Annotated in this window: 104 protein-coding genes and 1 pseudogene (2 of these 105 only partly in view); 45 read left to right on the top strand and 60 right to left on the bottom strand. The window is 61.8% G+C overall.

Annotated features, from left to right (window positions below):
- Positions 1-245 carry the final stretch of an FAD-binding oxidoreductase/lyase gene (locus GO014_RS01105; RefSeq protein WP_157288784.1) on the top strand. 832 nt of this gene lie to the left of the window's left edge, so 245 of the gene's 1,077 nt are visible here — the last part of the coding sequence; the start codon falls outside the window, past its left edge; the stop codon is at positions 243-245.
- Positions 242-2,218, top strand: a complete 1,977-nt coding sequence (locus GO014_RS01100; protein WP_179952901.1) for an FAD-dependent oxidoreductase — start codon at positions 242-244, stop codon at positions 2,216-2,218. The genes GO014_RS01105 and GO014_RS01100 overlap by 4 nt, the downstream gene beginning before the upstream one ends.
- On the opposite strand, the gene GO014_RS01095 is transcribed toward GO014_RS01100, so the two are convergent.
- The 12 genes from GO014_RS01095 to GO014_RS01040 all read right to left on the bottom strand — a co-directional run bounded on the left by GO014_RS01095 (position 2,219) and on the right by GO014_RS01040 (position 14,037).
- The gene (locus GO014_RS01095) at positions 2,219-3,436 is read right to left on the bottom strand and encodes a hypothetical protein (RefSeq protein WP_157288782.1); all 1,218 of its coding nucleotides are present in this window, start codon (positions 3,434-3,436) and stop codon (positions 2,219-2,221) included. It abuts the gene before it with no gap.
- A gap of 82 nt (positions 3,437-3,518) precedes the next feature.
- Entirely contained in the window at positions 3,519-4,019 is a 501-nt protein-coding gene (locus GO014_RS01090) for an RT0821/Lpp0805 family surface protein (protein ID WP_133244543.1), read from the bottom strand.
- A 34-nt stretch (positions 4,020-4,053) separates the two neighbouring features.
- On the bottom strand, positions 4,054-5,433 hold the full coding sequence (locus GO014_RS01085) for a sensor histidine kinase (RefSeq protein WP_157288781.1): 1,380 nt from the start codon (positions 5,431-5,433) through the stop codon (positions 4,054-4,056).
- Between the two features lie 43 nt (positions 5,434-5,476).
- A complete protein-coding gene (locus tag GO014_RS01080; RefSeq protein ID WP_104891532.1) occupies positions 5,477-6,136 on the bottom strand; it encodes a response regulator transcription factor in 660 nt (219 codons plus the stop codon).
- 26 nt (positions 6,137-6,162) lie between these two features.
- A complete protein-coding gene (locus GO014_RS01075) occupies positions 6,163-6,462 on the bottom strand; it encodes a PepSY domain-containing protein (protein WP_157288780.1) in 300 nt (99 codons plus the stop codon).
- A 76-nt stretch (positions 6,463-6,538) separates the two neighbouring features.
- Positions 6,539-7,279 carry a glycoside hydrolase family 108 protein gene (locus tag GO014_RS01070; RefSeq protein WP_157288779.1) on the bottom strand — a complete coding sequence of 247 codons (741 nt, stop codon included), beginning with the start codon at positions 7,277-7,279 and terminating at the stop codon, positions 6,539-6,541.
- Positions 7,272-9,611, bottom strand: coding sequence for a baseplate megatron protein TIM-barrel domain-containing protein (locus GO014_RS01065; RefSeq protein ID WP_157288778.1), 2,340 nt, complete (start codon positions 9,609-9,611; stop codon positions 7,272-7,274). The genes GO014_RS01070 and GO014_RS01065 overlap by 8 nt, the downstream gene beginning before the upstream one ends.
- Positions 9,589-10,011, bottom strand: coding sequence for a hypothetical protein (locus tag GO014_RS01060; protein WP_157288777.1), 423 nt, complete (start codon positions 10,009-10,011; stop codon positions 9,589-9,591). The genes GO014_RS01065 and GO014_RS01060 overlap by 23 nt, the downstream gene beginning before the upstream one ends.
- Positions 10,012-10,226: 215 nt before the next feature.
- Positions 10,227-11,447 carry a DUF2254 domain-containing protein gene (locus GO014_RS01055; protein ID WP_157288776.1) on the bottom strand — a complete coding sequence of 407 codons (1,221 nt, stop codon included), beginning with the start codon at positions 11,445-11,447 and terminating at the stop codon, positions 10,227-10,229.
- Positions 11,448-11,513: 66 nt separating this feature from the next.
- Positions 11,514-12,773 (bottom strand): Hsp70 family protein, encoded by a 1,260-nt coding sequence (locus GO014_RS01050; RefSeq protein WP_157288775.1) that lies wholly within the window; start codon positions 12,771-12,773, stop codon positions 11,514-11,516.
- A 93-nt stretch (positions 12,774-12,866) separates the two neighbouring features.
- Positions 12,867-13,505, bottom strand: coding sequence for a diguanylate cyclase (locus GO014_RS01045; protein ID WP_157288774.1), 639 nt, complete (start codon positions 13,503-13,505; stop codon positions 12,867-12,869).
- Between the two features lie 76 nt (positions 13,506-13,581).
- Positions 13,582-14,037, bottom strand: a complete 456-nt coding sequence (locus GO014_RS01040; protein WP_157288773.1) for a YcgN family cysteine cluster protein — start codon at positions 14,035-14,037, stop codon at positions 13,582-13,584.
- Between the two features lie 134 nt (positions 14,038-14,171).
- Between GO014_RS01040 and GO014_RS01035 the strand changes: the two genes are divergently transcribed.
- From GO014_RS01035 to GO014_RS01020, 4 genes are all read left to right on the top strand, one after another.
- Entirely contained in the window at positions 14,172-16,331 is a 2,160-nt protein-coding gene (locus GO014_RS01035; RefSeq protein ID WP_343030696.1) for a transglycosylase domain-containing protein, read from the top strand.
- Positions 16,332-16,435: 104 nt separating this feature from the next.
- Complete coding sequence (locus GO014_RS19460) at positions 16,436-17,011, top strand: DUF1214 domain-containing protein (RefSeq protein ID WP_157288772.1); 576 nt, start codon at positions 16,436-16,438, stop codon at positions 17,009-17,011.
- On the top strand, positions 17,008-17,553 hold the full coding sequence (locus GO014_RS01025) for a DUF1254 domain-containing protein (RefSeq protein ID WP_157288771.1): 546 nt from the start codon (positions 17,008-17,010) through the stop codon (positions 17,551-17,553). Before GO014_RS19460 ends, GO014_RS01025 begins: the two co-directional genes overlap by 4 nt.
- Positions 17,550-18,125 carry an NUDIX hydrolase gene (locus GO014_RS01020; RefSeq protein WP_157288770.1) on the top strand — a complete coding sequence of 192 codons (576 nt, stop codon included), beginning with the start codon at positions 17,550-17,552 and terminating at the stop codon, positions 18,123-18,125. Before GO014_RS01025 ends, GO014_RS01020 begins: the two co-directional genes overlap by 4 nt.
- Positions 18,126-18,186: 61 nt before the next feature.
- Here the strand turns inward: GO014_RS01020 and GO014_RS01015 are convergent, their stop codons facing one another.
- From GO014_RS01015 to GO014_RS01005, 3 genes are all read right to left on the bottom strand, one after another.
- Positions 18,187-18,903, bottom strand: a complete 717-nt coding sequence (locus GO014_RS01015; RefSeq protein ID WP_157288769.1) for a hypothetical protein — start codon at positions 18,901-18,903, stop codon at positions 18,187-18,189.
- 87 nt (positions 18,904-18,990) lie between these two features.
- Positions 18,991-20,349: a chromate efflux transporter gene (chrA, locus tag GO014_RS01010; protein WP_157288768.1), complete on the bottom strand. Its 1,359-nt coding sequence runs from the start codon at positions 20,347-20,349 to the stop codon at positions 18,991-18,993.
- Positions 20,350-20,372: 23 nt separating this feature from the next.
- Positions 20,373-21,200, bottom strand: a complete 828-nt coding sequence (locus GO014_RS01005; protein ID WP_157288767.1) for a hypothetical protein — start codon at positions 21,198-21,200, stop codon at positions 20,373-20,375.
- Between the two features lie 339 nt (positions 21,201-21,539).
- On the opposite strand from GO014_RS01005, the gene GO014_RS00995 reads away from it, so the two are divergent.
- The gene (locus GO014_RS00995; RefSeq protein ID WP_179952900.1) at positions 21,540-22,697 is read left to right on the top strand and encodes a DUF2336 domain-containing protein; all 1,158 of its coding nucleotides are present in this window, start codon (positions 21,540-21,542) and stop codon (positions 22,695-22,697) included.
- Positions 22,698-22,796: 99 nt separating this feature from the next.
- Here GO014_RS00995 and GO014_RS00990 read toward each other — a convergent pair whose 3' ends face one another.
- The 3 genes from GO014_RS00990 to GO014_RS00980 are packed head-to-tail and all read right to left on the bottom strand — an operon-like array spanning position 22,797 to position 26,162.
- Complete coding sequence (locus GO014_RS00990; RefSeq protein WP_157288764.1) at positions 22,797-23,144, bottom strand: DUF1491 family protein; 348 nt, start codon at positions 23,142-23,144, stop codon at positions 22,797-22,799.
- 1 nt (position 23,145) lies between these two features.
- Positions 23,146-24,354 (bottom strand): peptidoglycan-binding domain-containing protein, encoded by a 1,209-nt coding sequence (locus tag GO014_RS00985; RefSeq protein ID WP_179952899.1) that lies wholly within the window; start codon positions 24,352-24,354, stop codon positions 23,146-23,148.
- Positions 24,351-26,162, bottom strand: coding sequence for a PAS domain-containing sensor histidine kinase (locus GO014_RS00980; RefSeq protein WP_157288762.1), 1,812 nt, complete (start codon positions 26,160-26,162; stop codon positions 24,351-24,353). Before GO014_RS00980 ends, GO014_RS00985 begins: the two co-directional genes overlap by 4 nt.
- A gap of 340 nt (positions 26,163-26,502) precedes the next feature.
- Here GO014_RS00980 and GO014_RS00975 point away from each other — a divergent pair, with 340 nt between their 5' ends.
- Positions 26,503-26,796: a hypothetical protein gene (locus tag GO014_RS00975; protein ID WP_157288761.1), complete on the top strand. Its 294-nt coding sequence runs from the start codon at positions 26,503-26,505 to the stop codon at positions 26,794-26,796.
- A 173-nt stretch (positions 26,797-26,969) separates the two neighbouring features.
- Positions 26,970-27,398 (top strand): SufE family protein, encoded by a 429-nt coding sequence (locus GO014_RS00970; RefSeq protein ID WP_157288760.1) that lies wholly within the window; start codon positions 26,970-26,972, stop codon positions 27,396-27,398.
- A 102-nt stretch (positions 27,399-27,500) separates the two neighbouring features.
- Here the strand turns inward: GO014_RS00970 and GO014_RS00965 are convergent, their stop codons facing one another.
- From GO014_RS00965 to GO014_RS00920, 10 genes and pseudogenes are all read right to left on the bottom strand, one after another.
- Positions 27,501-27,986: a DUF6456 domain-containing protein gene (locus GO014_RS00965; RefSeq protein ID WP_157288759.1), complete on the bottom strand. Its 486-nt coding sequence runs from the start codon at positions 27,984-27,986 to the stop codon at positions 27,501-27,503.
- Between the two features lie 145 nt (positions 27,987-28,131).
- Positions 28,132-28,224, bottom strand: a pseudogene (locus tag GO014_RS19455) (helix-turn-helix domain-containing protein); the annotation flags it as partial.
- 270 nt (positions 28,225-28,494) lie between these two features.
- A complete protein-coding gene (locus tag GO014_RS00955) occupies positions 28,495-28,917 on the bottom strand; it encodes a Ros/MucR family transcriptional regulator (RefSeq protein WP_116589701.1) in 423 nt (140 codons plus the stop codon).
- Between the two features lie 145 nt (positions 28,918-29,062).
- Positions 29,063-29,401: a monovalent cation/H(+) antiporter subunit G gene (gene mnhG, locus GO014_RS00950; RefSeq protein WP_157288757.1), complete on the bottom strand. Its 339-nt coding sequence runs from the start codon at positions 29,399-29,401 to the stop codon at positions 29,063-29,065.
- Positions 29,401-29,709, bottom strand: coding sequence for an MrpF/PhaF family protein (locus GO014_RS00945; RefSeq protein WP_116589699.1), 309 nt, complete (start codon positions 29,707-29,709; stop codon positions 29,401-29,403). Before GO014_RS00945 ends, mnhG begins: the two co-directional genes overlap by 1 nt.
- Positions 29,706-30,185 (bottom strand): Na+/H+ antiporter subunit E, encoded by a 480-nt coding sequence (locus tag GO014_RS00940; RefSeq protein ID WP_157288756.1) that lies wholly within the window; start codon positions 30,183-30,185, stop codon positions 29,706-29,708. Before GO014_RS00940 ends, GO014_RS00945 begins: the two co-directional genes overlap by 4 nt.
- The gene (locus GO014_RS00935) at positions 30,182-31,789 is read right to left on the bottom strand and encodes a proton-conducting transporter transmembrane domain-containing protein (RefSeq protein ID WP_157288755.1); all 1,608 of its coding nucleotides are present in this window, start codon (positions 31,787-31,789) and stop codon (positions 30,182-30,184) included. The genes GO014_RS00940 and GO014_RS00935 overlap by 4 nt, the downstream gene beginning before the upstream one ends.
- A 4-nt stretch (positions 31,790-31,793) precedes the next feature.
- Positions 31,794-32,171 (bottom strand): Na+/H+ antiporter subunit C, encoded by a 378-nt coding sequence (locus tag GO014_RS00930; protein WP_116589696.1) that lies wholly within the window; start codon positions 32,169-32,171, stop codon positions 31,794-31,796.
- Between the two features lies 1 nt (position 32,172).
- Positions 32,173-32,598: an MnhB domain-containing protein gene (locus tag GO014_RS00925; protein WP_157288754.1), complete on the bottom strand. Its 426-nt coding sequence runs from the start codon at positions 32,596-32,598 to the stop codon at positions 32,173-32,175.
- Positions 32,595-35,015: a putative monovalent cation/H+ antiporter subunit A gene (locus GO014_RS00920; protein ID WP_157288753.1), complete on the bottom strand. Its 2,421-nt coding sequence runs from the start codon at positions 35,013-35,015 to the stop codon at positions 32,595-32,597. Before GO014_RS00920 ends, GO014_RS00925 begins: the two co-directional genes overlap by 4 nt.
- A gap of 212 nt (positions 35,016-35,227) precedes the next feature.
- Between GO014_RS00920 and GO014_RS00915 the strand changes: the two genes are divergently transcribed.
- The gene (locus tag GO014_RS00915) at positions 35,228-37,306 is read left to right on the top strand and encodes a S9 family peptidase (protein ID WP_157288752.1); all 2,079 of its coding nucleotides are present in this window, start codon (positions 35,228-35,230) and stop codon (positions 37,304-37,306) included.
- A gap of 99 nt (positions 37,307-37,405) precedes the next feature.
- On the top strand, positions 37,406-38,011 hold the full coding sequence (locus GO014_RS00910) for a superoxide dismutase (protein ID WP_116589693.1): 606 nt from the start codon (positions 37,406-37,408) through the stop codon (positions 38,009-38,011).
- A 51-nt stretch (positions 38,012-38,062) separates the two neighbouring features.
- On the opposite strand, the gene GO014_RS00905 is transcribed toward GO014_RS00910, so the two are convergent.
- Entirely contained in the window at positions 38,063-38,440 is a 378-nt protein-coding gene (locus GO014_RS00905) for a YbaN family protein (RefSeq protein ID WP_210252401.1), read from the bottom strand.
- A 171-nt stretch (positions 38,441-38,611) separates the two neighbouring features.
- On the opposite strand from GO014_RS00905, the gene GO014_RS00900 reads away from it, so the two are divergent.
- Positions 38,612-39,163: a response regulator gene (locus tag GO014_RS00900; RefSeq protein WP_157288751.1), complete on the top strand. Its 552-nt coding sequence runs from the start codon at positions 38,612-38,614 to the stop codon at positions 39,161-39,163.
- A gap of 5 nt (positions 39,164-39,168) precedes the next feature.
- On the opposite strand, the gene GO014_RS00895 is transcribed toward GO014_RS00900, so the two are convergent.
- Positions 39,169-39,720 carry an LOG family protein gene (locus tag GO014_RS00895; protein ID WP_157288750.1) on the bottom strand — a complete coding sequence of 184 codons (552 nt, stop codon included), beginning with the start codon at positions 39,718-39,720 and terminating at the stop codon, positions 39,169-39,171.
- A 1-nt stretch (position 39,721) separates the two neighbouring features.
- On the bottom strand, positions 39,722-41,230 hold the full coding sequence (locus GO014_RS00890; RefSeq protein ID WP_157288749.1) for a helicase HerA-like domain-containing protein: 1,509 nt from the start codon (positions 41,228-41,230) through the stop codon (positions 39,722-39,724).
- A 151-nt stretch (positions 41,231-41,381) separates the two neighbouring features.
- Here GO014_RS00890 and GO014_RS00885 point away from each other — a divergent pair, with 151 nt between their 5' ends.
- Together GO014_RS00885 and GO014_RS00880 are read left to right on the top strand one after the other, a co-directional pair.
- Positions 41,382-41,792 carry an MbcA/ParS/Xre antitoxin family protein gene (locus GO014_RS00885; protein ID WP_157288748.1) on the top strand — a complete coding sequence of 137 codons (411 nt, stop codon included), beginning with the start codon at positions 41,382-41,384 and terminating at the stop codon, positions 41,790-41,792.
- On the top strand, positions 41,786-42,481 hold the full coding sequence (locus GO014_RS00880; protein WP_207785269.1) for an RES family NAD+ phosphorylase: 696 nt from the start codon (positions 41,786-41,788) through the stop codon (positions 42,479-42,481). Before GO014_RS00885 ends, GO014_RS00880 begins: the two co-directional genes overlap by 7 nt.
- 198 nt (positions 42,482-42,679) lie before the next feature.
- Here the strand turns inward: GO014_RS00880 and GO014_RS00875 are convergent, their stop codons facing one another.
- From GO014_RS00875 to GO014_RS00865, 3 genes are all read right to left on the bottom strand, one after another.
- Positions 42,680-43,681 (bottom strand): asparaginase, encoded by a 1,002-nt coding sequence (locus tag GO014_RS00875; protein ID WP_116589687.1) that lies wholly within the window; start codon positions 43,679-43,681, stop codon positions 42,680-42,682.
- A gap of 102 nt (positions 43,682-43,783) precedes the next feature.
- Positions 43,784-44,122 (bottom strand): SH3 domain-containing protein, encoded by a 339-nt coding sequence (locus tag GO014_RS00870; protein WP_157288747.1) that lies wholly within the window; start codon positions 44,120-44,122, stop codon positions 43,784-43,786.
- Positions 44,123-44,238: 116 nt separating this feature from the next.
- Complete coding sequence (locus GO014_RS00865; protein ID WP_157288746.1) at positions 44,239-44,673, bottom strand: hypothetical protein; 435 nt, start codon at positions 44,671-44,673, stop codon at positions 44,239-44,241.
- A 220-nt stretch (positions 44,674-44,893) separates the two neighbouring features.
- On the opposite strand from GO014_RS00865, the gene GO014_RS00860 reads away from it, so the two are divergent.
- The 11 genes from GO014_RS00860 to cysG all read left to right on the top strand — a co-directional run bounded on the left by GO014_RS00860 (position 44,894) and on the right by cysG (position 60,760).
- Positions 44,894-45,754 carry an NAD-dependent epimerase/dehydratase family protein gene (locus tag GO014_RS00860; RefSeq protein ID WP_116589684.1) on the top strand — a complete coding sequence of 287 codons (861 nt, stop codon included), beginning with the start codon at positions 44,894-44,896 and terminating at the stop codon, positions 45,752-45,754.
- A 104-nt stretch (positions 45,755-45,858) separates the two neighbouring features.
- Positions 45,859-46,449 carry an ANTAR domain-containing response regulator gene (locus GO014_RS00855; protein WP_116589837.1) on the top strand — a complete coding sequence of 197 codons (591 nt, stop codon included), beginning with the start codon at positions 45,859-45,861 and terminating at the stop codon, positions 46,447-46,449.
- Between the two features lie 10 nt (positions 46,450-46,459).
- Complete coding sequence (locus GO014_RS00850) at positions 46,460-47,668, top strand: CmpA/NrtA family ABC transporter substrate-binding protein (RefSeq protein ID WP_157288745.1); 1,209 nt, start codon at positions 46,460-46,462, stop codon at positions 47,666-47,668.
- Positions 47,669-48,029: 361 nt separating this feature from the next.
- The gene (locus GO014_RS00845) at positions 48,030-49,439 is read left to right on the top strand and encodes a CmpA/NrtA family ABC transporter substrate-binding protein (protein WP_157288744.1); all 1,410 of its coding nucleotides are present in this window, start codon (positions 48,030-48,032) and stop codon (positions 49,437-49,439) included.
- Between the two features lie 50 nt (positions 49,440-49,489).
- Complete coding sequence (locus GO014_RS00840) at positions 49,490-50,563, top strand: ABC transporter permease (RefSeq protein ID WP_157288743.1); 1,074 nt, start codon at positions 49,490-49,492, stop codon at positions 50,561-50,563.
- A gap of 9 nt (positions 50,564-50,572) precedes the next feature.
- Positions 50,573-52,318 (top strand): ABC transporter ATP-binding protein, encoded by a 1,746-nt coding sequence (locus GO014_RS00835; protein ID WP_157288742.1) that lies wholly within the window; start codon positions 50,573-50,575, stop codon positions 52,316-52,318.
- Between the two features lie 347 nt (positions 52,319-52,665).
- Entirely contained in the window at positions 52,666-53,946 is a 1,281-nt protein-coding gene (locus GO014_RS00830; RefSeq protein WP_157288741.1) for an MFS transporter, read from the top strand.
- Positions 53,947-53,969: 23 nt separating this feature from the next.
- Positions 53,970-56,414: a nitrite reductase large subunit NirB gene (gene nirB, locus GO014_RS00825; RefSeq protein ID WP_157288740.1), complete on the top strand. Its 2,445-nt coding sequence runs from the start codon at positions 53,970-53,972 to the stop codon at positions 56,412-56,414.
- A 5-nt stretch (positions 56,415-56,419) separates the two neighbouring features.
- The gene (gene nirD / locus GO014_RS00820) at positions 56,420-56,755 is read left to right on the top strand and encodes a nitrite reductase small subunit NirD (protein WP_157288739.1); all 336 of its coding nucleotides are present in this window, start codon (positions 56,420-56,422) and stop codon (positions 56,753-56,755) included.
- Between the two features lie 2 nt (positions 56,756-56,757).
- Positions 56,758-59,382: a nitrate reductase gene (locus tag GO014_RS00815; protein WP_157288738.1), complete on the top strand. Its 2,625-nt coding sequence runs from the start codon at positions 56,758-56,760 to the stop codon at positions 59,380-59,382.
- A complete protein-coding gene (gene cysG, locus GO014_RS00810) occupies positions 59,354-60,760 on the top strand; it encodes a siroheme synthase CysG (protein ID WP_157288737.1) in 1,407 nt (468 codons plus the stop codon). Before GO014_RS00815 ends, cysG begins: the two co-directional genes overlap by 29 nt.
- A gap of 1 nt (position 60,761) precedes the next feature.
- Here cysG and rhaM read toward each other — a convergent pair whose 3' ends face one another.
- From rhaM to GO014_RS00780, 6 genes are all read right to left on the bottom strand, one after another.
- Positions 60,762-61,094, bottom strand: a complete 333-nt coding sequence (gene rhaM / locus GO014_RS00805) for an L-rhamnose mutarotase (RefSeq protein ID WP_157288736.1) — start codon at positions 61,092-61,094, stop codon at positions 60,762-60,764.
- Positions 61,091-62,092, bottom strand: a complete 1,002-nt coding sequence (locus GO014_RS00800) for an ABC transporter permease (protein WP_157288735.1) — start codon at positions 62,090-62,092, stop codon at positions 61,091-61,093. The genes rhaM and GO014_RS00800 overlap by 4 nt, the downstream gene beginning before the upstream one ends.
- A complete protein-coding gene (locus GO014_RS00795; RefSeq protein ID WP_157288734.1) occupies positions 62,089-63,069 on the bottom strand; it encodes an ABC transporter permease in 981 nt (326 codons plus the stop codon). Before GO014_RS00795 ends, GO014_RS00800 begins: the two co-directional genes overlap by 4 nt.
- Positions 63,066-64,571, bottom strand: a complete 1,506-nt coding sequence (locus GO014_RS00790; RefSeq protein ID WP_157288733.1) for a sugar ABC transporter ATP-binding protein — start codon at positions 64,569-64,571, stop codon at positions 63,066-63,068. Before GO014_RS00790 ends, GO014_RS00795 begins: the two co-directional genes overlap by 4 nt.
- 164 nt (positions 64,572-64,735) lie before the next feature.
- Positions 64,736-65,722 carry a rhamnose ABC transporter substrate-binding protein gene (gene rhaS, locus GO014_RS00785; protein WP_157288732.1) on the bottom strand — a complete coding sequence of 329 codons (987 nt, stop codon included), beginning with the start codon at positions 65,720-65,722 and terminating at the stop codon, positions 64,736-64,738.
- Positions 65,723-65,767: 45 nt separating this feature from the next.
- The gene (locus tag GO014_RS00780; protein WP_157288731.1) at positions 65,768-66,568 is read right to left on the bottom strand and encodes a DeoR/GlpR family DNA-binding transcription regulator; all 801 of its coding nucleotides are present in this window, start codon (positions 66,566-66,568) and stop codon (positions 65,768-65,770) included.
- A gap of 184 nt (positions 66,569-66,752) precedes the next feature.
- Here GO014_RS00780 and GO014_RS00775 point away from each other — a divergent pair, with 184 nt between their 5' ends.
- The 3 genes from GO014_RS00775 (at position 66,753) to ybaK (ending at position 70,734) form a co-directional block, all read left to right on the top strand.
- Positions 66,753-68,849 carry a bifunctional rhamnulose-1-phosphate aldolase/short-chain dehydrogenase gene (locus tag GO014_RS00775; RefSeq protein ID WP_157288730.1) on the top strand — a complete coding sequence of 699 codons (2,097 nt, stop codon included), beginning with the start codon at positions 66,753-66,755 and terminating at the stop codon, positions 68,847-68,849.
- A 9-nt stretch (positions 68,850-68,858) separates the two neighbouring features.
- A complete protein-coding gene (gene rhaI / locus GO014_RS00770) occupies positions 68,859-70,148 on the top strand; it encodes an L-rhamnose catabolism isomerase (RefSeq protein ID WP_157288729.1) in 1,290 nt (429 codons plus the stop codon).
- 112 nt (positions 70,149-70,260) lie between these two features.
- Entirely contained in the window at positions 70,261-70,734 is a 474-nt protein-coding gene (ybaK, locus tag GO014_RS00765; RefSeq protein WP_157288728.1) for a Cys-tRNA(Pro) deacylase, read from the top strand.
- A gap of 218 nt (positions 70,735-70,952) precedes the next feature.
- Here the strand turns inward: ybaK and GO014_RS00760 are convergent, their stop codons facing one another.
- From GO014_RS00760 to GO014_RS00745, 4 genes are all read right to left on the bottom strand, one after another.
- Entirely contained in the window at positions 70,953-71,099 is a 147-nt protein-coding gene (locus GO014_RS00760; protein ID WP_116589666.1) for a DUF1127 domain-containing protein, read from the bottom strand.
- A 262-nt stretch (positions 71,100-71,361) separates the two neighbouring features.
- Positions 71,362-71,493: a cytochrome bd-I oxidase subunit CydX gene (cydX, locus tag GO014_RS00755; protein WP_104891603.1), complete on the bottom strand. Its 132-nt coding sequence runs from the start codon at positions 71,491-71,493 to the stop codon at positions 71,362-71,364.
- A 9-nt stretch (positions 71,494-71,502) separates the two neighbouring features.
- Positions 71,503-72,648, bottom strand: coding sequence for a cytochrome d ubiquinol oxidase subunit II (gene cydB / locus GO014_RS00750; RefSeq protein ID WP_343030693.1), 1,146 nt, complete (start codon positions 72,646-72,648; stop codon positions 71,503-71,505).
- A complete protein-coding gene (locus tag GO014_RS00745; protein ID WP_343030831.1) occupies positions 72,645-74,237 on the bottom strand; it encodes a cytochrome ubiquinol oxidase subunit I in 1,593 nt (530 codons plus the stop codon). The genes cydB and GO014_RS00745 overlap by 4 nt, the downstream gene beginning before the upstream one ends.
- Positions 74,238-74,413: 176 nt before the next feature.
- On the opposite strand from GO014_RS00745, the gene cydD reads away from it, so the two are divergent.
- Together cydD and cydC are read left to right on the top strand one after the other, a co-directional pair.
- Positions 74,414-76,138, top strand: coding sequence for a thiol reductant ABC exporter subunit CydD (cydD, locus tag GO014_RS00740; protein WP_343030692.1), 1,725 nt, complete (start codon positions 74,414-74,416; stop codon positions 76,136-76,138).
- Entirely contained in the window at positions 76,135-77,787 is a 1,653-nt protein-coding gene (gene cydC / locus GO014_RS00735) for a thiol reductant ABC exporter subunit CydC (protein WP_157288726.1), read from the top strand. The genes cydD and cydC overlap by 4 nt, the downstream gene beginning before the upstream one ends.
- Here the strand turns inward: cydC and GO014_RS00730 are convergent.
- Entirely contained in the window at positions 77,784-78,506 is a 723-nt protein-coding gene (locus tag GO014_RS00730; RefSeq protein WP_116589662.1) for a Crp/Fnr family transcriptional regulator, read from the bottom strand. The genes cydC and GO014_RS00730 overlap by 4 nt on opposite strands.
- Before the next feature lie 185 nt (positions 78,507-78,691).
- Here GO014_RS00730 and GO014_RS00725 point away from each other — a divergent pair, with 185 nt between their 5' ends.
- The 4 genes from GO014_RS00725 (at position 78,692) to GO014_RS00710 (ending at position 81,860) form a co-directional block, all read left to right on the top strand.
- Positions 78,692-78,916, top strand: a complete 225-nt coding sequence (locus GO014_RS00725) for a hypothetical protein (RefSeq protein ID WP_157288725.1) — start codon at positions 78,692-78,694, stop codon at positions 78,914-78,916.
- A gap of 67 nt (positions 78,917-78,983) precedes the next feature.
- The gene (locus GO014_RS00720) at positions 78,984-81,245 is read left to right on the top strand and encodes a heavy metal translocating P-type ATPase (RefSeq protein ID WP_179952898.1); all 2,262 of its coding nucleotides are present in this window, start codon (positions 78,984-78,986) and stop codon (positions 81,243-81,245) included.
- A complete protein-coding gene (cueR, locus tag GO014_RS00715; protein ID WP_157288724.1) occupies positions 81,242-81,658 on the top strand; it encodes a Cu(I)-responsive transcriptional regulator in 417 nt (138 codons plus the stop codon). Before GO014_RS00720 ends, cueR begins: the two co-directional genes overlap by 4 nt.
- A gap of 1 nt (position 81,659) precedes the next feature.
- Positions 81,660-81,860: a heavy-metal-associated domain-containing protein gene (locus GO014_RS00710; RefSeq protein ID WP_157288723.1), complete on the top strand. Its 201-nt coding sequence runs from the start codon at positions 81,660-81,662 to the stop codon at positions 81,858-81,860.
- 287 nt (positions 81,861-82,147) lie between these two features.
- Here the strand turns inward: GO014_RS00710 and GO014_RS00705 are convergent, their stop codons facing one another.
- The 3 genes from GO014_RS00705 to GO014_RS00695 all read right to left on the bottom strand — a co-directional run bounded on the left by GO014_RS00705 (position 82,148) and on the right by GO014_RS00695 (position 85,717).
- Positions 82,148-83,089 (bottom strand): substrate-binding domain-containing protein, encoded by a 942-nt coding sequence (locus tag GO014_RS00705; protein ID WP_207785274.1) that lies wholly within the window; start codon positions 83,087-83,089, stop codon positions 82,148-82,150.
- A 77-nt stretch (positions 83,090-83,166) separates the two neighbouring features.
- Entirely contained in the window at positions 83,167-84,195 is a 1,029-nt protein-coding gene (locus GO014_RS00700; RefSeq protein WP_157288722.1) for an ABC transporter permease, read from the bottom strand.
- Complete coding sequence (locus tag GO014_RS00695; RefSeq protein WP_157288721.1) at positions 84,176-85,717, bottom strand: sugar ABC transporter ATP-binding protein; 1,542 nt, start codon at positions 85,715-85,717, stop codon at positions 84,176-84,178. Before GO014_RS00695 ends, GO014_RS00700 begins: the two co-directional genes overlap by 20 nt.
- Before the next feature lie 210 nt (positions 85,718-85,927).
- Here GO014_RS00695 and GO014_RS00690 point away from each other — a divergent pair, with 210 nt between their 5' ends.
- Positions 85,928-86,950, top strand: coding sequence for a LacI family DNA-binding transcriptional regulator (locus GO014_RS00690; protein WP_425482047.1), 1,023 nt, complete (start codon positions 85,928-85,930; stop codon positions 86,948-86,950).
- Positions 86,951-86,953: 3 nt separating this feature from the next.
- Here GO014_RS00690 and GO014_RS00685 read toward each other — a convergent pair whose 3' ends face one another.
- Entirely contained in the window at positions 86,954-87,979 is a 1,026-nt protein-coding gene (locus tag GO014_RS00685; RefSeq protein ID WP_157288720.1) for a LacI family transcriptional regulator, read from the bottom strand.
- Between the two features lie 253 nt (positions 87,980-88,232).
- On the opposite strand from GO014_RS00685, the gene GO014_RS00680 reads away from it, so the two are divergent.
- Positions 88,233-91,463, top strand: a complete 3,231-nt coding sequence (locus GO014_RS00680; protein ID WP_157288719.1) for an alpha-mannosidase — start codon at positions 88,233-88,235, stop codon at positions 91,461-91,463.
- A 65-nt stretch (positions 91,464-91,528) separates the two neighbouring features.
- On the opposite strand, the gene GO014_RS00675 is transcribed toward GO014_RS00680, so the two are convergent.
- The 4 genes from GO014_RS00675 to GO014_RS00660 form a co-directional block, all read right to left on the bottom strand.
- The gene (locus tag GO014_RS00675; protein ID WP_157288718.1) at positions 91,529-93,193 is read right to left on the bottom strand and encodes an ABC transporter ATP-binding protein; all 1,665 of its coding nucleotides are present in this window, start codon (positions 93,191-93,193) and stop codon (positions 91,529-91,531) included.
- A 10-nt stretch (positions 93,194-93,203) separates the two neighbouring features.
- Positions 93,204-94,397 (bottom strand): ABC transporter permease, encoded by a 1,194-nt coding sequence (locus GO014_RS00670; RefSeq protein ID WP_157288717.1) that lies wholly within the window; start codon positions 94,395-94,397, stop codon positions 93,204-93,206.
- Positions 94,394-95,404: an ABC transporter permease gene (locus tag GO014_RS00665; protein WP_157288716.1), complete on the bottom strand. Its 1,011-nt coding sequence runs from the start codon at positions 95,402-95,404 to the stop codon at positions 94,394-94,396. Before GO014_RS00665 ends, GO014_RS00670 begins: the two co-directional genes overlap by 4 nt.
- A 188-nt stretch (positions 95,405-95,592) precedes the next feature.
- Complete coding sequence (locus GO014_RS00660) at positions 95,593-97,689, bottom strand: ABC transporter substrate-binding protein (RefSeq protein WP_425482058.1); 2,097 nt, start codon at positions 97,687-97,689, stop codon at positions 95,593-95,595.
- Between the two features lie 154 nt (positions 97,690-97,843).
- Between GO014_RS00660 and GO014_RS00655 the strand changes: the two genes are divergently transcribed.
- Positions 97,844-98,755 carry a helix-turn-helix domain-containing protein gene (locus GO014_RS00655; protein WP_179952897.1) on the top strand — a complete coding sequence of 304 codons (912 nt, stop codon included), beginning with the start codon at positions 97,844-97,846 and terminating at the stop codon, positions 98,753-98,755.
- Between the two features lie 11 nt (positions 98,756-98,766).
- Here the strand turns inward: GO014_RS00655 and GO014_RS00650 are convergent, their stop codons facing one another.
- Both GO014_RS00650 and melA read right to left on the bottom strand, forming a co-directional pair.
- Positions 98,767-100,308 carry a tryptophan halogenase family protein gene (locus GO014_RS00650; RefSeq protein ID WP_157288715.1) on the bottom strand — a complete coding sequence of 514 codons (1,542 nt, stop codon included), beginning with the start codon at positions 100,306-100,308 and terminating at the stop codon, positions 98,767-98,769.
- Between the two features lie 170 nt (positions 100,309-100,478).
- Positions 100,479-101,933, bottom strand: coding sequence for an alpha-glucosidase/alpha-galactosidase (gene melA, locus GO014_RS00645; protein ID WP_157288714.1), 1,455 nt, complete (start codon positions 101,931-101,933; stop codon positions 100,479-100,481).
- 103 nt (positions 101,934-102,036) lie between these two features.
- Between melA and GO014_RS00640 the strand changes: the two genes are divergently transcribed.
- Positions 102,037-102,903, top strand: a complete 867-nt coding sequence (locus GO014_RS00640) for a helix-turn-helix domain-containing protein (protein ID WP_157288713.1) — start codon at positions 102,037-102,039, stop codon at positions 102,901-102,903.
- Here GO014_RS00640 and GO014_RS00635 read toward each other — a convergent pair.
- The 4 genes from GO014_RS00635 to GO014_RS00620 form a co-directional block, all read right to left on the bottom strand.
- Complete coding sequence (locus GO014_RS00635) at positions 102,900-103,433, bottom strand: GNAT family N-acetyltransferase (protein WP_157288712.1); 534 nt, start codon at positions 103,431-103,433, stop codon at positions 102,900-102,902. The two genes, GO014_RS00640 and GO014_RS00635, sit on opposite strands and share 4 nt — an antisense overlap.
- The gene (locus GO014_RS00630) at positions 103,430-104,530 is read right to left on the bottom strand and encodes a M24 family metallopeptidase (RefSeq protein WP_157288711.1); all 1,101 of its coding nucleotides are present in this window, start codon (positions 104,528-104,530) and stop codon (positions 103,430-103,432) included. The genes GO014_RS00635 and GO014_RS00630 overlap by 4 nt, the downstream gene beginning before the upstream one ends.
- Positions 104,531-104,638: 108 nt before the next feature.
- Positions 104,639-106,225, bottom strand: coding sequence for an ABC transporter substrate-binding protein (locus tag GO014_RS00625; RefSeq protein ID WP_116589638.1), 1,587 nt, complete (start codon positions 106,223-106,225; stop codon positions 104,639-104,641).
- Complete coding sequence (locus GO014_RS00620; protein WP_157288710.1) at positions 106,222-106,890, bottom strand: helix-turn-helix domain-containing protein; 669 nt, start codon at positions 106,888-106,890, stop codon at positions 106,222-106,224. The genes GO014_RS00625 and GO014_RS00620 overlap by 4 nt, the downstream gene beginning before the upstream one ends.
- 133 nt (positions 106,891-107,023) lie before the next feature.
- Here GO014_RS00620 and GO014_RS00615 point away from each other — a divergent pair, with 133 nt between their 5' ends.
- The 5 genes from GO014_RS00615 to GO014_RS00595 all read left to right on the top strand — a co-directional run bounded on the left by GO014_RS00615 (position 107,024) and on the right by GO014_RS00595 (position 111,205).
- The gene (locus GO014_RS00615) at positions 107,024-108,097 is read left to right on the top strand and encodes an ABC transporter permease (protein ID WP_343030691.1); all 1,074 of its coding nucleotides are present in this window, start codon (positions 107,024-107,026) and stop codon (positions 108,095-108,097) included.
- Positions 108,097-108,999 carry an ABC transporter permease gene (locus GO014_RS00610; RefSeq protein ID WP_179952896.1) on the top strand — a complete coding sequence of 301 codons (903 nt, stop codon included), beginning with the start codon at positions 108,097-108,099 and terminating at the stop codon, positions 108,997-108,999. Before GO014_RS00615 ends, GO014_RS00610 begins: the two co-directional genes overlap by 1 nt.
- A 40-nt stretch (positions 109,000-109,039) precedes the next feature.
- Positions 109,040-109,876 carry an ABC transporter ATP-binding protein gene (locus tag GO014_RS00605; protein ID WP_157288709.1) on the top strand — a complete coding sequence of 279 codons (837 nt, stop codon included), beginning with the start codon at positions 109,040-109,042 and terminating at the stop codon, positions 109,874-109,876.
- Positions 109,873-110,607: an ABC transporter ATP-binding protein gene (locus GO014_RS00600; RefSeq protein ID WP_157288708.1), complete on the top strand. Its 735-nt coding sequence runs from the start codon at positions 109,873-109,875 to the stop codon at positions 110,605-110,607. The genes GO014_RS00605 and GO014_RS00600 overlap by 4 nt, the downstream gene beginning before the upstream one ends.
- A gap of 109 nt (positions 110,608-110,716) precedes the next feature.
- A complete protein-coding gene (locus GO014_RS00595; protein ID WP_157288707.1) occupies positions 110,717-111,205 on the top strand; it encodes a GAF domain-containing protein in 489 nt (162 codons plus the stop codon).
- A 58-nt stretch (positions 111,206-111,263) separates the two neighbouring features.
- On the opposite strand, the gene putA is transcribed toward GO014_RS00595, so the two are convergent.
- The gene (gene putA, locus GO014_RS00590; RefSeq protein WP_157288706.1) at positions 111,264-114,635 is read right to left on the bottom strand and encodes a bifunctional proline dehydrogenase/L-glutamate gamma-semialdehyde dehydrogenase PutA; all 3,372 of its coding nucleotides are present in this window, start codon (positions 114,633-114,635) and stop codon (positions 111,264-111,266) included.
- Positions 114,636-114,756: 121 nt separating this feature from the next.
- Between putA and GO014_RS00585 the strand changes: the two genes are divergently transcribed.
- On the top strand, positions 114,757-115,224 hold the full coding sequence (locus GO014_RS00585) for an Lrp/AsnC family transcriptional regulator (protein WP_157288705.1): 468 nt from the start codon (positions 114,757-114,759) through the stop codon (positions 115,222-115,224).
- Positions 115,225-115,287: 63 nt separating this feature from the next.
- Positions 115,288-115,343 carry the start of a precorrin-6A synthase (deacetylating) gene (gene cobF / locus GO014_RS00580; protein WP_157288704.1) on the top strand. Its footprint extends 673 nt past the window's final position, so the window shows 56 of its 729 coding nt (coding positions 1-56); its start codon is at positions 115,288-115,290; its stop codon lies beyond the right edge, outside the window.

Here is a 115,343-nt window from a genome sequence, read left to right as displayed (position 1 = left end):
GCTATGCCGCGCTGGCGACCAAAGACGGGGCACCTGCTTTTGGACGCGTGGCAGGGCAAGGAGCCGACATTGTCGCGAACACTGGCTGCTTTGGGGCGTTCATTGCGCCGGCCCTCGCCCGCTGGTTGGCTGACAGGGCCTCTGCAGATGAGGCCCGATGGTTCGACCAACATCTGGTCAACCGCACCAGCCGGCAAACGCGCGTCGACGAATTCCAGTGGCCGCAGGAAGAGCACGCTGCATGAGGCCGCAGATCAATCGGCTGCCGGAGAACGCGCCCAAGGGCTTTGCCGGCACTGCAATTGACCGCAACAGACCATTGCGGTTCCGGCTCGACGGGCGGATCGTGTCCGGATTTGCTGGCGATACGGTGCTGAGCGCCGCTCTGGCCGCTGGCATCGACACAGTAGGCCAGCATCGTGACAGCCCCATTGGACTGACATCGAGGGCCCACCCGGCCATCAGCCATGCCAGCCTTGCCAATGACCCGCAATTCGCTCTTCCCATGGCCAGAACCCCGGCCCAGGACGGCGCCGAATTCGTCACCTTTGGGGTCGAGCGCTCGCGCGGCATGGCGCGCCTGTTTCAACCTGGCCGCACGCTTGGATTGAAGCTCGATGCGGCCCATCCACTTTCTCGGCCTTGGCGCACCATTCCTGGCGCTGCAGAAACGACCACGGATTTGCTGGTTATCGGTGGAGGTGTCGCTGGCCTTTCGGCGGCCCTGGCTGGGGCGCGTGCAGGGCTGACCGTCACACTTGTCGAGGCGAGGGGATTTCTCGGTGGGCATTCGGGGCTCTTTGGCACCCAGGAAGGCGAAGATGCACCCGAAGTAAGCATGGCGCGCCTGAGTGCCGAAGTCGAAAGGGAAGCAGCGATTACGGTCCTGACCGCGACCCAGGTGTTTTCGATACGACCAGGCCTTGCACGTGCGCACCGGATCGAGACCGCGCCCGGCACCAGCCGCGGTCGGGTCATCGATATTGCTGCTGCGCGCATTATCATCGCCACTGGCGCACTTGAACGCTTGCCGATATTTGCGGGCAACCGGCTGCCTGGTGTCACCGGGTGTCTGGACGCCTATGAATTGGCAGCGCGCTATGGTGTGTGGACGGGCCAACGCGCCATCGTGGCGACCGGCAGTAGTCCGGCCTATCGATTGGCCATGTTGGCAAGCGATGCCGGTATTGGCATCGACCGAATTCTCGAGGCTCGCCCCGAATCCGCGTCGCGCTTCATTGCCTTCTCGCGCGCATACGGAATTGTGCAATCGCCTGGCACGGTGGTTGCCTCGGTCGGCACTGTCCGCGGTGGCGGCTTGCTGGCAGTCCACACACAAAATCGGCAGGGGTCCACCCTGGTCACGGACCGACTGCTGGTCTGCGGGGGTTGGCAGCCCGACCTCACCTTGTGGCACATTGCCGGCGGCGCCAGCGCCTGGGACGCGGATCGCGGCAGGCTCGCGGCTCAAGGGGATATTGACTCCATAGCGTTGGCTGGCAGTGCGGCCGGCTATTTCACGCGCCGCGGGTGCATTCAAAGCGGCGCGGATGCCGTCGATCAACTGCTTGGCCGAGAGCGCCGGCCAGTAGACGATCCGATCATTGATCCGCTGCATGAAACACCAGATGGTCCGCTCGCAATCGCAGCACCGGCTGCCGAAGGCGCGCCAAGCTATCTCGACGCCGGTATCGGCCTGCTGCAGTGCCCGGCCGAAGTGCCACGCAAGAACAGACTGGCGTTCTGGCGAACCGCACCACGCGGACTGACTATGCTCTCAGAAGCACCCCAGGCGCTTGCGGTAAACGAGGTTGCGGCAGGCGTGGATCTTGCACTGATCCCGGCGGATGCCGCCGGTATCGTCGCGCAGGAACGGGTGGCGTCAGTACCGCTGTCTGTCGAACAGGGGCCACCCAGCCCCGACTCATGGACCCCCATCGAAACTACCGAAATTCCCGCTTTTCTCATCGGACGCTACGGCCCGGAGGCCAAGATCCTTCGTATAATCCCGGAGGAAGCACGCATATTGGAACCGGGAGCGCTGATCTTTCCCAATACCGACACCAGGCACCCAGACCAGTCGATCGGCGTGATCTTGCGCCACCATTCAGCTGGGGCCGTCGGGATTGTGGCGGCCAAGATCGCCACCGAATATCCAGTCACGGTACGGGAACAGGGGCAGTTCGTGCGCGCCCAAACCGCGCCGTTGGACACCTGATCAGGTGCGCCGCTCTGCTGCGGCCCGGGCACGCTTCAGCGTGTCGGCATATTCAGGATTGAAGCGGATCTCGGCCATCTTGATCGCCGCATTCAACCTTTCCCCTGTCACCGCATCGTCGGGGTCCTGGCGCAACAAATCGAGATTACGCTGGATATGCAGTTCCAGGGCCTGCCCGGTTTGGCTCCAGGCCTGGTCGAATACGGCATTGAGCGCCAGCGAATCGCGGCAGTCACGGACCGCCGAGAGCAGATAGACGCCGTTGATGGCGCCCAGCAGGCGGTCATTGTCGATCCGGTCTGTGCCCTCGCGCGGGCGGCGCATGGCCTGGTTGAGGTCGGTCACGACCTCCTTGAGGCGCGGCTCGACCCGGTCCGACACCATTTTGGTGATGGTAGCGAGCATTTGCGTGCAACGGCTGCCACGCGCAAACTCGACATATCCGGTCAGCGATCGCACGAGGCGGTGAAAACGATCCAGGCTCCGGCAGGCCATATCGATGTCGGCAAAAGGGCCACTCAGCTGCAGGTTCCTGAGCTGGTTCTGTGCATGTCCGAGGATCGCTTCAATCAGGGGACCAAAGCCGTTGCGCGCAATGACCTGTTCGTTGGCATTGCCGCTCAGCTTGATCATGGCGGTGACGAGGCGGGTCGGATTGGCCACCTGCCCGATTGCGGTGTGGAACATCAGACCGGCCAGCTTGGGATCCTGCACCGGCATGGACTGCAGGGCGACGCCGAGTGCAGCTTCATCGGTCATCGCATTGAGGGCCCGGCCAAACCCCTGTGCCTTCGGCAACAAGGCCCGCGCCCTCAGCGCTGCCATGACCACAGAAGCTTCGCCCCGGAAGTTCTCGCGACCTGTTTGGGCGCGCAGGCGGCGCATGGCTTCGGTGTCGCCGTCAATCTTTTCCAGCGCAGCTTTCATGCGCGCCAGCACCTCGGGCATCAGGGGCTCGAGATCGGCCGCAGCAAAATTGCCGTTGGCCACTCCATCGGCCGAAATCAAGTCGGAACACAGGTCGCGCACGACCCAGAGCCAGGCGCCTCTGGCGGCTTCGACGCTGACCGAACTGCTGAGCGGAAACAGCACAGGTTCGTTGACCAGCACCGGGTCGATCAGACCACAGAATGGCCGGCATACACTCGCGTTTGCCCCGGCCTCAGCTCGTGAAGGCGTCGGCGTTGCAAGGGGAATGCTCGTGGCAGGCTGGTTCATAAGGTCTTCGGGTCAGCAATGATGACACCACGACCCTATAGGGTCGTGGTAAACAATCCTTTTCCCGAAAGCCTGCTTGAAGTCAGGCTGCGCCCTGGACCACGTTCCAATTGCCGTTCTGTTCGCGGCAGGCAGTGCCCTTCTTGACGTAGTCCGTGCCGCCCACTTTGACGGTGTGGGTGAAGTCACGGCAATCAAGATTGTTCACCCGCACATAGGGTCCAACAGCCACCGAACCGGTCGTACCCTGATCGCCAGCCCACTGACGCGGAGCACCGGGACGGCCGAACTGCAGGGCGTAGAACTGGGCGCTATTGGCCTCGTTGGAGTCCTTTGCCGTCATTAGCGCCAAGGCAGCCGGATCAACAAATCCGTTAGCGATGCTGGTGGTCAGCTTGGCGGTCTGAACAGTCTGGGCCGAGGTCGGCACCAGCGGTTGTGTCGCGACGGGCTGGGGCGTCACCGGCACCTGGGCAATACGCGTCGTGCCGGTGCTCGAACAAGCGGCCAGCGCCAGGGCGAGGATCGGGAGGGCGATGAACGAAATGCGATTCATGGGGTGATTGGCCTCTGGTGCAGTCATTTGGTTCTTGTTGTCGCAATGCGGCGAAAGTGCGTCAGTTCCCGGGCGACCTGACCAAGCCGCCCAGCCGTGCCGTCGGTAGCCGCAGCTCTACCAGCAATCCGCCCAATTGTGAGCGCTTGAGTTCTAGCTCGCCGCCATAGACATCGACCAGTTCCTTGACGATATCCAGTCCCAGCCCGGTTCCAGGCGTTTTCTCGTCCAGCCTGACGCCTCGGCGCAACACTTTTTGCGCATCGGCCTCGGAAAGCCCCGGGCCATTGTCGTCGATCCGCATCAGGAGCTGCGTGCCCTTTTCGCCGCGCACGCTGCCCAGCCGCACGCCAACCTGGCCCCTCGACCATTTGCAGGCATTGTCGAGCAGATTTCCGGCCATCTCCTCGAAATCGGCCTCATCCCCTCTGAACCAGGGCAGTGAGGCATCTGGCCGCTGAAAAGCGATTGTGACATCGGGATGGATCTTGCGCATCACTCGCGTCAACCGCAGCATGATCATGGTGGCATCGGCCTTCTTGCCCACTACCGATGTCCGGGCGGCCAGACGCGCCCGTTCCAGATAGGTCGAGACCATATTGCTCATTTTCTCGGTCTCGGAGGCCACAATATCGGCCAGGGCGCCCTTGCGGGCATGGGCTTCGTTGCGCAACACCGCAATTGGTGTCTTGAGTCCATGAGCGAGATTGCCGACCTGATTGCGCGCGCGCTCGATGATCTGCACGTTGGAGCGCAGCAGTTCGTTGACCTCTTCGGCGAGAGGTGCAATTTCGGTCGGGTAAGTACCAGTGACCTCGGCGCTTTCTCCCTCTCGCACGGCCTCCACCGCCTTGCTAAGCCGAGCAATCGGCCGCAAGGCGATGCGGCCAACAATAGCGCTCATCACCGCCAGCATGATGCCGACAGCACCCAGGACGATGAAAGCCTGATCGCGAAAGTCGGCGACCAGCTTAAGCACTTCGGTCAAATTGCCCGCGACGGTGATCCGATAGGTCGTGTCATCCAGCGTTACGCTGCGCTCAACCATGCGCAATTGCGTGCCGAATGGGTCGTTGATCACCTCAGTGCTGCGCCCCATGGCGTCGGCAGCCGCTCCTACGGCGGGCAGATCGATGCCGACCACGGATGTCGACAAATTGATCAGGCCCCCCTCTTCCCCGCGAATGATCCAGTACCAGCCAGAACGTGGCCGCTCGAAGCGCGGGTCGGCCAGAGCGATGCCATCGTCCTGTGGGTCACCCGCCTCGAGCAAGGCGCCGGCGAGGCTCTCGACATGGAAGTCGAGCGTATCGGTCAGGGTGGCATCGAGGGTGCGCGAATAAAGATCGGTCAACAGCACGCCGGTCGTCACCAGCGCCAGCACCAGCCAGCCTGCTGACAACCAGAACAACGCTGCCGCGATCGAGCCCTTGCGCAACATTTCAGCGTCTCATCCCGCCGGCCAAGCCGGTCCTGGAACCGGATCAGTCGCCAAGGATCTGATAGCCCAGTCCGCGCACGGTCTGGATGCAATCCTCCGGCAGCTTCTTGCGCAGACGCCCGACGAACACCTCGATCGTGTTGCTGTCGCGGTCGAAATCCTGATCGTAGAGGTGCTCGGTCAACTCGGTCCGCGAAATCACCTTACCCTTGTGGTGCATGAGATAGCTCAAGAGCCGCAATTCGTGGCTCGTCAGTTTTACCGACTGACCTTCGACGGTCACCTTGCCGCTGCGCGCGTCGAGGCGCACTGCGCCACAGACGATTTCGTTGCTGGCATGTCCGGCGGCGCGCCGCACCAGGGCCCGCACGCGCGCCAGCACCTCTTCCATGTGGAATGGCTTGGCAACATAGTCGTCCGCACCCGCATCGATACCCTGGACCTTGTCGCTCCAGCGATCGCGAGCGGTCAGTAGCAAGACTGGCGTGGTCTTGCCCGCCCGTCGCCATTCCTCAAGCACCGAAAGCCCGTCCATTTGTGGCAGGCCGATATCGAGGATGATGGTGTCATAGGGTTCGGTGTCGCCGAGAAAGTGGCCTTCCTCACCGTCGAAGGCCACATCCACCGCATAACCCGCCTCGGTCAAGGCGTCCTTGATCTGTCGATTGAGATTGGTGTCGTCTTCAACAACCAGAATACGCATGATCCGCCCCCCACAAGGCTAGGCTGCTATTGTGCGTCCAGCGTCAGGTTTTGCGCCTGACCGTCAGAGCTGAGCACACCGATAACATATACCAGCCTTCCGCCATCGTCACACACATCCACATTGAGGATATCAGAGCTTGAATCCACGCCCGCCTGCGCCAGCACAGCGTCAAGCGACATGATCTGTCCGGAAGACACTGCCTCCTGGATCTGGCGCTTGTCCAGGCAGGCCTGAGCCTGGCTCGAACCGGTGGTGGCAAGCGCAAGCGCCAGGGCGAGAGCCAGAGCAATGGAGGCGGAGGGTTTGGGGGCGTTCGTTTTCATGTGCCAATCAATAGCGCGTGCAAACTGAATGGGACATGAATGCGGCAGACGGCCCCCGATTTCCACACAATTGACCTCAGGCTTTGCCGATATCCCCCTTCAATCCCTTGCGCAGGAACAATATGGCCAGCGATTCCAGCACCAGGCTTCCTGCCGAACCGCTGTCCAGCGCTGGCAGGTCGATGCCCAGCATCTGCGCCAGCCCGGCAATCAGCATGATTGCCGCCACGATATAGGTCTTGTAGCCAGACAGAATGTCCATGGTCTGATCTCCTTGAGTTGCACTTGCGATTGGAGCCGCGGCGAGCGCAGCGGCACGAACGGTCTCGACACGGCGGATCCAGCCGCGCCCAAACACCGGGAAAGTGGAAAGGCCCTTGAGAAAACCGAGCCTCCGGTCGCACAGGGCGTCCACAGTTCTCGCGGCGCTGGATCGATTGGCGGCAGCCAGCGTGATCGGGCCAACAAGTCCGTCAGCGGCAACGCCGAGCACCTGCTGCAGGCAACGGATCGCTCTGGCCGGCCCGGAATTGACCGCAAAATCGAACACAGCGAGGTCCACACCCGGTGGCAGCTCCCCTGCCCGGCACGCATCCCAGTAGCCTGCTTGATAGATCCGGGCTGCCTCGTCCCTGTCGAGGCTCTGCACCTCCGTTTTCGGCAGATCCCACCAGGGCGAAACATTGCGCCAGCCCGCCAGGGTCTTGCGGGTGATCCCCATATTCGTGGCGCCGCCCGGATCGGCCGGGTGATCCACATAACCCCCCTCTTGCCGGAAAATTTCGGCGAGGCAGGCGTCAAACCGACCATCAGTCATGGAACTCTCCCGTCGCGCCATGGCCCGCACCGAGCGCCGCGCTGACTTGTCGAACATTGAAGGTGAAACTGCTCGCCGGAGCACCGTGGTCGGTGACTTGGTCGGCCAGCGGATAGAGGGCCGAGGAATGCACCGCATTCAGAGTTCTCACCGTCACGCCACCGGTCACGATCTCGACCTGCCAGTTCTCCGGCGCGAATTCGAGCGGTGGTTCGGCCACGCCCCAGCCATCGCCGTCAGCCCGGCTGCGGCGGGTCCATTGCAGCGTGATCGATCCATCCGCCACTCTCGACCCTTTGAGATGGACAGGGGGAAGAGGCAGCACCGGACCGGGCCCGGGGGCGACTGTCACGATCTCTCCGGCGCCACCTCCGGTGGTGGTTGCGCGCAGGTCGCGGCCTTCGCCAATCCAGTCCGTTTCCACCGCCAAGGTCACCACGGCCTGGTTGAGGACCAACACCCGACGTCCAGCCGAGGCAGTGCCAATGGCATGCCCAGAGCCTTCCAGCCCCCGCAGTAACGCAGTCAGACGATACTGCCCTGGTGTCACCAGTTCTGAGTTGGCAAACCCGATAACTTCCCAGTCGCCGGCATCGGTCTCGACTGCGACCCGGTTCGTGCCCGCCAGTGCGGCCAATGGCTCCGCATCGGCGAGATGGCCTGCATTCAACTGTATATCGAGCCTGTTCCCTCGATCCCACTGCGCCTCAGGTCCGGAGGCAAGCGGCGTGAGCAGTTCACCGATTGCTGCCGGACGACTTAACCGCGCCAATTGGGTGCCCGTTGCGTCGTCAACGATCTCCACAGCTCCCGGCCAGGGATCCGCATAGACGCCCAGGACCAGCCGGCTGCGCAGTGGATCTGACGGCAATGGTGGCAGGTGCGCCGCCACCACCACCGGCGCCACCACAGGCATAATGGCCGGACGGTTGCCCCGCGGTCGATCTATGCCTGTGGCCAGAGCATCACCGCGTCGCACCGCACTGGCCGAGATTTGACGGACGGCACCATCGCGAATTTCGGTGATCTCGAACGGTCCCTCCGCGAGACCAGACAGGGATACCCGGTCGCCCGGTTCAAGCGCAATCTGGCCCGGCGGCAGGGCAAACTCGATCCTGTCCCCGCCTGCGGCATGTTGATCGAGCAGACGTTCAGCAGCTTGCCGGGCAGCGCCGCTATCGAGCACGACCGGCAAATTCTGGGTGACCAGCGGCCCCTGTTCCGGCCGGATCGCCGCTGACGTCGCAGCCAGATAATCCCGCTCCCGGTCAAAATGCCCGAGCGTCAGCCGTGCCGGCTTTTCGGCACCATCGCTGCGCCGCCGCAACAGTACCGGCGCGTCAGTGCTGGCCAGGATCTCGTATTCCAGTTCAATCGCTTTTCCTGCACCTTGCGCAAGGCCGACCATTGCATCGCCACGCGCGGCAAGCTTTTGCCCTGTCAGGTCAAACACGGTCTCAAGGACATCGCGGGCTGTTCCAGCACCTGACACAGTCAGCCCGCCGATCAAGGGTGCCGATGGTGCAGCGAAAACAAGGCTGTCAAACTCTGATGCCACGGCGTGGGCCAACTCGTCGCTGGCCAGCCCACCCAATCGCCCGGTCAGCCAGTGGCCGGTCGCATGATTGGTGCCGTCGGACCAAACCTCTGTCAGCGCCGGGAAGACCGGATACGGCCGTGCGTCCCAGGTCCAGCAATAGAGCCGTTCAGGATCGACCATGCCGGCCGGATTGAGGGTCGAATCGTTCCAACGCTGGTGATGCGCCCGCAGCACCTGCCGCTGGATCAGCGCGTCCGGGGTGCCAGCCGAGAAATAGGGCCGCCCGTCTTCGGCGCTCTTGTTGTCACCGAAAATATTGGGCTGGTTGGCACCCTTGTCGACGGCGCCGCACCCGATTTCATCGCACCAGGCCGCCGCGAATTGCGGTCCACGAAAGCGTTCGGGGTCCGATGCCGTCAAGATCGTTGCTTCGGCTCCATTGGGCCAGCGCAAATGGTTCTTGCCCCACAAGGTGGGCCGCTCATCGTCCCTATGCACAGCCATAAGACCGCTTTCGCCGCGCACCATGATGTCCAACGCTTCGGTCATCGTTTCACCCACCAGCGCGATGGGCGATATCCGCTGGCGCGCCAGTTGCCGCACCCATTCGGCACCGGCCCGGGTCTTGCCCGAACCGCGTCCGCCCATCAGCAGCCAGGTCGTCCAGTCGCCATCGGGCGGCAATTGCTTGGCGAAGGCCCATTTCTGCCAATTGTAATATTGGGCTTCGACCTCGTCGTCTCCAAGCGCGTCGACCTCGGCCTGCGAGCTAGCGGGACTTGAACTGGTCAAGGCGCTTGACGAGTTTGGCCCGCAGATCGGTCATGTCCTTGCGGCTGGCAGGGTCCACATTGCGCTCGGCCGCACCCAGTTCGATCAACTTGTCCAGTGTCTTGACCTGCGTGGCCAAGGTGTTCGTGCGTTTCTCCACCGGTTCATTTCTGGCCATTTCCAAATCTCTTATCTGTCTTTCGAGCACCTTGAGCATCCGCGACACCAGCACCGCCTCTTTCGGCCTGCGCTCGCGCTGGCTGAGCCAACCTTCGCATTGGCGGCGGTAACGCAGCTGCGACACGGTGATGCCGTGGCGCTTGCAGATGGTCTTTGGCTCGAACAGCCGCCCTTCATATTCGGCGCGAATAGTCTGCCAGTCGGGCGGCGCTTGCCGCTCGAAATCGTCAGGGCTTTCCATACCATCATGTCCTGAATTGCCGGGGCTTACCGCCCCCTCATCGACCCAATTCGTCGACCATGCCTGAACAATAACAGACCAGCGTCACGCGGGGATAACTTGGAGCCGGGCGGCGCAGCCGTGACATCCTTCGGGTGGAAGAAACTTAGGTCAGACGGCCACGAGAGCCAGGGTCGATGGCCGCGTGGCTGGAGGCCAAAGAATGGCCAAACCTTCTATGCCATCTGGGCGGCCGCCTTGAGCGCCGCTTGGTCGCTCTTTGCGCTCATTGCCGTCAGGCCACGCTCCAGCGCGTCGGCGATCATGCCCCTGGCTGCCTCCTCCATTTCTGGCCGGCAGTGCGCCAAGGTCTTCAGGCCCGCAATCATCCGCAACATCACTTCAATGCTACCAGCCCCGTCCCTTGCGATCGGTCGGAAGGAATCGGCCATGAGATCATCCGGGTCCAGCGGCGCCACCAGCAACCGCTCGTATTTGAGCTCACTGTCCTCGACGGGCCGCTCCGCCAGCACACGCACCAGCGTGCTCACGACTGCGATGGCAGTGCCGGGATCGTTGATACCTGGTGACAGTGCCTTGCTTCCGATCTCGGCCAGCACGATCAGCCCAAAGCGCGGGTCACTGTCGAAAGTTCGGCCGGCGCCCACGGTGAAAGCACTGGCCAATCTGTCCGCCATATCGTCCTCGAGCGTACCGGCGACGAGCACAAGTGGACGGTCAGGCGCTGCATAGGCGCCCGGACGCGCGGTGATGGAGATCAGCAGTTCGTGTTCATGCGCCAACTCCTGCAGGCGCGAAAGATCTATGTGTTGCACATAGCCAGTCTTGCGGGAAAAGATGGGCTCGCCAGACGGCTTTCCGCTGAGCGGGCGGCACCCTAGCAGACCGTCTCCGGGCACCGTCCGGAAAGCCTTCTCAGTCGCCGTACCAGCCTTGCTGACCGTTTCCGCCACCCGACCGATGGAGGACATCTGTCCAATCCAGCGTATTAGCGCAGCGACCACCAGGACCACCACTGCCAAGGTCACGGCGAACAGCAGGAGACGCCCCGCTTCGCTGTAGATGTTGGCGGAGAGCCCGATAATGCCGACAATCGAAAAGAGAAACGCCCCGATGAACACCGAGATCGACGTCTGCGCGCTACGATCTCCAACAATAAGCGGCACAGCCCTGGGCGTTGTAGAGGCTGAAGCGCTCGACAGGGCGCTCACAATCGTGGAAAGCGAGAACACCGCCACCGTCAACAGGCTTGAGGCAAGCACCGTCAGGATCGATTCCACGGCTTCGGACGACAACGTGAACGGCAATTTATCGGGCACCAAACCCGACATCACGAAGGCGATTACCACGGTCAGGACGGCGACCAATGAGAATGCGGCCGGCAGAAACCACATCTTCTGGACCATCTGCCGCAACTTGAACGCGATCTGACTCATGGATTTTTCCCCTTTGAAGGTAAGTCTTACCGCAAGGGATTGGTTGCGCCCAGACGGTCCAAACTTCTAGGGACCAAAAACCCGCCGTGCTTCTAGCGCCAGACCCAACCCGACACTGCCCAGCACATCGGTGCGGACAATCTCGGCTTCGGGGAAAAGTGCGCTCAATCTGCCCGCAACGGCCGGCACCAGTGTCGACCCGCCCGTCAGTATCAGGCTGTCTACCTGCGCCGCAGCAATACCGGCCACGCGCAAGGTCTCACCGATTGTTCCCTCCAATCTTCCGATGGACGGTGCCAGCGCGTCGGCCAACTGCGCGCTCGTCATCTCTGTCGTGATGCTGTGATCCCGCACTTTGAAGGAAAAGGAAACGACCTCTTGATCCGAGAGCGCAATCTTGGCCTCCTCCACGGCTCCGACGAGGCGGTGGCCCAACCGTTCTTCCACCAGCGCTACAAATGCCTTGACCTTTTCCGCCTCCTGGGCCTCCCGGATGGTCGAGCGCAGATCGCGTTGTGCCTTGGCGTCATAGAGCCTGTTGATCCGGTGCCAGGTGGAAAGATCGACATAGGGCGCCACCGGCAGATGCCGCTTGCCGTCGAGGGTCCGCGAGCCAAGACCAAGCTCGGGCATCACCCGGCTCATGGCCAGCAGCCGGTCGAAATCCGTGCCGCCGATATGCACGCCGGCCGTTGCGAGAATATCGTCGCTTCGGTCCGCACGGCCCGCACGATCAGGCGAAACGCGCACCAGGGAGAAGTCCGATGTGCCACCGCCCAGATCGACGATCAGGGCAATGCGTTCGCCGGTGACCTGCCTCTCATAGTCGAGCGCCGCCGCAATCGGTTCGAACTGGAATGCAATCTCGTCAAATCCCTGGGCCCGCACTGCGGCCTCAAGCTGGCCCTGCGCATCCCCATCGGCCACCGGGTCGTCATCCACGAAATGCACCGGGCGCCCCATCACAACGCTGGTCAGTTCATGACCCAGTGCGGCCTCGGCGCGCCGCTTGATCTCCCCGACATAGGTGCCGATAATTTCGCCAAAGCCGAGGCGCCGCTTCTTCACACGGGTCGTATCGGCGAAAAGCGCTGTGCCCAGGACGCTTTTGAGCGAGCGCATCAACCGGCCATCAGCACCGCTGACATATTCGGCCACTGCGGCCCGCCCATAATAGAGCTGATCGTCTTCGAAGTTGAAAAACAATACACTGGGCAAAGTCCGTTCGTCCGCCTCCAGCGGCACCAATACGGGGTGCCCGCGGGCATCGGTCTGCCCCAGAGTCGAATTGGATGTGCCAAAATCCAGGCCACAGGATCTTGTCATGGCGAGCCGTCCGCATAAGGGGAAGTGGCCGCGCCTGCCGCGCGGGGACGGGTCTCTTAAGGGCATCCGGTTGCCTTGGCAACCATTGGGATATCAGGCGGCCTTACGCCGTTTATCGTCACGCCCGCGCAAATCCATGACTTCCAGCCGCGCCAACCCGCGCCGCTGCGCCTTCTTGACCGCCTGCGAGGCGGCATTGAGCACGGAGCGATCCAGTTTGCCCTGCGGATTGACCACGGCAATCCCGGTGCTCAGCGTTACCTGGCCCGCGTGGCTTTCGCGGTTGGGAATGCCTTCGCGGCGCAATGCACCGGCAATCCGGCTGGCCAGATCGCGGGCCATCAGGGCCGGCATGTCGGGCAGAACCACCACGAAACCCGTCTGGCCGCTGCGCAGACAAATGTCGGCTCCACGAGAGAGCTGCGCCTGGACTGTCTCTTCGATCGATTCGACGCACTCCTCGACTGCCTCGCGACCGTAGGCCGCGAAATATTCGGCATAGCGATCGATCTCGAGAGCCAGAACGCACAGCGACACGTTGCGCTCGGCGCAATGGCTCCAGCCGCGCCGCAATTCTTCGTCGATGCGCTGCGCCAGGCGGGGTTTCTTGTTGGGATTGCGGGGGATAGCGGCGTGGCCATAGGCAGGCTCCCGCGCTTCGTTACCACGCGCCAGCGCTGTACGAATGCGCGCCCAAAGCCCTTCACTGCCGCTCATGGTCACTCTGTTCATCTAGCCTATCCTGGGCCGTTACCCGATTGGGCCAATCAGGCCACACTTATGGTTAACAGCAGGTAAGCACTTCACATCAAAGGCTTTCCGGCGGCTCCCATTCGGGCCAGTCCACCGCATGTTCTTCCCATTCCTCAGCATCAATTTCCGTTTCCAGAAACGTGCGCCCTTTGACCGAAACGCCCACATCCACCACGGTTTGCGGATCGCCCGAAACCAGCGGATGCCACCAGGCCAGCCCTTTGCCCTCGGCCAGACGGCGGTATGCGCAAGTCGTGGGTATCCAGGGGATTTCCCGTACGTTCTCCGGCGTCAGCTTGATGCAGTCTGGCACGATTTCTTTGCGCCGGGGATAGTTTGAACAGGCGCAGCTGTCTCCATCGAGCAGCTTGCAACGCACATCCGAAGTGATGAGCGTGCCGCTATCCTCGTCCTCAAGCTTGATCAGGCAGCAGCGTCCGCAGCCGTCGCACAAAGCTTCCCATTCGGCTGGAGACATTTGCTCAAGCGACTTTTCTTCCCAGAAGGCCATATTTACCGTTTGCCATTCATGCTGTTGCCGGTTTGCGCTTGCGGGCGGACCAATGCAATCATATTCCAGCGATTGCGTTGCCTTGTCCGGGTTTTGCGGACAATCCTCCCCATAGCGGGGCGTCGGGGTGCAAAGTGCAGGATCCATTCTACACCAAGGAAAAGAAACGCAAGCCAAAAGCCGGCATGCTGGCGGCCGACGCTTGGCTCGATTCCTCACTCTATGAATTCTGGCAGACCCTGGGCCGTGGTTACACCCGCTACCAGGATTTCATGTCCCGATTTCACGTTGCGGGCATAAAGCGCTTTTTCGTCGAAATTCTGTCCGACGCCTTCAGTTTCGGCGCTATTGGCGCTGTTTTGATGACCGCCCTCGCCTTGCCCGCTTTTGACATCATCGATCGCGGTGCCTTCAACAAGGCCGAAGATTATTCGGTCGTGTTCATGGATCGATTCGGCAATGAGATTGGCCGGCGAGGCATCCGCTCGGATGACAGTGTCGCCCTCGACCAGATGCCCGACTATCTGCTCAAGGCGACCCTGGCCACCGAGGACCGGCGCTTCTACGAGCATTTCGGCATCGACGTAGTGGGCACATTGCGTGCCCTGATGAGCAATGCGCAGGGCGATCGCGGCACCCAGGGCGGGTCCTCGATTACCCAGCAGTTGGCCAAGAACCTGTTCCTTTCCTCCGAGCGCACGCTGGAGCGTAAGATCGTCGAGGCGTTCCTGTCCGTGTGGCTCGAATGGAACTACTCCAAGGACCAGATCCTCAAGCTCTATTTCGACCGCGCCTATATGGGTGGCGGCAATTATGGCGTTACGGCCGCCGCTGAATTCTATTTCGGCAAGCGTGTGCAGGATATCAGTCTGGCTGAGGCCGCCATGCTTGCCGGCATGTTCAAGGCGCCAGGGAATTACGCGCCTCATATTGATCTGGCTGCCGCGCGCGGCCGCGCCAATCTGGTGCTGACAAATCTCGTGGCCTCGGGCTTTCTCACCGAAGGACAGGTCACCGCGGCCCGCCGCCATCCTGCATCTGCCATTGATCGCAGCGACGACATCAACTCTCCCAACTACTTCCTCGACTGGGCGTTCGAGGAAGCCAAGGCGATCATTGAAACCACCAATGCGCCGGGCAATAATTTCATTGTCCGCACCACGATCGATACCACGCTGCAATCCTATGCCGAGGAAGCGATTACCTCGGTCATTCGCGAGCAGGGCGAGCAATTTCGCGTCGAACAGGGCGCCATGGTCGTCACCGACACCCAGGGCGCCATCCGCGCCATGGTAGGCGGCACGGACTATGCCAAGAGCCAGTTCAACCGCGCCATCGTTTCTACCCGCCAGCCCGGATCATCCTACAAGCCCTTCGTCTATGCGGAAGCTTTCGAGCAGCTTGGCCTGACACCCAGCGACACGATTTCGGACCGACCGGTCTGCATTGGCGATTGGTGCCCGCAAAATTACGGCCGCTCCTATCGTGGCCAGACGACCCTGCTCAGCGCCTTTGCCGCGTCGATCAACACCGTGCCCGTCACCCTCTCGATCAAGACTGGGCGCGATGCAATCGCCCAACTCAGCTATCGCATGGGTTTGCGGCAGGAATACCCCGTCACGCGCTCGCTGGCGCTCGGGGTGGCCTCCGTTTCAGTGCTGGACATGACCAGCTCCTATGCTGTCTTTGCCAATCGCGGCTTCAAGACCCAGGCCTATGGCCTGACCCGCATGACGACGCTTGGTGAACAGCTCGTCTGGGAACGCGACGCTGATGGCCCGCGCGAACGCGTGCTCTCGGAACAGACCGTCTCCTATATGAACCAGATGATGCATACCGTGGTGACCGGTGGCACAGGCCGGCGGGCGGCAGTGGAGGGCGTGCCTGCGTTGGGCAAGACCGGCACCACCACGTCTTATCGCGATGCATGGTTCTGTGGGTTCACCGGCAATTACGTGGCCGCCGTCTGGTTCGGCAATGACGACTATAGGCCGACCAATAATCTCACCGGCGGTTCCCTGCCCGCCACGGCATGGCAGAAGTTCATGGCTTTTGCCCATACCAATATCGAAGTCATGCCGGTCTTCGGCGTCGATTTCGAACCGCCGCAGCCAATAATTGCGGACGCAGACCCTGACCAACTCGAAGAAGTGATCGAGCGGCCACCCAGCCTCAAGCCGGCCGCCGCCCGCAAATTGCTCGATCTGGCAGATCGCCTGGAAGCGGCCAGCGCGGGCACCGCCACTGTTCGCGAAACCGCACAGGCACCCGGATCGGGACCGGCCGGTCTTTGACGTCACAAACGCCTTCCGCACCGGCTATTGCATTGCTACAAGCCTTGCCGACCCTCAACGCAGTGGCCCAGCCAACCATGCCCAAAATGCAGACGAGCTGACCCGTGCGTTTCATCCTGCGTCTCCTCACCGCCATCTGTATCGCCCTGGCTGTCGGTTTTGGGCTGAGCTACTACGCCCTCACTGATGGGCGGCTGTTCGGAGCGGTGTCCCTTGGTCCTTGGAGGGCCTGGCCGGATGTCGGCTCTCCATCCCCCAACCCCTATACGCGCGGTCACATCACCCGGGAGGCGGCGCTACAGCTTGGTCAAAGCGAGGGCCTGGAATTCCTCGCCACGACCGACAGCGATGGCGCGCCACTCGATCTGGCCTGCTCCTATGTGATCGCCGGACATGTGCCGGTCTCGACCTTCTGGACACTGTCCGCAGTCGACCGCGATTGGGTCAACCTCGCCGCCCCCGGCACGGACGCAACGCTGCGCTCAAGTGAAGTCGTGCGGCAATCGGATGGCGATATGCAGATCCATGTCGGCGCGCGCCTGCGACCGGGCAATTGGCTCGAGCTTAACGGCAGTGGCGGTTTCCAGCTCGTGCTGACTCTCTACGATACCCGGGCTCTGTCCAGCTTTGCCTCTTCGGACACGACCATGCCCTCCATCACTCTGGAGGATTGCTGGTGACACGGACCCTGCTGTGGCTCATCGGCGGGCTGATATTGGGTGGCATCATCCACATAACCGCCATTCTGACCCTGCCGCTTCTGGCCGAAGAGACCACCTGGTCCCGCGTCAGCGCGCTTGACGCGAACAATCGCATGCTGGTGCTCAACCGTGTGGCACAGGGCGATCCCAATCCCCTGCATCTGGATCCCGAGTTAAGCTACGGACTGTGCCAGATCGATCTGAGCGAAGGCCCGGCCTATCTCAACGGCGTGCTGCCCGATGCCTTCTGGTCGGTGGCCGTCTATGACCAGAACGGCGTGGTCATCTATTCCACGACCAATCGCGACGGTATTGGCCAGACGGTCGACATGGGCATATTCAATGCCGCGCAGACGCGCCTGCTGGCCCAGCAGCAGATCGACATTGCCGAAGGCCTGCTTATCGTCGAAGCGCCGACAAACCAGCTCTTCGTCCTGGTACGGCTATCAGCGCCACACGAGGCCATGCGCACCCGCTTCGAGCAGGAATTGTCCGAAATTACGTGTGGGCCAAGAGCATGAGGACACCTGCCGAATTCGCCCAGACCCTTTCCGCCACGGTGGCCCGCTACCTCTCAGAGATCGCAGCGCCAGGCGAACATCTCTCTTTGCTCCGCTGGCAGATCGAACAGGGCCATCGGCTTGACTTGCGCACCACCTATCCCGGCCACGTGACAACCAGCGCCATCATCCTATCGCCCGACCACCGCCAGACTTTGCTGATCGACCACATCACGATCGGCCGCTGGCTGCAGCCGGGCGGTCACTATGAGGATTCGCCGGCCTTTCACCACTCTGCAATGCGCGAGGCCGAGGAGGAGACCGGAGTTACCGGCCTGACCCTGCACCCCTGGCACAGACAAAGCGACCTGCCCTTCGTCATCGACAGCCATGACGTGCCGGGAAAGGTTTCGCGCAATGAGCCGCCGCATATCCATCACGATCTGCAATATCTCTTCGTCGCAGACCCGACCCTGCCCCTGGCCGCCCAGCTCGAAGAGGTCAACGCCGCCCAATGGTGCGACGCCAGCAGACTGGCCGAATTCGCCCCCAAGGCGGTCGATCGGCTGAGCACGGTGGCCGCGCTGGGTTAAGGCCCGTCGGACAATGAGTCATCGAGCCGGCAACGAGGTCTCCGTGTGGTCTTGTCGCGTACTATCCGGCTCGGTCCAGAAATTCCCGCATGGCTCCGGCGTGCAGTGCCGCAAATTCCAGGCGGCGAATCCACTGCAAAGGATCCCCGTCGCCGGTGTCTTCATCAGCTCCGAACTCTTGGACAGTTCGATAGTAGAGCGCATCAGACTCGACATAGCCCAGAGTGAGGCCGGCGCGCCTGGCCAGCAGAGGCCATTCGACGTCGTTGGCGAGGGTGTCGATCCGGCTTTCTGCGGCGATCATCCGCACCGCGGCTGGCGACAGGCGCCTTATGGCGAACATCAGGTCCCATCTCTCTCCAGTCATCAACTGGTAGGCATGATTGACCAGACGCTCCGTTTCCCGCAGCCGCCGAGGCTCTTGCGCAAGCGCGTGCTCTGAGCGCCCGACCACAAGCACGTCCGCGCCTGGGTCAGTTTCCAACGCCCGCAAGAGATCTTCCCGACCGAATTCGATCCAGCGCAACAAATGATCGAAGTCAGCATAGAGCACGTGGCGGCCATCAGCCGCCTGCACAATCGCATCGCGCCGAAACCGACCGATATGGCCTTCATTGCTCACATGGCGAGTGATCGTCGCGCCCAGCGCGGCGGCGGCGTCCACCACTGCGGGCCGCGTGAGATCGGAGATGTTGAGAACGATGGCAGGAAACACCGCCTGCAAGTCCGGCGTCAGCCGCGTAATCGCTGCGGCGGTCCGGCCGACCGGATCGTGCAAAGTTGCGCCAAGCACCACTTCCATGACGTCGCCTCCCGATCACTCAATCTCGTTCGCCCTGCAGGGTGCGTCCGACACCTTCAAGCGTCAAACGAGCAATTGCAGCAGCAAGCCGGCGAGCGCCGATAGCGCCAATGTGCGCAGCACGCCCCAATGCAGGAAGAATAGCGAGATTGCTGCGAGAACCGTGAGCGCCAGTGCGCTCCAGTTCAGCGTGCCCCATACGGGCCATGCCATGGAGATGATGCTCGCCTCGATTCGGCCAACCTCGTCGAAAATCACATGCAGCGCGAACCACAAGGCCAGGTTGAATATCACGCCAACCACGGCAGCGGTGATCGCCGCCAGTGCCCCGGCAAGCGCGACATTTGACCGGAGCCGCTCGATATAGGGCGCGCCGAGGAAAATCCAGAGAAAGCACGGGACAAAGGTCACCCAAGTCGCCAGGCTTGCTCCCAGCACCCCGCCCCAAAGTGGATCAAGACCGAGGGAACTCCGAAATCCGGCAATGTAGCCGACGAAGCTGAGCACAAGCACCAGAGGACCTGGGGTCGTTTCGGCCAAAGCCAGACCATCGAGCATCTCCCCGGCCTGCAACCAACCGAAAGTGCCAACTGCCTCGCTCGCGACATAAGCCAGCACCGCATAGGCCCCGCCGAACGTCACGACCGCCATCTGCGAAAAGAACAGGAAAATGTCGGCAAACGTGTTGCCCCACCCCCAGATCATGCCAACCACCAATAGTGGTGCGATCCAAAGACCGCCCCAGATGCTGGTTACTGCAAGCGCCCTACCCCAGCTCGGCGAAACGTGGATCGAGGTATCATCGATTACCGCGCTGGCATCCTGTGCTGCGCCGGAAGGCTTATGCCCCCCGCCCGAGAGCAGGTCCGGCCGCCTCTTCGCAACGCCATAGCCAGTGAGCCCTGCGACGAGAACCACCACTGGAAAGGGCACGGCAAAGAAGAACAAGGCGACAAAGGCGCCCACCGCCAGGCCATAGGACAAGGCATTCTTGAGCGCTCGGCGCGCTACGCGCAGCAGGGCCTCGATCACCACGGCCAGAACGGCGGCTTTAAGGCCGAAGAAGATGCTCTCAACCCAGTCGAGTTGTTGAAACAGCGCATAGCCGGTCGCCAATGCCAGGATGACCGCAAATCCCGGCAATACGAACAGTACGCCGGCAGCCACACCGCCGCGCCACCCGTGCAGCAACCAGCCGACATAGGTTGCCAATTGCTGCGCCTCAGGTCCGGGCAGCAGCATGCAATAGTTGAGCGCATGGAGGAACCGCGCCTCTGATATCCAGCGGCGGTCCTCCACCAACTCCTTGTGCATCAAGGCAATCTGGCCCGCCGGCCCACCAAAGGACAGTACACCGATTTTCGCCCAAACGCGCAGGGCCTGGGCGAAACTGGGATGCGCAGGAGGAGAATTGTCGTTCATGGGACCCGCTCTGAAAGGAAGCGCTACTTGGGTACCACAACCTCTTTGTCATACACCATCGACTGGAAGCGCGACGGTATGGTGACACCATGGCCGCTGCCACTGCCCGAGTTGGACGAACAGAAATCGCCGCGGTTGGCCCGGTCGACCCAGGGGCGCATGCGGCGCAGATTCTCGTCGACACTCATCGACTGTTCATGGGGCGTTTCCACCAGCAGGTGGTCGAGCGCGTAGGAATAGCTTTCGTAGCGATAATTGAGCGCGCGCACGAACCAGTCGATATGCCAGCGATTCTCGGCGTGCCGTGCCGCGACATTGCCGGCAACGCTATCTTCAATCCCACTCAGTTCTACAAGTGCCACGCGCCGCTGCCGATCCACCTCCTCGACCGCGCAAATCGACTGGAATGTCGTGGGCAGCGTATCGATATCGGCCAGAATGTGCCGCCCGACCGTGTTGTAGCGCGTCGGCGATGAACGGTACTGCGTGGAACGCAGCCAATTGTAATAGCGCTCGGCGCCATAGCGGTAGTCGCGCGCCGACCCAATCCGGGTGCGCTGTAATTCCACCGAGGCGTCAAACATCCAGTCACGACTATGCGCTGCAATCAGGAAGCGCCAGGTGCGGTCGTGCATCTCGCGCTCCTGATCGGTCTGGTTGAGATTGGAAACCGGCTCCTTGCGACTGGTCGCAATCAGCTGGCCGGCATAGGGCATGACCTGGTCGTGCAGCACGCTGGGCTGCGCCCGGCCAAAATCACCGACCGGCCGAGCCACACAGCCCGCCGCCAGAGCAGCCATGGCGATCAATGTGAATGTGCGGGCCCACAGGCCGCGATGGCGTTCAGACACGCTTTCGCTTGCGCCTGTTGTCGCTGTGATTGGTTGGTGGCGACGGCGTCCCGCGTTCATAACGCACCCCGGTGAAAATGAGGATCTGGGCGTCGCCGGGAATTTGTTTCTCAGCGCCGGCGGATGTTCTCCGCCTCTCGAACTTAATCAGCTTAGCCACGCTAGCCTCCATGCTACGCCGCTCCCCCGTCCCTAATGGGGGCAGTGAGTTGAGTAATCTCGTCCCAGCGCGACGCCCCTCGCGCTGACATGCATTAAGAGATCGTCAAGGTTAACAGTCTGCTAACGAATTGGCGGCAAGAGTCTGACTTGCATCAAATCGGATGCGTAAGTGAGTCGATGGTTCCGCCGGATATGCTTGGATTTCAGCCCTACGAGACCTTTCAGTTGCTGATCGAAACCGGTGGTGTCGATCGCACAAACACCTTGCTGATCGCAGCCTGCGACGCCTATGCGCGGCGCGGCAAGCCGACTGTTCCCGAAATGGAACAGTTCGAGGCGCTGGCGGGACGTCTGTTCCCAATCGCTGGCCCCCAGGCCCGCGCCAAAGGGGCGGCAATCCTGGGCCGGGCTGAAATGCTTTCCCCGGTCCTTGAGCGCCTGGTGGTGGAAAATATTGGCGAAGACCTCATCCCCTTTCTTGAAGGGGCAGTCGAACTCTCCGACCAGACCATGCTGGACACCATTGCGCGATATGACGTGCCGGCCTGCGCAACGCTGGCTTCCCGTGCCGACCTCAGCAATGTGGTGCTGGCCAAGCTGTTCCAGATGAATTCGCGCAAGGTCTATCGCGCCCTGGCGGCCAACACCCACATCGTGCCACGCGGCGCCTATCTCAGTGCGCTGGCCCGCTCCGCCCAGATGGATCATCTGGTCGCCGAAGCACTAGGCAAGCGCGACGACTTCGACGCGGCCTTGCTGGCCCCGGCCTTTTTCGATCTTTCGGACGAGCATCGCGTCAAAGTCATTCAGGCCTTTGCCAATCGCACGACGCCCACAGCCCCAATTTCACGCACTATCGAGCAACTCTCGGTTGCCACGGGGGAGTTGACCAAGGCGCTGATGAAGCTCTTTTCGGAGAATCGTCGTCCCGAAGTCACGCGCCTGCTGGCCCAGATCACCGGGCTGGATGAAGTCCGGTGCGGCCAGATCGCGCATGATGTGACGGGTGCCTCGCTGTTCGTGATCCTGCGGGCCTTCGGCTCCACCGCCTATGACGGTCTCAAGGTGCTGATCCACGCGACCAGTCATGACAGCGAACGCTCCCGCGCGCTGGCGGACTTCGCGACATTGTTCGGAGCTGTTTCGCCTGAATCGATGGCCTATCTGATGAGCGCATGGCGCGGCGAAGTGAACCTGCTCGATCTTTCCAAGCCGCAACACCAGCCCTTCACTCAGGCCAGCCGGCGCACGGCATCGCTTACCCCTGTGCACAACCCGGTCGTCGACCAGGCGATCGAGGCCTTGGCCAAGATCGGCGTACGCCGCGCGAGCTAGGCTGCAACGAGATGCTGACCATCGTATAGCAATTGCCGGGCTTGTCCCGGCAATTGCTTTTGCGCAGAGGAAGTCGTTGTCGGTGACAACGGATGCTGGCTAACCCTTGGGTTCGCGCACGAGGTCGATCCCCAACTCGTCGCCGCGCATGTCGATGCTCAGCACCCAGAGATCTGGGTCGAATGAGATCTCCTGGTCGATACGCTCGCGCACCTTGGCGGGTTCCGTCCGTTCGAACCGGCGTTGAAACATCTGCCCCGCATTGTCGCCCCGGCTCACCGTTGGCGCTGGGGTGAACAGGGATCGTGTTCCATCAAGGTGATCGACCTCGATGAAGATCTGACCGGCTATCGGATCGCCGCGCCGTGCCACCACGCACATATTGCCCATATCATTGTGGCGCCGGACAAAGGCCATGCACCACAAATCGCTGCGAAGGCTGGACACGTCAGATCGTCGCGCCTGCCTTAAGCAGGAGCTCCACCAGGTCTGGCTGCACCTGCCCGGTCATTCTGTAACGGTAGAAATTCTCGAACTCCCGAATGGCGCGCGCCGTTTCCGGTCCAGGTTTGCCGTCGATCGGCCCACGGAAGAAGCCGAGGCTAGCCAGACCGGTCTGTATCTGGGTGACGAGCGCGGCGTCGGTTGCTGGGGGCACGGAGGCTGGCGCGGCACTGGCAAGCTGCACAGTCTGACTCTGCGTGGCCGCGGGCTGTGGGGTCTGGACCGTAGTTCCCGGCTGCACGGGTTCCGGCATGGGCTGGGAAACCGGACGCAAGGAGGGCAAAGAGGCACTTGGAATGGGTGAATTGCCGGTAGTTCCAGCGCCGCCGCGCGATCCATCGACAGCGGCGATGATCGAATCGATAGTGTTAGCGGCCGACTGGGCGACATCGTCGAAAACCTGCTCGGCCGGCGACAGTGTCTGCAAGCGGGCGACAACCCGATCCTGCTGAACATCCGGAGTAGCCACCGGAGCAGGAGCGGTCACCGCCACCTGCTGCATGGGTGCTGGCTGCGCAGCGACAGGCGCCGGTGCGCGCAGGGCCTGCGGCTGAGTATCGACCGGCGTCCTCACGCGCCCGGCGGAATCCGCATCGAGAATGGCCTGGATGACCGCCGGGTCATTGGCGCCGGTCGGGGTCATGCCATTGCGCTGCTCGAACGCCCGAATGGCCTCAGCGGTCTTGGGCCCGTAATAGCCGTCAACTTCGCCAGTAAAGAGCTGCAGCTCCAACAGCTTCTTCTGCACCGCGAACATCTGTGCATTGCCCACGGGTGTATCCGGGACAACCCGCTGCACCGGCGCGACAACGCTGCCTGTGGTCTCTGCGCTCGCTTGTGGCAGCGCGGGGAGCATGGGGGCCGGTTCGACTGAACTGGTCCGCGGCGTGACGGGACGCTCGACGACCGGTGTCGGCAGCGGCGCAACAACATTGCGCGATGGTGCAAAAAATGGCGATGGATGCTCTGCCGTCTGGAAGAACAGGGCGTTGCTGCCCGCCAGGGCGGTCAGGGTCACCATGGCGAGCAGACCAGTGGACGCAAGGGGCGCGCGCATGTAGCGCGAAATGATCCAGAGCCCCGCTCGGCCTACGGTACCAAGCATGGCGCTGCCCGCAATTAGCGGCAGTTGGGTCAGGGTCGAAGCCGTCATTGTGCTTTTCTTTTTTCGTTTGGCCATGAAGTGGGGGCCGCAGCCACGGGCTCACGATGAAGTTGCAGAATGTCAGCAGTTTCGCCCGGTTTGGTTGCCGGACCGTTTATGGGAAGCAAAACAGTGATGGTTGTCCCCGCCCCGATCTCCGACATGGCGCGCAATGTGCCTCCATGCAGCTCGACCAGGCCCTTGACGATGGACAGACCGAGACCGGTCCCTTCGTATTTGCGGCTCAGGCCATCCTGCACCTGGAAGAAGGGTTCACCGATTCGCGCCATGGCTGCGGGAGCCATGCCGATACCGCGATCCTTCACAGAGAAATTAATCGACTGCCCCTGCCGCTTGACCGAAACAGTTACCAGGCCACCTTCGTGGCTGAACTTGACGGCGTTGGAGAGCAGATTGATCACAATCTGCCTGCACACCCGCTCATCGGCCGACATTAGCGGCAGGTCCGGTTCAATTTCCGACACCAGCCGGACATTGCGTTCCTTCGCCAGCGTCTCCACCATGGCAAAACAGGCCGGGATAACAGCGCCCGCATCCATCGCGTCGGCTTGAATCTCGAATTTGCCGGCCTCGATGCGCGACATGTCCAGCAGCATGCTGACCACTTCGAGCAGATGCTTGCCGCTCTGCTGGATCAGGTCGGCATATTCCTTGTGCGTCGGCGAGAGATCTCCGCCGATGCCGCTCGACATCATCTCCGAAAAACCGACCACGGCATTGAGCGGCGTACGCAGCTCATGCCCGATGGTGGCCAGAAAACGCGACTTGGCCTGTGATGCGTCTTCGGCCACACGGCGTGCTTCGGCCATGGCCGCTTCGGCATCCTTGCGAGCCGTAATGTCGCGCACCAGCGCAATGACGTCGTGACTATTGCCGCCGGCCGAGTCGTCAATGATCGGCGAAAGCTGCACTTCGACCCAAAGGAAGCGGGGAACATTGCTGCGGGCATGCGGATCGTCCTGGCGCAAGCGCAATTCGATCAGGCGGTTCCGCCCGTCCTGCGCGGCCTCGGCCAGGGCCGTCAGGAAAGCCGGGCGATCCATGATGTGCAGGCGCTCGACAAGCTTGGAACCGGCCACCTGGTAGCGCGGGCAACCAAAAAGCGTTTCCGATGACCGCGACGCCACCAGAATGTTGCCGTCAGCCGACAGGCGCAGCACTGTATCTTGGACATGTTCGATCAAGTGGCGATAGACGTTGACCTGAGCCTTGTCAGTGACCTCGAACGCCATATTGATGCGGTGGGCGCTAAAGGCTACGACGACGAAGGCCACGGCGAAGCCGGCGACGGAGCTATAGGTCAGGACAACCCCAGTCAGGGGCACCGCCGGCAAACCGAGTCCGGCGGCAATTGCGCCAAGCGCTGTTACCGGTGCAAGGCCGAGCCAACTCAGTCGGCGCAACGAATGGCGTGCAATAAGACCCGCCAGCACCGGTCCCATGACTGCCACAGCCATGCCAGCGTCGACCAACCGGGGGTCGATCAACGTCAACACCAAGCCGGTGGCCATCAGCGTGGCAACCTGCGCAGCGGCGGCGACTTCATGCTGACCACGCTGGTGCAGTGCCAGGCTGATCAGTCCGCCGGCCAGCACGAGCGAGGCCAGCAGGAATGGGACCGTAGCCCCAAGAACAAGAGCATATATAGCTGGGACCATGCCAAGCAGTGCAGCGGCGGCAAGCAGCCTTGCATTGTTTGCGATGGTTTCGCGGCGCAGCACCTCGGGCCAGTTGCCAGTGCCAGACGAAGCGGTGACGCTTCGTTTGCTGGCTCCGAATAGGGTGAAGCTACGCATCAACAAAAAACTCACTAACCGACGCCTGTATTCCTGCGACCCACTGGCCGCTCGCTGGCCCTTCCCCGAGCCATCTGCGCCCGACTGAGGCCGGGTCGTTGTTGCCCTGAGCCTCGGCCAGCAACCGCTAAGAGGGGCTTAAGCCACGCCCCCAATCGATCTGATTCACGTGCGATGCGCGGCTGTTTCACCAGTTAGCGTAAACAAGGTCTTGCCCGCTTGCCGGACCGGTCGGCATTTGTTTCAAATTTTATCAACTTGCCCCAGCTGCGCTTAATTTGCGGTCCTTAGCCTGGTCTCATCAGCCGGACGATTTCCGTCCGCGATGGACTTGGAAAACATGTTTCTGCTGCGCTCGGTATTTTGGCTGACCCTTGCCTTCCTGGTCATTCGGCCCGGAGTGGATGTTGGTGATGCCGCCGCGAACTTCTCCAGTGAGGCAATGGCCCGCGGCAGCCAGTTCGTAGCCGCGCAGATCGACGCAATCGAATGCAATGAAATTCAGTGCCTGGGCGGCAAGGCCATGGCCGCCGCGGCACTTCAGTCGACCCAGCTTGCCGGCACCCCCATGCATTCGTCGCCGGCACTCAACGCGGTTCCGATGCCCCGACCTCGGCCGGATCGCGCGGGATAACAGGCGCCTGCCCCGGCGCTGGAAGCTACTCCAGGGGTCGTGTCACTTCCCCAAGCGACGCAACTCCATGGACCCCTGGATCCTGCCGCAGATGCGCTGCCCCGCATCTGCGGCTTTTTCTTTGTCCATGCATGGCTCTGGCATTGGCACGATCCATCCCCTAGATAGGGCGCATGACACAGCCTCAGCCATTTCAGGACATCGCCGACAACCTTTCCTTCCTCGATGACTGGGAAGACCGCTACCGCTATCTCATCGAACTGGGGCAAGCCTTGCCCAAGCTTGGAGAGGCCGAGCGCAATGCCGCCAACAAGGTCAATGGCTGCGTTTCGCAGGTCTGGCTAGTTGCCGAGCCTGACAACGTGAGCGGCTCACCTCATTTGCGCTTTCGCGGCGAGAGTGACGCCATGATCGTACAGGGCCTGGTCGCCGTGCTGCTGGCGCTCTATTCGGACCGGGCCGCGAGCGAGATTGCCGAGACCGACGCTATCGCCCTCTTCGATGAACTGGGCCTGCGCGAACACCTGACCACGCAACGCTCCAATGGACTGGTGGCCATGGTCAACCGGATACGAGGCGAGGCCCGGGCAGCCTTGGGCTAGGCACACGAAGTGTCATGGTGTTCGCGGGACGTCGCCGCTGGCAGGGATTCGAGCCAATAATCTTACAACCCTTTCGGCCAAACACTGCAGCCGACTGCAACGTCAGTTTTCCGAGGCCGGAAACATGGGCGGGCGCTCGGGCAACCATGACTGCGTTCTGAACCTGTTGCGCCCCGTCGCCGCCGCATCCAATCCCATCAGCTGCGCCAATTGTTCCAGGCCGATACGCAAGACCAGTTTGGCGCTCCGCCGGGGCCAGCGACGCTCCGTTTCGATCTGTTGCAGGCCTTTGTCATAGACGCAGATGTCGGTCAGCACGCCCCAGCAGTCCGACGGAATGCCCTGGGCCAGTCGCGCCAGCCTTCGCCGAGCATCTTCGACGGCTCCAGACAGCTCGGCGCGTCCCTGGGCACTTCCTTTGCTGCCAATGCGCGTCGGATCATACGACATCGTCACGCGTTGGCGTAGCAATGCCTGCTCGAAACTTCTGCCGAGCAAGCGCGCGGCTTCGATGTGATGTGGTTCCAGGAAACTTTCCTGAGCTTCCGATCCCAGTAATCGCGTTACGGCGTCGGGCAACTCACGCATGAGCAGTCTCCACCAGGGCCTGCAGGCGCGCCTCAAGCTCGGTGACGTCACGGTCGAACTCGACACTATCACGCATATCTTCGATCAGATTGCACGCATGTGAGACAGTTGTCCTATCTCGTCCAAAAGCCAACCCGATATCAGTCAGGCTCTCACCCAGCACCACATGGGCAAGATACATTGCCAATTGACGCGCACGGGCGGTGTCCGTGCGACATCGTTGCCGGTGAAAAAGCATTGCGACTTCAATCTTGGCATGTTGAGCAACCAACAATGCCGCTTGGCGTACGGCGCTTCGGTCAGGACGAACCGCGAGACAGGGCGCCGCGACGTTGTGGTTCACTTGTTCCATAGGAAGGGACTCCGATCGAATTAGGATGATATTCCTATTTCTTAATCAAAGTCACCTGCCCGGGGATAAGTTAGCCGCTAAAGCCTATGGGGTGCCTTAAATGAAAATGGCCGCCTCAAGGGCGGCCATAGCAATTCAGTATCGATCTGGGCTCGATCAGTCGGCCTTGCGGCCGAGGCCATTATCCTTGGCAAGCTTGGAGCGCGTAGCGGAGTAGCTGGGCGCCACCATCGGATAGTCAGCCGGCAGGCCCCACTTCTCACGATATTCTTCCGGAGACAGATTGTAGTGCGTGCGCAAGTGGCGCTTGAGCGACTTGAACTTCTTGCCATCCTCGAGACAGATGATGAAGTCATTTGCCACGGACTTGCGGATCGGCACAGCGGGCTTGAGTTCTTCAACCGGTGCCGGATTCTCATTGGCCTGCAGGGCTCGCAGGGCACCATGAACCTCGGCGATCAACTTGGGCAGGTCGCCGGGGCTGACCGCGTTGTGGCTGACATATGCCGAAACAATTTCTGTGCTGAGCTCGATCAGGTCGGACTCCACTGCAGCGAACGCGCCGGTATCGTCGTTCATCTTTCAACCTTCCATAATTTTTTTATTGGGCCGCAACAAGGGCAGTTACTAGCCTTACTGATCTAATATGATCGTTTACTAGCACACGCAACCCCCGAGAGTGACGCTTAACATGTAATATGGAAGAGGATTATGGCAACGAATATTATTCGTTTCTTTGGGCTATGTCATCGATAACAGTGTCATTACATGGACGATATCCAGTAAGATAACTCGCACGCGCCAATAGATGGGCCGCAACAGGTGTAGTCAGCAAGACAAACATGACACCAATAATGGCACGTACCGAAACCGCTGCATCTTGGCTCAACACCGCCACGGCAAGAAGAATCAGGCCACCACCGACCGCACCGGCCTTGGACGCCGCGTGCATACGAGTATAAAGGTCCGGCAGGCGCACGACGCCTACTGCCGCGAGCAGGGTGAACGCTGCGCCGAGCACCAGCAATGCACCACCGAAATAGAGTTCAATTCCCGCGAGCATTAGCGGCCCTCCCCAGGCGCCGGCTTCTGTCGGGCGCCACGCAGCAAGATGTAGCGCGCCAGGGCCACAGTTGCGAGAAAGCCAAGCAAGGCCAGGGCAATCGCTATGTCGAGGTATAGCCAGAGCCCGGTTCTGACGGCGATTGCGCCGACAAAGCCCATGGCGACCACGGCCAGTAGGTCGAGCGCCAGCACGCGGTCAGACAATGACGGACCAATTACGATACGCACCAATGAAACCAGCAGCGCCACGCCCAGCAGAACGAGCGAAATCAGCGTCGACCACTCGATAAAGAGTGTGGCAGTCATTCGAACACCTCCTGGATCTTTTTCTCGAAGCCATTCGCAATGTCGGCGATCATCGCCTCCTTGTCGGCCATATCCAGGGCGTGCACGTACAGCACCGACTTGTCGGCCGCCACGTCGACGCTGAGCGTGCCAGGGGTCAACGTGATCATGTTCGCCAGAAGCGTGATTTCAGCGTCGGATTTTACTGTAAGTGGCACCGCAATGATGGCCGGGCGCACCGCGCTGGAAAGATCAGGACGCATCACCACAATGGCCACACGGACCGCACTGACGACCAGTTCGTAAAGGAACAGCGCGGCCAATGAGATGACACGCCGGATACGCCGCAAGGCCTTGGGGCTGGCGAAAGCCTCGCGCAGAACCAGGACGGCCACACCGCCGACCACACCGCCCAAAAGTAGATTGAGGCCCGAGAAACTTCCTGAAATTCCGGCCCAGACCAGCGCAAGAACGACTACCAGAAAGACTGTATTCATAGCTCGTCTCCTGCCAGGGCGGTGGCTTCGACATAGCGTGCCGGATCGATGATATCGGCGGCACCCGCGCTAATTGCTTCCATCAGCGGTCCCGGCCAGAGCCCGGCGACCACGATGCCGGCGACCAGAAGAGTTGTTGCGCCGAGCGCAAGTTGGCCGCGCTTTTCGAAGGGTTTGAGGTCCACCGAGCCATTCTCCGACCCCTGCCCTTCCGGCCCTGAGCGCCAGAAGACGTGGGCCCACAGGCGGGTGCCGGCAATGAGGGTCAGGACGGCATTTATCAATAGTGCCAAGACCATAGCCGTACCCACCCAACCGGGCGCAGCGCCAGTCACGCCCTGGTCGAGGCCGGCTTCGAGCAGCAGGAGCTTGGGCCAGAAGCCGAGGAATGGCGGCACACCGGCCGAGGCCAGGACCAGCAAGATGAACAAAATAGAGAGCGGCGCATTGGCGGCGTACAGGCCACCCATGTACCTCGTGTCGGATTGCCCGGTGGTCTTCTCGATCAGGCCTGCGACCATATAGAGCGCAGTCATGGTCAGAATGGCATGGAAGATATAGAGCCCCGATCCGGCAACGCCATTCAGGCTGGGCATCGCCAGGCCCACCATGACCGCCCCGATACCGCCGATTACTACAAAGCCGATCGCGCGGCGCAGATTGGTTTCGGCAATGGCGCCCAGTGGCGCAATCAAAAGTGTCCCGATGGCGATGCACGCCAGCACCGGCTCGAGCATGTCACGGCTAGCGGGCAGCACCACCACAAGCGCGCGGAGCATGGCATAGGCGCCAACCTTGGTCAGCAGGCCCGCAAACAGCGCCGATATGGCCGCGGGCGGGGTGTGATAGGAAGCCGGCAGCCAGGCATTGACCGGGAATGCCGCCGCCTTCATGCCGAAGGCCAGCAGGAACAGCGCCGCCACACCAGCCATGGCGGCGGGATCTGCCGTGCTCGACACACGCATGATGTCCGACATATTCAGTGTGCCGAGCAGGCCGTAGAGCAGGCCCAAGGACATCAGGAAGAATGTCGTCGCCAGGAAGTTGAGAAACCCGTATTTGACTGCGCCATCGAGCTGCAGTGGCCGGTTGCCCTGCACGATCAGCCCGAACGAGGCGATCAGCATGACTTCGAACCACACATAGAGATTGAACAAATCCCCTGTGAGGAATGCGCCGGTGACGCCAGCCAGCAGCAGCAGGACCATGGGATGGAAGGCATCGCGCCCGTCCGCATCGGCCCGGTCCAGTTCGGCATAGAACAGGACAATCAGGGTCACCAAGGCGGCCGCCAGTGCGAAGCTGGCGCCGAAGATATCGGCCGTCAGGCTGATGCCGAAAGGCGGCAACCAGCGCCCCATAGTCATGCTGACCGGCCCATTGGCCAGCACTTCAACCAAAAGCGCGATCTCGCATGCAATAATGGCGAGAACAACAATCACGGAGCCGATCAGTGGCGTGCCATTGCTGCGGCGGAACATCATCAGCCCGGCAGCCCCCATCAGGGCGAGGGCGATAGGCAGGACAATGACCCAGTCGGAGGCCGGGACCACCGTCTCGATCATGGCCTGGGGCAGATCTGTTGTCGGAGTGGAAGTGGCCATGGGGTCAGTAGCTCAGCGGCGGGTTGGGCGCATTGTCGGGCTCGGCCAGGCGCATGGTGTCAGTATTGTCGGCATCCAGGCTCTGATAGGCGCGAAACGCCAGCACGAGCAGGAAGGCAAACATCGAAAAGCCGATCACGATGGCGGTCAGAATCAGCGCCTGCGGCAGCGGGTTGGCGATGGCGCCTTCGGGAACATCAAGCCCTTGGGGCACGATCGGGGCAACTTCCTGGGTCAGACGGCCAGCCGTAAAGATCAGCAGGAGAACGCCATTGCTAAAGATGGTCAGGCCAATCAGCATGCGGATCACGGAGCGCGAGAGCAGCAAATAGGTCCCAATAGCGATGAACAGGCCCACCAGGGCGGCGAGGATATATTCCATCTCAAAGATCCTCTTCGCGGTCGCTTTCAAGCGACAGGGCAATCGCCGACAGCGTTCCAAACACCACGCAAAATACGCCCAGGTCGAAGAACAGCGGCGTCGAGAGCGGGATAATGGTGGGCCCGAACTCCACATAGAGCCAGATGCTGGTCATGAACGGAGAACCCGTGAGCAGGCTCGCCAGGCCGGAAAGGCCAGCCAGCACCACACCGAATCCGGCAATCGCCATGGGGTCAAAGCGCAGGGACCGTCGCACCGCGCTGACACCGGCGGCCATGCCGAATACGGCGATAGACGCAGCCGCGATCAGACCGCCGATGAAGCCGCCGCCCGGTTCATTGTGCCCGCGCAGCATCACATAGACCGAGAACACCAGCATGATCGCAACGATCAAGGGGGCCAGGGTGCGGAAGATGACCGTGTTCATGATGCGGCCTTGCTGGGTTTACGGGTGCGCTTGGGTTTGACCTGATCCGAAGGCGCCGGTGCCGGCTTCTTCTGGCGCCGCAACAGGGCAAGCACCGCCATACCTGCGCCCATGACCACGGCAATTTCACCCAAGGTATCGAAACCGCGGTAGTCCACCAGGATCACGTTGACGATGTTGTGCCCATGGGCAATTGGCACGCTGGTCGCGGTGAAGAAATCGGACAGACGTGTGTCGAGCGTACCGTTGAGCACCAGCATCAGCAGCAGGCTGACGCCAAGCCCGCAAACGATCGCAAGCGTGCCGTCGCGCGCCCAGTCCTCGAAGGGCCGATGGTCGCGCTGGTCGAGCCGCAGGCGGGTCATCACGAAGGTCAGGATGACCACCGAGAGGATTTCCACCATGAGCTGGGTAAAGGCCAGGTCCGGCGCGCCAAAGAGCAGGAAGATCAAGGCAACCGCAGTGCCCTGTACGCCGAGGGATAGGATAGCCACCAGGCGCGATGGAGCAATCAGGACAGCAATCAGCCCAAGCACCGCCAGTGCCAGGACACCCCATTCATAGGGCGCCAGGGCAGGCATAATCAGACGCTGGCTCCAGTCTCCCAGTTCCGCGGCCGGCTCTAGCCAATCGAGCCCACCCCAGACCAGCATTGGACCGAACAGGGCAGCGGCCAGCGCGGCGAAGACAATCACCAGGTAAAATTCAAGCTGGCCGTGATGCAGAAAGCGGGTCAGCGCCCCGGAAAAGCGGATCAGGCCGAACATGACGATGTCGAACACCGTGTCGGCGGTCCAGCCAAGGGCCTTGTCGAAACGGCGCAGCAGGGTGCGGATGGTGTCGGCCTGACGATAGACCAGAACGCCCAATAGCCAGGTAAGAGCGGACAGCCAGAGCAACAGGCTGGTAAAATCCAGTGCCAGCGTCAGATGGCTTTCGACCGCACGGCCCAGAATGGCCGAGGCCCCGGGCACCAGCACGTCATGGCCAAGCCAGTCGGGCAGGATGCCGGCAATGATGCCACTTGCACCGAGCAATATTGGGCCCGCCAGCATGGCAATCGGCGCTTCATGCGGCTTTTTGGGTGTCGCAACGGCCTCGCCGAGGAAGGGACGGATCATCACCAGAAGCGCCACACCGGCCAGCATGGCATTGCCAGCGATCAGCACGACCATCACCAGGATGGCGGTCCAGTCGGCGCTCATCAGCCCCAGATACATTTCTTCCTTGGCAAAATAGCCAATGGTCAGCGGCAGACCGATCATGGAAAGCGACGCCAGCGCCGCGCCGATAAAGGTTACCGGCATCTTTTCGGCCAGTCCGCCCAGCGCGGTAATTTCCCGGGTTCCGGCCTCATGGTCGATAGCGCCTGCCACCATGAAGAGGCCCGCCTTGTAGAAGGCGTGCGCCACGAAATAGACCACCATGGCGGAAATCGCATAGTCACTGCCCAAACCGATCAACAGCACCAGAAGGCCAAGCGAAGCAATCGTGGTCTGCGCGAGAATCTGCTTGAGATCGGTCTGCTTGAGCGCGCCCAGCGAACCCCAGATCAGCGTGATGCCGCCAAAAATGACCAGAATATTGGTCCAGACATCCGTACTCCCGAGCGAGGGCGTCATGCGTGCCAGCAGATAGACGCCGGCCTGCACCATGGTGGCCGAATGCAGAAAGGCCGAAACGGGTGTCGGGGCCTCCATGGCGTTGGGCAACCAGAAATGCAGCGGGAACTGGGCCGATTTGGTGAAGGCGGCGCCGAGGAAGCAGATCAGCACGAGCAGATAGAGCTCGTTGCCGCGCAGCACTTCGCCCATTTCGCGCACCGCGCTCATCTCCCAGGTCCCGGCAAGCTGATAGACCAGAATGGCACCGGCCAGGAGGAACATGCCGCCGATATTGGTGAGCACCAGCGCCTGGATAGCGCCGCGCCGCGCCGCCTGGCGCGAATGGTCAAAGCCGATCAGCAGGAAGGAGGTGACCGAGGTCAATTCCCAGAACAGGAACAGGGCCAGCAAGCTGTCGGCCAGAACCAGCCCGAGCATGGCGCCCATGAAGGCCAGCATGTAGCCCAGGAACCGGCCCTGGTGATGATGCCCGGCCAGATAGGCCCCAGAGTAGAGGATGATCAGCGTGCCAACGCCGGAAATGGTCAGCGCAAAGATCAGGCTGAGGCCATCGACCAGAAAGGACAGGTTGATGCCGTAGGCCGGGATCCACTCAATTACGCTGGAAACCGTTTCGCCGTGGATGACAGCATCGGCGAAGCCCAGCAGATAAAGGAAGATGCTGGCCGGAATGATCGCCAGAATCCATCCAGCATATGCGCCAGCGAAACGCTGGATATACGGTGCCAGGATGGCAGCCACGAAGGGTGCAACGGCAGCAAGACCTATACCTGCCTCAAATGACGACCCCAATGCTGCCACTCCTTTCTCGCCCAAGCGCGATTCCGATGGAATTGGATTGCGACCTTACTGATTGGGGCCCGTGGAACAAGCGGAATCGGTCAGGGTGCGACCAAAGGGCCAACAGATTTCGATCTCAAGCGGGGGTGGCAAAGCGCAGGCGGGCGGCCTATGTCCTGTGGCAAGTTCTTGTGGCAGCCTGCCGCCCCTCGTCCGGAGACACCATGACCAAGGCCAACCCGCCCATTGCCAGGCGTATTCCTCATTCGCACACGCATCATGCCATCACCCGCGATGACCCCTATGCGTGGCTGCGCGCCGAGAACTGGCAAGAGGTGATGCAGAAGCCCGAAGCGCTCGACGAGAACATACGAGCCTATCTCGAGGCCGAGAACGACTATTACGAGACCGAATTCGGCCAACCGACCGCCGACCTGCAGGACAGGATCTACAAGGAAATTCGCGGTCGCATCAAGGAGGATGACAGCGGCGTTCCCTCGCCCCATGGCGCGTGGGCCTACAATACGCGGATGCTCGAGGGAAAGCAGTATCCCCTGATCGTCCGCACGCCGCGCGATGGTGGCCAAGAAACCGTGCTGCTCGACTGCAATGTCGAGGCGGGAGACGGCTATTTCGGGTTTGCCGGGGCCGGACATGACCCCTCCCACAGCTATATTAGCTGGGCTGCCGACCGAGCCGGTTCGGAATATTTCGATATCGTTGTGCGCGAACTGGCCAGCGGCGAGGATATCGAAACGATCAAGGATACGGCGGGCAGCACCGTGTGGTCCGCCGATGGCCAGTCCTTCTACTATACCGAATATGACGACAATCATCGTCCGTTCCGCGTGCGCCACCATAGGCTAGGTACGGCGCAGGCCGAAGACCCCATCGTCTATGAAGAAAAGGACCCTGGCTTCTTTGTGGGCGTGGGCAAGACGCTGTCGGACAAGTTCATTGTCATCGACGCGCATGACCACCAGACCAGCGAGGTCTGGCTGATCGATGCCGAACGCGGTGGCGACCCACGACTGGTCGCGCCCCGCGTTACGGATCGGGAGTATGAGCTCGAGGAGCGTGGTGGCCTACTCTATATCCGGACCAATGCAGACGGGGCCGAGGACTACAAGATCGTCACTGCTCCGGCGGACAATCCGGCTGCCGAGAACTGGACTGACCTAGTCCCGCATCGGGAGGGTGTGCTGATCCTCGACATTGCTGTGTTGTCCAACCATCTGCTCCGACTGGAACGCGAGGACGGCCTACCGCGCATTGTCGCGCGCGACCTGCGCACGGGCCGAGAAGAGATTGTCGGCTTTGAGGAAGAGGCTTATGCGCTTGGCATGTCGACCGGCTACGAGTTCGACACCAGTGTGTTCCGGCTGACCTATTCGTCTCCGACCACGCCCAGCCAGGTTTTCGACGTCGATCTCGAAACCGGCGCGCGGACCCTGCTCAAGACCCAGGAAGTGCCTTCGGGCCACGATCCTGCCGATTATGAAACCAAACGCCTGTTCGCCACGGCCGGTGACGGCGAACAGGTGCCGGTGACCCTGCTTTATCGCAAAGGCACGCAGCTTGATGGGGCCAACCCCACCCTGCTCTATGGCTATGGCTCCTACGGCATGTCGATGCCGGCCAGCTTTTCGGTTTCGGTCCTCTCGCTGGTCGATCGGGGCTTTGTCTATGCGATTGCCCATATTCGCGGCGGCATGGACAAGGGCTATCGCTGGTACAAGCAGGGCCGGCGGGAGCACAAGACCAACACGTTTACCGACTTCATAGCCGCTGCCGAGATGCTGATCGAGACCGGCTACACGCAGAAGGGCCGGATCATCGCGCAGGGCGGCTCGGCTGGCGGCATGCTGATGGGGGCCATTGCCAATCTGAGGCCCGAACTCTGGGGCGGCATCATCGCCCAGGTGCCGTTTGTCGACGTGCTCAACACCATGCTCGACGACACCCTGCCCCTGACGCCGCCCGAATGGCCGGAATGGGGCAACCCCATCACCAGCCCGGAGGACTATGCCCGCATTGCCGCCTATGCTCCCTATGAGGCGGTCTCGGAGCAGGCTTATCCGCCGATCTTCGCGCTGGCCGGTCTCACCGATCCGCGAGTGACTTATTGGGAGCCAGCCAAATGGGTGGCAAAACTTCGGGCAACCAAGAGCGGGGACGCACCATTGTATCTCAAGACCAATATGAGCGCCGGCCATGCCGGTGCGTCCGGTCGCTTCGACCGCCTCAAGGAAACCGCCCAGTGCTACGCTTTTGCAATAAAGTCAGCCGGACTGGACGGTTAGTTGCCAGCGCGACATTGTTGCGCCAAACGCATCTGCCTATAACCAGAGCCGAAATGCGGCTCTCGCCAGCGTCATCCTGAAATCCAACCGGAGGCTAACATGACCACGTTTGAACTGCCCGCCCTGCCCTATGCCTATGACGCACTGGGCCCCTATATGTCGGCGGAAACCCTGGAGTTTCACCACGACAAGCACCATCAGGCCTATGTGACCAACGGCAACAACCTGCTCAAGGACTCTGGCCTGGAGGGCAAGAGCCTCGAAGAGATCGTCAAGGAAAGCCACGGCAAGAATGCGGGCCTGTTCAACAATGCAGGCCAGCATTACAACCACATCCACTTCTGGAACTGGATGAAGCCCAATGGCGGCGGCAAGTCGCTGCCGGGCAAGCTGCAGGCGGCGGTCGACAGCGACCTGGGCGGCTTTGACAAGCTGCGCGCCGACTTCATTGCCGCCGGCACCACCCAGTTCGGTTCGGGCTGGGCCTGGATCGCGGTCAAGAACGGCAAGCTGGAAGTGGCCAAGACGCCGAACGGGGAATCGCCGCTGGTCAGTGGCGCAAGCCCGATCCTGGGCGTGGATGTGTGGGAGCACTCCTATTACATCGACTACCGCAATGCCCGCCCGAAATATCTCGAAGCCTGGTTCGACAACCTGGTGAACTGGGAATATGTGGAGAAGATGTTCGAGGAAGCCACCGCCTGATTGCGGCGCTTCTTCAATAGAACAAGCGGCGGGAGCGATCCCGCCGTTTTTTTATTCCGCTCTGGCGGTGTCCGAGCCATTGGGGCGGGAGAGGATAAAGCCCGCGCTGCCGCCCAGAATAGCGGCGCCGGTCAGCCATAGCCAATAGCCGGGCCTGGCGCCGATCCAGAAAAACACCACCCCTACGGCAATGCCGCAGCAGGCCAGGATCTTGGCGCGGCGCGGAATGGCGCCCTGATCGCGCCAGGCGCGCAGCAGGCCGCCGAACCTGGGATGTTCGAGCAGCCAGCGTTCCAGCCGTGGCGAGGAGCGGGCGAAGAACCAGGTCGCCAGGATCAGCAGGGGCGTGGTGGGCAGCAGCGGCAGGAAGGCGCCCACAATGCCGATGCCCGTCGTGGCCAGCCCCAGTAGCAGATAGATCGGTCGCAACGGTCCCGCTCGCACCAGTCAGGGATAACCTGCAATCAACCAGCGCGAAGCGCCGGGTGCAATCGGTCGCGGTGCCGCATGCCGCTATTGTCTCTTGAGAACTGGAACCACGCTCTTCTATCCCCCGTTTGCTCATGTTAACGAAGGCTTAACGAGATGAAGGGGATTTGCGTGACCGCTGCGGGCAAGACCATCGCCATTCTGGCCGCCAATCCGGCCCTCAGCGCCCTGCTGACCATGGTGCTGGCCGGCGACTCACGCCTGCGCGTCCGCCCCTTCGACAGCGAGGCGGAGCTGTTCGCCTATATGCGCATCGCCCCGCTCGACATGCTGGTGGTCGATTTCGACCGCGAAGGCCGGCCGGCCTATGAAATGGTGGAAGCGATTCGGCTTGACCCGAGCCTGGTCTCGCGCGACCTGCCCGTCATCGCCATGACCCGTGCCATTACCCCGCCGATGCGCCAGCAGGCCATCAGCGCCGGTATCGACGAGGTGCTGGTCAAGCCGATGTCGCCGCGCCATCTGCTGCAGCGGGTGCAGGCGCGCCTGCTCAATCGCAGCGTGATCGGCGCATTGGGTTTTGGCTATCGCGGGCCGGAACGGCGCAATCGCGTGCCCATGCGCACGCCCGAGCCGCATCCGGGCCGGCGCTATACCGACAATGTTGTGCCCCTATTTCCCGACCGGCGCGCCGCGCGGCCAGACCAGGGGCCGCTGGCGTAATCGCTCTAGTGCCGCTGCTCGAACACCCAGACCACCTTGTTCCAGAGATCCTCGACGGTGTCAGCGAACTGGATATTGCGGTCATGATGGGGCACCGAGGCCGCCAGCACATCGGCAGCAAAGCCACGAACCACTTCAAAGGCACGGTGCCGGTTGAGCATGACGACGGGCCGCGAGGCGCCTGACGCCCAGGCGCCAAAAAGCGCGGAGACCGACGCGAGAGACCCCGGCAGCACCACGAAAGCCGCGCTCTGAGCGGCGAGATAGGTCTGCCGTTCCGTCTTGTCCGGCAAAACGGTGATCGGCACCCCGGTCAACGCCTGAGGCAGAACGATACTCTCATCCGCCACGATTTCGACAGTGCCACCTGCGGTCCGCGCGGCGGTGATCAAGGGCACCGGGATGACGCCCTTTTCGGCCAGGCACAGCATGCGGGCGCCCTTGCGGGCAAAGACGCGCCCGACTTCACCCATCAGGCTGGCGCGTTCGGGATCGCCCGGTCCTTTGTCCGAGGCAAATATGGCGACAGCCATTGAGGTCTGCGTTGGACTGGCCATATCAGCGCCTCCCCTTCAGACCGCCAAGAATGCCGCGCACCAGCTCCCGGCCGAGGGTATTGGCCACCGTGCGGGCAAATGAGGTCATCGCCGCTTCGGTCGGCGATTGGCGTGTACTGCGACGAGGTGCTGCCGCCTTTTCCGCACGCGCCCGTTCCTTGGCCAGTTGTTCGGCTTCTTCAAGCCTCTGCGCCTCCAAGGCTGCGCGCTCCTCGGCCAGTTGCTTTTCGCGCGCCCGCTTGTTCAGCACTTCAAAGGCCGATTCACGGTCCAGTACAGTGTCATAGAGTGCGCCAACCGGCGAATTGGCGAGGGCCGCATCCCGTTCGGCCGGAGAAATCGGCCCGACCTGCGCTGAAGGCGGGCGGATGAACGTGCGCCCCACCATTGAGGGCACACCCTTGGCTTCGAGAACGGACACCAGTGCCTCGCCGATGCCGAGCTGGGTTATGGCCTCTTCGGTCGAAAAGGCCGGGTTGGGCCGGAACGTCTGAGCTGCCACCCGCACTGCTTTCTGTTCGCGCGGCGTATAGGCACGCAAGGCGTGCTGGATGCGATTGGCGAGCTGGGCCAGAACGCTTTCGGGGATATCGACCGGGTTCTGGGTAACGAAATACACGCCGACGCCCTTGGAACGGATCAGCTTGACCACCTGCTCAACCTTGTCGACCAGCGCCTTGGGCGCGTCGTCAAACAGCAGATGAGCCTCGTCGAAAAAGAACACCAGTCTGGGCTTGTCCGGATCACCCACCTCGGGCAGTTCTTCGAACAGTTCCGAGAGCAGCCAGAGCAGGAAAGTCGCATAGAGCCGCGGCGACTGCATGAGCTGGTCGGCCGCCAGGATCGAGACCACGCCCCGGCCGTCGGCATCGGTGCGCATCAGATCTTCAATCACCAATGCCCGCTCACCGAAAAAATGGTCGGCGCCCTGCTGTTCGAGCACCAGGAGCGCACGCTGAATGGCCCCGATAGAGGCGGTGGTGACATTGCCATAACGCGCTGAAATTTCCCGCGCCCGCTCCTGTACCTCTACCAGCAGTGCCCGCAGATCCTTCAGATCGAGCAGCAGCAGGCCTTCCTCATCCGCTACCCGGAAAGCAATGTTGAGCACGCCTTCCTGAGTGTCGTTAAGGTCCAGAATGCGGCTGAGGAGCACGGGGCCCATTTCCGAAATTGTGGCGCGCACGGGGTGGCCCTGCTTGCCGAACAAATCCCAGAAAATCACCGGATAGACATCGTCGGCAAAATCGGTGAAGCCGATTTCTGCGGCACGCCTGGTCTGCCAGTCCTGCGCCTTGCCCATGCGGGACACGCCTGAGAGATCGCCCTTGATATCGGCGGCGAAGACCGGCACGCCGGCGGCAGAGAAGCCTTCGGTCAGCACCTGCAGGCTCACTGTCTTGCCGGTGCCTGTTGCGCCGGTAATCAGCCCGTGGCGATTGGCATATTTGAGCTTGAGATATTCCGGTTTGTCGCTCACGCCCAAGAAGATTTCGCCGTCCACGAGCATGCCGCATCACCTGTTGGTCTGTTGTTGGCTGATCTTATAGCCGCCCAGCAGCGGTCGGAACAAGCAAGGGACCGGCCGACGACCCGCCAGAGGCTCAACAACTTGCCACTTGGCAGATAATACCCTATTTAATGCCAATAGGAGCCAAGCCATGCTGCATGAACTGCCACGGACAGAAGCCATACCCGAACTCGCCACCATCACCGATGCGGAATCGGAAGCCATGGCGCGCGCGGTCATGCGACTGTTCGAGCGCTGGGGCGTGAGCGACGCGGAAGCCCGCGACATTCTGGGAGGACTGGCCGCCCGGACCTATGCCCGCTGGAAAGCTGGCGAGCCAGGCCGGATTGACCGCGACCTGGCCACCCGCCTTTCACTTCTGATGGGCATTCACAAGGGCCTGCGCTACCTCTTTTCCGACCCGGAGCGTGGATATGCCTGGGTCAAGAAACCCAACCGGGATTTTGCCGGGCGCAGACCGGTTGAGGTCATGGCCGCAGGCAGCCTTTTCGCCCTGGCGCGGGTGCGCAGCTATCTCGATGCCGAGCGTAGCGGGTGGTGAGCGACACCCCTGCCCTCACGCGGGTGACTTGGCCCAAGGCGTATCGTCTGATCCGCTCGATCCATCCGCCGATAGACCTGTTTGAAGATATTGCCGACCCGCGCGACTGGGAGGCGCTGGCTTCGGCCGAATCGAAAACCAATCCGCGCCTCTGGGACCATTTGGGCCGGCTCGACCTGGTGCCGCCTGAACGCCGTGTCAGCGGGCCGGGCGCGAGCTATCTCATGGCACCCTTCGTCCACGTCAGCCACGACCGGCCCGGCCGCTTCACCGATGGCAGCTATGGGATCTATAGCGCCGGCAATGCCGAGGAAGTCGCTATCCGCGAGGTCGCACATCATCACGCCCGCGCCATGGCCGCCAGCGCAGAAGCTCCGGGCTGGACCTCGCAATTCCGCATGCTGGTCAACCGGCTCGATCTCGACCTGCATGACGCCCGGCCGTTCGACCGTTTTCACGATCCGGACGATTATCAGGCGCCGCAAGCCCTGGGCCGGCAGCTTCGGCGCGCGGGCAGCAACGGCATTGTCTATCGCAGTGTGCGCCATGCGGACGGCGAGTGCGCCGCCATCTTCTGGCCAGACCTGATTCCGGTGCCGGTGCAGGCCGATCACTTCGACTATCACTGGGACGGCGAAAAGGTCGACCGCATCCGCAACTGCGGGACAGGCGCGATTTTTGGGCTTTGAAAGCTGGCCGCCCGCCGACGACGACATTCGATATTCGTCACGACATAGACCCAACACCTCCCCTGAACGGGGAGGTTGGGCGGGGGTGCGTTCAACGCACGATTCCTATCCGTAGGCACCACTCCCCCGCCCTCCCCGTCAACGGGAGGGTGCTACACCGAGTTTGTTGAGGGTCTGTTCAAAAGCAAATCGTTGCCCCTAGATCCCCACCGCACGCATCTCACCGACGACGGTGCCCCGAACGTTCTTGATCGGCTGACGGGCGAATTGATCCAGCACGGCCTTTTGGTTGGCATCAGGATCAGCGAACCTCAGCAGCAGCGCGGCGACCATGGTGTGGCTGGCGACCATGTTGCCGTCATCGCATTTGAGCGCATAACCCCACCCCTTGTCGCGGATGGCACCGCATTGCACGCCTTCGGCACCGCCTTTCTGCATGACACGTCCCATGAACGCCTCCATCACCAGCGTGTCGAGGTGGCCGGTGCCGGCAACCAGATGGGGATGGCTGGTGGCCGCATCGAACAGGGCCTGCGCCCCCCTGGCATGCTCGCCATCCAGGCCTTTCCCTGTCGACATCCGGGCAAAGCCGCGCGCCCAGGCGTGCAATGGCGCCGCCCAGGTGGGGATGGAGCAGCCATCGGTGCCGCAGCGGTCTTCGGTCAGTTCCTCGCCAATCACATATTCCACCGCTGCCCGTACCGCCCTTTGCACGTCATGCTCCCGATCGACATAGCCTTGTGTTGGCACGCCCATGGCCAGCGCGACGCTGAGCATACTCGAATGCTTGCCCGAGCAATTATTGTGCAGGGCACTTGGCTCGGTGGCGGCCGCTCTAAGAGCCTGACGCGCCTTGGCATTGGTCGGCATGTGGGCGCCGCATTCCAGATCGTTCACCGAAAGACCCATGCGCTCGAGAAACCGGCTCACATTGCTCACATGCTCGTCCTCGCCATGATGCGAAGCGCAAGCCAGGGCCAGCTCCTCGGGCGAATGATGAAAGCGCTCGACGGCGTGCCGGTCGAAAATGGCCAGGGCCTGCATGGACTTGATGGCGGAGCGGGGAAAGACGGGCCGGTCGATATCGCCGGCCGAGGCAATCACCTGGCCGTCAGCATCGACGATGACAAAGGCACCGCGATGCCGGTTTTCAACCCAATTGCCGCGCACGGCCTCGGCGAGAATGGGGTTGGCTTCCATGACAAAAAACTCCGGTCCTGATTGGCTACCACGAACAACCGAGGACCGGAAAAGTCAACATGCATGGGATGGTGGCCCAGTGGACCGACCTTGGGAGAATGGTCAGATGTCCCAGTCCTGGACCGGAACGAGATAGCGCGAATTGACCCAGCCCTTGGTGTCGCCGCGTTCGACAAGGCACCAGTCCGAGCTGTTTTCAACTTCGATGCAGCGCTCGACCCAGACATGCAGGCCGGGTGCAAAGCTGCCCACTTTCTGGGAATAGCTGGCCGGCCATTTGCGGACATTGAGCCTGTCCCAATCGGCCACGCCAGTGACCTGGCCGAGCGTATCGACATGGTATCCGGCGGCCATGGCGGGCTGCACGGCAAAGCCGGCGGCGGCGGTAACGATTAGACCGCACAATGCGGCGACGAGAACTTTTTCCTGAGCCTTGTTCATTTCGTGTGCCCTCCGAAACCTTGATGTTGGAGAAACCCTGGCACCATGGATTTGAACTGATGCTGATAGGCATATTCAGCTTGGGTTCATTTTGGTGCCAGGGCGGCGAAGCGGTGTCAGTTCATGTCCCGCTGGTGGACATAGAGATAAATGCTGTTCCCGCCGGCAAAGCGCAGTGAAACCACGTCATTGTGGTCGTAGCCCTTGGCGGCGAGTGCATTCATCAGCGTCGCATTGCGGGCAATGGGCTCACGCAAGGTATTCACATTGCCATCAATGAACAGCGTGCCGTAATTGTTCTTGCCGGGCACTGTGGGGTCCTCGCAAATCGGGTAGAGAAAGATCTTCTGATCCCGAATGCCCTGGATGTCGAAGACGTTGACCGAACGCATATGGCCCATTTCGTCGGCACAATGGTGGTCGGGGCCAGAGCTGGAATAGCTGGGATAGTTGGGACGAGTTGGCGCCTTGGCCATCTGCGCGTAGCTGGGCAGCACGGCAGAAGTTGCAACGAGACCTGCAAGCAGGGCGAGTGCGGTAAGTTTCAGCATTTCGTGTCTCCTCAATTCTGGTGAAGCAGCCGATGGGGTCCGCGTGTCGATGCGGGGCACCGACCTTGGAGACTGTTATGAGCGCGCCGGCTTGAACCGGCGCTGAGGGCGCTGTTCATCATTCGTTAACGCGCATCGGACCGGTTGGCAGAACCGGCGTTCCGCAATAGGCTGGTGAACGAGAGCGTGGAAAATTCGCGTGGAATAAGAGGAGGTTCTAATGACCAAGGTTCTAGTGACGGGTGGCAGTGGCAAGCTTGGGCGGGCGGTGCTGCGCGATCTGGTGGAGCATGGCTATGACGTCCTCAATGTCGATCAGCAACCCCTGCCCGAGCCCATCTGCCCCAGCGTGCGGATCGATCTGAGCAATTTCGGCGAGGTGTCCAGCGCCATCCTGGGGGGTGTTGATGAACGGGGCGGGCCGTTCGATGCGGTGGTGCATCTGGCTGCCATACCGGCGCCGGGCCTGTCGGCCAATGCGCGCACGCTGACCAACAATGTCACCTCAAGCTATAATGTGTTCGAATCCTGCCGTCTGGCCGGAATCAAGAATGTCGTTTTCGCGTCGAGTGAAACCGTGCTCGGCCTGCCCTTCGATAATCCGCCGCCCTATGCGCCGGTGGACGAAGAGTATTTCCCGCGGCCAGAAAGCGCCTATTCTCTGGGCAAGCTGCTGGACGAGACCATGGCGGCCCAGTTCTGCCGCTGGGACCCGGAACTGCGCATGGTGGGCCTCAGGTTCTCCAATGTGATGTATCCGGAGGACTACAAGGCCTTCCCAAGCTTTGACAGCGAACCGCGCAAGCGGAAATGGAATTTGTGGGCCTATATCGATGCGCGCGACGGGGCGCAGGCGGTGCGCCGGGCGATCCAGGCCGAGTTCACCGGCTTTGAGGCATTCATCATCGCCAATGCGGATTCGGTGATGTCCCGCTCCAACATGTCCCTCCTGGCCGAAGTGTTTCCGGAGGTCGAGCAGAAGGGCAATATTTCGACCAATGGCACGTTGCTCTCGATCGAGAAGGCCAAGCGCATGCTGGGCTATTCGCCTCAGTTCAGCTGGCGCAACGAGATCAAATAGGCGTCCGGCCCGCCGGGCGCCCGCGCCACATCAAGCAATAATGCATCGGAAATGTGCATTTTGTGCACTTGTGCTTTTTTTCAGCAAAGGCATAAGTGCGCAAGATGCCGAGCCCCGACCTGTCCATTCTGATCATCGACGAGAATCGCATTCGCGCCTCGATCATCGAGGAAGGTCTGCGTGAGGCCGGATATGCGCGCGTGGCGGTGATCCACGACGTCAACGAGGTCGGGCGCACTATCGCGCAGACCATGCCCGATGTGATCTTCATCGACCTCGAAAACCCCAAGCGCGACACGCTGGAACACTTCTTTTCACTCAGCCGCGCCATTCAACGCCCCATCGCCATGTTCGTCGACCGCTCGGATGGCACGATGATCGAAAAGGCGGTCGAGGCGGGCGTCTCTGCCTATGTGGTGGATGGTCTCAAGAAAGAGCGAGTCAAGCCGATCCTCGACATGGCCATTTCCCGCTTCAATGCGTTTTCGCGTCTGAGCCGGGAGCTCGAAGAGGCGCGCAGCGCGCTTGAGGAGCGCAAAATCGTCGACCAGGCCAAGGGCATCTTGATGAAGACCAAGGGCCTCTCCGAACCCGAGGCCTATGCGCTGTTGCGCAAGACGGCGATGAACCAGAACCGCAGGCTGATCGATATTGCCCAGAGCCTGATCACCGCCGCCAATCTGCTTGGGCCATAGGAGCACACCCATGTCCCTTCCCCACCTGACCGCCGGCTTTCTTCCCCTGCTCGACAGCGCCCTTCTGGTGCTGGCGCATGAACTGGGCATTGCCGAGGAGGAAGGATTCACGCTGGGCCTGACGCGCGAATCCTCCTGGGCCAATATCCGGGACCGGACTGCGCTGGGGCATTTTGATATCGCTCTGGTGCTGGCGCCCATGCCAATTGCCGCCAATCTTGGCCTGACCCCGATTGCAACCCCGATGATCGCCCCGGTGATGACCGGCCTGGGCAATAATGCCATCACCGTGAGCGCGGATCTTTGGGCCCGCATGGCGGATGCGGGTGCGCCCGGCGATCTGGCCGCCGGCCCAGCCGGTCAGGCGCTGGCGCAGGTTGTCCGCTCCACCACCCGGAAGCTGCGCTTTGGCGTGGTACACCAGACTTCCTCGCATAATTACGAGTTGCGCTATTGGCTGGCGGCCAGTGGCATCGACCCGGACCACGATGTGGAAATCGTGGTGCTGCCCCCACCCCTGCTGCCCGAAGCGCTGGGCGCCGGCGGCCTTGATGGCTACTGCGTCGGCGAACCATGGAACAGCGTCGGCGTGGCCAGTTTCGGCGCGCGTGTTGCCACCACGAAGTCATCGATCTGGCAGTGGAGCCCCGACAAGGCTGTCGGCATGCGCTCGGACTGGGCCGAGCAGAACCCCGACCTTGTGGCCGCCACCATTCGGGCTGTCTACCGCGCCGGCCAATGGTGCCAGGACAGCGCCAACCATCTGCGCGCGGCGGAGATCATGGCCGCGCCAGCCTATCTCGACCGGCCAGTAGAGATTGTCTCGCGCGCATTGACCGGCCAGATCGATGGCGGGGCGCAACAGCTGAGCATACCGGACTTCTATGTGCCCCATGCCGGAGCCGCCAATTTTCCCTGGAAGAGCCACGGCCTGTGGTATTACAGCCAGATGGTGCGCTGGGGCGAAGTCGGGTTCAGCGCCGCCAATGCAGCCATCGCCGCCGCCACCTTCCGACCCGACCTCTATCGCGCCGCCCTCGCCCCGCTTGGCGTCGCCGTGCCCGCCCAGGACCTGCGCGTCGATGGCGACCGGGCTGACAAGCACGCCGTGCCCGCGATTGGCGGCACGATCGAGCTGGGGCCGAACCGGTTTTTCGACGGCCAGATTTTCGACCCTGATGCGGTCGAAGCCTATATCCAGTCGCAGGCGACAGCCTGAGCCTCATTTGTGTGCAGGCGACTATACTGCACACAAGGTAGGCATTAATTTAGTGACATGCCGCCGCAACGGGCAGTTTCGTGGCCGACCACAAGACCACCGATTCCCCCCAAGCTATTGATCTAAGTAAACTTTTCGCATGACGGGTCAATTGGCACGCTTCGTGCAATGTGTTGAGCGGATGAGCTCCTCCCAAGACGGCTCATAACATATCGGCGTCCGACGACGGGCGCTCCAATGGCAAAGCCGCCAACTGGCAAGCGTCCGATCAAAAGATTGGAGCGCATGTGCAGTTGGCGGCTTGTTTGTTTTTTGGAGCATTCGCAAGGCCGCCGGTTGTCGACACAACACGGAGACGATGATGACTGCGACTACCTGCCCCACGCCGCCACGCCACCGCCTCGCGCCGCTGTTTGCCGGTCTCGCCCTGGGCCTGCTGACCAGCACGGCCAGCAGCGCCGCCATGCTCGATGTCGAAAAGGACGAGCTGAAATTCGGCTTCATCAAGCTTACCGACATGGCCCCGCTCGCCATTGCCTATGAACTTGGCTATTTCGAAGACGAAGGGCTCTATGTGACGCTCGAGCCTCAGGCCAACTGGAAGGTACTGCTCGATGGTGTGATTACCGGCTCGCTCGATGGTGCCCATATGCTTGCGGGCCAACCACTGGCCGCCACCATTGGGTATGGCACCGAAGCCCATATCGTCACGCCTTTCTCCATGGACCTGAATGGCAACGGCATCACCGTCTCCAATGCCGTGTGGGAGCTGATGAAGCCGCATCTGGAAATGGATGCAGAGGGCAAGCCCGTCCACCCCATTTCCGCTGCCGCGCTCAAGCCGGTGATCGAAGAGTTCGATATCGAGGGCCGCCCGTTCAATTTGGGCATGGTGTTCCCCGTTTCCACCCACAATTACGAGTTGCGCTATTGGCTGGCCGCTGGCGGCATCAGTCCGGGCTATTATTCGCCCGAGGATGTTTCGGGCCAGATCGCGGCCGACGCCTATCTCTCCGTGACCCCGCCTCCGCAGATGCCCTCAACGCTCGAAGCGGGCACCATTGACGGCTATGCAGTTGGTGAACCCTGGAACCAGGCTGCCGTATTCAAGAAGATCGGCGTGCCAGTCATCACCGATTACGAGATCTGGAAGAACAATCCCGAAAAAGTCTTCGGTATTACTGCCGAATTTGCCGAAACCAATCCCAACACCACGCTGGCGATCACCAAGGCGCTGATCCGCGCCGCCAAGTGGCTCGACGAGAATGACAATGCGAACCGCGCCGAAGCGGTCGAAATCCTGTCACGCTCCGAATATGTCGGTGCCGACGCCGAGGTTATCGCCGCCTCGATGACCGGCACGTTCGAGTTCGAAGCGGGCGATGTGCGCGAAGTGCCCGACTTCAACGTGTTCTACCGCTACTTTGCCACCTATCCCTATTATTCGGATGCCGTCTGGTACCTCACGCAGATGCGCCGCTGGGGCCAGGTGGCCGAGGATATGCCCGATAGCTGGTATGACGAAGTCGCCAGGTCGGTCTACAAGCCGGAAATCTATCTCGAGGCCGCGCGCCTGCTGGTCGAAGAAGGCCATGTGGATGAGGCCGATTTCCCCTGGGACAGCACCGGCTACCGTGAGCCGACCGCCGAGTTCATCGACGGCGTCACCTATGACGGCACCAAACCCAACGCCTATATCGACAGCCTTCCGATTGGCCTGAAAACCGGCGACAGCGTCGTCGGCGCCGAAGTGGTTGCTGCCGCCAACTGACATCCTCGGGTGGCCGCGCGACGGCCACCCTCAGCCCTGAGGACTGCAATATGACCCTTGCAAGCGAAGCCCCCGCCACTACTGGCGACCGCCGGCAGAAGCTGTTCACTGCCATCAACCGTTCTGCCGCCTGGCTCAGCGCATTGGGCCTGGGGTGGCTGGTGCCACTGCTCAAGATTGCGGCTGGCGACGACCCCCGCGAACAGATGGGCGAGCTGCGCGACAGCCTGCTCTTCCCCCTGCTCGGCATCAGCGCCTTTCTGCTCGCCTGGGCGGTGCTTGCGCCGCAGGTGCAAACCTCGCTCGGCGCCATTCCCGGCCCCGCACAAGTCTGGGAACAGACTGGCGCGCTTTGGCAGGACCATGTCGCCGAACGTGAGAAGGAAGCCGACTTTTATGTGCGCCAGGATGAGCGCAATGCCCAACTGGTCGCCGATGGCCGCGAGGACGACGTCAAAGTGCGCGCCTATACCGGCAAGCCAACCTATCTCGACCAGATCGTCACCTCACTCAAAACCGTCGGTCTGGGCTTTCTGATCGCCACTATCATCGCCGTGCCACTCGGTATTGCCTCGGGGCTCAGCAAGCCTTTCAACGGCGCGCTCAATCCCTTGGTGCAATTGTTCAAGCCGGTCTCGCCGCTGGCCTGGCTGCCCATCGTGACCATGGTGGTGTCGGCGCTTTATGTAGACGCCAGCGACGCCTTTCCCAAGGCGCTGGTCATTTCGGCGGTCACCGTCACCCTCTGCTCGCTCTGGCCCACGCTGATCAATACAGCGCTCGGTGTGGCCTCGATCGACAAGGACCTCGTCAATGTGGGCAAGGTGCTGCAGCTTTCGACACCCACCACCATCACCAAGCTGGTGCTGCCCTCGGCCCTGCCACTGATCTTCACCGGGCTGCGCCTGTCGCTCGGTGTTGGCTGGATGGTGCTGATCGCCGCCGAAATGCTGGCGCAGAATCCGGGCCTGGGGAAATTCGTCTGGGATGAATTCCAGAACGGCTCATCCTCCTCGCTCGCCCGCATCATCGTGGCCGTGCTGACCATCGGCATTATCGGCTTCCTGCTCGACCGGGTGATGTTCACCCTGCAGACCGCCTTCACCTTCTCCGGCAAGCGATAGGACCGCACAATGGCTCCCATTCTCCAGCTCTCCGGCATTGCCAAGCATTTTGGCGACGGCGCCAAGCGCGTCGACATTCTCAAAGACATCAATCTGGACGTCGAGGATGGCGAGTTCGTCGCCATTCTCGGCTTCTCCGGGGCGGGCAAGACCACGCTGATCTCGATGATGGCGGGCCTGATCGAACCCGATCTGGGTGGCGTCATCTATCGTGGCAAGGAGATCGGCGGCCCCGGCCCCGAGCGCGGCGTCGTGTTCCAGTCCTATTCATTGATGCCCTGGCTCAGCGTGGCCGGCAATGTCGACCTGGCGGTCAATGCCGTACACAAAACCAAGTCGCGCGCCGAAAAGCTCGCGCTGCGCCGCCATTATGTCGAGATGGTCGGGCTGGGCCACGCCGCAGACCGTCGCCCGGCCGAACTGTCCGGCGGCATGCGCCAGCGCGTTGCTGTGGCGCGCGCGCTGGCCATGCAGCCGGAAATCCTGTTGCTCGACGAACCACTTTCGGCGCTCGACGCGCTCACCCGCTCCAAGCTGCAGGACGAGTTCGCGCAGATTTCCCAGGCCGAGAAGAAGACCATCATTCTCATCACCAATGATGTGGATGAGGCCATTCTGCTGGCTGACCGGGTCATCCCGCTGACGCCCGGCCCTGCTGCAACGCTTGGTCCGCATTTCAGGGTCGATATCGAGCGGCCGCGCGACCGGGCCGAGCTCAATGGCGATGATCGCTTCATTACCCTGAGGCGCGAGATCACCGAATATCTCATGGATGTCGGCGCCAGCCGCAATCCGTCGGGCGAAGCCGACATTGCCCTGCCCAATGTCACCCCCATAGCGCGCGGCAAATCGGCCCGCCTGCCCAGCGCCTATGCCAATGCGGCGGCGGCGTCCGGCACGCAGGACGATTATCTGCGCTTCGAGGAAGTCTCCAAGGTCTATCCGACGCCGAAGGGGCCGCTGACTGTGGTCGATGGCTTCGACTTCCAGATGAAGAAGGGCGAATTTGTCACCCTTATCGGCCATTCGGGCTGCGGCAAATCAACCGTGCTGTCCATGGTGGCGGGGCTGAACGACATCTCCGCCGGCAATGTCGTGCTCGATGGCAAGGACGTTGTCGGGGCCGGTCCCGAGCGAGCCGTAGTGTTTCAGGCCCCTTCGCTGATGCCCTGGCTAACGGCGCGCGAAAACGTCGCCCTGGGCGTGGATCGCGTCTATCCCACTGCCAGCCCGGCCGAGCGGCGCGACGTGGTCGAATATTATCTCAACAGGGTTGGACTGGGCGATGCCATGCATCGGCCTGCCGCCGAACTCTCCAATGGCATGAAGCAGCGCGTGGGCATTGCACGGGCCTTTGCCCTGTCGCCCAAGCTGCTGCTGCTCGACGAGCCCTTCGGCATGCTCGACAGTATCACCCGCTGGGAATTGCAGGACGTGCTGATGGATGTCTGGGCGCGCACGCAAGTTACCGCCATCTGTGTCACCCATGATGTCGATGAAGCCATCTTGCTGGCCGACAGGGTGGTGATGATGTCGAACGGGCCCAATGCCCGGATCGGCAATGTCATGGAGGTGGATTTGCCGCGCCCCCGTTCGCGCAAGGCGCTGTTGGCCCACAAGGATTATTACGCCTATCGCGAGGAACTGCTCGATTTCCTCGAAGCCTATGAGGGCGGTGCCAATCCAGACCAAGAGACGCTGGATCGCATTCGCGCCAAGCGCGGCAAGGCATCCGCGCTGGCGGCGGCGGAATAGAGAGGCTGCACAGTAATGATGCACTTTTCAACCAAAGCCATCCAATGCACGAAATTTGTGCAACATGATGCCCTTTGCTGCGTGGTGGTTCTCACTGCCGATGGCGAGGGAAACCAAGCCGAACAGCTTAACGACTGAAAATAAAAGAAAAACCGGCGCCGATCTAGTTTGGCACGGTTCGTGCAAAGATGGGAGCAGCAGAGCTCCTCCCAAGACGCTCTTCACATAGTCGACGTCCAAGGTCGGGCGTCCAAGGCAAAGTCGCCAACAGGTACACATCGGTCCAGCATCGGTGGCGTGTCAGTTGGCGGCTTTTTTGTTTTCAGTTCGAAACGGAGTCCCATCCGATGACAGAGGCAACAAGAGCAGCACATTCGACATCCGCCCCGCAGCAGAACCGCGCGCTGGGCCTGTCGACCGTGGCCTTTACCGTGTGCTTTGCCGTCTGGACGATCTTCTCGATCATCGGCGTTTCCCTCAAGGATCAGCTTGGCCTCAGCGAAACCCAGTTCGGGCTGTTGATCGGGTCGCCAGTGCTGACCGGCTCGCTGTCGCGCATCGTGCTGGGCATCTGGACCGACCGCAAGGGCGGACGGCTGGTGTTCACCCTGACCATGCTGGCGGCGGCGGTCGCCACCTTCCTCCTCGCCTTTGCCCAGAGCTATGAGCAATTGCTGCTGGCGGCGCTCGGCGTGGGTCTTGCAGGCGGCTCGTTTGCGGTTGGCGTGGCCTATGTGTCGCGCTTCTATCCGGCGCAGAAGCAGGGCACGGCGCTGGGCATTTTCGGGGTCGGCAATGTCGGCGCTGCCGTCACCAAATTCGCCGCGCCCTTCGTGATGCTGGCCTGGGGCTGGCAGTCGGTGGCCGTGGTATGGGCCGCCGCGCTGGTGGTGATGGCAGCGGTCTTCTGGTTCGGCACCGAGGATGATCCGGTGATCGCCCGCCGCCGCGCCGAGGGCTACACGCCAAAGAGCCTGGCCAGCGAGTTCGCGCCGCTGCGCAATGTGCAGGTCTGGCGTTTCGCGCTCTATTACTTCTTCGCCTTTGGCGCCTTCGTGGCTCTGACCCTGTGGCTGCCACGCTACCTGATCGGGGTCTATGGCTTCGACATCAAGACCGCCGGAATGGTCGCTGCTGCCTATTCCATCCCCGCCAGCATCTTCCGCGCCTATGGCGGCACGCTGAGCGACAAGATCGGGGCACGCACGGTGCTCTACTGGACCTTCGGCGTCTCAGCGGTTTGTGCCTTCATCCTAGCGCTGCCGACAACGGACTCGGTCGTTGCCGGGGTCGATGGCCCCGTGCGCTTCCACTTTGAGACCGGCCCCGTCGCCTTTATTGGCCTGGTCTTCGTGCTCGGCTTCTTCATGAGCCTGGGCAAAGCCGCGGTCTATAAGCACATCCCCGCCTATTACCCCGACAATGTCGGCGCGGTGGGGGGCCTGGTCGGCATGATCGGGGGCCTTGGCGGGTTCGTGCTGCCCCTTCTCTTCGGTTTCCTCAACGACATTACCGGCATCTGGTCGAGCTGCTTCATGGCACTCTTTTTCCTGATCCTTTTGTCGCTGGGGTGGATGCACTCCGCCGTCCGCCGCCACGAGCGCCAGCTCGTTGCGCGCACGGCCTGACCCTTATTCAGGAGTACGAGACAATGGAAAAACTGGTCGTCGTTGGTGCAGGGATGGCTTCTGGCCGCGCCCTGGAACACATCTTCGAGGAAGCCCCGGGCCGGTTCGACGTGACGCTGTTCGGCGCCGAGCCGCGCGGCAATTACAACCGGCTGATGCTCTCCCCGGTGCTGGCCGGCGAGAAGGACTATGAGCAGATCATCACCCATGATGCCGACTGGTATCGGGATCATGGCGTGCATACCCGGTTCGGCGAAACCGTCACTGGCATCGACCGGGCCCGCAAGGTGGTCGTCTCCAAAAATGGCGAAACGCCCTATGACAAGCTGATCATCGCCACCGGTTCGGCGCCTTTCATCATTCCCCTGCCCGGCAAGGATCTGCCCGGCGTGATGGCCTTCCGCGATCTCGACGACGTCAACCGGATGGTCGATGTGTCCAAGCGCGCCGGCTCCAAGGCCGTGGTGATTGGCGGGGGCCTGCTGGGCCTCGAGGCCGCTGCGGCGCTTAACGCCCGCGGCATGGAAGTGGTGGTGCTGCACCTGATGGGCCATGTGATGGAGCGTCAGCTCGATCCGGCTGCCGGCTATCTCCTGCAGCGCGATCTGGAAGCCCGCGGCATCAAGGTACACTGCAAGGCGCAGACCAAGGCCATTCTCGGTGAAGAGCGGGTCGAGGCCGTAGCGCTGGAAGATGGCACGGTCTATGGCGCCGATATCGTGGTTATGGCCGTGGGCATCCGCCCTGAAACGCGCATCGCGGTCGATGCGGGCCTGCATGTGGAACGCGGCATCGTGGTCAATGACCAGATGGTCACCTCGGACCCCGATGTGCTGGCGCTCGGCGAATGCGTCGAGCACGAGAAGATCGTCTATGGTCTGGTCGCCCCGCTCTATGACCAGGCCAAGATCCTGGCCAAGACGCTGGCCAAGGTCGATGCTGCCTTCCGCCCGGTGCAGACCGCGACCCAGCTCAAGGTGACCGGCGTGTCGGTCTATTCGGCCGGCGATTTCGCCGATGCCGAGGACCGCGAGGAAATCGTGCTGCGCGATGCCAATTCGGGCATCTACAAGCGCCTGGTGCTCAAGGAGGATCGCGTTATCGGCGCGGTGCTTTATGGCGAAACCGCCGATGGCCCCTGGTTCTTCGACATGATCCGAAAGGGCACCGACACGCGGGACATGCGCGACACACTTATCTTTGGACAGGCCTACCAGGGGGGAGCCGCGCTGGACCCTATGGCGGCCGTTGCAGCCTTGCCGGATGATGCAGAAATCTGCGGCTGCAACGGTGTCTGTAAATCTGCGATCACCGGCACGATCGCATCCAAGGGCCTGACCGATCTCGATGGCGTGCGCGCCCACACCAAGGCCTCGGCCTCGTGTGGCTCGTGTACGCATCTGGTCGAAAAGCTCATGGCCATCACTCTGGGCGACAGCTACAACCCGGCCGCCGTCAAGCCGATGTGTCCCTGCACCGAACATGACCACGGCACCGTCCGCCGCCTGATCGTGGCAAAGGAACTCAAGTCCATTCCCGCGATCATGCAGGAATTGGAGTGGAAGACCAGTTGCGGCTGCGCCAAGTGCCGCCCTGCCCTCAACTATTATCTGGTGGCTGAATGGCCCGGCGAATATGAGGACGACAACCAGTCGCGCTTCATCAATGAGCGCGTGCACGCCAATATCCAGAAGGACGGCACCTATTCGGTGGTGCCGCGCATGTGGGGCGGCATGACCAACCCCAAGGAATTGCGCGCCATTGCCGATGTGGCCGACAAGTTCGCTATCCCCGCAGTGAAAGTCACCGGCGGGCAGCGCATCGACCTGCTCGGCGTCAGAAAGGAAGACCTGCCCGGCGTCTGGGCCGATCTCAATGCCGCTGGCATGGTCTCGGGCGCCGCCTATGCCAAAGGGTTGCGTACGGTCAAAACCTGCGTCGGCTCGGACTGGTGCCGCTTTGGCACCCAGGATTCGACGGGCCTCGGCGTCCGCATCGAGAAGTTCATGTGGGGCGCATGGACCCCGGCAAAGCTCAAGATGGCCGTGTCGGGTTGCCCGCGCAATTGCGCCGAGGCGACCTGCAAGGACATTGGCGTGATCTGCGTGGATTCGGGCTACGACATCCACTTCGCCGGTGCCGCAGGGCTCGACATCAAGGGCACCGAGGTCATTGGCCATGCCAATACCGAGGACGAGGCGCTCGAGATCATCGTTGCCCTCACCCAGCTTTATCGCGAACAGGGACATTATCTCGAACGCATCTACAAATGGGCCAAGCGCGTCGGCAATGACAGCATCAAGGCCGCTATCATCGATGACCTCGACAAGCGCAAATATTACTACGACCGCTTCGTCTATTCCCAGCAGTTTGCCCAGGTCGATCCCTGGGAGGAACGCGTCAATGGCAAGGACGCCCATGAATTCGCCGCCATGGCCGAATTCGGGCTTCCCGTGGCAGCGGAGTGATCGCCATGACCGAATGGATCCAGCTTGGTAGCCTGACTGCCATTCCCGTGCGCGGTGCGCGATGCGTCAACACCCCCTCGGGAAAAATTGCCGTTTTCCGGACCGCCGAAGATCAGGTCTATGCCATTGAAAATCGCTGCCCGCACAAGGGTGGCCCGCTGGCCGAGGGCATTGTCCACGGCACCTCGGTCACCTGCCCGCTGCACAATTGGGTGTTCGACCTCCAGACCGGCGAGGCGCAGGGGGCCGATGAGGGCTCAGTGCGCACCTACCCGGTCAAGGTCGATGGCGGCGTCATCTACATTGCCCCGGACGTGCTGATGGCGATGGCGGCGGAGTAGATATGGTGGAGCAGCATACGGTTCGCACCACCTGCCCTTATTGCGGTGTCGGCTGCGGCGTGCTCGCCACTCCACAGCCAGACGGCCGCGTGACCATTGCCGGCGACCCGGACCACCCCGCCAATTTCGGGCGCCTGTGCTCGAAGGGCTCGGCGCTGGGCGAAACCTTGTCGCTCGATGGGCGCCTGCTGCACCCGGAAATCGCTGACAGAAGAGTCACTTGGGACAAAGCACTTGAGGAAGTCGCCAACCGCTTCAACCAGACCATCAGCGAACATGGCCCCAGTTCGGTGGCAATCTATGGTTCCGGCCAGCTCCTCACCGAGGACTATTACGTGGCCAACAAGCTGATGAAGGGTTTCGTCGGCTCGGCCAATATCGACACCAATTCGCGGCTCTGCATGGCTTCCTCGGTGGCCGGGCACAAGCGCGCCTTCGGCTCGGATACCGTACCAGGCAATTACGAAGATCTCGAACAGGCCGATCTCATAGTGCTGGTTGGCTCCAATCTGGGCTGGTGCCACCCGGTACTTTATCAGCGCATCGTGGCCGCCCGCGCGGCGCGCCCGGACATGAAGATCGTGCTGATCGATCCGCGCCGCACCGTCTCGGCCGATATTGCCGAGATACATTTGCCGATCTCGCCCGATGGGGACAGCGCCTTGTTCGTTGGGCTGCTGGCCCATCTCGAACAACAGGGCATCACCGACAGCGACTATGTGAGTGCCTATACCTCGGGCTATGAAGCGGCACTGCTCACAGCCGAGGACTGGGACATCGCTCGCGTCGCGGAAGCCACCGGTCTCTCACCGCTGTCCATCTCGCGCTTCTACGACCTGTTCGCCCGCACCAAGAAGGTCGTCACGGTCTATTCGCAGGGTGTGAACCAGTCCGCCGCCGGCAGCGACAAGGTCAACGCCATCATCAATTGCCATCTCGCCACCGGCCGTATTGGCAGGCCGGGCATGGGCCCGTTCTCAGTGACCGGCCAGCCCAATGCCATGGGTGGCCGAGAAGTGGGCGGGCTCGCCAATATGCTGGCCGCCCATATGGATTTCACGCCCGAAGCCATTGATCGCGTCTCGCGCTTCTGGGGCAGCGACAGCGTGGCCCAAGGTCCGGGCCTCAAGGCAGTCGACCTGTTTGCCGCCATGGCGCGCGGCGAGATCAAGGCGGTCTGGATCATGGCCACCAATCCGGTGGACTCCATGCCCGAGGCCGATGTGGTGCGCGATGCGCTCAAGGCCTGTCCCTTTGTCGTCGTCTCGGACATGAACCGGCATACCGACACCATGGAGCTGGCCCATGTGCGCCTGCCCGCCGCCGGCTGGGGCGAAAAGGACGGCACCGTGACCAATTCGGAACGCCGCATTTCGCGCCAACGTCCCTTCCTGCCCCTGCCCGGCGAGGCCCGGCCGGACTGGTGGATCATAAAGGAGGTGGCCAAGCGCCTCGGCCATGGCGCTGCCTTCAGCTATTTCAGCCCGGGCCAGATCTTTGCCGAGCATGTTGCCCTGTCGGGTTTCGAGAATGACGGGAGCCGCGATTTCGATCTTTCCGGCCTGTCCGGCGCCGACTACGAAACCATGATGCCGGTGCAGTGGCCAGTGCGTTCAAAGCCCACCGCCCGCATGTTCGGCGATGGCAAATTCTTCACTCTCGATGGCAAGGCGCGTTTCCTGCCGGTCCAGCCACCACCACCCTTTGCCCCGGCGCCCGGGCAGTTCATCCTCAACACCGGCCGCGTGCGCGACCATTGGCACACCATGACGCGAACCGGCAAGGCCTCCCGCCTTTCGGCACACCTGGCCGAGCCATTCGTGGAAGTTCACCCGGCCGACGCCAACGCATTGGGTATTCGCCGCGCCAATCTGGTGCGACTGACCAATCGGCATGGTTCGGCGCTGGTTCGGGCGCTGGTGACCGACCGCCAGCAACGCGGCCAGTTGTTCGTGCCCATGCACTGGACCGACCAATTCGCCAGCAATGGCCGGGTCGATACCCTGGTGACTGGCAAGACCGATCCAGTTTCCGGACAACCGGCGCTGAAAATGGCGCAGGTTCATGCCGAGCCGGTCGGGGTGCGGCTCTATGGGTTCCTCGTTGCAGCGCAGAAACCGGCGCTCGGCACCGACTACTGGGCCTTGGCCCCGGCGCCGCATGGCTATCGTGCCGAAATTGCCTTGTTCGAGGAGCCCGCGGACTGGACCGATTTCCTTGCCGACACATTCGGCACGGACGCGGTATTCCAGTCCATCCGCGACGAGCGCTCCGGACGCCGCGCCTTTGTGCTGGTCGAGAACGGTCGGCTTCTCGCCGCCCTCTACACCTCGCCCGATCCGGTGCTGGTGTCGCGGCAATGGGCGGTTGACCTGCTCTCCGAAACCGACCTGACGGCATCAATCGTGCTTGCCGGTCGACCCGGCGCAGACCGGCCCGATGGTGGCGCCATTGTCTGCTCCTGCATGGGGGTCGGCATCAACACCATCACCGGAGCCGTGACCCGCCACGGCTGCACCAGTGTCGAAGCGGTTGGCGCCCTCACCCGCGCCGGCACCAATTGCGGCTCCTGCCGCGCCGAAATCAGGGGAATTGTCGATGCAAACCGTCTCGTCGCCGCCGAGTAAGCGCATAGCAGAGCTCGCCGTTCTGCCAGTCTTCTTCGACCTGCGCGGCAAGCGGGTCGTGGTCATCGGCGGCGGTGAGCCGGCCGCCTGGAAGATCGAACTGCTGGCAGCGGCCGGGGCGCAGGTGGATGTATATGCGGAAGACGTCTGTGAGGAACTGTCGGCGCTTGCGCCCACCTCCATCATCCTCCACCCCCGCCCCTGGACCCCTGGCGATCTCGAGGGCGCCGCGCTGGCCATCGCCGATATCGAGGATGACGCTGAGGCCCATGCCTTCGTCGCCGCCGCCAAGGCCGTTGCCGTTCCGTACAACGTCATCGACCGGCCCGAATTCTGTCAGTTCCAGTTCGGGGCCATCGTCAATCGCTCGCCCGTCGTGGTCGGCATCTCCACTGCCGGCGCCGCGCCAATTCTCGGCCAGGCCGTCCGCCGCCGGATCGAAACATTGCTACCGCAAACGCTGACCCAATGGGCGCAACTGGCCGCCAAACTGCGCGCGAGGGTCATGGACCAGCTTGCCGCCGGGCCGCAGCGGCGCGCATTCTGGGAGCGTCTGGCCGACCGGGCGTTTGAGAGCCGTTCGCCCGGCGCCAGTGACGAAATCATCGATCTTCCCGCCACCCCGGCCGCCGGTCGCGTGACGCTTGTCGGCGCCGGGCCGGGTGATGCGGAGCTCTTGACCATCAAGGCCGTGCGGGCGCTGCAATCGGCGGATGTGATCCTGTTCGACGATCTGGTGTCATCCGAGGTGCTCGAACTGGCCCGCCGCGAGGCCAAACGCATGCTGGTGGGCAAGCGGGCCCAGCGCGAAAGCTGCGCGCAGGACGAGATCAACGCCATGATGCTGAGCCTGGCCCGGCAGGGCAAGCATGTTGTGCGCCTGAAATCCGGCGACCCGATGATCTTTGGCCGCGCGGGCGAGGAGATCGAAATGCTGGAACGCCACGGCATTGCCGTTTCGGTGGTGCCGGGCATTTCGGCAGGTCTCGCACTCGCCAGCCGGCTGGGTGTCTCGTTGACCCATCGTGATCACGCGCAGTCTGTGCGCTTCGTGACCGGCCATTCGCGCAAGGGCGTTTTGCCCGATACGCTGAACTGGGCGGCGCTGGCCGATCCGGCCACCACCTCGGTCTATTACATGAGCCGCCGGACGCTACCGGGTATTGTCGCGGAGTTGAGCGCCAGGGGCATGAGCCTTGAAACGCCGGCCATCATCGCGGGGAGCCTGGGGCGTCCCGATGAACAGATCTGGCGCGGCACGATTGGCGAGGCCGTCAGCGCGGTTGAAGCGTTTCCGCTCTCGGCGCCGACGATCTTTGCGGTGGGTGATGCCCTCAAGGTACGCGAGGCGATGCCACTGGCTGCGACCGGCAGTTAGCTCACTTCATCCAGAACATCGGGACAAGGTCCACCGCAACCGGCTCGTTCTTGTCATTGGTGGCCATGATATCGGCCATATGAGCCCACCAGCGCTGCATGATCTCGGTGCCTGGCAGGTCGGCCATGGTGTGGTCGACACGACGCCAGAGCACGCCGAACAGGGTGTTGGTCTCTTCATCGAGATGGATGGAATAGTCCTTCACCCCGGCTTCGTGCAGCAGGTCGACCAGTTCGGGGAATATCTCGTCATGGCGCTTCTTGTATTCAGCGGCCATACCGGGATTGAGCTGCATCTTGAAAGCGTGTTTTTCGTAGCCTGCATCCACGATCATGCGCGGCGCTCCCGGATCATGCGGAACAATATGGGCAAGGCGATCACCACGATCAGCAGCGTGCCGGTGAAGATGGTCATCACGATACCCGGCACATTGAGCAGACCGAGGCCAAAGGTGACAAGGCCAATGATCAGCGCCGCCAGCACCACCCCGATGATCGAACCGGCGCCGCCTAGGATCGACACCCCGCCGAGCACCACCATGGTCACAACATCGAGTTCGAAGCCCTCGGCGATAGATGGACGGGTCGAGCCCAGGCGTGCGGTGAGCAGAATGGCGGCGATGCCGCTCATCAGGCCCGTCAGGCAGAAAAGCACGAATTTGATGCGGTCCACGCGGACGCCGGAGAAGCGCGCGGCGGTCGCATTATTGCCGATGGCAAAAACCCGGCGCCCGAAATTGGTGCGGTGCAGCAGCACGTAGAAGATCACCGCCGCGACAAGGAACAGCACCACCTCGAACGAGATCACCCAGAACACATAGCCCTGGCCGAACCAGGAGAAGCTTGCGGGATAACCCTTGAAGCTCTGATCGCCCAGGATGATGAAGGCGATGCCGCGGAACAGGCTCATCGTGCCGATGGTCACCACGATCGAGGGGAGTTTCAGACCGGTGACGAGGAAGCCGTTGAAGGCGCCGCAGAGGATGCCAACACCGACGCCCACCGCCACCAGCGTCGGGGTGTCCGCGCCATATTGCAGCGCCAATCCCATCAGCGTTGAGGCCAGGGCGATGATCGAGGCAACCGAGAGATCGATCTCCCCCGAGATGATCACCAGCGCCATGGCCAGCGCGATCAGCCCTTTCTCGGTGAAGTTGAAGGTGAGGTCGGAAAGACTCCAGGCATTGAGGAAGTAGGGCGAGGCAAAGCTGTTGGCGATAAAGATGCCCAGCGCCACGAGGACCAGCAAGCTCTCCCAGCTCAGCACTGCGGACTTGAATGGGTTGTCCAGCCGGTTCGGCAGGCGACGGCCGTTTGCAGTTGCGTCGGTCATGCCGCCACCTCGGCTTTCTTGAGAATGATACGTCCCTTGCTTCGTTCGCCACGGGCGTTGAGCACAACGGCAAGCAGGATCGCGGCGCCGGAAATGGCCATCTGCCAGAAGGGCGACACGCCGATGACCGGCAGGGCGTTGTTGACGACGCCGAGGAACAGGGCGCCGAGCAGCGCACCGCCCACCGTGCCGATGCCGCCGGCGATCGAGACACCGCCGATGACGCAGGCGGCCACGATGGTCAGTTCATAGCCGCCGGCCACTTCCACCGAAGCGATGACGTAGCGAGAGATCCAGAGATAGCCGCAAAGCCCCGAAATGGCGCCCGAGAGCACGAAAGCGAGGAACTTGGTGCGCCCCACATTGATGCCAGTATAGACCGAGGCGGTCGGATTGACGCCAATGGCGTAGAAGGCCCGGCCCCAGGGCGTGCGGGTCATCAGCACGTAGACCAGTGCCGCTACAACGATGGCGAACCAGCTCAATATCGGCAGGCCGAGGAAGCTGCCGCGCTGGAGCTGGATGAAGTCAGTGCTCATCTGTGCCGCGTTGACCCAGGCGCCACCCGAGACAACGAAGACCAGCCCACGGAAGATGGTCAGCGTGCCCAGGGTCACCACGATTGGCGGAATATCAAGCTTCCAGACCAGAATGCCGTTGAACGCGCCCAGCGCCGCGCCGACCACGACGCAGCCGGCGATCAGCAGCGGAATGGGAATGAACGGAAAGGCCGCATTGGTCATGGCCACCAGCATGCCGGTCAGCGCCAGGTTCGAGGCCATGGACAGATCGATGGAGCGGGTCAGGATCACCGCCATCTGCCCCAGCGCCAGCATCATCAGGATCGATGTGTCGTTGAAGATCGTCAGCAGATTGCCCGGCTGCGAGAAGCGCGGAAACCGCAGCGTCACCAGCACGATGACGGCGAGAATGGCCAGCGCCAGCCAGAGTTCACGGGATTTCAGGAGCCGGTTCATGCGGCCTTCTCCTCAACGATGCCCGCAGCCAGGCTGACCAGCGTTTCGGGCTGCAGATTTTTGTTTTCGAGGGTGTCGACCACCAGGCCTTCGCGCATCACGACGATGCGGTCGCTCATGCCGAGGACTTCGGGCAGTTCGGAGGACACCATGATGACCGAGAGGCCCTGGGCCACCAGTTCGCCCATGAACTCATGCACGGCGGCTTTCGAACCGATATCGATGCCCTTGGTGGGTTCATCGAGGATGATCACCTTGGGCAAGGTGGCGAGCCATTTGGCGATCACCACTTTCTGCTGGTTGCCGCCCGAAAGGGTGGACACATTCTGGCTGAGCGAAGAGGCTCGCAGATCAAGCCGCTCGGTATAAGTCCGGGCCAGCGCAAATTCCTCGGCCATGCGCAGGAAGCCTGAACGGCTGGTCTTGTCGAGGCTGGGAAGCGAGACATTCTTGAAGATCGGCTCGCCGGTGATGACGCCCTGCTTGCCGCGTTCCTCGGGCACATAGACAATGCCGGCGCTGACCGCGTCGGCGGGCGTTTTCGGGGCGATAGCCTGCCCTTCCAGTATGATTGTCCCAGCAGAGGGCTTTGTCATGCCGAACACGGCCTGCATGACCTCGGAGCGCCCGGCGCCCACCAGTCCATAGAACCCCAGGATTTCACCCTTCTTGACGGAGAAGGAGACATTGTCGAATTCGGTGGGGTGGCTGAGGCCGTTGACCTCCAGCACAGTGTCGCCGATCGTGGTGTCGCGGGCGGGGAAAATCTGCTCCACAGAACGTCCGACCATCAGCTTGACGATCTCGGCCTGCGGGGTGTCCTTGATGAAGCCCTTGCCCACCTGCTCGCCATCGCGGAACACGGTGTAGCGGTCGGCAATGCGGTAGATTTCATCGAATTTGTGGGAGATGAAGAGGATGGCTTTTCCATCCTTCTTGAGGAGTTCGACAAGAACGTAGAGCTCCTCGATTTCCTTCTGGCTGAGCGCCGCCGTTGGCTCATCCATGATTACCACCTGGGCGTCTACGCTGAGCGCCCGCGCCACGGCAACAAGGTGCTTCTTGGCGATCCCCAGCTCCTTGAGCGGCATGCCGGCATCGATGCCCGCGGCCATGCTATCGAGGGTTTCCTGCGCCTCGCGCCGCATCCTGCCCCAGTCGATCAAGCCAAAACGGTTCTTTGGCGCATGGCCAAGATAGATGTTCTCGGCTACGCTCAATTCGTCGAACAGCACGGTTTCCTGGTGGATCGCGGTGATGCCAGCTTCCGAGGCAGAGATCGCCGTTGGCAGCGTTACAGGTTTGCCGCCCACCCGGATCTCGCCCGCCTCGGGCTGGTAGATTCCGGTCATGGTCTTGACCAGGGTGGACTTGCCGGCCCCGTTCTCACCAATCAGGGCCGTTACCTGGCCGGGATAGAGCTCCAGCGACACATCATGCAGCGCCCGCACGCCGGGAAAGCTCTTGGATATGCCCGAAAGGGTCAGGATGGGGTCGGTCATTTCTATTCCTTGGGTCGGGCGCTGGCTTGGTCACGCGCTCGATAGGTTCCCCTCTCCTTTTGGGGGAGAGGGTTAGGGCGAGGGGGCCTTCCTGCTCTTGGAAAGGCCCCCTCACCCGCAGCTTCGCGTCGACCTCTCCCCCAAAGGGAGAGGTGAAGAGCGCCTTAGTAAATCTTGGAGAACTCTTCGATGTTGGAAGCGTCGAACTGGAACGGCGCGGCCATGGCAGCCGAGTTGGTGTCATCCAGGGTCACTTCGCCCACCTTGCCGATGGAGAAGGTTGCGCCCGGAGCCGCTTCTTCGCCTTCGACCAGTGCATTGGCCAGGTAGATGGCCGAATAGCCCAGATCGATCGGGTTCCACAGGGCAACGGCCTGGCTGGCGCCATTGTCGATGAACTGCTTGAACTCGGACGGCAGGGCAAGGCCGGTCACGTTGATCTCACCGATCAGGTCCTGGTCGGTCACAACCTGGGCCGCGGCCACGACACCAACGGTGGTCGGGGCGATGATGGCCTTGAGGTCGGGGTGTGCGGCGATGAGGCCGCGGGCCTCTTCGGTGGACTTCACCGAGTCGTCATCGCCATAGACCACCGAAACAAGGTTGATGTTGGGGAACTTCTCGGGAATGGCTTCCTTGGCGGCTTCAATCCAGGCGTTCTGGTTGGTTGCCGTCGAGGCGGCCGAAAGGATCGCCACGTCGCCACCCTCGGGCAGGTAGTCGGCTGCCAGTTTGATGATGGTTTCGCCGATCAGGTCGATGTCAGAGGGGTTGAGGTGAATCTGGCGGCCTTCGGGAGCCACACCGGAGTCAAAGCTCACCACCTTGATGCCGCGATCCATGGCGCGCTGCAGCACCGGCACCAGGGCGTCCGGGTCGTTGGCCGAGATGGCGATAGCGTCGACCTGCTGGGCGATCAGCGAGTTGACGACTTCGATCTGCGCTTCGGCGGTGGCGGAGGTCGGGCCGGTATAGATTACTTCAACGTCGCCGAGTTCTGCGGCAGCATCCTGCGCGCCCTTATTGGCGGCATCGAAGAAGCCGTTGCCCAGCGACTTGACGACCAGCGCGATGCGGGTCTGTGCCATGGCCGGCGTGGCCAGCAGCACGGCAGCGGTGGCCGTGGCGGCCAGCAGTTTCCAGAGTTTCATTTGGTCCCTCCCAGGGGGTTTGCTCTTGGTTCAGTCATTGTCAGTTCAGGCCACACTTGCTTCAGCCTGCCCTGTTGCGTCCGCCACGATGAGCCGCACGCCTGCCGTATCCAGCATCTGGCGGTCTTCGTCGCGGATGCCGCTATCGGTGATGACAGCGGCAATTTGATCGAGCCCGCACAGAATGAGGCTCGAACGTCCCGAAAATTTTGAGGAGTCGGCGAGAACGATCAGTTCATCCGCCTGCCCGATCAGTGCCAGCTCGGACTGCACCACCATGGGGTCGGCCTCCATCAGGCCGTGCACGCCGATGCCCTGGCAGCCGATGAACATGCGCTTGGCGTAGAAATGGCTCGCCACCACGCCACCAAAGGGCGAAAGGATGACGTTCTGCTCGCGATAGACCGTGCCGCCGGGAATGACGACGGCATTGCGCGAGTTGTGAATGAGGAATTCGGCAATTCCAAAACTGTTGGTGAAGACGCTGAGGCGCTTGCCCGTCAGGTGATGCACCATCTGGTAGGTGGTGGTGCCGCCATTGATGATGATCGGCTCGCCATCGCGGCACATGTCGGCCGCCGCGCGGGCAATTGCGCGCTTTTGCGCGATGTTGATCGTTTCGTTGACGGAAAAGGGTCGTCCCACCAACCCACCCTGGGATGGCGGATTGATCGCTTCGGCCCCGCCCCGCACGCGGCGGAGCCGGCCTTGCTCATCCAGCGAGGCAATATCGCGGCGGATAGTGGCTTCCGAGGACCCGGTCACTTCGCAAAGCTCGGCCACTGTCACCACTGGATGGGACTGGGCGGCAGCCAATATGACGCGGTGGCGTTCCATTTCGTGCAAGGCAGATACTCCCTGGATGCATTTGCTTCCACCAATTTCGGGCAGAGTCAATCACCATTTCGCATGTTTCAGTCATAAGCACGCATACATGATCAGACATGATTGTTTCTGATTGACTTTGTGGATCGTTCTATGGCCATCTCCGGCCAACCCAGTCTGTTGCCCTAACTTTGGGAGGAATCCTATGTCCACCGCGCCAAAGCGCCTTGAAAACAAGTGGGACGACGCCAAGGCCGCGTCCATGAGCGAGCCGGAACGTCTTGTCTACCGGTCCAATCTGCTCGGGTCCGACAAGCGCGTCACCAATTATGGCGGCGGCAACACCTCCTCCAAGATCTGGCAAAAAGATCCGCTGACCGGCGAAGAAGTCGAAGTTCTGTGGGTCAAAGGGTCGGGCGGCGACAATGCCTCGATCAAGCTCGATGGCTTTGCCACCCTTTATATGGACAAGCTGCGCGCGCTGAAGGGTCTCTATCGCGGCGTGGATTATGAAGACGAGATGGTTGGCTACCTGCCCCACGCCACCTTCAACCTCAACCCGCGCGCGTCCTCCATCGATACCCCGCTCCATGCCTATGTGAACCGGCCTTATGTCGATCACATGCACCCGGACGCGATTATCGCCATCGCGGCCTCGAAGAACTCGAAAGAGCTGACCCAGCAGATTTTTGGCGACAAGATCGGCTGGCTGCCATGGAAGAAGCCCGGCTTCGAGCTGGGCCTGTGGCTGGAAAAATTCTGCCTCGAAAACCCCGACGCCGAAGGCGTGGTGCTCGAAAGCCATGGCTTGTTCACCTGGGGCAATACGCCCAAGGAATGTTACGAGACCACGATCCGCATCATCAATCAGGCGATCGAGTGGTTTGAAAAGCAAACCGAGGGCAAGACCATTTTCGGTGGCGCTGCCACCCAGTCCCTGCCGGCAGAGGAACGCCGGGCCATTGCCGCCCGCCTGATGCCCAAGATCCGCGGCTTCATCTCGGAAGACAGTCACAAGCTGGGTCATTTCGACGATAGCGACGCCGTGCTCGAATTCGTCAATTCCAACAATCTGCGTCCGTTGGCGGCGCTGGGCACCTCCTGCCCCGACCACTTCCTGCGCACCAAGATCCGGCCGCTGGTGATCGACTTCGATCCTGCAAACCCCGATGTTGATGCTGTCATCGAGGGTCTGGCTGACCAGATCGCCGCCTATCGCGTCGACTACCAAGCCTATTACGATCGCTGCAAGCACGACAACTCGCCAGCCGTGCGCGACCCCAATGCCGTGGTCTACCTGATCCCGGGCGTTGGCATGATCACCTTCGCCAAGGACAAGGCCACCGCCCGCATTTCGGGCGAGTTCTATGTCAACGCCATCAACGTGATGCGCGGCGCTTCAACCGTCTCCGAATATCAGGGCCTGCCTGAACAGGAAGCCTTCGATATCGAATACTGGCTGCTCGAAGAGGCCAAGCTGGCCCGCATGCCCAAGCCAAAGTCCCTGGCCGGCAAGATTGCCCTGGTCACCGGCGGCGCGGGCGGCATCGGCAAGGCCACGGCCGCGCGTCTCCTGCGCGAAGGCGCTTGTGTTGTGCTGGCCGATATCGATCAAGGCGCGCTGGACAATGCGACCGAAGAGCTGACCGGTGTGTTCGGCAAGGACTTTGTCCGTCCGGTGAACATCAATGTGACCAGGGAAGAGCAGATCATTTCCGGCTTCGCCCATGCCGTGGTCGAATTCGGTGGCTTGGACATTCTCGTCTCGAACGCTGGTCTTGCCTCCTCGGCGCCGATTGAAGAAACCTCCCTCGACCTGTGGAACAAGAACATGGACATCCTGTCCACGGGCTATTTCCTGGTCAGCCGCGAAGCTTTCAAGATTTTCCGCGCGCAGAAGATCGGCGGCAATGTCGTCTTCGTGGCTTCCAAGAACGGCCTTGCCGCGTCGCCCAATGCCGCCGCCTATTGCACCGCCAAGGCTGCCGAAATCCATCTCGCCCGCTGCCTGGCGCTGGAAGGGGCGGAAGCGCAGATCCGCGTCAATGTGGTCAATCCCGATGCCGTCTTGCGCGGCTCCAAGATCTGGGCCGGCGAATGGCTTGAGCAGCGCGCTTCGACCTACAAGACCGACAAGGATGGCTTGGAGGAAATGTACCGTCAGCGCTCCATGCTCAAGCGCTCGGTATTCCCCGAGGATATTGCCGAGGCCATCTACTTCTTCGCCTCGGAAGCCTCGGCCAAGTCCACCGGCAACATCATCAATGTCGACGCGGGCAACGCCCAGTCGTTCCCGCGCTAAGGTGCAGCCATGAGTGACCACATAATCGACCCGTCCGTTGTCGAAGCCGAAAACGCCAAGCGTGCGGCTGACCTCAATGTTGACTATGACACCCTTGGTGAGCGTCTCGACCGGCGCGGCATTGCTATCGACGACATCAAGGAAAAGCTCGCAGGCTTCTCGGTCGCCGTCCCATCGTGGGGCGTCGGCACGGGCGGCACCCGCTTTGCCCGCTTCCCGGGCAAAGGCGAGCCACGCGACATTTTCGACAAGATCGAAGATTGCGCCGTCATTGCCCAACTGACCCAGGCGACTGATACGGTCTCGCTGCACATTCCGTGGGACAAGGCCGACCCGAACCGTTTGAAGCAGGCCGCGAGCCGCTTTGATCTTGGCTTTGATGCGATGAACTCCAACACGTTCGCGGACGCCAAGGGGCAGATGCAGAGCTACAAGTTCGGCTCGCTTTCGGCCGCCGACAAGGCCACGCGCGATCAGGCCATCGAGCATAATCTGGAATGCATCGAGATCGGCAAGACCATCGGTTCCAAGGCCCTGACGGTCTGGATCGGCGACGGCTCGAACTTCCCCGGTCAGGTCAATTTCGCCAACCAGTTCGAACACTATCTGGACTCGATGAAGTCCATTTATGCGGCGCTGCCGGATGACTGGCGCGTCTATACCGAACACAAGATGTACGAGCCGGCGTTCTACTCGACGGTCGTGCAGGATTGGGGCACCAACTACATCATCGCCAAGGAGCTGGGCGACAAGGCCTTTTGCCTGGTCGATCTCGGCCACCATGCGCCCAACGTCAATATCGAAATGATCGTCTCGCGCCTGGCCCAGTTCGGCAAGCTCGGCGGCTTCCATTTCAATGACAGCAAGTATGGTGACGACGATCTCGACGCCGGCTCGATCGATCCCTACCGCCTGTTCCTGGTGTTCAATGAACTGGTCGATATCGAAAGCCGCGACGCCGATTTCCACCCGGCGCATATGCTGGACCAGAGCCACAACGTCACCGATCCGATCGAATCGCTGATGCTTTCGGCCGCCGATGTGCAGCGCGCCTATGCCCAGGCTCTGCTGGTCGACCGTAAGGCCCTCAAGGCCGCGCAGGAAGGCAATGATGCCCTGGCCGCCACCCAGGAGTTGCGTAACGCCTATCGCACCGACGTTGAGCCGATCCTGGCCATGGCGCGTATGGAACTTGGCGGCGCGATTGATCTGCTCGGCACCTACCGGGCCTCGGGCTATCGCGCCAAGGTCGCCGAAATCCGTCCCGAAATCGCGGCCGGATCCAGCGGCATCGTCTAGGGTCAGGTTCAACACAGATTTTCCGCGGCACCTCCCCGCCAAGGAAAACGGAAGGCCCGGTGCGCAAGCGCCGGGCCTTTTGCTTTTCGTTTCGGGGCGCTAGAACCTTTTCATGTCGAAGACCACGCCCGCCACGCTGGCGCTGACCAAGGCCGGCTTTTCATTCAGTCTCGCGCACTACGATTACGACCCCAATGCCGAGCGGGTCGGGTTGCAGGCGGCCGAGGCGATGGGCGTTTCTCCCGCTGAAGTGTTCAAGACGCTGATGGCCGAGCTTGATGGCAAGCCGGTCTGCGTCATCGTGCCGTCGGATGAAGAAGTGAACATGAAGAAGCTGGCGGCGGCGCTGGGCGGCAAGTCGGCGCAGATGATGAAGCCGGCCAATGCCGAGCGCCTGACCGGCTACAAGGTGGGCGGCATCAGCCCGCTGGGCCAGCGCAAACTCGTGCCGACAGCGCTGGACGAACTGGCCACGCTCCATGATGCAATCTTCCTCAATGGCGGGCAAAGGGGATTGCAGATCAAGATGAGGCCCGAGGATCTGGTCGCGGTGTTGGGGTGTGTCGTAGCCGACCTGGTGCGGTAACGCCGCCAGGCCCGTCACCGCCGGCTAAGCCGTCGGCCTCTTCCCCAAGGGAAAGATGACGAAGGCAGGCGCTGCAGCGACACTGCCCTTTAAGGGGGAGAGGTCGGCCGAAGGCCTGAGGAGCCTTTTCTGTTCCAGAAACGACAAAAGGCGCCCGGGAGGACGCCTTCATCGGATGACCTGGAGGTCAATGCCGCCTTAGGGGCGACAATCGCGGATTAGTTCACGTAGGTGCCGCGAGCGATGGCGCGGATATCACCCCTGGTGATGCCGAGGTCGTGCAGCTGACGGGCGTCGAGGCTGTTCAGCTCGCGCATGGTGCGCTGGTACTTGGCAAAGTCGGCGATCTTCTTGGCAATGTTCATTTCGGTTTCCCCTTCGTTTGATGACCCTTATCTAGATCACTCCGGTCGTGATTAGTAGGTGGTCATTCTGCACATCCGTTATGCACCTAATGCAAACGAAACAGGCAAAGCTGTCGCAATCACGCCCCGACTGCGGCGGCATTGTGGCAGCACGACGCTCTCACCTGAGACATCAAGTCACTGAATTTTCATAACAAAACCGGACCCGCGGTCATGCGGATCCGGCTTCTGGTTTTTTGACCAGTTGGTCAACAGCCATGCGTCAGCGGGTAGCAGTTTCCCGGCCCTGCTCACGAGCGATGCGTCGATCCTCGCGCATTTCGAACCACATGGCATTGAGAATGCCGAAGGTGCACGCCAGGCCGAGCCCCAGTATCCAGGAAAAATACCACATCTTGTTCTCCTAATAGGCGTTGGGGTTCTTCGAGAGGCTTTCAGTGGTCACCGTGCCGCGCATGACCCGGAACACCCAGGCGGTGTAAAGGATAATGAGGGGCAAAAAGACCACCGTAGCCAGCAGCATGATGAACAGCGTCAGATGGCTCGAGGAGGCATCCCACAGGGTCAGGCCTGCATTGGGCATGGACGATGACGGCAGGAAGAACGGGAAGATCGATACACCCGCCGTAGAGACAATGCCGAAAATGCCGGCGCTGCTGCCGAGATAGGCCAGCCAGCGATAGCGGCCCATCAGGCCCAGCGTGGCCAGGGCCATGCCGGCAAAGCCGATGACCGGCGCCGCGATCATCCAGGGATAAAGGCCATAATTGCGCAGCCAACCGCCCTGAACAAGTTCGACCGTCTTGCCCAGCGGATTGATTGGCGCATTGGGGTCGATCGTGCTGGTCACAACATAACCGTTCATCAGGGCCACCCAGATGCCGCCAATGGCAAACAGGGCGATGGTGGCGATGCCGGACAGGGTGCCAAGCTGGCGCGCCCGCGCGGCAATCGGGCCGGTGGTCCGCCCCGTGATCAGGGTTGCGCCATGAGTCACGATCATGCCCAGGCTGACCAAACCTGCCAGCAGGGCAAAAGGCATCAGCAATTGGAAGAAATTGCCGGTGTAGAAGATGCGCAGACTGTCGTCGAAGTGGAAGGGCGCACCCAACAGCACATTGCCCACGGCCACGCCCATGATCAGCGCCGGCACGAAGCCACCGACGAACAGGGCCCAGTCCCAGGTTGTCCGCCAGCGCGGGTCACTGACCTTGCCGCGGAACTTGAAGCCAACGGGCCGCAGGATCAGCGCCAGCAGGATCACGATCATGGCGAGGTAGAAGCCCGAAAAGCTCACCGCATAGAGCGGCGGGAAGGCAGCAAAGATCGCCCCGCCCCCGAGCACCAGCCAGACCTGGTTGCCTTCCCAGGTCGGGCCGATCAGGTTGAGCAGCACGCGCCGCTCTTCATCGGTCCTGGCAACGAAGGGCAACAGCGCCCCGACGCCCAGGTCGCGCCCGCCCATGATGGCAAAGCCGATCAGCAGCACACCCAGCAGCAGCCACCAGATGAGCCGCAGCGTTTCGTAGTCGAGAGGGATGGTACTCACGAGCCAAGTTCCTTGGTTGCAGGGGTGGCAGGCAGGGTGGTGATGACGAAATCGTCCTCATCATCATTGGTGAACAGCTTCTCCTTGGGGCCGGCCTTGATGATGCGCACCATGAGCATGACCATGATGACCAGCAGCACCGTGTAAAGCAGTACGAAGAAGGTCAGCGACAGGACCAGGTCCATGACCTGCAGGCCAGAAGCTGCATAGAAGGTGGGCAGCACACCTTCCACCACCCAGGGCTGTCGTCCGAACTCGGCAATGAACCAGCCGCTTTCGATGGCAATCCAGGGCGTGGGCAAGAGGAACACCGTGAACCACAGTAGCGGCTTGTTGGTGTCGATCCAGCCGCGCGACGCGCGGTAGAACCAGAGCCCGAAGAAGGCGATGAAGAAGAAGCCTAGCCCCATCATGATGCGGAAGGTCCAGAACAGCGGCCAGACATCGGGCACGGTGTCCTCGGCTGCCTGGACAATTTCCTCGTCCGTGGCGTTCTGCACATCGTCCCGATAGCGCTTGAGCAGCAGGCCATAGCCAAGGTCTGGCCAGGTCTCCTCGAACACGGCACGCGCTTCGGCATTGCTGCCGTCGGCGCGGATCTGCTTGAGCGCCTCATAGGCGACCATGCCAGAGCGGATACGGTCCTGCGCCCGGTCGACCAGTTCGTGGATACCCGGCAATTCCTTATCGAGCGAGCGCGTGGTGATGAGACCCCCAACCCACGGCACGGAGAGCGACCAGACCGGTTCGCCGTCTTCGCCGGGAATGGCCAGAATGGTCCATGGCGCCGGTGCCGGCTCGGTGTGGAATGCCGCTTCGAGCGCCGAGACCTTCATGATCTGGTGTTCGGTCGCCACATAACCGCTTTCGTCACCCAGCACGACGACCGAAAGGGCTGAGGCCAGGCCGAAGCTGGCGGCAACGACGGCCGAGCGCTTGGCCATTTCGACATGCTTTCCCTTGACCAGGAACAGCGCCGAAATCGAGAGCACGAATATGGCGCCGCAGACATAGCCGGCGCTGACCGTGTGCACGAATTTGGCCTGGGCCACCGAATTGAAGATCACCGCCATGAAGTCGGTGATTTCCATGCGCATGGTGTCGGGGTTGAACTTGGCGCCAACCGGGTTCTGCATCCAGCCATTGGCAATCAGGATCCAGAGCGCGGAAAAATTGGCGCCGAAAGCGACGAGCCAGGTGACAACCAGGTGCCCCACCTTGCTCAGCCGGTCCCAGCCGAAGAAAAACAGGCCCACGAAGGTGGCTTCGAGGAAGAAGGCCATCAGGCCCTCAATGGCCAGCGGCGCCCCGAACACGTCGCCCACATAGTGGCTGTAATAGCTCCAATTCATGCCGAACTGGAATTCCATGACAATGCCAGTGGCCACGCCCATGGCAAAATTGACGCCGAACAGGGTTCCCCAGAACAGGGTAGCCTTGCGCCAGACGTCACGCCCGGTCATCACATAGACACTCTCCATGATGGCCATCATGAAAGAGAGCCCCAGGGTCAAGGGCACAAAGATGAAGTGATACATCGCGGTAGCGGCAAATTGCCAGCGCGAGAGGTCGACGACGAGCATGTCTATCATGGCACGTTCTATCTCTCCGGTTGCGACGGCCAGAGTCGGGGCCGTCTGGTGCCCCCTTGCTTAGCGCAGCCAGACTGACCGCCGCATTGATTCAGATCAAGGTGCTTGGCTGGCTGCCGCGCTAGGGTAAAAGGTACCCACTTCACCATTCGGATCGCAGGTCTATTCACCCGGTGTCAGCCCAGAAGAACAAGACTAAAGCCAAGGCGCTCGACGGCCTGACCCGCAAGGGTGGCGCTGCCCTCCTCATTGCCATCGCGGCGCCCCTGGCTGGTGGCTTGTTGCTGGTCTGGCAGGCCTGGACGCTGGCCGATGTGCTGGGCCGCGCCATCGAGATGGGCGAGCCGGCGGCGGCGCTGGTGCCACCAGTTGCGCTCATCCTCGGCCTGTTGCTGATGCGAGCACTGTTGGGCGCGCTGGGCGAGCAGGCCGGGCTGATCGGTGCCGAGGCCATCAAGTCACATCTGCGGCGCGGCCTCATGGTGCAATTGCTGGCGCGCTCACCGCGCGCCACGGACACCGCGCCCTCCGGCATCGCGGCCGCAGCGATAGTCGACCAGGTGGATGCGCTCGAGGGCTATTTCGCGCGCTATCTGCCCGCCGCGATGCAGGCGGCGCTGCTGCCGCTGATCTTCGGCGCCATCATCCTGCCGCTCGACTGGGTCGCTGGCGTGCTGTTTCTCGTGACCGCACCGCTCATTCCGGTGTTCATGGCGCTGGTGGGCTGGGGCGCCCAGCTTGCCACCGACCGGCAGGCGCGAGCGCTCAGCCATCTCTCCGGCCGCTTTGCCGACCGGCTGCGGGGCCTGCTGACGCTGAAACTGTTCGGGCGGGAAGCGGCCGAGACCGCAGGAATCATCGACGCCAGCGAGGCGCTGCGGCTGCGCACGCTCAAGGTGCTGCGCATTGCCTTTTTGTCATCGGCGGTGCTGGAGTTTTTCGCGGCGCTCGGGGTGGCCGGCATTGCCCTATATGTGGGTCTGACCTTCATTGATTATCTGCAATTGCGCTCCAGCCCGCTGACCTTGCAATTGGGCATGTTCCTGCTGCTGATGGCACCCGAGGTGTATAATCCGTTGCGCCTGTTCGCTTCGCATTATCACGACCGCGACACGGCCCGGTCAGCCATGCTGGAGATCGAGCGGCAGCTCGGCAACCCGGCGGCGGAAGCGTCGCCCTTGGATGACATTGCCCCGCGCCCGGGTCCGGCCCTTGCCCTGCGCCTTACCGGCGTCACCCTGCGCACACCAGATCGGATGGCCAGCGTCGCGCTCGACCTGTCACTCGATGTGCCCGCCGGCCAGACCATCGCGCTGCTCGGCCCCAGCGGCTCCGGCAAATCAACCCTGCTCGAGGCCATTGTAGGGCTGCGCGAGCATACGGGCGAGATTCTGCTCGATGGCCGCCCGCTTGGGCAATGGCCGGAGGCCGAGCTGCGGGCCCGCAGCTTCCTGTTGACGCAGAAGCCGCGCATCATTCACGCGAGTCTGGCCCACAACATCGCCATGGCCAGCCCCGGCGCGACACGGCAGGCAATCGAGAGCGCCGCCGAGCGCGCCCTGGTGACCGATTTTGCCCTCGGCCTGCCCGAGGGGCTGGATACGCTGGTGGGTGAAGATGGCATCGGGCTTTCGGGCGGGCAGGCGCAGCGCGTCGCGCTGGCGCGCCTGTTCCTGCGCGATCCGGGGCTTATCCTGCTCGACGAGCCAACCGCGCATCTCGATGCCAATATGGAGCAGGAAATCGCCACCAACCTTCTGGCCTATGCCAAAGGCCGCACCATGGTGATCGCCACCCATTCCGAGGCCCTGGCCGCGCGCATGGAAAAGGCCTATCGGCTCACCGGCGGAGACCTCTTTGCCACCCCGCTGCCCAGGACGAAGCGAGGTGTCGCATGAAGGCGCTGCTGACCTTCCTGCCCCTGTTCCGGCAGCGCAGCGGAGCGCTGCTGCTGGCGCTGATCCTGTCGCTGGCCACGCTGCTGGCCGGGGTTTCGCTACTGGGCACCTCGGGCTGGTTCATCACCGCGACAGCGCTGACCACCGCCGGGCTGGGTTTCAACCTGTTCGTGCCCTCGGCCATGGTGCGCGGGCTGTCATTCATCCGCATCCTGGCGCGCTATGGCGAGCGGCTGGTGGGCCACAATGCCACGCTCAGATTGCTGTCCGACCTGCGCGGCTGGCTGTTTGCCCGGCTGTTCCCGCGCCTGCCCCTGCCCGACCGCTCGCTGCGCCATGGCGATCTGGTGTCGCGGCTGACCGCCGATATCGATGCGCTGGACACGGCCTTCCTGGTCGCCATCGGGCCGCTGGCTGCGGCAATGGTGGTCGGTACGGCAATGACGGTCATTCTGGCGATATTCCTCCCCGGTGCTGCCCTGCCCTATGGCCTGGCGCTGGCGCTGGCGGGGTTGGCCGTGCCCACAACAATGGTCCTGCTGGGCCGCAAGGCCGGGCGCGACAGTGTTGCGGCCCGGGCCGACCTGCGCATGGAGGTGCTTGATGGGATCAATGGCCATGCGGACCTGATCCTGCTCGGCGCGCTGGGCAATGCTGCCGGAAAGTTCGAGGCCGCGGGCCAGCATGCTTCCCGCCTGCATCTGCGTCTGGGGGCCATCACCAGCCTTGGCGGGCTAACGGTCCAGATGCTGGCGGCCGGCGCGTTGATCGGCACGCTCTGGGCCGGGCTGGTGGCACTGGAGGCCGGCCAGATCGATGGCCCGCTAATGGCCGGCCTGTTGCTGGCCGTGCTGGGCAGCTTCGAGGTCACGAGCCTGATTGTGCGCAGCACCAGCAAAGCTACACAGGCCATGGCCGCTGCCGAGCGCCTGGTGGCGCTGGCCGAGTTGCCGCCGACGGTGGCGGAACCGGCCGCGCCCCTGGCCATCCCCGGCAATGCGCCAATCCGCTTCGAAGCGGTGAGCTTTGGCTATCCCGGCCTGCCCCCGGTGCTGCATGATATTTCTTTCACTGTCGCCCCCGGCGAGCGGCTGGCCATTGCCGGGCCCAGTGGCGGCGGCAAGACCACCCTGTTGCGGCTCCTGCTGCGCTTTGCCGATCCCCAGGCCGGTGGCATCCGCATCGGCGAAAGCGCCCTGCCCGCTTTTCGCAGCGATGACATTCACCGACACATGGCCCTGCTCAGCCAGGACAGCCCGGTGTTTATCGATACGATCCGCAACAATCTGCTGATTGGCCGCGCCGATGCGAGCGAAGAAGAGCTCTGGGCCGCCCTGGGCAAGGCCCAGCTCGCGCAGCATGTCAGCGCCCTCCCCAAGGGTCTCGACACATTGGTCGGGGAAGCTGGCCGCACCTTGTCGGCCGGTCAGGCCCGGCGGCTGTGCTTGGCACGTGCGCTGTTGTCAAATGCCCCGGTGCTGCTGCTCGATGAGCCGACCAATGCGCTCGACCGGGAGACCGAGGAAGCGTTTTTCAAGGTCCTCGCCAGCGCCTCGCAGGGCCGCACGGTGATCATGGTCACCCATGCCGCCATTCCGGAGGGCACTGTGGATCGGGTTCTCACGCTGGACAATGGAAGACTGGATTAGCCGCAGCGTAGCCTGAGCCGTGCCAGGTCGGGCACGGATATCTGGCGGAAATTGACGATGCCAATGACGCCGTCGGCCTTGAGCCGGCTGATCTGGCGGCTGACCGTTTCCACGGTCAGGCCAAGGAAATCGCTAATATCGGCCCGGCTCAGGGGGAGGTCGAAGCTCGTTTCCGGCGCATCGTCAGTCGGGTCCATATGGGTGGCGATCAGGTAAAGAAAGCTTGCCACCTTCTCGGCTGCGGTCTTGCGCCCCAGCGTCACCATCCAGTCGCGCGCCTCATCGAGTTCGCGCAGGGCCTGCATCATCACCCGGTGTTCCAGCGGCGCACTGCGAGACAGCAGCTCTTCCAGCGCGGGCTTGGGGATCACACAGAGATCGACGTCCGAAGCCGCCTCGGCGGTCACCCGGCTTTCCGTGGCAAAGGGACGACCGAGCAGGTCGGGCGCGAACTGCAGCCCCACAACCTGTTGGCGGCCATCCTCGAGCACCTTGGACAGTTTGATCACGCCCCGCAGCACGCTGGCATAGCTGGCGATCGGCATGGCATCGGCCATCAGTTCCTCGCCGGCATCCTTGTGTACACGGCGGGTGGATTTTGCCAACGCGGTAAGTTCTTCGCCGCTCAGCGCCCCACAAATTCCCTGGTGCCGCGCCTCACAACTCTGGCAAAGAACCGGAATTTCCGAATTGTGGATATCCTTGCGAACCGTCTGCATAGTCATGCTCCTGACACCGCAAGAAATAGGTTTGTCCCGAGTCCAGTATAAGACGCAAGAATGTCGCTGTGCCAACAGGTCGCAGACGGTTTCTCTTTGCGCAACAAGAATGAAGTGAGCGCCAAAAGATTGCACCCGGGCGCCGGGCATGTCTCAATGTGGAAGGTTTGGAAACGGAAGCAAAAATGCGCGTCAATGTTTTCATCTCGGAGAGCATCGGTGGCGAGCCGCCTCAATTGCTGATTCTGTCCCTTGAGCCAGAAGCGGCCATACCGCACCGTCTGCAACATCTTGAATGGCGCCACTTCGCCACCACCATGACCGACGACAAGCTTCTTGGCGCCTCATCGGCTCAAGTTGAGTCGGCCCTTGCCAAGGATGGCTACGCATTGGTCTCTCCCACCGGGTAACAGACATGCCGCCCTTGACCTTACCATGATGGGAAGGTCTATATGGTTGTGGACGAGGTGAAAGACCATGAACGAACACGTCCACAAAAACTCCAAATCTTCTGCCGTTTCGCTCGACATTGCCGGCATGACCTGCGCGTCCTGCGTCAATCGCGTGGAAAAGGCCCTGCTCAAGGTGCCCGGCGTCGAAACCGCTGCCGTCAACCTGGCAACCGAGCGCGCCACCATTGCCGGCGGCAATGTCGATGCGCTGCTCAAGGCGGTCGAGAAGGTCGGCTACAAGGCCAGCCTGCGCCAGCCCGATGCGCCGGCGCATGACCATATGCACCATCACGATGAAGATGCCGCCATTCTCAAGCGCGATGTCATCATTGCCGCCATCCCGACCCTTCCGCTGTTCCTGATCGAGATGATCGGACACGTCCACCTGCCCTTCCACATGTGGGTGATGTCCATCGTTCCGACGCAAACGCTGTGGGTCGCTTATTTCGCACTGGCCAGCTTTGTGCTGTTCGTACCGGGCCTGCGTTTCTTCAAAATCGGCTTCCCGGCGCTTTTCCGCGGCGCACCGGAGATGAACTCGTTGGTGGCGCTGGGGGCCGGAGCCGCCTGGCTTTATTCCAGCGTCGTGACCTTCGCCCCACAATTGGTGCCGGCTGAAACCCGCTATGTCTATTTCGAGGCGGCCGCTGTCATTGTCACGCTGATCCTGGTCGGGCGCTGGCTCGAAGCAATCGCCAAGGGCCGCACCGGAGAGGCGATCAGCCAGTTGGTGCAGCAACAGGCCAAAACCGCGCGGATCGAACGCGATGGGAAGACTGTCGAAGTACCAGTCGAAGAAGTTCGGGTCGGCGATATCGTCGTGGTGCGTCCGGGCGAGAAGATTGCCGTGGATGGTGAGATCGTCGAGGGCGAAAGCCATATCGATGAATCGATGATCTCGGGAGAACCCCTGCCCGTCTCCAAGACCGTGGGCGCCAGCGTCGTCGGCGGTACGCTCAACACGTCAGGCAGCTTCAACTTCCGTGCCACCAAGGTGGGGGCCGACACCATGCTGGCCCATATCATCCGCATGGTGGAGGATGCGCAGGCCGGCAAGCTGCCGATCCAGGCTATTGTCGACCGGATTACCGCGGTGTTCGTCCCGATCGTGATCGGCCTGGCCATCCTCACCGCCATCGTCTGGTTCTGGCTCGGTCCCGATCCCGCGCTGACCTATGCGCTGGTCAATGCCGTCGCCGTCCTCATAATCGCCTGCCCCTGTGCCATGGGCCTTGCGACCCCCATGTCGATCATGGTGGGCACGGGCCGCGCCGCCCAGCTCGGCGTGCTATTCCGCAAGGGCGAGGCATTGCAGCAGCTTCGGGACGCCGGCATTGTCGCCTTCGACAAGACCGGCACGCTAACCGAGGGCAAGCCGGCGCTGACCGATCTCATTCTCGATGACGATTTCGAGCATGACGAGGTGCTGGCGCTGGTCGCAGCGGTCGAGAGCCGGTCCGAGCATCCCATTGCTACGGCCATTGTCGCGGCCGCCGAAAAGGCCGGACTGACTCTTGGCGCGGTCACCGAATTCAGCTCGAACTCGGGTACCGGTGTCACCGCACGGGTCGATGGCCGGCTGGTTGCGGTGGGCTCGCAGCGCCATATGAGCCATCTGGATTTCTCCGATTTCTCGGAGGCGATCGACAGGCTCGCCGCGGAAGGCAAGACGCCGGTCTTTGCGGCTATCGATGACAAGCTGGCTGCCGCCATCGTGGTGGCCGACACCATCAAGCCGACCAGCAAGTCGGTCATTGAGGCCCTGCACGGCATGGGCCTGAAAACCGCGATGATCTCGGGCGATAACCGTCGGACGGCCGAGGCCATCGCCGCCCAACTCGGCATTGACGAGGTGCGGGCCGAAGTGCTGCCCGCCGACAAGGTGGAGGCCATCAAGTCGCTGCGGCAGGGCAACCGGGTCGTCGCCTATGTCGGGGACGGCATCAACGACGCGCCAGCCCTGGCCGAAGCCGATATCGGTATCGCCGTGGGATCGGGGACGGACGCGGCCATTGAAAGTGCGGACGTCGTCCTGCTCGGTGGAGATCTCAAGGGTGTGCTCAATGCCCTCACCGTCAGCCGCGCGACGCTGCGCAATATCTGGGAGAACCTGTTCTGGGCCTTTGGCTACAATGCTGTGCTGATCCCGGTGGCCGCGGGCGTGCTCTACCCCACATTCGGCATCCTGCTCTCGCCCATGATCGGGGCGGGCGCCATGGCCCTGAGCTCGGTCTTCGTTGTCGGCAATGCGCAGCGCCTGCGCGGCATAAAGGGGGTGACACCATGAATATCGGACAGGCTTCGGAGAAGTCGGGCGTCTCTGCCAAGATGATCCGCTATTATGAGCAGATCGGCCTGATTTCCCCGCCGCTGCGGACCGACAGCAATTACCGGGTCTATGGCCCCGACGAGGTGCATGTGCTGCGCTTCATCAAGCGGGCAAGGACCCTGGGTTTCTCGGTTGAGGAAACCGCGGCCCTGCTCGAGCTCTGGCAGGACCGGACCCGGGCGAGCGCGGAGGTGCGGGACATCGCCAGCAGCCACATCGTTGCGCTCGAAACCAAGATTTCCGAATTGCAGGGCATGGTGAAGACGCTCAGCCATCTGGTGCATTGCTGCGCCGGCGACAACCGCCCCGATTGCCCCATTCTCGAAGATCTGGCCGGCACACCGGCCGAACCGACATCCAAAGGACACTGAAATGGCTGAGAAAACCACCCTGACCGTCAACGACATGACCTGCAATCATTGCGTCGGCGCGATACGCGGCGCCCTCGAGGAGGCCCTGCCGGGCACGCAGGTCGAGATCGACCTGGCATCGCATAAGGTCAGCTTCACGGGCGACAAGGCCAAGGGCGAAGAGGCAATCCGCGAGGCAGGCTATACGCCCGAAGCGGCGTGATTGGTGAGCTCCAGCGGCGCCAAAGAATAGGCCGGCGCCGCCCAGAGCCCAGCGCAATAATGCGTCAGCAGCGCTGTCGTTCCCGCGGCAAGAACATCAAAGGGAAATTCTTCCGCAGCTTCAAAACTGGTGAGCCCCCGCGACGCCAAGGAAGGCGGGCATCGCCCGGAACTCGGGCGGAGAAATACCCGGATTCGCGTGTCATCCTGACGACGCGCGAATGCCTTGAAATCAAATGAAAAAGGGGCGCCATGGGCGCCCCTCAAATGCTTGTCGGTTTCGTTGGCTCAGAACGGGCTGTCCGGGAAGTAGAACTGCGCGGCGTTCTCCTGGGTTACCAGGGGCGCACCCAGAATGTATTCGCCCTGCACCGGACCATTGGAAGTGAAGTTGGCAACGGTCACGTCCATGGCCGTGGCGATCATGGCAGGCGGATAGAGCACATCGACCGGGATCAGGGTGTCGCCATCCATGATGCCCTTGATGACGTCCTTCATGCCAGCGCCACCGACGATGAACATCTCGTCTTCGCGACCAGCCTGACGCACGGCTTCCACCACGCCCATGGCAATGTCGTCGTCCTGCGCCCAGACGCCGTCGATATCGGGGAAGCGGGACAGGAAGTCCTGCATGACTTCAAAGCCGTCATCGCGGTTCCAGTTGGCGAATTCGTCATCCAGCACGTTGATGCCCGAGCCTTCGATTCCGGCCATGAAGGCGTCGAAACGTTCGGTGTCGATAACAGTCGGGATACCGCGCAGGATCACGATGTTATCGCCGTCACCCAGACGGGTCTTGAAGTACTCGGCAGAAACCGAACCCAGTTCGGTGTTGTTGCCCGCAACATAGACGTCCTGGATCGAAGCATCGGGCAGACCGCGATCGACCACGGTGATGAACGCACCCGATTCCTTGGCCTGGCGAACCGGCTCGACCAGCGGATCGGATTCGAAGGGCAGCACGACAAGCGCATGGATCTGCTGCACCGAGATCAGGTCTTCGATATCGCTGGCCTGATCGCCGGGGCTGTCGGCGGTCACGAGGGTGATTTCGATATTGTCATGCGCAGCTTCGAGACGCTTTTCAGCTTCCTGGGCGTGCCAGTTCAAACCGCCGGCCCAACCGTGGGTTGCGGCTGGAATGGAGACACCGATCCGGATCTGATCCTGTGCCACCGCTGCGCCGGCAAGGGCGGTCGTTGCCGCCAGAGCCAGGGTCAATGCCTTCATAGACATGGGTAGTCCTCCCTTAAAGTGTGGCGCCATGCGCCGGTTATGCCCGCCCCGAAAGGGCTGGGAATTCCTGGTTACTCAGCCTTCTTGGCCCGGCGGCCGGTGCGGAATGAGCCGCGCTGGAGATAGACAGCCGCCACGATGATCACGCCCTGCACCGCCCCGTTGAGGTAGTTCGAGATGATATCGGTGAGATTGAGGATGTTGCCGATGGCGGTCAGGATCAGCGCCCCGATAACAGTGCCACCGATGCGGCCATAGCCGCCCTTGAGCATGGTGCCGCCGATGATCACCGCAGCAATCGCCTCGAGTTCCCAGAGCACACCGGTGGCCGAGGAAGCCGAGCCAAGACGCGGCACATAGATGATGGTGGCGAGCGAGACGCAGAGGCCCTGCAGGATATAGGTCAGTGTCCGCACCCGGTCGACCTTGATGGCCGAGTAGCGCGCGACCTGCTCGTTGGAACCGATGGCCATGCAATAGCGGCCAAACGCCGTACGGTTCATCAACACCCAGCCGAGCAACGCTACAATGATGAAGACCCAGACCGGATAGGGCAGCCCGATGAAGCTGTCGTAGTAGACTGGTCGATAGATCTCGCGCGCACCGCGATTAAGCGACAGCGTGCCGCCATCGGCAAAGTAGGTGATCAGCGAGCGATAAATGCCCATCGTGCCCAGGGTCACGATGAAGGCTTCAATCTTCCCCTTGGTGGTGAGGAAGCCGTTGATGAAGCCGGCGCCGATCCCCAGGATCAGCGAACAGCCTATGCCCAGCAGCACCGTCCAGATCGAGGCGCCCATGCTGTCGACGGCGGCATTCATGATGATGATCATCATGCCGGCAATGAAGGCGGCCATGGAGCCAACCGAGAGGTCGATGCCGCCCGCGGTGATGACGAAGGTCGCGCCGACCGCGATAATGCCGATAAAGGCCGAGCGGGTCAGCAGGTTGGTGACATTGCCCTCGCCTAGGAAAAGCGGGTTGAGGCTATAGCCCAGGATGATCAGCAGGATCAGCGCCAGCAGCGGTCCTGCGGTCTTGAGATCGAGCCGGAAGCCCTTATGCGGTTTGCTTGCCGTATCAGGCACTGAGACGCTCATTTTCCCCACCCTGCTTGATGCCGGCCGCGTAACGCATGATCTCGGCTTCGGTTATTTCTGCGCCTTCCAGCACGCCGGCCATACGCCCCTGGCGCATGACGACAACACGATGGCTGAGGCCGATGACTTCCTGCATTTCCGAGGAGATCACGATGATCGCCTTCCCCTCGGCGGCCAGCGCCGCGATGATGTGATAGATCTGCTGTTTCGTGCCGACGTCGATGCCGCGCGTCGGTTCGTCCATGATGACGATCTCGGGATCGCTCTCCATGGTCTTGCCCAACATCAGCTTTTGCTGATTGCCGCCAGAGAGCTTGCCGACCTGTACGGAAGGATCGCGGGCGCGGATATCGAAACGGCGCACGGCGCGGTCCAGCGCCTGGGCCTCGCTGCGTCCATCGAGAAACCCCATTTTCAGGTGCTTTTTCAGGGTCAGCAAAGTCAGGTTGGGCTGGAGGCCTGCATTGAGCAGAAGCCCCCGCCCCTTTCGGTCCTTGGTCATATAGGCCAGGCCCGCCGCAACGGATTTCGAAACGTCGGAATAGTCGGCGGGCTCACCATTGACGGTGACCTCTCCGCCGGTCTTCGCGCTCAGGCCGGCGATAACTTCGGCCACAGCGGTGCGCCCGGACCCGATCAGCCCGGCAAAGCCCAGAATTTCCCCGCGCCTCAAGTCAAAAGAGATGTCCGATATGCCCGGCGCCGACAGCCCGCGCACCGAGAGCACGACTTCAGTGTCGACATCGGGCTCGCGCTTGGGCGGATAGAGATTGGACAGTTCACGACCGACCATCATCTGCGCGATGGAGTCCGGCGTCAGGTTTTCTGTGCCAACCGTAGCGATCAACTGGCCATCACGCAGCACGGTAACCCGGTCGGCCAGTTCCATGATCTCATCGAGCTTGTGGGAAATAAAGATCACCGCGACGCCCTTTGCCGTCAGGCGTCGCACCTGCTCGAACAGGGTGCGGCTCTCCGCGACGGACAGAACGGCGGTCGGCTCGTCCATGATGATGACGCGGGCATCGCGGCTGATCGCCTTGGCGATTTCGACCATCTGCTTGTCGGCCACCGACAGGGTGTTGATCCGTGCGTCCGGATCGATCGAGACATGCAGCGTATCCAGAATGGCCTTGGCCTGATCTCGCATCGCCTTGAGATCGAGAAACGGGCCCGATTTCAGCTCGCGCCCGAGAAAGATCGAGTCGGCAACCGAGAGATGCTCGGCCAGCAGCAACTCCTGATGGATCACAACAATGCCCATGGCCGCCGCTTCGCCATTGGGCGGCAGCACGACTTTCTCACCGCCATAAGTAATGCTGCCGGAGGTCGGCTGTTCAATGCCCGAAAGGATTTTGATCAGCGTGGATTTGCCAGCGCCGTTCTCACCGATAATGGCGTGAACTTCGCCGGGGCGAACATCAAAATCGATGCTGAACAGCACGGGGATTTCGCCGAAGGATTTCGAGATGCGGCTGGCCGACAGAATCGACGGCACATTTGCGTCTGGCGCTTCAGCCATATCGCGTCTCCTCCCCTGAACCCGGCACTGCTTGATGCAACGCTCGTTTGGCTATGAGTGATGATGTAAAGGTTTTCATGAACTATGTAAAGGTTTACAGTGGCCGAATTCGGTTTATCGCTGTGGGGACGCCGTAGCTAAAGCTGCGGCTTCTGCTAAAGGCGATGGTGCGTGGGGCTGTCTGGCCCGGGGCGGAGGGCGGAGAGCCAAGTGCTGCAGCAAAAGCTGGCCACAATCGAAGATGTAGCTGCGATGGCCGGCGTGTCCATCGCCACTGTCAGCCGCGCCATAAACGAACCGACCAAGGTGGCCGATGCGACGCGCCGCAGGGTCACCGACGCCATTGCCCGCACTGGCTACACCACCAATGCCATGGCCCGCTCGCTGCGCATGCGGCGCAGCAACATGATTCTGATTCTCGCTCCCGATGTCGGCGACCCGAATTTTTCCAACATCCTGGTGGGCCTAGAGACCGAAGCCAGCAAGCGCGGCTACGGCCTGTTGATCGGCAATACCCAGAACGATCCCAGCCGGGAAGCCGACTATCTGCGCTTTATCAGCTCCAACCAGGCCGACGGGCTGATCCTGTTCACCGGGCACCTGCCCTTCGGGCTCGGACAATCCCTGACCGATGCGCGACTGCCGCCGATGGTGGCGGTCAATGAACCCGTGCTGGGTCAGGACATTCCATTTGTCGGAGTGGACAATTTCGAAGGTGCGCGCATAGCCGCGGAACACCTGATCTCGCAGGGTCACCGGCGCATTGCCTTTGTCGGGCGAGCGCCCAATCGCGAGATCAACCGGTTGCGTGAAGATGGCTATCGTGCAGCGCTTGGTGGGGCCGGGATCAACATCGATCCACGCCTGATCATCGATGGGGACGGCACCACAGAGAGCGGCCGGGCGGCGGCGGAGCTGATGTTCGTGCGCGATGCCCTGCCCACGGCCTTTCTCTGTGTCAATGACGCAACCGCCATGGGCGTGATCATTTCCCTCAATGCTCGCCGCTACGACTTGCCCCGGCAATTCTCGGTGATGGGATTTGACGATATTTCCTTTGCCAGCTTCATCACCCCGTCGCTGACCACGATGAAGCAGCCCCGTCATCGCATGGGCGAGGCGGCGATGGAATTGCTGCTGACGCTGCTGGCGGGCGAAATGCCAAAGTCGCGCGAAGTGCTATTGCGTGCCGAGTTGATCCTGCGCAACTCGGTCACGCGCCCACCCGGCTAAGCCTCAGTCGCCGCTACGCCATTGCGGCTGGGGCTCCGCAAGAGTCTGCAGATCCTCGATGGGTGCACCATCGATCCGCAGGCGCAACAGCCTGGTCAGTTCGATGCCAGCGCCCAGAATATCCTCACGCACGCTGTCGAGGCGCGGAAATATGGTGGGCAGGATGCCTGAGGTCTGCTTGTAGATCAGATGCACATCCTCGCCGATCCCGACGCCAGCTTCCATCAGGCCGCCCAGCAAAGCCAGGGCCCGCATTTCGCTGTCGCAGATAACGCCGTCGGGGCGATCGGCCGACCGTGAGAGCTCAATACCCTTGGCCCGCATTTCGGCCGGGGTCAGACCGGCAGTGCGCTCCAGCAACCGGGCCTCGATACCATTGCGCGCAGCCGCCTTGTGAAAGGCGGTGACGATGTTTTGGTAGTTGGTGGTACTGTCATCCCCGATCACCAGCAGCAGTCTCCGGCAACCCTTCCCAGAAAGCCGCTCCACCGCCATGGCCGCGAAGTTCTCGGCATGAAAATCGTGGTAGGGGTGCGGGGTGAAAAACTCGGTGCGTCCGTGGCTGACGAAGGGAAAGTCAGCGTCCACCATCATCTGCACCCGAGGATCACGCGGGCCAGTATGCGTGATGATCACCCCGTCCGCAGCGCGATTTTCGAGAATGTAGCGGATGGTGTCGGGGGAATGCCGGTCGAATTCCGGCGTTACATTGAGATGGTAGGGCGTTCCCTGGAGTGCCTGGCCGATGCCCTGAATCATCTGGCGCGCGAAGTCGATGGAGTCCTCTGCACCGTCAAGCACCAGGGCCAGCACATTGGTCTTGCCAGTGCGCAGACGCACCCCCGCCCGGTCGGGCACATAGCCCAGCGCCTTGGCGGCCGCCGCGACCTTGTCACGCGTCTCCTGCTTGAGTGTCGTGCCACCCCGCAGCGAGAGCGAGACTGTCGACAGGCTCAGCCCGGTGGCCTCAGCGATGGTTTTCAGCGTAACGCGCCCCTTGGCCGTTGGCGCGGACCTGTTCTTTTGCATGCGGCAAAGTCCCCTTGCTGCTTACATAGCAGAGCAAGCCTTGTGAGTGTACCGAACTCTTCTGCAACGCTGCAACCACTGCATTTCCAGCGAAGTGAACCATAGTTTCCCACTAAAGCGCTGACACAAAATGTGAAATAGGACCGCCTTCCCGAACACCACCCGGTGTATAGCAGAAAATTGCAACGTTACACCTGTTGTGCTTAGGTGTTGCATATGTGAACGCAGGGTTCGCCGGTGTCGGAGTCAAAGGATGACCTATTCCAATCCCCTCTCGTCCAGGCTGGGGTTGCTGGACGATGATCTCAAGCAAGAGGGCAAGCTGCTGCGCCTGTGCGCGGACCTGGAAAAGAAAATCCGGACGCCCCTCAGCACTGTGCCATTCCAATGGCATGTACAGCGCGCCGATAATTTCTCCGCTGCTGACGCCCTCGCGGCCGATTGGCGCGGTTGGGAGCAGTTCGGCCGCCATTCGGTCTGGGGCAAACAACAGGAGCACACGTGGTTTGCTGCCGAGATCACCGTGCCCGAAGAGGCGCGTGGCAAGGTCTTCGTCGCCCATTTTACCAGCCAGTGGCAGGACCGCCCGGGTTCAACTGATCCGCAATGCCTTGCCTATCTCGACGGCAAGATTGCCCAGGCCCTGGACGGCAACCACACCGAACTGGTGATCGAGCGCGATGCCAAGCCAGGCAACAAGCACATCCTGCTGGTCAACGCCTTCACCTTTTTCGACCGGCCTCTGGTCGGGTTCGAGGTGGATTTCTTCATTCGCAATGAGCGGGCGGAAAAACTCTATTACGACCTGCAGACGCCGGTCGACGTCGCCATTCTGCTGCAGCAGAACGATCCGCGCCGCCACGCCATTCTCAATATCGTACAACGCGCCGTTCGGGCGCTGGACCGCCGCGACGGGCATACCGACGCCTTCGAGGCCGGCCTGCCGGAAGCCGAGAAGATTGCCCAGGAAATCTACGATCTCGTCGATACGGAGGTGCAGCCGCAGATCACCGCAGTCGGCTCGACCCATCTCGATGTGGGTTGGCTCTGGCGGGTCCTGCATACCCGCGACAAGACCGGCCGCAGCTTTGCCACGGTGCTCAACCTGATGGAGGAATATCCGCAGTTCGTCTTCATGTACAACCAGTCGGTGCTGTTCGATTTCCTCAAAAAGGACTACCCGGAAATCTGGGATCGGATGATGGCGCGGATCAAGTCCGGCCAGTTCGAGATCGAAGGCGCCATGTGGGTGGAGCCGGACGTCAATATCGCCTCGGGTGAGAGCCTTGTCCGCCAGATCATGCGTGGCCGCCGCTTCCATCTGGAGAATTTCGGCGTCGACCCCAAGACCGTGTGGCTGCCTGACACGTTCGGCTATTCGGCCAATCTGCCGCAAATCATGGACAAGTCGGGGCTCAAATATTTCGTCACGTCCAAGCTGAGCTGGAACGATACCGACCGGCACCCCTACGACACCTTCTTCTGGCGCGGCATTGACGGCACGACCACCAAAGCGCAGCTCATCACCGCGCAGAAGTATGACAGCGAGCAGATCTTCACCACCTATAATGGCGACCTCTCGGTCTCCGAGACCATGGGCGCCTGGAAGCGCTACGAGCCCAAGGCGGCCTATAACGAAGTCGTCATGTCCTATGGCTATGGCGATGGCGGCGGTGGCCCGACCCGCGCCATGATTGAACGCGGCACGCGCCTTGAACGCGGCATCCCCGGTGCGCCAAAGGTCAAGCTCGAGGGCATCGCGCCTTTCCTCGACCGCCTGGGCAAAGCCATGGATGCAGATCCTGCGCGCTTCCCGGTGTGGCATGGCGCGCTTTATCTGCAATATCACCGCGGCACCCTGACTTCTGTGGCCAAGAACAAGGCCAATAATCGCAATGCGGAGCGCCGCCTGCGCGAGCTGGAAATGCTCGGGGCCATTGCCCTGGTAACGGCTGATCACGCCTATCCCAGTCAGACTCTAGCCGAGTTCTGGGAACTAGTGCTGATCAACCAGTTCCACGATATCTTGCCCGGCACGTCGATCCCCGAGGTGTATGTCGACAGCGATGCCGAATATGGCCGCATCTTCTCGACCCTGGATTCGGCCAATGGCCCGTGGCACGCCGCGGCGCAAGCGGCCACCAAGCCTGGCGAAGAGTTGCGGCTGATCAATTTCACCAGCCAGACCCGCTCGGGTCTGGTGCATCTGGGCGCCGAAGTCCCCGAGGACGCGGCACTCGCCACCGCCTCCGGCGTCCAACCGGTGCAGAAGATCATCCGCGCCGATGGCTCGATAGATACAGTGGCGGCGGTCGACGACATGGTGCCAATGGGCTGGATCGGGGCGCAGCTCGTCCCAAGTGAAGTTGCGTCCAAGAGCAAACTTTCTGTGTCGGCAAGCCATCTTGAAAATGCGCAGATCCGCGTCGCCTTTGATGAGACGGGCGAGATCACCTCCGTTTTCGACAAGACGCGAAATCGCGAAACCCTTGCCTCTGGCGCCAAGGCCAACCGCCTGATTGCCTACGAAGACAAGCCTATGGAATGGGACGCCTGGGACATTGACCGCTACTTTGAAGAGCAGTTCTGGCCTCTGGCCGACGGCAAGGCCGATATCTCGGTGGTCGAGACCGGCCCGCGCCGCGCCGCCATCTCGGTGGTCGAGACCGGCCCGCACCGCGCCGCCATCCGTGTGGAGCGCAGCTATCAGAAGTCAAAAATCATCCAGGTCATTTCGCTGGCAGCCGGCGAACGGCAGGTCGAGTTCGACACATTTATCGACTGGCAGGAGCGCGCACAGGTCATCAAGGCGCAGTTCGGCTTCGATCTCAACACCAGCGAAATCCGCTCCGAGATCGCCTTCGGGCATGTCACGCGCCCGACCCACCGCAACACCACTTGGGACCGCGCGCGCTTTGAAGCCTCAATGCATCGTTGGGTCGATATTTCGGAAGCCGATTTCGGAATCGCCCTGCTCAATGACAGCAAATATGCCTATGACTGCCACGAGCAGTCGGTGAGGCTAACCCTGGTGCGGGGATCGAGCTTCCCCGATCCCGATGCTGATCTGGGAGAACACCGGATCCGCTATGCCATGTTCGTACACGAGGGCATCGCCGACCTGGCCGAAGTCCAACGCGCCGCAGAGCGGTTCAACAATCCGGTTGCGGTTATCGGTTCTCGCGCGGTGGCCAGCTCAATTGAGAGCGAGTTCTCCCGTTTCAGCCTCGCCTCGGTGGACGCGGCCAATGTCACCATCGAGACGATCAAGAAGGCGGAAAAGTCCGACGCCCTCGTGCTGCGCATTTTCGAGCATGCCAATATCCGGGCCGAGGCGACAATCCGCTTTGGCTTGCCAGTCAAATCGGCGCGTATCGTCAATCTGATGGAAGAAGATGAAACGCAACCGCTTGAGGTCAACGACAACAGCGTCACGCTCAAGTTGCGGCCGTTCGAAATCGCGACCCTGATGATCGAGACCTGAGGCGGCGAAACTGTCAGATGCAGGCCGGGCGCAATGCAGAGGGCCCGGCCAGGCTGTGGTGAAGGCTAGGCAGCAATCTCGAATGCTGCCCGCACGAGCCGTCGGGTGTAGTCGGTTGCGGGGTTGGTCAGCACCTCGCTCACCGGCCCCTGCTCTACGATCGTGCCGTGCTGCATGACCATGACACGATGGCAGAGCGCCCGGACAACCTTGAGGTCGTGGCTGATGAATAGATAGCTCAGGCCCCTCTCGTCCTGCAGCTTGCGCAGCAGGTCGATGATCTGGGCTTGCACGGACAGGTCCAGCGCCGAGGTCGGCTCGTCGAGCAGGATGAATTCAGGCTCGAGCGCAATGGCGCGGGCAATGGCGATGCGCTGCCGCTGACCCCCGGAGAACTCGTGCGGGAAGCGCTGCAGAATATTGTCCGGCAGACCGGCGTCCCGCAATGCCTGCCGGACGCGATCAATGCGGTCGTTCCGATTCTCGCCGATGCCGTTGACCACCAGTCCTTCCTCAATGATCTGGCGGATCGACATGCGGGGATTGAGGCTGGCGAAGGGGTCCTGGAAAACGATCTGCATGCGGCTGCGCAAGGAACGCATGGCTTTGCGATCCCGGCCATCGATACGCTCCCCGTCGAACCAGATTTGACCGCCCTGATTGCCGATCAGCCGGATCAGGGCTTGCCCGAAGGTGGTCTTGCCCGAGCCACTCTCGCCCACAATGCCCAATGTCTCATGGCGCATGAGCTTGATGTCGAGATTGTCGACGGCTTTCAGATCGAAGAAGTCGGGCTTGAAGAAGCCGCCGCGCTTGAGGGTGAAGGTGACTTTCACCTCCTTGCCCTCCAGCACCGTCTCGTGTTCTCCGTCCGCCAGCGGCAAGGCCGTGCCCTTGGGTTCCGAGGCGAGCAGGTGTTTGGTATAGGCGTGCTGCGGATTGGCAAAGAGCGCCTCGGTCTCGTTGTGCTCCTGCACCCGGCCGTTCTGCATCACATAGACATATTCAGAGAACTGCCGAACGATGGTCAGGTCATGGGTGATCAGGATCACCGCCATGCCGTATTTGTCCTTGAGATCCTTGATCAGATTGAGGATCTGGGCCTGGACGGTCACGTCGAGCGCAGTGGTCGGCTCGTCGGCGATTAGCACTTCGGGGCGGTTGGCGAGGGCCATGGCGATCATGACGCGCTGCCGCTGCCCGCCCGATAGCTGGTGCGGGAACTGGTTGAGCCGCGCCCGCGGGTCTGGGATCTGCACCTCTTCGAGCAGTTTTTCGGCGCGGTTCATGGCCTCCTGACGGGAGACGCGATTGTGCAGGTGGATAATCTCGCAGATCTGCTGGCCGATCGTATAAACCGGGTTAAGCGAGCTCATCGGCTCCTGGAAGATCATGGCGATGTCATTGCCGCGCAGCTTGCGCATCTCGCGGTCGTCCATCCTGACCACGTCCTTGCCGGAAAGGGTGATCTGGGTTTGCGGCAGAATGGTCGCGCGCTTGGTGAGCAGCTTCATCAAGGTGCGGGCCGTCACCGACTTGCCCGAGCCGCTTTCGCCCACCAGGGCAATGGTCTCGCCCTTGTGGAGCTGGAAAGAGACGTCGCGCACCGCGTTGACCGTGCCCCCCTCCACCTTGAAGTCGACGCCGACATTGCGGGCGTCCAGGATCAGCTCGCGGCCATGCGTGCCCAGATCGTGACGTTCGGACGGAACCAGCTTGTTCTCGGTCATGGCTCTATCCTCAATAGGGGTCGACGGCGTCGCGCAGGCCATCGCCCAGCGCGTTGAAGGCAAAGACGGTGATCAGGACGAAGATCACCGGCGAGAGGATCCAGGGATAGGACCCGATCACGGAGAAGGTACCGGTGTCCTGCAGCATCAGGCCCCAGGAAATCAGCGGCGGCTTCACTGCAAAGCCCAGGAAGCCAAGAAAGCTTTCGAGCAAGACGACCGTCGGAATGGCCAGCGTGATCGCCACGATGATGTGGCTGAGCACGTTGGGCAGGATGTGGCGCGTGATGATACGGCCGTCCGATGCGCCCACGGCAATTGCGGCCCGCACATATTCGATGCGCGCCAGCGAGAGCGTCTTGGAGCGCACCTCGCGACTCAATTGCGCCCAGCCCAGCACCGCCATGACGAAGATGACAAAGGTGAGGAACACATTTGACGGCGCCGTCACCGGGATCAGGGAGGTGAGAGCCAAATAGAGCGGCAATTGCGGGAAAGCGAGCACGAATTCCACGAAACGCTGCACCCAAGCGTCGACAGCGCCGCCGATATAGCCCGAGGTGATGCCGACCAGCGTGCCGACCACCGTGGTCATGGTGACCACGGCCAGAGCGATCATCAGGGAAATGCGCGAGCCGATGATGCCGCGCGAAAGGATATCGCGCCCGAATTTGTCGGTGCCCAGAAGCTGGATGGGCCGTCCATCGGTCGAGCCGAAGAAATGGATATTGGCCGGAATGAACCAGAGCAGGCGATACTCATGACCCTGAACGAAGAAGCCGGTCGGGGTCGGGTTGTCCTTTACCGCTCCGGTGAGCGGTTGAAAGGTGATCGGATCGAACTCGCCGGTATCGCCAATCGGATAGACATAAGGGATGAGGCTGAAATTGCCCTGGGGGTCTTCGAACGCGATCAGGTCCGGTGGCGCGAAGGGCAGATTGGCTTCCTTGGGGTCCATGGGCGCAAAGAAATCGGCAAAGACCGAAACGACGAGCAGCATGACCACAAGGACCAGGCCAATCATGCCCATTGTGGAGCGACGGAAGCGGCGCCAGACCAGGGTCGCATAGGTTTCATTGCCCGAACCGTGGCGCGAAACGATGGGGGGCACGTCAGCCTCTTCGGCAGGCGTCGGGGCCGGACCGGCACCGATATCGGTCGGGAGCGGGATTGCGGAATGGATATCCTTGTCGGTGCGGGTCATTCGGCATTCCCTCCCAGGCGCACGCGCGGATCGAGGGCGACGAGCAACAAGTCGGCAATGATGTTGCCGATGATCAGCGTGGTGGCGAGCACCAGCATGAAGGTGGCGGTGACATAGACGTCGCCAACGCCCATTGAGCCCACAATGGCCGGACCGACCGTGGCGAGGCCAAAGACGATGGCAACCTCGATTTCACCCGTCAGCATGTAGGGCAGGACGACGCCCTGATAGGCCACCAGCGGATGCAGCGCGTTGGGCACGGCGTGCTTCATGATCACGGCGCCCTCGGGCAGACCCTTGGCGCGCGCGGTCTCGACATATTGGGAATTGAGCACGTCGAGCAGATTGGCCCGCATGACACGCATATTGTAGGCGAGCCCGCCAAAGGTGGCGATGAAGATCACCGGCCAGATATGGGCCAAAAGGTCGACGAAACGTCCCCAGCCCCAGGGCTGCCCGCCCCAATAGGCGGAGTTGAAGCTGCCTATTTCGTTCACCCCCATGCGGAACACCAGAATGTAGAGAATGATGATCGCCAGCAGGAAGCGCGGGATGGTCATGCCCATGAAGGAGATGATGCCGAGCAGCGTGTCGGCCCAGGAGTACTGGCGGGTGGCGGCGATGATGCCCAGCCCAATGCCCAGGAAAGACGCCAGGATATGGCAGGTCAGCGCCAGCAGGATCGTGGCCGGCAGCCGCTCGGTCACCACCTGGCCCACGGGCTTGTTATAGTAGAGTGAGTGGCCGAAATCGAAACGGGTGACGATGCCGGTGATCCAGCGGAAATATTGCACCACCAGCGGATCGTTGAGCCCATTGGCTTCGCGATAGGCTTCGGCCTGCGCTTCGGCTTGTTCGGCCGGCACGCCACCCTGGTTCATCAGCATGGAGCGGATGTAGTCGCCATAGTCGCCCGGCGGCGCCTGGATGATGGCGAATGTCACGACGCTGAGCAGGAACAGCAGCGGGATCGCGCCCAATACACGGATGACAAGAAAACGAAGCATTTAGAGGCCTCTACGACGCTGCTGAACGGGGTTGCCGTTCACCCCAGCCCTGTGACCTTGCTCGGTCGAGGGGGCCAATCGTGGTCGTGGCACGATCAAGCCAAGGAAATTGAACCGATACCCGGACACCTGCGGGGTGAGGTGCGGGCGATGCCGGCGGAACCCAGGGTCCCGCCGGCGGCTATGGGTTACATCGGGCCGTCGCTGCCCGGTTCGCCCGGAAGCGTTTCGGGATGCAGTTCGTAGCTGGCCTGCTTGTCCTCGGGCACATAGACCCGCTCGCGGATGATGTTGTCTTCAGCCCAGTTGAACATGAAGATCGGGGCACCAGCCGGGATATTGGCGAAGCGCTTGTTGATGATCAGCGCACCCGGGTACTGGGTCAGGCCCACCGAATAGACGTTCTCGGTGAAGATCTGCTGATACTGCTTCATCAACTCGGCCCGTTCGGCATTATCGCTGGTGGCGATGAACGCGTTCACGGTGTCGACGAGCTCCTGTTCGAACGGGAGCAGGTCAAGCGTTCCGTCTGTGCCAGCGCGGTGGAACGGATGGGTGCGCGGCCCAGTGGGAGCAAGCGCGGATGTGCCCTGAACAACCGACACCATTTCGGCGCCCTGGCGTTCCACATTCCAGTCGAACTGACCGGCCTGGGCCATGTCGTCACGGGCCGTGCCCTGCTGGAAGTTGGCGATGACGCGCAGACCAAGCGGCTCCATCATTGCAATCACGCCTTCGGCGAGATTGGTGTCGGTGCCATAATCGGTATTGGCCAGCAGGGTGATCTCCACATCGGCGCCATTGGCGGTGCCTTCAGGGAAGTTGCGGATGCCATTGCCATCGGTATCCTCAAGTCCCAGGCCGTCGAGCAATTCGTTCGCAGCCTCAAGATTGTACGGATAATAGACGGTGGAATCCTTGTCGTAATAGGTCGTGCCCGCATAAAGGCCGCCGGGATAGATGGCGGTGAACGGGCCACGCACCAGCGATTCACCCAGCCGCTGGCGATCGACTGCCATGGTCACGGCCTTGCGGAAATCGAGATCGCGGTTGAGTTCACGCACAGCCTGGGCGCGTGCGTCTGGCTCACCCCAGCCATTGCCGGAGAGGTTCATGCGCAGAGCATAGCCGATGGTGCGGGCGCCGAACTGCAGACGGGCCGGAGCGTCATCCTCAGCGGAGCGGCGCAGGGCTTCGACGTAGCTTTCCGCCTGTTCGAGGTTCGAGAAGTCGCCCGAACCGGCAACAGCCTGAACGTCACGATCAGCCCAGGTCGAGAGGCGGTAGTGCATCTCGTTGAGATAAGGGAGCTGGTTGCCCTGTTCGTCGACCTTCCAATAGTAGGGATTGCGGCGCATGACGATGATGTCGTCAGGACGGTATTCGACCGGCACCCAGGCTCCCATCACTGGAATATTGAGATACTCGGGCGGGAAGGCGTTCTTGTACTCTTCGTAGGTATTGTCCGAGTATTTCGGATGCTCGGGCTTGAGGATGTGGCTCGGACCCGGGCAGAACGTGCCATAGGCCATGGCGTAGAGATACTGCGTGGGGAACGCCTCCTTGAAGGTCCACTTGATCGTGTAGGGATCAAGCGCTTCGAGCGTGGTGCCCTCGCCAAAGGTTTCCGGCGTGCCACCGTTGAGCGGCGAGACATTCTGGTCGAGAACATTGTCTTCCCAGTAGAACATCACGTCATCGGCATCGAACGGGTCGCCATCGGACCATTTCGCACCCTCGATCAGGTGCATGGTCAGTTCCCTGCCGTCCTCGGACCATTCCCAGCTCTTGGCAAGGTTCGGCATTGGCTCGAGTTCGTCGGCCTTGATGGTGAAGAGCGGGCCGGTGCGCGTCAGACATTCGGAAAGCCCGATGTCAATGCCGCCCCAACCCTGGCTTTGTCCGCCGATATAGTTCCAGCCCTCTGGCCGTCCGCCGATGACGTGGCGCATTGTGTCGCCATAGACCCCGATACCGTCCGGCATATTGGCGGCCTTGTAGACCATAGGCTCTTTGGGCAAACGCTCGCCGACCGGGGGCAAGGTGCCGGCGTCGACATATTTCGATGTCACCCAGTCGGGCTCGCTATATTCCGGCAGAGCCTTGTATTCGAGGATATCAGACACGCTGACAAAGACCGGCTCACTCTGGGCCGAAAATTCGGGGGGATCGGGCAGTTCGCCCGTCAATTCCTGCGCTGGCAGTGTCGCCATCGACACGGACAGCAGAAGTCCTGCCCCGCCAAGGGCATAGATATGCTTTCTCAATAGAACCTCCCATCGCATACGGGGCAAAGAGCGGTCTCGCCCGGGCCGGATACTCCTCTCCGACCCTGCCTCCGTGCATGAACAAAGCCTACCCCTTGCCACGGGCGAAGCAATCCGGAATGATAGTGACTAATTCCGGATTTCTAAGAACAATGGGAAAAGTATGACTGTGATGGAAAGTCTGGACCGGCCTGTGCGCGCAAGGGAAAAAGCCCCGCGTCCGACGCCGCGGCCGGACCGGAGTTTCTATGCCTCGGGAAAGGCGTTCGGGCGCTTCGGCATCCGCGCCTTCCCACCTCAGATCATGGCAGAACCGCATAGCCATGGCCATATCGAGTTCAATTGGCTGACCGAAGGCACGATGGACTATGTGTTTGACGGCGGGCCGCTGACCGTTGGTGCCAATCGGCTGGTGGCCTTCTGGGCCGGTATTCCGCACCAGACCGTTGGACTGCACGATGTGGACAATTCCCGCCAGCTCAACATCTACCTGCCCATGGATGCGTTTCTCGAAATGCCGCAACTGGGTCGGCTGACCGAAACCCTGATGGGCGGAGGCGTCATCCAGCTTGCGCCGGAATGCATCGGCCTGGAAACGCTTGAACGCTGGTATGGCGACTATCGCAGCGGCAATTCGCTTCGTTCCGACCTGGTTCGTGCCGAGATCGGCACCATGTTCCGCCGCGCCGCTATAACCGGCTGGGATACCTTGCTGCCGGCCTGGGTGGAGAAATCCGGCGCCCGCACCCGCACGGCCAGCCCGGTGCGCTATGTGGTGCGCATGGTGCGCCATATCGTTGAAAACATCGGCGACCCGCTATCTGTCGAGAACATTGCCGAGGTGGTGGGGCTGCACCCTAATTATGCGACAAACCTATTCACAAAGGTCATGCATATCTCGGTGCAGAAATTCGTCACACGGATGCGGCTGATCCGCGCCCGCAGCCTGTTGTTCGACAGCAATCTGGCCATCGCCAATATCGCGTTCCAATCCGGCTTTTCCAGCCAGACCCAGTTCTACGAGCATTTCCGCAAGGCCTATGGCATGACTCCCAGCCAGATGCGGGAAAACAAGATCGCCTGAGGCGGACCGCGCTACCCCATGTCCTGGACGATTTGCAGGAATTCAGCGTGGCCCAGCGCCTGTTGCGCCGCGCCTCGATATTCCCGCACAAGGGATTCAAACGTCTCGCGTGCGAACTGACGCAGCTTGGGCGCCGCCTCCATCTCGCGCCGTGCCAAAGACTGGTCGAGCAGACCGAGGCCATCAAGCACGGGATAGTGCAACTGTGTTTCGATATGCGGCAGCCCGCCGAGATAATTGGGAAAATGCTCGGCACGTGGCATCCGCTCTCGCCAGCGTGCTAGCCGTTCTTTTGTCTCAGGGTGAATGCGATTGGCCCGCACCTCCCGCCAGAAGGGCGTATCGTCGCGCTCGGTAACGTAGTGCGTGTTCACGAAGGTCCGGAAGTCGTCGACCTGCCGCCCCACACGGGCGTTGTAATCGTCGCGCGCCTTCTGCTCGATCCGCTCCGGGCGATCCATATAGCGCTGAGCGAACAGCATCATCTGCACGATGGTGCCGTGGATCGAGGTGGATTCGAGCGGCTCGAGAAAGCTTGAGCTCAGGCCGACAGCAAGACAATTGCCGATCCACGCCTTTTCCAGCCGTCCGATCTGGAAGCGGATATCGCCGCGCACTTCGATCTCGTGACCGAGCGCGGCTTCAACCTCGGCCTTTGCCTGCTCGGGCGTGGAGAATTCATCGGAATAGACGTAGCCGCAGCCGAACCGTGTGCGCGTCGGGATCTGCCACATCCAGCCGGAATTCTGTGCCCAGGCTCGGGTATAGGTGGGGAGTTCTTCGCCTTCCTTGACGTCGATCCAGAAGGGCAGCGCCCGATTGACTGGCAGTTCGTGCGCATAGGAAACCCAGGGCGCCTGCAACTCCTTGACGATGAGCTGCTTGCGGAAACCCGTTGCGTCGATGAAGAAATCTCCTTCGAGCCGCTGATTATCCGCCAGCACGAGCGCCGTGATGTCGCCCGTCTCCGGATGACGCTCGATGCCTTCTACAATAGCATCGACTTTTTCGACGCCCTTGGACTTGCTGGCGAAGAACTTGCCGACCAGTGCCTGATCGAAATGATAGGCATGGTGAAAGGGACCGAGTGGGATCAGGCTGCCATCAGGCTTGCGGGCGAAGGGCGCTTTCCACTGCTCCAGCAGAGGCTGGAACATATGCATGTCCTGCACCGGCCGGCCCGCCGCAACGGCATAGACGTTAAGGTAGTCGCTTGGTGCGCCAGCGGGCGGCTGCACCACCTGGTGCGGATCATCGATCGGGCCGTAATACGTATAACCCTTGCGCCGCCAGTCCTCGTGACGAATGCCCAGCTTGAAGCTGGCATCTGTCTTGCGCATGAACTCGAGTTCGTCGATGTCAAAATGCCTGAGCAACACGCGAAAGGCGGCCGTGGTCGCTTCGCCAACGCCGACCGTGGGAATCTTGCTGCTCTCGACCACCGAGAGGCGAAAATCCAGCCCCCGCCGACGTGCTTCGTCCTGAAGGATGAAAGCCGCGATCCAGCCCGCCGTGCCGCCGCCGACGATGACGTAATGGGATGGTTCATCCATGCCCTGTCCTCCCTGGGGGCAGAAGTTAGGATTGGCCCGAACTCGTGGCAAGCACGGTGCCCCGTGATCGTTTGGACTTCTTAGAAAACCAGAATTCTTCCCTCTAAAGACGAAAGCGGCCCGGCTTGTGCCGAGCCGCTACCCAGGCGCCGGGAGGAGCGCCGGAGGACCTAGTGATGCGCGCCACTCATCTCGCGTAATTCTTCTACAGAGCGCACTCGCTTGCGCGCGGCACCTTCCCAGTCGCGGGTCTTGACCGTTGACTTGGCAATGCGTTCCTTGGCGGCGGGCACCGCGTCGGCGTATTGGGGCAGCCATTGCGCCTGCGCGACCACCATTTCGTCGACCATGGCCCAGACCTCGTCCGGGGTGCAGATGGCGCCCACCAGCGGATCGTGCAGCACGGCGAGTTTTAGCGTATCGATATTGCCGGTCATGGCCGCTTCAACCGAAAGGCGCTGCACCGAAACCGAAACCGAGCAGGTCGCGGCGCAAGCCGTGGGCAGGGTGATGCCCTCGATCATGTTGATACCGAAACGGTCGACATAGCCCGGGCTTTCGATGATGGCGTCATCGGGCAGATTGGTGATGATGCCGTTGTTGCGCCGGTTGAAATGGCCACGATAGGGCCGGCCTGTCTCGATGGCCTCAATGATGTAGCTGGCGTGTTCGCTGGTGCGCTTGTGCTCGGAAAGCGGCTTGTTGGCCTGCTCCTTGAACATGGGGAAGTCGGTTTCGAACCAGTTTCGGCGCTCGGTCGAATAGCGCAGATAGCCGCCGGTTTCGCCGTGAATCCAATCGCTCATGTCGATCCAGCGGCCGATCTCCTCGGGGCGCTTGCGATACCAGGGCAGGTATTCGCTGAGATGGCCATTGGACTCCGTGGAATAGACGCCGAAGCGCCTGAGCACGTCGATGCGCACTTTTTCCTGCTTGGAGTAAACCGGATGCTTTTCGAAGGCAGCGATCAGCTCGTCGCTCTCGATCTTCCGGCCCTTGGCACGGATGTCGATATACCAGGTCTGGTGATTGATGCCCGAGCAGACATAGTCCAGCTCGCCATCTTCGACGCCCAGCACCTGCGCGATCTGGTGCGCACCGTGTTGCACGCCATGGCACAGGCCAACCACATTGACCCCGCCATACATCTCGGCGGCCCAGGTGTTCATGGCCATGGGGTTGGCATAGTTGAGAAACAGTGCGCCGGGTTCAGCGACCTCGCGGATATCCTTGCAGAAATCCAGGATCACCGGAATGTTGCGCTGGCCGTAGAGAATGCCGCCGGCACAGATGGTGTCGCCCACGCATTGATCGACGCCGTATTTGAGCGGGATGGAAATGTCGGTCGAGAAGGCATCCAGCCCGCCGACGCGCACGCAGGACATGATGTAGCGCGCGCCCGAGATCGCCTCGCGCCGGTCGGTGGTAGCAGTCACCTTGGCCGGCAGCTTGTTCACCGAAACGATGGTCTCGATGATCTGTTTGACCATGTCGAGGTTGTGCGGGTTGATATCGGTCAGCGCGAATTCGCAATCGACGAATTCGGGCACCTTGAGCAGGTCCGAAATCAGGGTCTTGGTGAAACCGACAGAGCCGGCGCCGATAACGGTCACTTTGAACGACATTTTCCCTCCCTGTGCGCCTCTGAGCGCTGACAGTCTGTGAGCAATAACTAGCCCCGAGCGCTTGTTCGTTGTAGAGAAAGCTTGTGCGAACCTGGGTAATTTTGTGCTAAACAGTCTGCTTGAACATGGCTTCGACATTTGTCGTCTTTCGGTGCCGCGCAGCGTGGCGCCGCTCCATTGCATGGCGGTCAGTGCGGGCTATGAACAGCGCCGCAACGAGGTCTATTCCTGGGACGGCATGAAGCGCGGCACTGCACCATTCCTGGTCATCCAGCACACCACGCATGGCGAAGGACGGCTCGATTATGCCGGGGTGCAGTATCGGCTGACACCGGGCAAGACCATGCTGGTGACCATGCCGCATGCGCATCGCTACTACCTCGAACGCGGCGGGCACTGGGAGTATTTCTGGCTACTGCTCAATGGCCGGGAGGCGCTGCGCCTGGCGCGCGAAATCCTGGACAGTTCTGGGCCCGTTGTGTCGCTGGGCGCGAGACAGATAGACCGACTGGCCGCCACGGCCCTGGATGCCATGACGCTTGCCGAACCATCTCCTGGACAGGTTTCCGTGCTCGGCTACGCGGCGATGGCGACACTGCATGATGGCGTCTTTGGCGCGCGATTGCCGGGCGAAACCGCCCTGCCCCCGGCCATGGCCCGGGTCACGACCTATGTCGATGACAATCTGACAGCTCCCCTGCAAGTCGCGCGCCTTGCCGAGATTGCCGAAATGAGCCGCGCGCATTTCGTGCGCCAGTTCACACTGACGGTGGGACAATCGCCCTCGGATTTTGTGCTGACACGCCGCCTCGCCCGTGCTGAGCGGCTGCTATTGGCCACCGAGATGGGGGTAGGTGAAATCGCCAGGCTGACTGGATTTGCGAACAGCAACTACTTCGCCAAGGTGTTCCGGAAAAAGCGGGGCGCGGCACCGCTCGAATACCGCGCTACCCGGTTTGAGGCCGGCTAGGACTTCTGGTGAGCACGGTCAAGCCGCACGAGCGTTTCGCCGTGATAGATGACAGGTCCAGCGTCCTTGAATCCCACTTTGTTCGCCAAACGTAGGGACGCAGCATTGCCTGGATCGATGATGCAGCAGATTTGCTCAATGCCGGTCGTGTCCGCCCAATCGAGCACCGCTGCCAGGGCTTCGCCGGCCAAACCCTGGCCATGGACGGCGGGGTGGAAAGCCCAACCCGCCTCGGGTGTCTGGCCGAGAGCGGGGCTGCAGTCGCGTCGAAAATCGGCCAGTCCCACATCGCCGATCATACGACCGTTGCGGCGATCGACTACGGCAAAATAGCCATAGCCGAGCATCTGCCAGAGTCCGCCGTAGCGCAGAATGCGCCACCACACCTGTTCCCTGGTTGACGTGCGACCGCCGGTAAAGCGCGCGACGTCCGGATGCGCCCAGATCGCGTGACAATCGGCCAGATCGTCACCGACATGGGCGCGCAGCACCAGACGATCGGTGCGTAGCTCCGGGATTGTCGCGATCATCCCGCAACAACCGCCGCGCGGGGCATCCCTGAGAAGATTTCAGCCTTGCCATCGCGGATGATGACAATCTCCTCGAGCCGCAGACCGAAGCGGCCTTGCAGGTAGATGCCCGGCTCGATTGAAAACACCATGCCTTCTTCCAACACAGTCTGGCTGGTGCCGGTGATATAGGGCGCTTCATGCACGTCGATGCCCAGGCCATGGCCGGTTCGATGCAGGAAATTAGCGCCGTAGCCGGCATTGGAGATGACGTCGCGCGCCGCCTTGTCGACGTCGCTGGCCTTGGCGCCCGGCACTGAAGCGGCCAGTGCCGCCTCGACGGCCTGATCGACGATGGTATGGACTTCTGCAAACCCCTCGGGTGCCGAGCTATAGTAACCCACGCGGGTCATGTCGGAGGGGTAGCCATTCAACCGGCAGCCGGTATCGATCAGAACGGCATCGCCCCGCTTGAGCTGGGTCGCGCCGGTATGGTGGTGCGGAAAGGCACCATTTGGCCCAAAGCAGACCGAGCAGAACACGGTCGTGGCACCATTGGCCAAGTAGAAGTCGTCGATCAGTCCGGCCAGGTCGATTTCCCTCATGCCGGGCTTGAGCGCTGCGAAGGCCGCCTCCACTGCCCGGTCATTGAGCAGATGCGCTGCCTTAATGGCCTGGTATTCAGCCTCGTCCTTGCGCGAACGCAGATACCCCACGGTGTCCTGCGTGAAGCGACGCTTTGCACCGGGGAGCGCATCGATCACCAGCAGCGCAAAATCGGCGCGCATGGTTTCGTCCAGCACGACGGACGGCGCTTTGCGGTCGATCTCCGTTGCGGCAAGCAGTTCTTCCAGCGCCGCATCCGGGCCATCGGCATCGGCCCAGGCGAAGAATGGCAAATCCGTGTGCTGGCGCGACGAGTCTACATTCAGCGCGGGCATCAGGAAGCCGGCAAAATTCTGGCTGACCATCAGCATGACCGGACGTTCATCGCCATGGGGCGAGAGGTCGGCAAGATAGCGCATGTGGCTGGACGGACCAATCACGACCAGATCGGTGTTCGTCTCGGCCATGCGGGCGCGCAGATTGTCCATGCGGCTGGCAAGCGTGGGATTCATGAAATCTGTCCTGAGCTGAAAGTGTGGCGGAGCCGGGCGGGAGGAGGAAATGCCCGGCTCCGCGTCCGGCGGCCCGATGGTCAGGGCCGCCGAATGGGTAGGGACCAATCAGTCCTTGGTCACGAGGCGGTAGTAAACGAAGTCCGAGTTAGACCCGTTGACATAGCCATCGACATTCTCGCCCATGGCGATCTGCAACTGGGCCTGGAACATGATGACGATCGGGCTTTCAGCCTGCACCTTCTTCTGCAACTCGACATACATTTCGTTGCGGGTGGCCTGATCGGACTCGGCAAGCGCGGCGCGCACTTCCTCGTTCATTTCTTCCGGCACGGCCCAGGCATTCCGCCAGGTGGTTGTTGCCGTGTAGTTGTCGTCCGAATTGTCCGAATTATAGGCAAAGGCCTTGGCGTTGGAGTGCGGATCCATAAAGTCTGGACCCCAATAGAGCAGCATGGCCTCATGGGTACGGTCACGGTACTTCGTGATCACCTGGGCGCCGGTGCCGGGCAGGATGTCGAAGTTGATGCCCGCTTCGGCAAAACCCGCCTGTAGCGACTGGGCCATATCTGTGAAGGGCGCCGAATTGATCACGTCGAGCGTGACAGTGATCGGGGTTTCCACACCGGCGTCGGCCAGGATCTGCTTGGCCTTTTCAACGTCGTAGTAATAGGGGGTTTCGTCATAGGAACCGGGGAAGCCCTTGGGCCAGAAGGCCTGGTGCTTTTCCATCTGGCCCTTGAGGAAGCTCTCGGTCATGCCGTCATAGTTGACGAGGTAGCGTGCGGCTTCCCATAGGGCGGGATCAGTCAGGCTCTCGGTCTTCTGGTTGAACGAGAGGAAGTGCACAGCGGCCTGGGGGAAGGCTTCGACCTTTACCCCATCACCCAGGCTGGCGATCTGGTCAGGGGTCAGGTTCTTGGCCATGTCCACGTCGCCCGAGGTCAGCAGGAGCTGCTGGGTCGCCGCTTCAGCAACGTGACGGATGAGCACCTGCTTCATGGCAGGCGCACCATCGAAATAGTTCTCGTTCGCCGTCATGCGGACCAGTTCGGCCGGGCGATAGTCGGTCAGCACGAAGGGACCGGAACCGGCCGAATTGGTGTTGAGCCAGGCATTGCCCCAGTCGTCGCCTTCGACGTGCTCGCTAACCAGCACTTCATCGACGATCGAAGCCGGACGCGAAGCCAGGACATTGAGTACGAAGGCCGAGGCGAAATCGCCATCCCACTTGATGGTTACGGTGTTGCCATCGATGGTGACCATCTCGTCAATATTGTCGGCGCTCCAGCCAAGCTGGGTCAGGATGAAGGACGGGGTCAGGTTCAGCGTCACGACGCGCTTGAACGAGAACAGCACGTCTTCGGCGCGGACCGGGTTGCCCGAGGCAAAAGTTGCGCCCTCGCGCATGGTGAAGGTGATGGTCTTGGCCGCCTCATCGGCGGTCCACTCGCTGGCCAGACCCGGCGCCAGGACGGTGGTGTCCTCGGCGGCATACTGCACCAGATGGTCATAAAGGTTGGCATTGATCTCGCCGGCCGAGAATTCATAGGCCTGTGCAGGGTCCAGCGCGACGATATCGTCGATATTCTGGGCGATCACCAGCGCGTCGGCCGGGGTTGCGGCATAGGCAGCGCCTGCTGCCAGCGGCAGGGCAAGCGCGGATGCCATAAGGGCTGTGCGGAAGAGCTTCATGTGCGTTTCTCCTTGGGATTGGGCTTCTTGCGGACCGGCTTATTGGTGCCGGCTTTGGGTTTCGCCAGCACGGGGCGCGGGCGCGCCGTAGAGCGAAAGAGTGCCAGCGTGCCGGTCCAGAGCAGACGGGCCGGCTGGTCGGTGTGGTTGGACCAGGAGTGGGGGCGGTTGCCACGGAAATGCAGGCTGTCGCCCGCACTCATCTCCATTTCCTCGCCATCGAGACGCTGGGTGATTGACCCTTCGAGAACATAAAGGATCTCTTCGCCTTCGTGCGCGACGGTTTCGGACTGATAGCCGGGCGGCACGACCATCAGGAAGCTCGAGAGCTGGTTGCCGGGAAAGTCGGCGCCCAGGCGCTCATAGATGATGGAAGAACCGTCGAGCGAGAAGCGGTTGCGCTCCCCTGCCCGAGTCAGGGCGTTGTGCGTGGCTGGCGAGGAGACGAAATAATCGATCGAGACTCCGAGGGCCCTGGCGATCTGCGCGAGCGTTCCCAGCGAGGGGGTTGCGTGGTCCCGCTCGACCTGGCTGAGATAGCCGACCGAGACATTGGCGGCTTCGCCCAGTGCCATCAGGGTCATGTGCTGCTGACGGCGGCGCGCACGGATCAGCGCCCCCACTTTGGGGTGCCCCTCCCCTGCCTTCGCCAATGCCTCGGCCATAACCCACTCCACCAAAATTTTTTTGATATAAGCAAAGTTTCTTGTATGGTGAAAGCGAAATGTGAAGCTTTTGCGATCCACTGGCACAGCAGGCCGGCGGCCATAAGAGCTTGTTTCTCCGAAAGGATTTCGAGTGGCGATTGATCAGCAGGGCGCATCGCCGGAGCCGGCACCAGGCTATGCAGGCAGAGGCCTCGTTCGTGGTTTTTCCACAGCAAGCGGTTTCGTCCTCACGCTCTTTCTGACCTTTCTGGGCCTACTGGCCATCACTTTCTTCATTGGCCGGGTCATTCCCATCGACCCGGTCCTGGCCGTCGTGGGCGACCGGGCGACGCAGGAACAATATGACGTCGCCAAGATCGCCATGGGGCTCGATCAGCCGCTCTGGATGCAATTCATTTCCTACGTGGGTAATGTGTTCACGGGCGATCTGGGCATGTCGGTTTCCACCGGCCGCCCGGTTATCGAGGACCTTTCCCGGTTCTTCCCGGCCACCTTTGAAATGGCGACGCTGGGCATTCTCATCGGCTGCGCACTTGGCATCCCCCTTGGCGTCACGGCCGCCGCCCGGCAGGGCTCTTGGCTCGACCAAGTCATCCGCGTTGTTGGTCTGCTCGGCTATTCCGTACCGGCCTTCTGGCTGGGCTTGGTTGGGCTTGCCCTGTTCTATGCACGCCTGCGTTGGGTCGGCGGCCCGGGACGGCTCGACATCTTCTATGATGGGCTGGTGGAGCCGGTCACCGGCATGATCCTTATCGACAGCCTCATTCGCGGCGAGATCGACATCTTCTGGAACGCAGTAAGCCACATCATCCTGCCGGCCGCCGTGCTGGGCTTTTTCAGCCTCGCCTATATTGCCCGCATGACGCGCAGCTTCATGCTCGACCAATTGAGCCAGGAATTCGTCACCACGGCCCGCGTCAAGGGCGTGCCGGAGCGCGTCGTCATCTGGCGCCATGCCTTCAACCCGATCCGAGTGCCGCTGATTACCGTGATCGGCCTCTCCTATGCGGGCCTATTGGAAGGCTCAGTGATGATCGAGACCGTCTTTTCCTGGCCCGGTATCGGCAATTACCTGACCACTGCGCTGCTCAACGCCGACATGAATGCCGTGCTCGGGGCAACGCTGGTGATCGGCGCCGTATTCATCGTCATCAACAAGATCTCGGACGTGCTCTATCGCGTCCTCGACCCGAGGGCCCGCTGATGAGCAACCGCGACTGGCTTCTGGCCGATTCTCCGACATCCCGCCTGCAGGCCAATGTGGGCCGCGCTTATCGCGTCTTCACCGCGCTGATGCGCAATCCGCTTTCTGTGCTGGGCGGGGTCATCATCCTGGTGCTGCTGCTGACGGCGGCCTTCGCCCCCTGGATTGCGCCCTATTCGGCCGTCGGGCAGGACCTTGGCAATCGGCTGATGCCCCCCTCGGCAGCACATTGGATGGGCACGGACGAACTTGGCCGCGATATCTTCTCCCGCGTGGTCTGGGGTTCGCAGATCACGCTCACCATCGTGTTGCTGGTGGCATTGATTTCGGCTCCGTTGGGCCTGCTGATCGGCGCCATTGCCGGCTATTTCGGCGGCTGGGTGGATCGCTTCCTGATGGGCTTTACCGATATCTTCCTGTCGCTTCCCAAGTTGATCCTGGCGCTGGCTTTCGTGGCCGCGCTTGGCCCCGGTATCAACAATGCCATCATTGCCATCGCCATCACCTCCTGGCCGGCTTATGCGCGCATTGCCCGTGCCGAAACGCTGACCATCCGCAATGCCGAATATATCCAGGCGGTGCAGCTTGCTGGTGGCGGCCCTGTCCGTCTCATCGTGCAGCACATATTGCCGCTCTGCACTTCATCGATGATCATCCGCGTCACCCTGGACATGGCCGGCGTGATCCTGACCGCGGCTGGCCTGGGCTTCCTTGGTCTGGGCGCCCAACCGCCGCTGCCCGAATGGGGTGCGATGATCAGCCGAGGCCGCACCTTCATTCTCGATCAGTGGTGGGTCGCCACCATGCCCGGCTTTGCCATCATCATCGTGTCGCTGGGCTTCTGCTTCCTGGGAGACGGGCTGCGTGACGTGCTCGATCCCAAAAGTGAGGGCAAGAATTGACCGAGCGGAAGATGCAAAAGACCAGTGAGGGCAAGAGCTGATGACCGCCCCCCTCCTCAGTGTTCAAAACCTGCGCGTCAGCTTCCCAACCCATACCGGGCGCGTCGAAGTGGTGAAGGGTCTCAGCTTTACCCTGGGCCGCGAACGCCTTGGCATTGTGGGCGAGAGTGGTTCGGGCAAATCCATGACCGGCCGCTCGATCCTCAAGCTCATCCGCAAGCCAGGTGAAGTCACCGCAGACAAGCTCGAATTCGACGGCATCGACATTCTGAGCCAGAGCGAAAAGCAAATGCGCGCCATTCGCGGCGCCCGCATTTCCATGGTCATGCAGGACCCGAAATTCTCGCTCAACCCGGTGATGACCGTGGGCGAGCAGATTGCCGAAGCGCTGGTGACGCACCAGAAGCTGCCGCGCCGCGACGTTCAGGCACGGATCATCGAGATGCTGCATGCCGTGCGGATCAATGATCCCGAGCGGGTGGCAAAACTCTATCCGCATGAAGTCTCGGGCGGCATGGGCCAACGAATCATGATCGCCATGATGCTGATCCCGGAGCCTGAATTGCTGATTGCCGACGAACCGACCTCGGCGCTCGACGTATCGGTGCAGGCGCAGGTGCTCGATATTATCGACGAGCTGGTGCGCAACAAGGGAATGGGGCTGATCCTGATCAGCCATGACCTTAACCTGGTCAGCCGCTATTGCGACCGCATCCTGGTGATGAATGCGGGCCAGGTGGTTGAAGAATGCGCCGCTGGTCAGCTCGAAAACGCTCAGCACCCCTACACAAAGGGCCTGCTCGCCGCCATGCCGGTGATCAACGAAACCCGCGACGAACTCCCCGTGCTCGACCGCACGCAATGGGCCGGCACATGAACGCCATAGACCTCAAAAATCTCGATATTGCCTATGGCGACACCAAGGTCGTCTTCGATGTGAACCTCTCCATTCCCGAGGGCGAAAGCTTCGCCCTGGTTGGTGAGAGCGGTTCGGGCAAATCCACCATTCTGCGCGCCATTGCAGGTCTTGCCCCGGATTGGACCGGCGACATTTCCGTCATGGGCGGGGCACGGAGCCATCATGTCGATCGCAATGTGTCGCGAAAGGTGCAGATGGTATTTCAGGACCCTTATGGGTCGCTGCACCCTCGCAAGACCATCGACGCGGCGCTGAGCGAACCGCTGGCTATTCATGGCCTTGGCAATCGGGGCGAGCGGGTCGAAGCCATGCTCACCGCGGTAGGTCTGGACCAGCGTTTCCGCTTCCGCTTTCCGCACCAGCTTTCAGGCGGGCAGCGCCAGCGCGTCGCCATTGCCCGCGCCCTGATGCTCGAGCCCAAGGTGATGCTGCTGGACGAACCGACCTCGGCGCTCGACGTGTCCGTGCAGGCCGAAATCCTCAACCTCTTGAAGCGTCTCCGGCGCGAGCAGGGGCTGACGTTTCTGCTGGTAACCCACAATCTGCCCGTGGTGAGCTTTCTCTGTGATCGCCTAGCGGTTATGCGCCATGGCCGCATCGTCGAGGTTGCTGATGTCGCCCAACTCAAATCCGCCGACCTCAAAGAGCCCTATTCCCGCGAGCTGCTCGCCGCCACCGAGGGCGGGTAAGGCTGGCAGCGCGGTTGGGACAGGTCCGATCCTACAACACCTTCGCCACCCGGCGAATCCGGGCGCACCACTGCGGACCACACTTTTAGTATTTTCAGGACGACCCCAGATGACCACCACCGAAGCCCTCGCAACCTTCGACGCCGCCATCGCCGTGGCGCAAACCGCCGAGGCTGCCTACAAGGCCCTGCAGGATCTCGCTCAAGCCAGCGTGGGCGCCAAGCTCTTCACCATCATGACCGTCGATATGGCCGCTGATGTTGCCCGCCGCGCCTATACCAGCGATCCGGTGAACTATCCGGCATCGGGCACCAAGCCGATCAATTACGGCCCCTGGTTCGATATCGTCCACAAGGAGCGCCGGTACTTCGTCGCCAACACCATCGAGGACATCGCCGAGGTCTTCTTCGATCACGAACTGATCAACCAGCTTGGCTGCCAATCAGTGGTCAATATGCCGATCATTCTTGGCAACGAGCTGGTTGCCACCATGAATATTCTCGATGTCGAGGGCTACTACACCCCGGAGCGCGTGCAGATGGTGCGCGATGTCCTCTCCATTCCGGCAAAACTGGCATTGCTGGTCGCCGAAGGCTGAATGCATCAGGGGGCGGGTCCCGCCACCCCTGCAGGGAGAGACGGGATCTGCCTTGCGTCTAGAGCGCCGACGCCATCAGCGATGCGTTGCCACCTGCTGCCGTGGTGTCGATGCAGACATGGCGCTCAAGCTGAAGCCTGCCGATATCCCCTGGACCTGACAGCAAGGGCATTAGCGCGCCGGTCCTCTGGCTCAGCGCCCTGCGGATGCTTCTGAGCTGATTTTCATCACCGAACCAAGCCACTGCATCGAAGTCCGTTCCCAGGCGCAGCTGCTCCAAATCCACGTCGCCGCTTTCGAAGCGACAACCGCCTTTTTTGGCCATTTCGATCTGGCCAGCCAGATCTTCCGGCGTGGGTCCGAGGCAAAGCAGCGTCCCGCGTGGGACGGCACTGAGCCTGTTGCTCTCACCTGTTGGTCCCGGAAGGTCGAGAACGCCTTGCTGTAGTGATGAGCTGCCTTGCGTGAACCGTGGCAGATAGTGTGGACCGCCGGCCTTGGGGCCTGTTCCAGAAAGACCCTCACCGCCGAAGGGCTGGCTGCCAACCACGGCGCCGATCTGGTTCCGGTTCACATAGATATTGCCGACGTGAACAGCGTGCGCCAAACGCTTCACACGCGAAGAAATGCGGGTATGCATGCCAAAGGTCAGGCCGTAGCCCGAATTGTTGATGGCAGAGATGACCTTTTCGAGTTCGTCACCGTTGAAGCGCGCGACATGGAGGACCGGGCCGAAAATCTCCTCGGGCATCTCCTCGATGCCGGCCACCTCAAGCACCGTAGGGGCGACAAATGTGCCGCCATCTGGTGCCACCAGCTGGTGCACTATGCGATCCTGCCGCGCCGCGACATAGGCATTGATCTTGTCCCGCGCCGTCGCATCGATGATGGGACCAATGTCATTCGCCAGGTTCCAGGGGTCGCCGAGTGCAAGTTCGTTCATGGCGCCCTTGAGCATCTCCATGGTCCGTTCATACGCCTCCTCCTGGACATAGAGAATGCGCAAGGCCGAGCATCGTTGACCGGCCGACTGGAAGGCCGAGGCGATGATGTCGCGAACCGCCTGCTCGGTCAGCGCAGTGGTGTCCACCACCATGGCATTCAGGCCACCGGTCTCCGCAATGAGCGGGGCATGGGGCGATAGATGCTGGGCCATGGCCTGTTCGATGCGCCGCGCGGTTGGTAGGGAACCCGTGAAGGCGACGCCCGCGATGGCGGGGTTGGACGTCAGTTGCGTGCCCAACTCCGGTCCGCCGGGCAGCAGTTGGACGGCATCCGCGGGCACCCCGGCCTCATGCATCAATTGGACCGCACGCCAGGCAATGAGCGGGGTCTGCGGCGCCGGCTTGGCCAGGACCGGATTGCCGGCCACCAGCGCAGCGGAGACTTGCCCGGTGAAAATGGCGAGTGGGAAATTCCAGGGCGAAATGCAGGCAAAGGGGCCGCGGGCCGGGGCTTTCAGCTTTTGCGCCTCATCGGCGTAATAGCGCAGGAAATCAACGGCTTCGCGCAGTTCGGCAACCGCATCCGCCCAACTCTTGCCGGCCTCGCGGGCCAGAAGGGCGAAGAATTCGGCAGCGTTGGCCTCATAAAGATCGGCAGCACGCCGCAGCATGGCAGCGCGCTCGGCAACCGGCACTTCGCTCCACCGCGACCCGCTCGCCGCCGCGATGGCCTGCTGTACCTGTGCCCCGTTCGCCTGCCGCACCTCACCGACTGTGTCGGAATTGTCTGCCGGGTTCGCAACCACGATCATGGAGTCACCACTCGCGTCCATCGCACCCAGGCTGGCCGCTCGCCAGCGATGCGTCGCAAAGCCCTTCCGCGCCGTCTCCATCGCTCCGAACGCAACGGGGTCCGACAGGTCCAGCCCCTCGGAATTGCGGCGGCGGCCAAAGATCGCCGCAGGTTGCGGAATGGCCGGATTGGGGATGGCATCGCCCAGTGCCAAGAGCTTGCCAATCGGATCCTCGGCCACCGTCTCGGCCGGAATGTCGTCATCGGCTATCTGATAGACGAAAGAGCCATTGGCCCCGTTTTCCAGAAGACGCCGCACCAGATAGGCGAGCAGATCCTTATGTGCACCTACCGGCGCATAGATACGCGTGGTCGTCCCTTCGGCCTTGCGCAAAACATCGTGCAATTGTTCGCCCATGCCGTGCAACCGCTGAAACTCGTAGCTGTCCTTGGTCCGGCCGCACTGCTGAGCCAGATACAGTACAGCGGCTGCGGTGTGGGCGTTGTGGGTCGCGAATTGCGGGTAGATGTGTTCGGCCTCGAGCAGCTTTCTCGCAGCTGCGATATAGCTGACATCGGTCGCCGCCTTGCGGGTAAAGACCGGATAACCCGGCAGACCCATAACCTGCGCGCGCTTGATCTCGGCGTCCCAATAGGCCCCCTTGACCAGACGAACCATGATCCGGCGATCCAGCCGGGCGGCAGTTTCCTCCAGCCATTGGATCAGCGGCAGGGCGCGCTTGCCATAGGCCTGCACCACTACACCAAAACCGTTCCAACCGGCCAATTCGGGCGCTTCGAGCACAGCTTCGATCACGTCGAGCGAGAGGTCGAGCCGGTCGGCCTCCTCAGCGTCGATGTTGAAGCCCATATTGGCCTTGGCCGCGACCAGAGCGAGCTGACGCGTGACCTCGACCAGTTCGGTCATCACGCGCTCGCGCTGAGCAAATTCATAGCGTGGGTGAAGGGCGCTGAGCTTTACCGAAATGCCCGGATTGTCGCGCACTGAGCCGTGAATGCAATGCGGTGCCAAAGCGTTGATGGCGTTGAGATAGGCGTGAAAATAGCGCTGCGCGTCCTCAGCCGTGCGGGCTGCCTCGCCCAGCATGTCGTAGGAATAGCGATAGCCCAGAGCCTCGGGTTTTTTGGCATGCGCAACGGCTTCGTCGATGGTTCGGCCAAAGACGAACTGGCTGCCCATCAGGCGCATGGCATGGCTGACAGCGGTGCGGATGACTGGTTCACCCAGCCGCGCCACGGCCCGGTGCAATGCCGATTTCGGGGCGATTTCGGGATCGCCCAGCACCTCGGCGGTCAGGTTCAGCGCCCAGGACGAAAAATTGACCAGGGGGCTCTCGGAGCCACCGAAATGGCGGGCCCAATCGGCGCCGCCAATCTTATCGTGGATCAGGGCGTCAACCGTTTCGCTGTCGGGCACCCGCAGAAGCGCTTCCGCCAGCGACATCAGCGCCAGGCCTTCCTCGCTGTCCAGGCCATATTCGGCCAAAAAGCTCTCCATCAGGCCCAGCTTGCTGCTGTTGCGGACAGCCTGAACTAGATCGACGGCGCGCTGCGAAATCAGGTCGCGGGCGGTTTCGTCAAGGCCTGTCTGGCCGATCAGGTCCCGGACGAGCGTGGTTTCCTCGGCATGGAGCCGGGCGCGAAGCAATTGGCGAGGTGGGGTCTGTGGCATAATCGGTCAATCCTGAAGCTCAGGCCCATGATGCCAGAAACGCTATGGCCGTTTCGCCCAATCTGCTACGCGTGGGCAGGCGATTGAAACATCAGATCGTCATGAAATTAGAGAAACGCCTATGAAATTTCCGCCTGGCAGTCCGTTGGACCACATCGACCGGCGCATCATCTACGAATTGGCCAGCGATGGCCGGATCAGCGTTGCGGAATTGAGCCGGCGGGTCAATCTGTCCAAAACGCCCTGCCAGGCCCGTATCCGGCGTTTGGAGCATGAGGGCTATATCCTGGGCTATCGGGCCGTGATTGACCCGACGCGCTTGGGCCTGCCGCATGTGGCCTTTGTCGAAGTGCGTCTCAGCGACACTCGCAAGGCAGCGCTGGACGCATTCAACAGGGCCGTGCGCGCCCTGCCCGAGGTCGAGCAGGCACATATGATTGCTTCGAGCTTTGACTATCTGCTCAAGGTCCGCACCAAGGATATCGCCGCCTATCGGGAGGTGCTGGGCGAGAAAATCTCGGCTCTGCCACATGTCGCGCATACCTCCACCCATGTTTCCATGGAAGCGGTCAAGGACGACACGGAATAGTCACGCCTTGCCAGGCGAGCGACGCTCTGCCATTGCAGCAGGACCAATGGTGCGGGGGCAACCATGAAAACCATATATGTCGTCGGGATCGGAACTGGTTGCGCCGAGCATGTCACGGT

Source organism: Devosia marina (assembly GCF_009758415.1).
GTDB lineage: Bacteria > Pseudomonadota > Alphaproteobacteria > Rhizobiales > Devosiaceae > Devosia > Devosia marina.
This window is presented reverse-complemented; position numbering and strand designations above follow the sequence as displayed.

Bases quoted from the DNA above. Each gene is read 5' to 3' on its own strand.
- GO014_RS00915 (WP_157288752.1), top strand. From the start codon at position 35,228: ATGACCAAGGCCAACCCGCCCATTGCCAGGCGTATTCCTCATTCGCAC.
- GO014_RS00705 (WP_207785274.1), bottom strand. From the start codon at position 83,089: ATGAAGGCATTGACCCTGGCTCTGGCGGCAACGACCGCCCTTGCCGGC.
- GO014_RS00895 (WP_157288750.1), bottom strand. From the start codon at position 39,720: ATGGCCAGTCCAACGCAGACCTCAATGGCTGTCGCCATATTTGCCTCG.
- GO014_RS01040 (WP_157288773.1), bottom strand. From the start codon at position 14,037: ATGGCCTTCTGGGAAGAAAAGTCGCTTGAGCAAATGTCTCCAGCCGAA.
- GO014_RS00955 (WP_116589701.1), bottom strand. From the start codon at position 28,917: ATGAACGACGATACCGGCGCGTTCGCTGCAGTGGAGTCCGACCTGATC.
- ybaK (WP_157288728.1), top strand. From the start codon at position 70,261: ATGTCGAAGACCACGCCCGCCACGCTGGCGCTGACCAAGGCCGGCTTT.
- GO014_RS01020 (WP_157288770.1), top strand. From the start codon at position 17,550: ATGAGGACACCTGCCGAATTCGCCCAGACCCTTTCCGCCACGGTGGCC.
- GO014_RS01080 (WP_104891532.1), bottom strand. From the start codon at position 6,136: ATGCGTATTCTGGTTGTTGAAGACGACACCAATCTCAATCGACAGATC.
- cydC (WP_157288726.1), top strand. From the start codon at position 76,135: ATGAAGGCGCTGCTGACCTTCCTGCCCCTGTTCCGGCAGCGCAGCGGA.
- GO014_RS00610 (WP_179952896.1), top strand. From the start codon at position 108,097: ATGAGCAACCGCGACTGGCTTCTGGCCGATTCTCCGACATCCCGCCTG.
- GO014_RS00635 (WP_157288712.1), bottom strand. From the start codon at position 103,433: ATGATCGCGACAATCCCGGAGCTACGCACCGATCGTCTGGTGCTGCGC.
- cueR (WP_157288724.1), top strand. From the start codon at position 81,242: ATGAATATCGGACAGGCTTCGGAGAAGTCGGGCGTCTCTGCCAAGATG.
- GO014_RS00840 (WP_157288743.1), top strand. From the start codon at position 49,490: ATGACCCTTGCAAGCGAAGCCCCCGCCACTACTGGCGACCGCCGGCAG.
- GO014_RS00695 (WP_157288721.1), bottom strand. From the start codon at position 85,717: ATGGCTGAAGCGCCAGACGCAAATGTGCCGTCGATTCTGTCGGCCAGC.
- GO014_RS00910 (WP_116589693.1), top strand. From the start codon at position 37,406: ATGACCACGTTTGAACTGCCCGCCCTGCCCTATGCCTATGACGCACTG.
- GO014_RS00625 (WP_116589638.1), bottom strand. From the start codon at position 106,225: ATGAAGCTCTTCCGCACAGCCCTTATGGCATCCGCGCTTGCCCTGCCG.
- GO014_RS00870 (WP_157288747.1), bottom strand. From the start codon at position 44,122: ATGAACAAGGCTCAGGAAAAAGTTCTCGTCGCCGCATTGTGCGGTCTA.
- GO014_RS00595 (WP_157288707.1), top strand. From the start codon at position 110,717: ATGACCACCACCGAAGCCCTCGCAACCTTCGACGCCGCCATCGCCGTG.
- GO014_RS01050 (WP_157288775.1), bottom strand. From the start codon at position 12,773: ATGACAAGATCCTGTGGCCTGGATTTTGGCACATCCAATTCGACTCTG.
- chrA (WP_157288768.1), bottom strand. From the start codon at position 20,349: ATGAACGACAATTCTCCTCCTGCGCATCCCAGTTTCGCCCAGGCCCTG.
- GO014_RS00725 (WP_157288725.1), top strand. From the start codon at position 78,692: ATGCGCGTCAATGTTTTCATCTCGGAGAGCATCGGTGGCGAGCCGCCT.
- GO014_RS00655 (WP_179952897.1), top strand. From the start codon at position 97,844: ATGGAAAGTCTGGACCGGCCTGTGCGCGCAAGGGAAAAAGCCCCGCGT.
- GO014_RS00665 (WP_157288716.1), bottom strand. From the start codon at position 95,404: ATGCTTCGTTTTCTTGTCATCCGTGTATTGGGCGCGATCCCGCTGCTG.
- rhaI (WP_157288729.1), top strand. From the start codon at position 68,859: ATGAGTGACCACATAATCGACCCGTCCGTTGTCGAAGCCGAAAACGCC.
- melA (WP_157288714.1), bottom strand. From the start codon at position 101,933: ATGTCGTTCAAAGTGACCGTTATCGGCGCCGGCTCTGTCGGTTTCACC.
- GO014_RS01095 (WP_157288782.1), bottom strand. From the start codon at position 3,436: ATGAACCAGCCTGCCACGAGCATTCCCCTTGCAACGCCGACGCCTTCA.
- GO014_RS01060 (WP_157288777.1), bottom strand. From the start codon at position 10,011: ATGGAAAGCCCTGACGATTTCGAGCGGCAAGCGCCGCCCGACTGGCAG.
- GO014_RS00815 (WP_157288738.1), top strand. From the start codon at position 56,758: ATGGTGGAGCAGCATACGGTTCGCACCACCTGCCCTTATTGCGGTGTC.
- GO014_RS00630 (WP_157288711.1), bottom strand. From the start codon at position 104,530: ATGAATCCCACGCTTGCCAGCCGCATGGACAATCTGCGCGCCCGCATG.
- putA (WP_157288706.1), bottom strand. From the start codon at position 114,635: ATGCCACAGACCCCACCTCGCCAATTGCTTCGCGCCCGGCTCCATGCC.
- GO014_RS00830 (WP_157288741.1), top strand. From the start codon at position 52,666: ATGACAGAGGCAACAAGAGCAGCACATTCGACATCCGCCCCGCAGCAG.
- GO014_RS00600 (WP_157288708.1), top strand. From the start codon at position 109,873: ATGAACGCCATAGACCTCAAAAATCTCGATATTGCCTATGGCGACACC.
- GO014_RS00935 (WP_157288755.1), bottom strand. From the start codon at position 31,789: ATGGCCACTTCCACTCCGACAACAGATCTGCCCCAGGCCATGATCGAG.
- GO014_RS00885 (WP_157288748.1), top strand. From the start codon at position 41,382: ATGCTGCATGAACTGCCACGGACAGAAGCCATACCCGAACTCGCCACC.
- GO014_RS01070 (WP_157288779.1), bottom strand. From the start codon at position 7,279: ATGACTGATGGTCGGTTTGACGCCTGCCTCGCCGAAATTTTCCGGCAA.
- GO014_RS00945 (WP_116589699.1), bottom strand. From the start codon at position 29,709: ATGACTGCCACACTCTTTATCGAGTGGTCGACGCTGATTTCGCTCGTT.
- nirD (WP_157288739.1), top strand. From the start codon at position 56,420: ATGACCGAATGGATCCAGCTTGGTAGCCTGACTGCCATTCCCGTGCGC.
- GO014_RS00995 (WP_179952900.1), top strand. From the start codon at position 21,540: ATGGTTCCGCCGGATATGCTTGGATTTCAGCCCTACGAGACCTTTCAG.
- GO014_RS00835 (WP_157288742.1), top strand. From the start codon at position 50,573: ATGGCTCCCATTCTCCAGCTCTCCGGCATTGCCAAGCATTTTGGCGAC.
- rhaS (WP_157288732.1), bottom strand. From the start codon at position 65,722: ATGAAACTCTGGAAACTGCTGGCCGCCACGGCCACCGCTGCCGTGCTG.
- GO014_RS00650 (WP_157288715.1), bottom strand. From the start codon at position 100,308: ATGGATGAACCATCCCATTACGTCATCGTCGGCGGCGGCACGGCGGGC.
- GO014_RS00800 (WP_157288735.1), bottom strand. From the start codon at position 62,092: ATGACCGACGCAACTGCAAACGGCCGTCGCCTGCCGAACCGGCTGGAC.
- GO014_RS00775 (WP_157288730.1), top strand. From the start codon at position 66,753: ATGTCCACCGCGCCAAAGCGCCTTGAAAACAAGTGGGACGACGCCAAG.
- GO014_RS01075 (WP_157288780.1), bottom strand. From the start codon at position 6,462: ATGAAAACGAACGCCCCCAAACCCTCCGCCTCCATTGCTCTGGCTCTC.
- GO014_RS00700 (WP_157288722.1), bottom strand. From the start codon at position 84,195: ATGAGCGTCTCAGTGCCTGATACGGCAAGCAAACCGCATAAGGGCTTC.
- GO014_RS00720 (WP_179952898.1), top strand. From the start codon at position 78,984: ATGAACGAACACGTCCACAAAAACTCCAAATCTTCTGCCGTTTCGCTC.
- GO014_RS00585 (WP_157288705.1), top strand. From the start codon at position 114,757: ATGAAATTTCCGCCTGGCAGTCCGTTGGACCACATCGACCGGCGCATC.
- GO014_RS01085 (WP_157288781.1), bottom strand. From the start codon at position 5,433: ATGTTGCGCAAGGGCTCGATCGCGGCAGCGTTGTTCTGGTTGTCAGCA.
- GO014_RS01090 (WP_133244543.1), bottom strand. From the start codon at position 4,019: ATGACTGCACCAGAGGCCAATCACCCCATGAATCGCATTTCGTTCATC.
- GO014_RS00865 (WP_157288746.1), bottom strand. From the start codon at position 44,673: ATGCTGAAACTTACCGCACTCGCCCTGCTTGCAGGTCTCGTTGCAACT.
- GO014_RS00710 (WP_157288723.1), top strand. From the start codon at position 81,660: ATGGCTGAGAAAACCACCCTGACCGTCAACGACATGACCTGCAATCAT.
- GO014_RS00970 (WP_157288760.1), top strand. From the start codon at position 26,970: ATGACACAGCCTCAGCCATTTCAGGACATCGCCGACAACCTTTCCTTC.
- GO014_RS00980 (WP_157288762.1), bottom strand. From the start codon at position 26,162: ATGCGTAGCTTCACCCTATTCGGAGCCAGCAAACGAAGCGTCACCGCT.
- cysG (WP_157288737.1), top strand. From the start codon at position 59,354: ATGCAAACCGTCTCGTCGCCGCCGAGTAAGCGCATAGCAGAGCTCGCC.
- mnhG (WP_157288757.1), bottom strand. From the start codon at position 29,401: ATGCTCGCGGGAATTGAACTCTATTTCGGTGGTGCATTGCTGGTGCTC.
- GO014_RS01055 (WP_157288776.1), bottom strand. From the start codon at position 11,447: ATGAGTCAGATCGCGTTCAAGTTGCGGCAGATGGTCCAGAAGATGTGG.
- GO014_RS00985 (WP_179952899.1), bottom strand. From the start codon at position 24,354: ATGACGGCTTCGACCCTGACCCAACTGCCGCTAATTGCGGGCAGCGCC.
- GO014_RS00855 (WP_116589837.1), top strand. From the start codon at position 45,859: ATGCCGAGCCCCGACCTGTCCATTCTGATCATCGACGAGAATCGCATT.
- GO014_RS00760 (WP_116589666.1), bottom strand. From the start codon at position 71,099: ATGAACATTGCCAAGAAGATCGCCGACTTTGCCAAGTACCAGCGCACC.
- GO014_RS00930 (WP_116589696.1), bottom strand. From the start codon at position 32,171: ATGGAATATATCCTCGCCGCCCTGGTGGGCCTGTTCATCGCTATTGGG.
- GO014_RS00730 (WP_116589662.1), bottom strand. From the start codon at position 78,506: ATGCAGACGGTTCGCAAGGATATCCACAATTCGGAAATTCCGGTTCTT.
- GO014_RS00605 (WP_157288709.1), top strand. From the start codon at position 109,040: ATGACCGCCCCCCTCCTCAGTGTTCAAAACCTGCGCGTCAGCTTCCCA.
- GO014_RS00875 (WP_116589687.1), bottom strand. From the start codon at position 43,681: ATGGAAGCCAACCCCATTCTCGCCGAGGCCGTGCGCGGCAATTGGGTT.
- GO014_RS00975 (WP_157288761.1), top strand. From the start codon at position 26,503: ATGTTTCTGCTGCGCTCGGTATTTTGGCTGACCCTTGCCTTCCTGGTC.
- GO014_RS00850 (WP_157288745.1), top strand. From the start codon at position 46,460: ATGTCCCTTCCCCACCTGACCGCCGGCTTTCTTCCCCTGCTCGACAGC.
- GO014_RS00670 (WP_157288717.1), bottom strand. From the start codon at position 94,397: ATGACCCGCACCGACAAGGATATCCATTCCGCAATCCCGCTCCCGACC.
- GO014_RS00620 (WP_157288710.1), bottom strand. From the start codon at position 106,890: ATGGCCGAGGCATTGGCGAAGGCAGGGGAGGGGCACCCCAAAGTGGGG.
- GO014_RS00680 (WP_157288719.1), top strand. From the start codon at position 88,233: ATGACCTATTCCAATCCCCTCTCGTCCAGGCTGGGGTTGCTGGACGAT.
- GO014_RS00925 (WP_157288754.1), bottom strand. From the start codon at position 32,598: ATGAACACGGTCATCTTCCGCACCCTGGCCCCCTTGATCGTTGCGATC.
- GO014_RS00790 (WP_157288733.1), bottom strand. From the start codon at position 64,571: ATGACCGACCCCATCCTGACCCTTTCGGGCATATCCAAGAGCTTTCCC.
- GO014_RS01100 (WP_179952901.1), top strand. From the start codon at position 242: ATGAGGCCGCAGATCAATCGGCTGCCGGAGAACGCGCCCAAGGGCTTT.
- GO014_RS00660 (WP_425482058.1), bottom strand. From the start codon at position 97,689: ATGCGATGGGAGGTTCTATTGAGAAAGCATATCTATGCCCTTGGCGGG.
- GO014_RS00890 (WP_157288749.1), bottom strand. From the start codon at position 41,230: ATGCTCGTGGACGGCGAAATCTTCTTGGGCGTGAGCGACAAACCGGAA.
- cydX (WP_104891603.1), bottom strand. From the start codon at position 71,493: ATGTGGTATTTTTCCTGGATACTGGGGCTCGGCCTGGCGTGCACCTTC.
- GO014_RS00675 (WP_157288718.1), bottom strand. From the start codon at position 93,193: ATGACCGAGAACAAGCTGGTTCCGTCCGAACGTCACGATCTGGGCACG.
- GO014_RS01045 (WP_157288774.1), bottom strand. From the start codon at position 13,505: ATGAACAGAGTGACCATGAGCGGCAGTGAAGGGCTTTGGGCGCGCATT.
- GO014_RS00860 (WP_116589684.1), top strand. From the start codon at position 44,894: ATGACCAAGGTTCTAGTGACGGGTGGCAGTGGCAAGCTTGGGCGGGCG.
- GO014_RS00795 (WP_157288734.1), bottom strand. From the start codon at position 63,069: ATGAACCGGCTCCTGAAATCCCGTGAACTCTGGCTGGCGCTGGCCATT.
- nirB (WP_157288740.1), top strand. From the start codon at position 53,970: ATGGAAAAACTGGTCGTCGTTGGTGCAGGGATGGCTTCTGGCCGCGCC.
- GO014_RS00940 (WP_157288756.1), bottom strand. From the start codon at position 30,185: ATGAATACAGTCTTTCTGGTAGTCGTTCTTGCGCTGGTCTGGGCCGGA.
- GO014_RS00845 (WP_157288744.1), top strand. From the start codon at position 48,030: ATGACTGCGACTACCTGCCCCACGCCGCCACGCCACCGCCTCGCGCCG.
- rhaM (WP_157288736.1), bottom strand. From the start codon at position 61,094: ATGATCGTGGATGCAGGCTACGAAAAACACGCTTTCAAGATGCAGCTC.
- GO014_RS00965 (WP_157288759.1), bottom strand. From the start codon at position 27,986: ATGCGTGAGTTGCCCGACGCCGTAACGCGATTACTGGGATCGGAAGCT.
- GO014_RS00685 (WP_157288720.1), bottom strand. From the start codon at position 87,979: ATGCAAAAGAACAGGTCCGCGCCAACGGCCAAGGGGCGCGTTACGCTG.